The organism is Brevibacillus nigriterrae (assembly GCF_049846925.1).
Classification (GTDB): Bacteria; Bacillota; Bacilli; order Brevibacillales; family Brevibacillaceae; genus Brevibacillus_H.
Genome location: NZ_JBNCMT010000006.1, coordinates 57175 through 172517 on the forward strand (window position 1 = coordinate 57175; position 115343 = coordinate 172517).

Below are 115343 nucleotides of genomic sequence, written 5' to 3' on the forward strand. Positions count from 1 at the left end.
ACCGTCACCCCGTGCACCTTCTGTAATCAGAATCCATGACGGCACTATACCTGTCGGGTGGAACTGAACAGCTTCCATATTGCCAAGAGGAACAATGCCAGTTTCCAAGGCAATAAACATACCATTTCCTTCATTGATGACAGCATTGGTTGAAGCACCATACAGCCTTCCGTATCCGCCGGTTGCGATAACGGTTGATTTGGCAGTGTAAACACGAAGCTTTCCCGTCCGTAAACATCTGGCTACTACGCCAATGCAACGAAACCCGTCATGAATCAAGGAAAGAGCTTCCGTACGATCGTGAACGGTAATCCCCATCTTGATAACAATGCTGTCCATTGTATAAAGAAGTGTGTGACCTGTACCGTCCGAGGTGTAACAGGTTCTCCATTTGGCAGTACCCCCGAAGTTCCTCGCCGTGATCAGACCTTCTTTTTCTGCTTCTTCCGTAATCTCTACACCCTCATACATCCTAGTTCCCGGCACAATCCGGTTCCAGGGCACGCCCCAGTACGACATCTGACGCACAGCAATCGGTGCAGTCTCGGCAAACATCCGTGCAACTTCCTGATCACAACCCCAGTCAGAACCTTTTACCGTATCTGCGAAATGAACGTCCGGATTGTCCCCTTTACCCATCGAGCTGTTTCCTAGAGATGCCTGCATCCCGCCTTGTGCTGCCGAACTGTGTGATCTGCGTGGTGGAACCAGACTGAGTATCGTAACCTGCAAGCCTTGAGAGGCAGCTTCCACAGCGGCACGTTCTCCAGCCAATCCTGCTCCGACAATTAATACGTCCGAAGTGAATACGTCATATTGACTCATAGTGAACCTCCCACCATATAGAATGCCCAGAGACTTGCTGCACCCAGTCCAATTGTGAAAATTGTCACAACAGTTAATACATTTTTAATGCTGTGCCGTTTGACAAAGCCCCATTTTACAAATGTCCTATATATCCCCACACTCGCATGATACTCCGCTAAAATAAGAAGAACGAGATAAAACCAAAGCATCCATGATTGCACACGATCAGCACTTAACTTCGCATCAATTCCTACATAAACAACCGTAAACACATGAATCGCAATCAGAATCAGCATCGCCATTCCAGTCACAGATTGGAACAACCACGACCAGGTGTCATTATGTTTAATAATTTTGGCATGTTTCCAGACAATTTTCTGGTCCTGCCACCTGCTTGGTATCCGTCGAAAAACTGCAGCCACATGTGCTCCAACAGTCAGAATGATAAATACCACAGCCACATTCAACAGTTTGTACTCTTCCATGAACAAAGCAAGTGTGTTAAACGCTTTGACCCCTAATAAAATCGAACCTACGAATAACATGTGCGTCCACAAGAAGCCTACTAACAATAAACCGCTAACCGTTTGGATAGATTCAACCCAAAAGTCAGCTTTACTGCTACGTAACAGGGTCCTCTGTAACTGCATAGCCATTCTCCTCCATCTCAGTGATTCCTATCCAATTTATCTTTCTCTATCCTGAAGGGTATCCATCGTTATATCGAACGAATTGAAAGCATTTACCCTCCCACATTTCGTACATCGAAATACTAAAATCTGCAAATCGTATTGATCATCATAGGTGTACGGCTCATCTGAACTATACTCCGCTTTCATTGCAGCACCACAGCAGTGTGAAATCATCATAATCTTCTACCTTCCCTTCGAAATAATTTTTGCTGTGGAGTATTCATAATAAAATGTGGAGTGAATGGAGGAAAGATGATTGGAATAGGGCTTGGTACTAATGAGTATTCTGAACAATCCACAATCATGCAATCTATACAAGCAGTACTGGACTGCTGCAAGATTCAAAAATAGGTGAATCTGAACAAAAAGAAACCGCTTTCATTCGAACTTAGTTAAAACAGGTGAGTGCTGCTCTGGAAGTGGAAATCGTTCTCTGTGAAAAGCCCTAGGTGTGGAAGAGGTACGAAGAAAATCTGTTGAGGCACCAGGTTGTGGAAGAAATTGAAGGCGTGTAGGTTACACTAGGAGGTGAATTGTTGACAATTTTCTGAATTATGTAGAGAAGCAAAGCTGAAGTGAGTATTTTGCGTAGAAGAAGGAAGTTTTTCTAATGTAGCTATAAATATTTTAAAGTAAACATAAGCCGTGAGTCAATGATCTTGTTTTGAAAATAGGTCCAGCGCAAGACAACTTCAAAAAGTCGCACTTGACACTGGACAACTAGTACTGACAAGGAAAAAGTAATTATGGTTTACCGATAATACTTGTTAACCTGTGGCATATAAGAAAAAGAGTTACTAAAAATGTCACAAGGTCTGCCGTCTGCCACAATTTCTCCTTGATACAGGATCGATATTCGATTGGCAAACAGCTTTGCAAACTCGACATCATGCGTAATTAGCAATACAGCCTGAATCGGCAAATCAGAAAGAATCCGAATGAGCCTCTCTTTTTCTGTTAAATCGAGGCCACGGGTCGGTTCATCAAGCAGCAGGATATCTGGACTTTGAGCCACGATCATGGACAGCGCAAGCAACTGCCTCTCCCCACCACTTAAATCGTATGGATGACGCTGCCGATACTTCGTCAATCCGACAAGTTCCAAAAGTTCGTCTACTCTTTCGGCTTTTGACACCTCTGTAGCTTGAGCGGATGTATGGCGGACGGCAAATTGCATTTCTTCTTCTACTGTATCGTGCAGCAGGTAGTCATTCGGGTTTTGCGAGAGGTAACCGATTTTCTTCCAGGATTCTTGCCAGAAGGCTTCCGGCTTCTCTTCCCCCTCCCACTGCAGCATCCCTTCCGTCAATGGAACCACATGTGCCAGCGCTTTGGCGACTGTGCTCTTGCCCGCTCCATTTTCACCTAGAAGTGCAATCTTGTCACCTGCATAAATATTGAAATTAAGGTCTCTCACAATCGGTTTGTGCGGATCATACTCAATTTTTGCTTTTTTTAAACCAAGCAGCGGAGATGGTGCAACGGTACCGGGAGCGGACGTTCCCTCTTTTAAAAACCGAGTGGTTAGCTTCCCCCACCAGTTTTGATGACTCGATTCGTCAGATGGCTCTTGTTCTTGCTCAGGTTTGATCTGCTTGACCAATTGGACTTGAGTACGACTCCTCGCTTCTTTCACGGTCAGTGGCGGATTCGGCTCATGGTGTTCCAGAAAGTGACGGGTAATCGGCGGCAAGAACTGTGTCCAACCTCTGCCTTCCTTTTGACAAGATTCAATGAATGCATGCTTCGTTCCCTGGAAAACCGCCTTTCCAGCTTCAAACAGGACGATCCGATCTGCCAAATGAAAACAACGCTCCACACGATGCTCACTCAATACGATGGTAAGCCCCCACTCTTCATTCAGCCGGCGAATGGAATGGAGCACTTCTTCAGCATGAACCGGGTCCAATTGGGAAGTCGGTTCGTCAAGCAAAAGTGCTTGCGGAAAGGTAGTTAGCACTCCGGCAAGGGCAATCAACTGCTTCTCGCCACCGCTTAAAGTCGATGTTCTGCGTGACAGCAAATGACGAAGACCGAATAAATGGCTCACCTCAGCCAGTCTGCCTTTCATTTGAGCAGCAGGTATTCCCAGATTCTCCATGCCGAAGACCAGTTCACGTTCAACGGTCTCCAATACCAGTTGCCGCTCCGGGTCCTGATTGACAAAACCTACGGTAGTGACGATATCCCTCTGTGTCAATTGATGGAGGGGCTTCTCATGAATGGTGATCTCTCCTGAAATCTTTCCACCGTAAAAACGGGGAACCAGACCATTGAGAGAACGCAAAAACGTAGATTTCCCACTGCCGCTCTTCCCTAACAACAGTACAAACTCACCTTGCTTGATGGTTGCATTGATCCCTTGAAGTGCAGGTGCACAAGCTTCGGGGTATTGGTATGTAAGGTCATTCACTTGAAACATGTTCACCTGTTGATACTCCTTTCCGCATCCAGATCAGGATCGCTCCCCAGAAACCAAGGAGCATGGTTACAAACATCATATCTCCCACTGGATCAAACCAATGAATCCACTGATAAAATTGAAACAAACCGAACCGCAGGAGTTTGCCAAACACTCCAAAGAGTACGAGAATTCCACACATCAACAAGGTGATTTTTTCCTGCTGTTGCATTTTAGTCGTGCGGTAATAACTGCGAGGCCCACTGCCGAATCCCCTGACGTACAGGCTCTCAGCCGTAATCCAAGAACCTTCCATCGTAGAATAGATGAGGGGTTTGAGCATGGTCATTTTAAAACTGATCCAGCTTCTAATCCCCTTTCCCGTAGGTCGAATTCCTCTGACACTCATGACCTCCTGAATTCGATTCGATTCCTGCATCATAAATGGGAACAAGCGGATAGCCATTACGGAACTGATTACGAATCTTGGTGTGATTCGGGCAAAGAAGAATAGGAATCTCTCCTGATCCACAAAAAAAAGAAATCCGGCAGAAAGCAGCATGATAATGGAAAGCCTGAGCACACCCATGGAGGAATACAGCAGCTCTTCCACGGATAGATCCAGACGCCCAATCGCAGGAAGCACTGGCCCCATCCACAGAAAATGCTCCCCGTTACTTTGAAGCAATGGATTGATCAACATGTAAAACAACATAATCGGCAAAATAAACCAAAATGTGCGAAAGACCTGACCCAGCTTTTTTTCAAATCCTAACCACATCAAGAGGGAAATAAAAATTAGACTCAAAAAAAGCGGGTTCACCCACAGAAACGCTAAAATAAATGTAGACAGCAAAAAGGAGACTACTGCGAAGGGATGAACCGAATACCAACAAGAATCCCTTTGAATCATCTGGCTGCCCCCTCATCAAACCTTGAAACAACAAGCTTTCGGTGATAGCGTGACAGGATGCGAGCGAATGTGCTGGCAAAAGCAACGGCAAACAACAAATTTCCTGAGGCATGCAGCACGTCGAAAGGAATGCCTGCTGCATACAGGGCAACAAAGCTTTTCCAGTTCATAAACGAACCCAATCCTACGAAGATCCAGAGATTCATAATCCAGTCAAAAATGAACCCCCAGATAGCACAGGATGCGACAAACATCGCCTTCTTGCCACGAGACGCAAGCAACGGCTGAAACTTGTCTTTCTCCAGCAACCAGCCAAGCAATCCCCCGCTCGCTCCCGCCAGACCCCAACTTAGCATTTGCCACAATGTCCACGGTCCTTGCCCGAGAAAAATGTTGGACAAAACCGCCGCCAGACACCCTGACAGAAACCCTGCCCGGGCGCCAAAAACGTAGCCACTGATCATGACGAGAAAAGTGGTCGGCTGCACATTGGGAATGAACACAAATGGCACACGAGCCACAGCAGCGATCGTCCCCAGAGTCGCAATGACAGCAATCAGCTTCTCATCTACTTTTGACCGCTCCACCCAAATCATGATCAGCATGTATAAAGATAGCAACAGCAGCAGAATAAATAGCGCCCAATTCATGGAGTCGCTCCTGCAGCAGGCAGGATAGGCAGACGAATGATTTTCTCTCCATCGAGAGCTGCTCCATAGTGCATACGAAGCCCGGATGATTGATCTTTTGCCAAATTGATTAATTGATTGGATGCCAGTTCTAGCGCTTTTTGACTGTTACCCGACACGACGAGAATAGGAAGTAAGTTCGTCGGATTTTTGGTACTTACGAGTACGGAGCTATTATCATCACCGAGAATCTGATTGGCTTTCCCCAGTTGATCATACAACTGGATTCCTTCCTGGGTAAGAGCAGCAAAAATACCCAGACTATCTCGTTCTTTCCAGATTTTATTGACGAAAGGAGAAGTAAGCAGTGCATTTCGTTCACCGACAAGGATCAATGCCTGTTCCTGGTCAAACAACGCCTCGTTCCAATCGACAACCTTTACTTCCTGAGCTTTCGCCTTTGAAAGGCTTTCTGCTAGTTGGCCTGCTACTTTTTCAGAGCCTTTCATCACCATGATTTGCACAGGAATGCTTTCTCCTGTTTCCCGTTTTACGAATGGATGGGGAAACGCTCCGATTTGTCCAGGTGTGCGCATGGCATAATCCCAATCGTGATAATCCCACCACACCACATCATTGTTCTGCAACGGATATTCTGCTGAACCGATCTCAGCCATTAACCCGTTGACTGAGTAGAACCAGTCGAGTTTTTTGCTGTTTGCATCGCTTGGAGAGTATGCCGAAGCTAGCCCTTGAATGGAATCAACAAATCCACCATTGTATGCTGTCTCAACTCCTGAAACATTCTTTTTCAGCACTTCCATCACGGTTTGCCCCTCCGTGAGTGGTACGCGTTTGTCAAATAAAACAGTCGCTCCAAAATCTCTGGTCACCCATAAACGAACACCTGGGGTGCTGTCAGGAATGTCTTTTGTTGCCGTGTCCGATGATGCGCTTGGTGCAGCTTGTTTCGTTGAGTCCGTGGTGGTTGCGGATTTATAGGAAAACAGACCGTAAGCAGCGCTTCCGACAACCAGCATCAGCAGGAGAAGCACTGCCCATTCTTTTCTTTTCATTGATTTCACCTCTTTGTGAACATCCCTACTACTATCGTGCAAGCAGCAAGCGATAAAGCATGACCGACGCCTCCGCTCTTGTCACAGTCGCTTTCGGGTAAAAATTGCGGGAGGATGTACCCCCGAGAAATTTTCTCTTATGCAGATCTTTGACGCTTGTTATCGCCCATGAGCTTACTTGATTGTAGGGAACGTAGGGCGTAGCGCCTGTTGCTGTTTTCGTCCAGCCATACTTATTTGATACCCGTGAAACAATCACAGCCATTTCTTCATGCGTAATTGGTTTGTGTGGATTGAAGTAGCCTTTGCTGCCCTGAATCAGTCCGAGCTGTGACGCTTTCTCCACAATCGGCGCTGTCCAGTCGGTAACCGCAACATCACGGAAGATCCCTTGTGCTTTTGCTTGCGGTTCTTCTCCAATTGCCCGAAGCAAGAGTGCAGCAAATTGGGCACGGGTTACAGCCGTATCGGGCTGCATGTAAGTGGAAGTCACACCTTGCAAGTAACCATTTTGTACGAGATAGCTGATTTCTTTATAGGCCCAGTAGGTTTGCTTCAAATCCTGCAAACTAGCCAGTTTTTTCACGCCTGCCTTTTGCCGAAGCAGATGAATATAACTGTTTTTGCGTTGGAGGTCGGACAATCCCAGCAGTGCTTGGGCCGTTGCAATTTTGTTGCTCAATCCTGCTTTGGTATGGCTGAACGAGCCGTCGCTCTTTTGAAAGGTGAATAAATGATCAACGACGCCTTTTGTACCTTTTTTCCATTGAAGCGGATCTTCCTGATACGCAATCAGCGCAGAAATGACATTGGCATCCGATTCAACATTGGATACTCCGCCTTCCGAATATCCTCCATCTGCGCCTTGGGAGCGCTTTAGAAAGGCGATTGCTTTGGAAACTGGCTGCTCATTTTTGGTCATACCCAGTGAACGGTAGGCGAGCAAGCCCATAGCGGTCATGTCAACTCCACTTTGTTTGCCACCGGTCATGAAGTTGAATCCTCCATCGGGGAGCTGTTTTGAGACGAGCCACGATTTGACCAGTTTCGCTTTGGGAATCTGTTCTCCTGCCGAGTAAAGCGCAATGATACTCCAGATATGGGCGTTAATTAAGGTCTGCCCTTCTCCATTGGTACTGTCAGCAAATTTTCCGTTGGCAAGCTGTGATTTTTTTATCGTTTGGACAAAGTTCATTCCTGCAAAATTGTTTGGATCAAATCCGGCAGCGATAACCGTCAGCACGAACCTCGCATAATCAGTTGTTTTCCGTGGGTCCAACTGTTTTGCTCGCTTCTCCAACTCGGTTCGCAGGCTGCTTGCTCCGCCCCATTTCGCCGTATCAAGTTGTTGACCTGACAAGGCAAGGCCAATCAATGCCCAGTCATCGAGAGCGGCAAGCCCCTTTGCAGAATACTGCGAATGGTTATAAGTAACGGTTTTGGTTACAGCCTGGTTCACATCATTGGCTGAGACCGCAAAAACGGGTGAACTCGTTTGAGTTACTGCCACAATAAACGTAAGTAAAAAAACAATGAATTTCCAATTTTTCACCATAAAACCTCCCTTTCAAGCGTCTGTCTACCTATGTTTATTAGAAAACTCGGCGATTGCCGAGCCCTTGGCGACAGCAGAGTCGTGCGACGCACACGATGTGCTAGTGTCGACGATGCAACAGGGATGTTGTGTTTAGTCGACCACTTATGTCGATAGGGTACAATTTTAGAAAACCCTATCGACTAAAAGGGAAAAAGTAGGCCTTTTTCAGCCTACTTGCCGTGCTACTTATTTTTGGACACATAGTATTGGTAGACGGCATACGCCGCCTCACCTCTGGTAATCGCTGCCTGGGAATCCAATTTGCCATTGTCACGGGGCATCAACCATTTGTTTGCTGTTGCTACCACCATAGCATGTTTTGCCCAATCAGGAACTCCTGTCAGATCAAGCTGTCCCGCTGCATTTTCCTCAATTGCAACGGTATGTTCCTGTTCATACAGGCGAACCAGCAAAGATGCTACCTCCGATCGGGTCATCTCTTCATCCGGTGCAAACTGGTGCTGATTTCGTCCCTTGGTCCATCCAAGTTGTACTGCTTTTTTCACAGTAGGCGCAAACCAGCTTGACTCCGGGACGTCGGAAAATGACGCAGGGGATTCTCCTGTTTTCGCTGTACTTTGTTCGGTTCGCTCAGGTTGCTCCAAGCGGGCTACCATTGTAAAGAACTGGGCGCGAGTCAACGGCTGATCAACGCCGAAGCTAGCTGGTGTCATGCCTTGGGTAATTCCCCATTGATAAAGAGCTGAAATCGGTTTTTGTAACTCTTTCCTCGATTCAGGCAACATCATGACATCCTCGAAGGAATGGGAAGTAGTTGTCATCACCAGATCATTGCCAGGCACGATAAGTCCAGAAAGGGTTTCTTTTTCATTTGCAATCAAGGCGATTGAAGGTGTCCATTTTGCATCTGCTGAATTTCGAGTATACATCGATGGAACAGTCAAATCGTCAATACTGCCTGTCAGTGCGGTGGATAAAGTAATCGTTGCAATATCTGGCTGGGACGCATCTACATGATAGCTCGCTGTTACGGGTACGGCAGGTTCGTCAAGTGAGCTTTGCCATTCTGCAAATTGCTTGGTTTGTTCGGCATCGCTGTACTGACGAATCGTATAAGAGATCGTTTCCTTGGAACGCAGCGGCTCATTCGCAGGTGTAATCTCAGCTCGCCAACCGTCCTTCGCCAAAACCACGGACACGTGAGATTCTCTCAGCCTCTCCCATGAATCAGGGTAAATGAACACCTTTGCTACCCTTGACTCGGAATTTACCGGAAACGGTACGAGAATCACTTGCTTCAAGTCTTTCAACAATGGTTTATACAATGTTGAGTTCTCAAGAAGCTCGTTTAGTTCCTCAAGCAGTTCTGACTGATCATCCATTAATTCCCTTGTTTTCAAAAGGGAAAGCTCCTGAATATCCGGCTCAAGCGGATTTACGATCCTGCTTTCCTTCACCTGCATTTTCCCTGCCTGTTCATATGCTGCTTGCAAAAACACTGCAACATCCGGTACAAATGCAGCTTGTTTTTCCAGCTCATAATTCGATAGATCGATAAGCAGATTGTGAACGATGGTGACGATCTCATCCACACTCTTCGCCTGAACTAGCTGGTTAATTGCTGAACTCACATAAGCTGAAGTTGTTGCCTGATAGGCGTTTGAGATAGAGTCTCCTGATGTTACATTTTGGGATTTGCCCATATCCGTCGTATATAGAATTTCGACATCATCACCGTCTCGAAGCATGTAACGATCGATCGACATTGGCGGACCTTTATCGTTCACTTTGTAAACCCAACCGCTTCCGGGACCTTTATCGAATTCAGCAAGTCCATCAATACTTAGCAGATACACATCTTGCCCGTCTTGCTCAGGATCTCTCACTTCATAATCGAAGTTCTTTTCTTCTGAAGCATAGCGCAAAAGCTGGAAAACAGATGACCCCTGACTGATTCGAAAACTGGTATTCTTTACAATTTCCTCGTCATCGTACCCTATGATTTTAAGTGATACACTGATTTTCTTACTTCCCGTGTCCTGTGGTTTTTTGATCTCAAAATGCTGGGAAACGGGAGTACCCGAGTAGAGAATGGCTTCCGCCGTTCCGTATGCTGTCCACTCGGGCAAATTGATTTCAAGCTGAAATTCTTTGCCCCCGCCGCCCACATCCTGAAAGTACAAAAGCTGTCCTTGTGCGTCCTTGACGAGCAGTGGTACCCAGGTCGGATCGGTCGGACTGGTATTCCCGTTCACCTGCAATTTGTTTTCGACTTGTTTGGCCTGTATGGCGGCAGTAGCTTCCTCCGCCATACCTGATCCTGATGAAGAAATCCAACTTGTGAGCAGGAGAACGGCAGATGTCAGCCAAATAAGCCATTTTTGTCTCATCGAAAGTCAGCTCCTATTTCACTGATGCAACGAAGGTAATGCTCTCCTTGGCTACCTCAGGTTTGTCAGCTAATCCGTACCAGTAGTTGATTTCTACGGTGTAGGTTCCGCTCGCAAGTGTAAATCCGGCAGTCAGGTTCTGTGCTGCTGATGAGTTTGATTCCACCATTGCTACATCGACAACGTCAGCACCCTTCATCACTTTGACCATAACGGCAACTGGCTTCTCTTCTTTGGCAATTCCTTCAACATTGACACGCATGAGCAACTGTTTTCCGTTTATGGAGAATGTGTTGCCTGCTTGTTTCACTTCTTTACCTGAAAGGAAGTTATCCAATCCGTCGTATACTTTCACTTGTTTGGACAAATCGACAACGGGCACATAGACCTTGAGTGCTGCTTTTTCTTTATCCGTCAATACCTGGAAGAGAGAGTTTCCTTCACGAACGGTTGCTAAGGCAATCAGAGCGTTTTCTGTTGTGAATGCATTCGATGAGCCTGGCTGCCATAGCGCCTGGAATCCACCGTCAGCCATTTGGTTAGCAAGCAGGAACTCTACACTTTTATTCCAAGGTTCTGCGAACACATCTTCACCGATTGTCGTTAACCCAATGAGTACCTGAATAGTAGAATCGAGACTTGCGCTGCCGTAGGAAATGAAGGACCCGTCATCTTGTTGTTCTTTTTCCAGCTTTTCAAGAATCGCTTTTTTCGCTTCCTCCACTCCGTCTTGATCTTCCAGTAAGGAAAGAGCATTTAGAGTGAATGCATCTTCGTCAATCAAATTGAAATCGTCATAACGTTCCAACAAGAACTGAGTTGCTTTCTTGCGGTCATATGGGTATTCGTACATTTCCAAGGCAAGTATGGACAAAACGTGGTTGAAAACGGTGTATGTATCATCGCCCATTTTTCCATTTTTCTCTTGAGAATCAGCGATGCGCTCCAACAGATTGATTCCATTAAAGTTCGTTGGATCGTATCCGTTATGGATCAACCCGATTGACAACTTCGCCAATGAACCAGCGTCTTTGATGTCTTTCGCTTTGCCTGCCCAAGTATCAATCGCTGTTTTGCCTGCTTTATCTTGCCATTTGCGTGTAGCCAGCTTCTCTCCCGCTGCACTGAGGCCGATGAGTTCCCAGTCAAACGTGTTGAAATCATATTTTCGGTTACTCTTGTAATAATATTTCACCGTTTTCTTCAAAGAACTGTTTACTCCGTTTTCGAGGTCAGATGTTGCCTGAACGGTTTGCATTTGGAAAACAGAAGTAAGCACCAGACTAAGAATGAGTAGCCAACTGAAACGATGTGTAAAAGAGCGGATAACTGCTTGCATAAGTCTTTTCCCCTTTCTCATTTCCATCTAACTGAATGTTTTGTACATTGCTTCTTCACAAGAAAAACCCCCAAACCAGAGGTCAGGGGGATTGTTATCGTGAGAGCAAAGCTTTCTAAAGCTGCTTGATCTTGCATCACTTGACACGATTTTTACCCCTTTTTTCCACACCGAAAAAGGCAGTACCTCGTTCTGGCAGGTCTCCTGACTTACACTTCATTCACCCTCATCCAGCCTTCCCAGGTTTCCCAGTGGCATCAAATAATAAGAGTGTCAGTGATTACAGTAGCGGGGGCTGTAGTGGAATTGCACCACTTTCCCTTTTCAACGTAAAAAACGTCACCAAAACAACACTGATTCAATTGTCCATTCAAATGCTATCACACCAGTAAGAGGGAGTACAAGAAAAATATGTTGAATTCAAGCATTGACAGAGCATATCACATAGGTGTAAATTACACATAAGAGCAATATTATACTATCTGCCGTTTTCACATGAATGGCAGAATAACCTAGGAGGTATCGGTAATGAGCCAAAACACAGTTGAAAATCAGGAGCAATTGTTGCAAGCAACTTTTCAAGTGTTCCAAGCCGCCAACGAAACCATCTTTAATACAGCATTGACTACTGCAGCATTCGTTAGCTTTTTGCAAGAACAAGCGCAATCACAGGCAAAAGACTTGCTGAACCAGTCAGAGGAAGCACGCAAAGCAAACATCGAAAAATTGGAAGCTTTCGTAAAAGAAACTCGTGAACTCCAAACAACCTTCCAAAAAAATGTGCAAGAACTTGTGAAATCTTCCTATACTACGTTTGCATCCGTGAACCCATTCTTTGCAATTGGCAAAGATAAATAATCGCTTGCACAAAAACGGTCATGACCGTTTTGTTGCCCGCAAGCGGTCACATCCACTTTTATGACAAGGTGCCTCAGCGTAACATCTGGCATTTACTTCGGTAAAAACGTCGAGACGTTTTTCACAGAAAAAAGAACACCGATGGCCCCTTTTGGAACCGTCGGTGTTCTTTTTTTACACCATTTGAACGATGATGGAAACAAAACCAACTGCACATAGGACAAAAAATACAGATGAAATCCAGTCCCTCTTTTCAGCGTAGAGCCAAACCCCTTGCAACAAGACGAACAGACCTAACGAAATCGTCGAAAATTTGCTCAGGATAGCTCCTCGTTGATGATCTGACACGTATTCGATCATGAGACCAAATATCTGAAAGATCAAAGCTAATCCAACCAACCCGATCATGACATAGATTAACTTATTCGTACCCATATCAATCGATCCCTTACTTTTGAATATGTTGAAACAGGCGGTACGAACGAATAGCCGTCTCCAGATGGATGCGTTCTGGTTCTTTTGTGGTTACATATTTCTGAAGAAAACCGGATATCACGAAAAACGGCTTCAAATAGGAACGAATATATCTTTCCCCGATCAATCCGGCGACCATTCCCCCCGCACCAATCAGTACACTCTCCCACAGCGGCAAGAACCAACAAACCGGCAGGAAGAAAACAAAGAAATAAGTAACATAATTGGTCGAACATCCGCTGTTCACAATAGACGCTTGACGGATTTCGTTCCAGTGTTCCAGCTTCTTTTCTCCCTGATAACTAAAAACTTTATGCTCCGCACCGTGGAACTGCTTCAGTTGCTTCGGAAAAACAAAATGATAGCCTACCCCATAAATGATCAGCCACAGAGGGTCTATGTTAAAAAACAAGATGGAAAGCACGAGACAAATATGAAATAACTGATAGTACCACGGGATGGCAAAGATGATTCTCCACCACATTTTGAACAAGGTACGAAAGGTAATGGGCTCTGCCCAGCTATGGATTACCCCACCCCTCACTTCGGCACAAGCCAGGACTTTTCGATTATGAAAAAGAACGCCACGGCCAAAAGAGATTCCTGTAATCATAATTTCATATTCTCCTTCTCCGTTTTCCCCGATATAATGGTAAAGTATTTTATGATTGTCTGTAATAGGGAGGTTTTTCAATTGACTCGTTATGCACCATCCAAACCACTAACCCCGGCGTATGACCCATGGGATCCGTTATATCAGGCAAAGCCTCCTCACTATAAATTGACAAGTGTTGAGTTTACCGTAACGAATATGTGTAATTTACGCTGTGAACACTGTGCCGTTGGTGAAACGCTCAGTGCCAAAGATGATGAACAATTACCAATTGAGCTACTCTTACATCGGCTTGACGAAGCAGAAGATCTGCATACCATCAGTATAACAGGCGGGGAACCGATGTTTAGTGAACGAAACGTGAATGAAACCATTCTCCCCCTCTTGCAATATGCTGCCAAACGGGGACTTCGTTCGCAGATCAACTCCAACATGACCATGCCGTACAGCCGATATGAGACTATTTTGCCTTACATAGATGTTATGCACATCTCGATGAACTGGAAGACAGCCGAAGAGTTCTTATCAATAGTGTACGCAAAAACACCACACGCAGTTTCGCTTGGACAGGCTGAAATCCTTTTCCAAAATATGCTGGAAAATACGCGAAAGCTGGCTGAAGCAGGCGTATTTGTCTCCGCAGAAACAATGATCAACATTCGTACATTGCCACACTTGAAAGAAATTCATGAGCTCGTCCGTGAACTGGGCTGTAAACGACATGAGGTTCATCCGATGTACGCGAGCGATTTCGCAAGGGATATGGAATTATTATCACTGGATCAATTGCGTTCGTCTATCCATCATATGTTGGATGTTCGTGATGAAGACATGTGGATGCTGTTCGGCACACTGCCATTCTATGCATGCAGTGAACGCCAAGATGATCAGGAGCTTCTGAAGCGACTCCGTCAGGCCAAGAATGTATCCTTGCGTAATGATCCTGACGGTCGTACCCGCCTGAATATCAATGTGTTTACAGGGGATGTGATTGTGACCGACTTCGGTGACGTTGCACCACTCGGAAATGTGAAAGTTAACAATATGAACGATCTCTTAACCAAATGGCAAGAATGTGATTTATACAATACACTAAACTGCTATTGTCCTACCGCAGCCTGTGCGGGGCCAAATGTGTTAGTCGTCAATTCGTACTATCCTGAGATCAACTTTAAGACACGAAAAGCACTCGTCTAGCTGGAATTGGGTACACTAGTGAGGGAGGTGGCTTCATGAGCCGACGCAAACCGCTGGTACCCGAAGCAAGGAATGGACTCGATCAGTTGAAAGCTCGTGTGCAGCAGGTGTCAGACCCAAACCAAGCAAAATTCGAAGCAGCTTCTGAGCTTCATATCCCTCTTGAGCCAGGCTATAACGGGAATCTTACTTCTCATGATGCAGGGCGAATCGGTGGCAAGCTGGGGGGAAGCATGGTAAAGGAAATGATCCGCTCAGCGCAAGAACAGCTTGCAGCCAAACAGCAAAAGCAGTGATCATGATGCCTAGGAAGCCAAACGTAACAACCCGAGGATAATTGTGTCCTCGGGTTTTTCATTTTATCTCAAAAGTTTAATCAAACCCTCTTCTTGAACTACGTTGCTGTTGATGATGTTCTTGATCTCTTGGTTGATTGAATGCACTAAACATGGATTTACTCAATTTATTCACCTTATGAAATGAGTCGAACATCTGATCGAGCGTTTCTGCAAGTTCGCGCATCTGACCAACTTTTCCTCTGATCCCATCAAAATGGTAGCGGATTTTTCCGTTCATCCCTAACACGCATTTTCACCTCCCCGTTACCCTTCTTCTACACACCCTATGCCAAAGAGGGCAACATGGATAGATGTCCCTTAGGAAAGCTCATACAATTGGGCTCGGCGATCGTTAAATATCGGTATACGCCCCCTTACTTCATCTACCAGATCAAAATCAATTTCTGCATAAAGAATAGTTTCTTCTTCTGCTCCCTCAGCAATCACTTCACCCCACGGGTCAATGACCATCGAATGCCCGAAGAACTGACTTTTGCCTTCCTCACCTACCCGATTGCAGGCAACCACATACATCTGGTTTTCGATCGCACGTGCAATCAGGAGTTGGCGCCAGTGATTCAATCTCGGTTTCGGCCACTGCGCAGGGACGAACAACACCTTGCAGCCTTTCAAAGCATATGTACGAATCCACTCCGGGAAACGAATGTCATAACAAATGACGGAGCCAACCATTTGATCATCGATGCTATAGATGCCAGCCTGTTCACCGGCGGCAAGATACTTTTCTTCGTTCATCAGGCGAAACAGGTGTGCCTTGGAATACGTTCCTACACGTTCTCCTGACCGATCAAATACAAAAGTCGTGTTGTAGACCGCTCCTTCTTTCTGTTCAGCGACAGAGCCCCCTACGGCAAAGCAATGGTTCTGTTTTGCCAGTTCTGAAAGAAACGCCTGTGCCTGTTCTCCATTTTTATCAGCTATCTCATCCAATCGCTTCAGATCATAGGAAGTATCCCACAACTCGGGCAGGAGGATGATATCCGGCTTCTTCTCTGTCTGTTGAATGGATTCAACCATTCTTTTGATTTTTTGTCGGTTTTGATTCGGGTCTCCACAGGCAACGTCCATTTGCATAATTGCTACGGTCCATTTTTTGGTCATGACTCTCCCCACTTTCCGCTCATGTTTCACAGATTCTTGTATTATCAAGCCTTTGTTCTCTATCGTAGCCCTGTTTCACAATAAATAGCAAGGAAAAACGTTGTCCTTTTCCCCTCTCATCGGGGGGCCGAAACGCAGTCACCCTGACAGTTTGCTCAGGAGTCCAAACTTTAATATATTGAAGCACATAAACTTTTTGATATAACAAGAAAAAAGGGCGGCACCACAGTGCCGATCCCATTTTTCCTACTCATTTGATTACTAGCGAGGTCTCTGTTGTTCTAATCGGGTGACACGTCTTTCCAAACGATCAACCCGTTCATCCAGTCGGTTCACCTGACGCTCCAGACGGTCTAGTCGACGATCAACACTCTCTGGAACAGGTGGTCTAGGAGGTCTTGGGCCAATTCCTGGTATTTGTAATGTTTGGCCAACAAAAAGAATAAACGGAGGCCGCAAACGGTTCACACGAACGATTTCTTGCCAATCGACGCCAAATCGGTTAGCTATCGAAAATAAGGTATCTCCAGGTTGCACGACATAATTCATGTTTATTTATCCCTCCTAATTAGTCTATTCGTTAATTAACCTATGCCCGCCAACCCAGGATGGAAATAAACGAATGCCTAAACTTGCTGATTTTAGACAAAAGCCCTCGGCGTCAGTAAGACACCAAGGGCTTTGGGGAATCGTAAACTGATTTATTTAAATACGGGTTCAGCAAATGTTGCCAGTTTGTCCATTGATGATTTCTCTACGTCAGCATGCAAGCTGTTGCCGTGGGAATCCATAGTCACGATCGCTGCAAAACCATTTACACGCAGATGCCACATAGCTTCCGGAATACCAAATTCCATGAAGTCAACGCCTTCTACTTTTTCAATACAGTCAGCATAGTATTGTGCTGCTCCGCCAATCGCATTGAGATAAACGCCACCGAACTCATTCAGGGCTTTCAACGTTTTTGGACCCATTCCACCTTTACCAATAACGGCACGGATACCAAATTTCTTGATGATGTCCCCTTGGTACGGCTCCTCGCGAATGGACGTCGTTGGGCCTGCAGCTTTCACATGCCATTCACCCGCTTCATCCTTTAACATAACCGGACCACAGTGATAAATGACACCACCATCGAGATCAACCGGACAGTCATTGTCCATCAGGTATTTATGGAGGGCATCACGGCCTGTGTGCATGATGCCATTAATAATAACGACATCGCCCACTTTGAGGCTGCGAATTTGCTCTTCGGTAATGGGAGCTTCGAGCACCACTTCTCGGCGCTGTTCGCCGCCTTCCACTTCCGCTTTGCTTTGATCCATTTGCACCACTTTATCTTTATAGAGGTACTTGATGATCTCACCAGTAGTTGCGTTAATGTGTACTCCTTGGCGACGGAACGCCCAGCAGTTATACGCCACGGAAACGAAGAAGCTTGCTGGCAAACGGTTTTCTACACCGATCTTACAGCCAAGAAGTGTCGTATGACCACCGAAGCCCATTGTCCCGATTCCCAGGTCATTTGCTTTATCCATGATGTATTCTTCCAGTTTCGCCAAGTCAGGATTGGAATTCGTATCATCGACACGGCGGAACAATTGATGTTTCGCGAGCGCATAGCCAGATGTGCGGTCTCCACCGATCCCTACGCCGATGAAGCCTGCGCTACAGCCTTGCCCTTGTGCCTGATACACGGCGTGCAAGATACATTTGCGAATACCATCGAGGTCACGCCCTGCCTTGCCAAGCCCTTCCAATTCAGCAGGCAAAGAGTATTGAATGTTTTTGTTCTCACAGCCGCCGCCTTTAAGAATCAGCTTAACTTCGACTTCATCCTTTTCCCATTGTTCGAAATGGATTACTGGCGTTCCAGCACCGAGGTTATTTCCGGAATTCTCACCAGTGAGTGAATCTACTGAATTCGGACGAAGTTTTCCGAGTTTGGTAGCTTCTGCGACCGCTTCCAAAATTGCTTTCTTCATAACAAGTTGATTGGCACCAACTGGAGTTTTTATTTCAAATGTCGGCATTCCCGTATCCTGACAGATCGGTGAGACATTCTCTTCAGCCATTACGATATTTTGTGCAATTGTAGACAAAGAGAGTGCAGAACGAGTCCCTGCATCTTCTTTTTGCTTTGCAACATTAATCGTTTCACGTACATCTGGTGGTAGATTAGTGGAAGTTTCGATAATCAACTGCAAAATACTATCTTTAAACTTTTCCATCTAGGTCGCCCCTCATTTTATTTTTTGAACATCCTCTATTAATGAACGAAATCTATTATATCACATCGATTGAGATCTGTGGGTCACTCTCCGCTTGCATTTCCAGAAATATCGCATAATCCTTTTTCACAGTTTCCGCATACTCCAAGGCAAATGTGGTGAGATGCTCGTGCCATTGTTTGCGGTCCTGTGCAATGCTTGCCGTTATCATATCTTCACTATGGTATTCAAAAAGCCCCTGCTCAATATCTGCATCCGCTCTTGCATGAATTTTGGCAGTCAGCTTGCCCATCACCTTGAGGGCTGAGAGGAAGTCTTTCTGATCTTTTACATGTTTTTTCGTCAACTTGCTCTTGTATGGAGAACGTTCCCGAATGTAGTACGTTTTCTCATCGATCGTCATAATCCCCAGAAACGGATCTGCCTGATGATGCATCGCTCGCTGGCTGATGACAACTTGCTGTCCTGGATGAGGGAATTGCTGATGGAACTCGTTATGTGATGAGAGTACGGAATCCAGAACGGAATATCTGGCTTCTTTCATCTCCAAAATGATGTCATCTTTTGCATGATCTGCCTGCTCTCCTTCAATTAGCAAGTAATAGCGTTCGAGGCCGATACTGCCTGTTCCAGAATTTCGTTTATGCACGATATCTTTGATGGAGTAATGTCCTTCAACTAACCGCTGTTCGGTAGGAATCGAGTGGATGTATGTATCCCAGTTTGCGAATATTTGGTCATGTGTGCCTGTGTCCACGTCCTCCAGCTCTTCGTTTCTTCTGAACTTCCAACCGTCAGGAGTTTCTTCTACAAAGCGTTCGAACAACGTTTCCCTGGACCGGGATTTTTCGATTTTTTTGAGTAGTTTGCGAATGGGGCCTTTGGTGTTTTGGGTAGTATATTGGCATGTGAGTGGAGTTTCTTTGCGGCTGGCGTATTTGGCGATTTGCTTGCGATAGGATTTCAAATAACGGTGGATGGCAGCTTCTGTCTCTTCCAGAGAAATACCCAGTTCACCTGCGACGAGCACAATACTGACACTCATCCGGGACACATCAAGAATGTACGACCCGAGATAGGCTTCATCGAAATCGTTGCTGTCAAAAACGATTTCCCCCTCGGCGTCATGAAACGTGCCGAAATTCTCAAAATGGAGGTCTCCTTGCACCCATGTCGGCTTCTCTCCACCATATCTTTCATATAACGGATCATTCAACAAATCACTGAAAAAAAGGAACGCCGATCCCCGGAAAAAAGTATAAGGGCTCTCTGCCATCTTGAGATACTTCTTTTGTCTGCCTTGTTGTGAAAGACCAAGAACTTGTCTGTCGTACTCGTCAAGCTTTTGTTTCAACCACTCGCTTCTCGTTTCTCCCATGGTCACACACCCCTTTTTTTTCCTATTTTTGCTCGATCATTTCACCTACTGCATCAAAGGTATTCAGTACTGTTTCGTTTTTTCCTTCATTTTCTATACGAATATATGCTTGCCAAGCTCCAGACATGGGTAAAATTGCTGTACCCTCGTAAACCCCTGGCTTTTTTTCCGTGAGTTTCATGAGATTTTCTCCATGATCCATCTCCTTCATTTCCAATGCTACCTCCACCTTGGCACCAGTCACAGGCTGCCCGGCATGTGAGACATTGACCGTGTAAACAATCTCCTTGCCTGTAGGAACAGGTACAGTAGCAGGTGCAATTGTTGCGGTGAAATACTCGCCTTGCAGACTCTCAGAATTTTGCTTATTGTCTGCACAGCCAGTCAAACTGAGCAAAACCAGACTTGCTACAAGAAAAAAGAGAATGGTGCTTCGCTTGAAAAAATGCTTGCAAAACATGATGTACACACTCCTAATACTTTTATCCTGTTCAAAAAGGTGGACCGGACTTTTTGAACTTCCTCTTATACTCTATCTTGTAGCTTACCAAAATAAAATACGTACTACCAATCATTGAGTTGTAAAAATATATTGACCATTTTGTAACAAATTGGTTTCTGAATTCGTCATACTATTCGAAAGACACAGGCTGTGCTAAGATGGGAGTACGTCTTTCCTCATAGAAAGGAAGTGCGCATTAGTGGAGTTGTTTGAGCTAAACTCTATCTCTTTTTTGAGTGGAATTGCAGCAGTTTTACTTGTGTTGTTTATTCGATTGCACTGGCCATTTCGCTATCAATATATCAGTTCTTTCAACAAGCGCAGCGAAGACAAAATGAAGCATTGGCTGGAAGCCTCCTATCATAAAAACGGAACAAGACCTGTCGCCTACCTAGATAAATCCACCTCTGAAATTCTATCTGGCAATTATGAATTAGCTGAAAAGTACATTGCACACGGTCTTACCATCTGCAAGGAGACGCCTACGATTTTCAACCAGGCCATTGTGCATTATCTTTTCTACAACTTGTCTACCGCCTATTTTTATTGTGGGCGCTATAAAGAAGCACTCGAAATTGCTTTCCATGTTTATGAACGTGATCATCGTTTAAGCAACGCCCTTGGTATCATCGTCTGTGCGCAGGCACGCATGGGGGATGTGCAAGGTGCTATCGAAGCTTACAGCATGGTTTCCAATAAAAAACTGGGTGAAGAGCTGAGGCTGTTTTGTCTCGCTGAGATTGATGCCGCCAAAGGAGATTTTCATCGGGCCGTTGCACATCTAAAAAAGCTGTCTACCAAAAAAAACTACACATCGATCATGCATTTGCATGCGACAGAAATTGAAAAGCGCATTGAAGAATGGACAAAAGCCTCATCCACTCAAGCTGGATGAGGCTTTTGTTTATTCACTCAGGCAACCTTGGATTACGTTCGGATTGCTTGCAAAATAGTTTTGAGAAATTGGGGAATATCTCCTCGGAGGATGGGCCCATGTCCTGTTGCAAGAACCTCAATGGGCCAGCTTAGCAATGCCTCGATTCCTTCGGCAAACTGCTTCACTTTCGCCCACTCCTGTTCCTTCCACTTTACCACGTAACGAAGAAATGATTCACGTCTTTCTTCCTCATACCCTATTACTTGACCAATCGGGTCCCCGAAAAAACTGAGATGGTCACCCGCAAAGGCAACACAGGTCACTGGATCAAAGAAAGCCAACGAACCAGAAGTATGTGACGGGAGCAATTGATACTGCAGACTGGAGACCTCACCCTTGAACCCTGTGATTGTATGTCCAAACAATGTTTGTGAGAAATCATCCAGATCATAGTAGTCGTCAAGATGGATCCAGTTGTTGCGGGAAGGAAAAATCTCTACGTTCCCGATGTGATCGGGGTGGCGATGTGTACAGAAGACTTGATCAATGGTTTCTGTTGTGGCGCCCAAATGGTGTAAAGACTCCTGGAAATAGGCACGATGCTTACGCAAATTGGTATCGATGAGAAGATAGCTATCCTGCTTCTTCAGACAATAATTGTTGATATAACTTTTCCACGACTCTTCATACGTTATGATCGACCAGACGTCATGTGCTATCTGAACTGTTCGATTCATCAAAAGTCTATCCTCTCCTCTCCCTTCACGATTCTCATGTGAAATATTCATTACTTACTATCCCTATTATACATTTTTATGCCAAAACCTTTTCGTTCGGGTTAGAAAGAATTTTTTTTAGTACAAATTAACTAAATAAAAAATATTTTATCGAATAGGTCTTCAAAATTCGACAGGAGAAAAATATTCCATAACGAAAAAGAAAGAGTACCTCAAATTGAACATCGTAACCATTCAGATAAGACAGAAATAATTGGAGGTGTGGCGTTTGAGCCAGTATTTACAGATTTCATCAGCCCAACGTCAGCCGGCTTTGGGACAAATCAAAAACATTGAAGGTGAATTAATCATCACGCAAGTAAAGGACGCTAGTTCATTCGAACTAGGCCAAAAAGTTGTATGTACTTATCGAAGTTTTGAATTTGAATCAAGTGTTCTTCGCATCAAGGAAAACCAACTTTACTTGCACTTCCCTCTTAAGCCGAACAAGTTATTGAATGATCGCCGTCGTACTGCTCGTGTAAACGTGGATATGAAAGCCGTGCTCATGCTGAATACACAGAGCAAGGCCTATGATGTGCATCATTTGCAAATGCTGGACGTAAGCGTTCTTGGATTTTCTTTTGTTACAAAGGATGATTTTCCGATCGGGTCGATCTGCACGATTCTCCCTCAATCCGACCAGTTGCCGATCAAAGCAGAGATTAAAATTAAAAATCTGGAAGTTCTTGATAGCGGTTACCGTTTTGGTACAGAAATCAAACACATTACTCCCAATCATTTTCATGTATTGCGTAAATTTGTTTTGGCACAGCAGCTTTCCGGTTCAAATAATCTTCCTTTCAGTCTGGAAAATGAATGACCGAATACATAAAAGCTTGAGCTTCGATTGGCTCAAGCTTCTTTGTCCTTCATTCAATTGAATTACTGGACAGATTGTTTTTTCTCCTCCATTACTTCATTCACCAAAATAACGCCATGTGAAAAGGTAGTTCCCCCGCCATAAGCACCTGCCACAGCAACCGTCTCAGCAATCTCTTTTTCTGATGCACCCTCACTTAAAGCCCCTTCGAGGTGGTATACAATACAGTGCTCGTTTCCAGAAAACAGAGAGATTCCCATCGCCATCAGGTGTTTCTGTTTTCGATCAAGTGCACCCTCCGAAAAGCAAGCCGTAGTAAATTGGGTATATGCATTCATCACATCAGGCATGACTCTTCCAAAGGATTGAAGCCCTTCACGATATTCTTCTGCAAGTAGATGTTCAGTCATGATTTGCCTCCTTATTTTCACTCTACCTCTTAGAGTCCCACCAACAAGATAGACATATTCAGACATTTTTCATGCAGACCGGGGATACTAAAGGCATCAACCTTTGTTTGGGAGGTGTCATTATGATTCGCCTCGGATATGCCTGTATCAGCATGGCTACTCCAAACAACCCCAACAAAAAAACAACAGTAGCACAATTGTCCAAGCTGGATCATGCTGAACGACTGAAAAAGCTGCGGAAGGTAATGCAAACCAATTTTTTTAACCTGATGGATGTTCTTGAGTACAATGTAAATCATCAGATTTTCTTATATCGCTTGCCTTCTGAATTTGTCCCGCTCGCCACCCACCAGATTGCCGCAGATTGGAATTGGCAGCAAGAGTTTGCCTGGGATTTTACGAAAGCAGGAGAATATATCCGGAAATTCAACATTCGCCTCACTTCACATCCAGGTCATTACAGTATCCTCAATACGCCAAACAAAAACGTACTTCAATCCACGATAAAGGACTTTGATTACCACGCTCGGGTTTTTGATGCGATGGGTCTGGATAACAACTCTGTATTGGTGACACATGTAGGTGGAGTATACGGAGACAAGCAAGAATCTCTTGCCCGCTTTAAGCACAATCTGGGTTTACTCCCACCAAATATAATAAACCGTCTCGTCGTAGAAAATGATGATACCTCATTCACCATGCTTGAGGTGCTTGACTTGTGTGAACGGGTTGGACTGCCTATGGTTTTGGACATACACCATCATCATTGTGTGAATAATGGAGAAGAAATCGCTCATTTCATCCCTCGCATCATTGCGACCTGGGGAGAACGAAACCCGAAAATGCACTTTTCTTCACCGCGTTCCGATGAGGATTTTAAAAGCCATGCGGATAACCTCATCGTTGAAGATTTTCTCACTTTCATGGATCTGGTTAAAAACCATGATCTTGATATAATGTTGGAATGCAAAAATAAGGATGAGGCATTACTAAAGCTTCGCAAAGAACTGCACCAAAAAGGAATCCGTCTGGAACCGGTTGGAACGTAACATTTGCCCAAAAAGAAAACGCCCACTTATTGTACTGTAAGGGGCGCAATGAACTTCTATCTCTATTTTAGAAAGAGCTAGATAAGCTGGAAGAGCTGGAAGATCTGCCACAACTGCAATGGCATCCACTAGATGAACTACTGCTGTCAGCCATCGGATAGCACTTGCCATGGTAGTGATGCACTCTTCTCTTGTGATGTTTGTAGTAGTCATGAAACATACGATACTTCCTGCGATGATGTCTGTACTTATGGCACTTGTCTTTGAAGTATCGCATTCTTTCCAAATGGAAATGATACTTGAACATGTAGATCTGTACTCCGCCCGGGCCTGGTGCCGGTTTTGGTGTTGGCATCGGCATCGGCATTGGGAGCGGCATTTCCTTCTTCGGTCTCATGGGCATTGCTGGCGGAAGCGGCATTTCTTTTCTGGGCATTTGCGGTACGGCAGGTGCTTGCGGCATTGGTTGTGCCGGCCTGATTGGGACCGGTTGTGGAGCAGGCGGTCTTCTATTTTCCTTTTCCATCTTGGCACACGTCCTTTCTGGTTACATGACACAGTACATGGTATGACATTTGACCTCTCTGAGAAACGACAAATGCCTATATTTTGAATATCCTCGGCGCCCATTTTGTGCTCCTGCGGAAAAATATGTGCAAACAACCGTTGACTCGAGTTAAATAACACTTCCCCTCAAGCCTTTTATCGAATACAATGTGTAGTAACGATAATAGCGGGGAGACTTAATATGCGAGGTATTTGTCAGCTTTGTCATATTAACCATATACAGGATTTTCCAAGGGGTTAGGAACTTGTTCCTAACCCCTTTGCTATGCCTCTCTGCTATGCTAAAGGAGGAAAATCAATCATGATTACCAATACTCAGAACAAAATCGCATTAGACGGAATGAATATCACAATCGAGCAGATCGTATCAGTTGCTCGTTATGGTACCCGTATTGAATTATCGCAAGAGGCTGTGTCCAAAGTACAACGTTCTCGCCAAATGGTTGAAGAAATGGTGCAAAATCAAAAGGTTGTGTACGGCATCACGACTGGCTTCGGCAAGTTCTCCGATGTAGTTATCCCGCAAGAAGACGTAAGTGCCCTTCAGGAAAACCTGATCATGAGCCACGCTTGCGGTATGGGCGAGCCTTATTCCTCTGAAGTGGTACGTGCGATGATGGTTCTCAGAATCAACAATCTCGCCAAGGGTTTTTCCGGCATTCGACTGGAAACATTGCAAACCTTGATTGATATGTGCAATCAAGGTGTTCATCCAATCATTCCGCAACAGGGATCACTGGGAGCAAGCGGTGATCTGGCTCCTCTGGCTCATCTGGTTCTAGTCATGCTTGGTAAAGGCGAAGCGGAATTCCAGGGCAATCGTCTAAGCGGAGCAGAAGCAATGAAAGCAGCCGGTATCCAACCGATTCAGTTGCATGCAAAAGAAGGTCTTGCACTGATCAACGGTACACAGGCCATGACGGCGAATCTTTGTTTAGCTTTGTATGATGCTCGTATTCTGATGGAAAATGCGGAAGTAGTAGCAGCGATGACCGTCGAAGCACTTCGTGGCATTCCGAAAGCGTACGATCCGCAATTGCATGCCGTTCGACCACACCAGGGCCAACAAAAGTCTGCTGCTCGCCTGCTCCAACATCTGCAAGATAGTGAACGAACAACTGATCAAGGAGAATTGCGTGTACAAGACCCATATAGCCTCCGTTGTATCCCACAGGTACATGGAGCTACTCGTGACACCCTCGAGTATGTATGGAACAAGGTAAGCATCGAATGCAACAGCGTTACTGACAATCCAATCCTCTTCCCTGAAACTGGTGATGTCATCTCTGGTGGCAACTTCCATGGACAGCCGATGGCTCTGGTTGCCGATTTCCTGGCGATTGCCATGTCTGAGCTTGCCAACATTTCAGAAAGAAGAACGGAACGTCTCGTTAACCCGCAGTTAAGTGGATTACCTGCCTTTCTGACGGCAAATGGCGGTCTGCATTCTGGTTTTATGATAACCCAGTATGCTGCAGCTTCGATTGTTTCCGAGAACAAAGTGTTATGTCATCCCGCTTCTGTAGATTCCATTCCTTCCTCTGCCAACCAGGAAGATCACGTCAGTATGGGAACAACAGCCGCTCGCAAGCTTCGCACCGTCGTCGGCAATGTAAGAAAAGTACTGGCAATCGAATATCTTGCTGCTGCACAGGCGATTGATTTTGGTGAAGGAAAATTGGGCCAAGGCACGGAGAAAGCATATACTCGTCTGCGTGCCGTAGTGCCTCATCTTGCGCATGACCGTGAAATGCATCCGGATATGGTCAAGGCAGAAGAATTGCTTCGCGAGGATGTTGCACTGTAAGACAATATAGAGGCTGACTCCTAAGTAAGTTTCTACTACTTAGTGAGTCAGCCTCACTTATTTTCCAAATGCGATGATACCCTTCTTGTACGACGGAAAATACATTGTCCGGTTTTTTCCGAGTGCCGGCTGTCCAGAAAGAATCCCGACAGTGGTCTGAAACAGCTTCTTTTGCTTTCCATCAGCCGAAAAAGCGATGACAGCCATATAGCCCGATTCGTAAGTTAGCGCATAAATACCCGTCCAGTAAATCAACCCATCCGCACTGATGACGAGGGATTCACCAGTAATGTTTGCCTTTTTCCCTTCTACAATCGGATTTACCCATTTGAGTTTTCCCTTCAGATCAATGGCGTAGAGTTTGTCATAGCTTGCTACGTACAATGTATCTGCCGCTATGGCCGCATTAAAAATCACGTATCTTCCCCAGCTATGTTCCTTTAGCGAAACTTTCCATTTCACTTTCCCTGATGGAAGGATTGCAAAAATTTCTGGAGAATTCTGGCTTCCCAGATAAATGGTGCCATCAGAACCAATCTTCGGTTCTTCATTCTCAACTAAAAAAGCGTCAAATGGGTATTCTTTACTTGTTACCACACACTCCCATTTTTTGCGCCCATTTGGTAACAAAGCAATCAGTTTTCCGCCGCTCACCACATAAATCGTACCGTCTACACCGATTACCGGTGCGTGGAAGAACCGCAGATTTGCTATTTTCCATTTGATCGTTCCATTGGGGTTGATTGCGTACAAATATGATTTTTCAATCAACAATGAGTTTGGCACCTCGGAAACACACAAGTACAGCGTTCCATCAACACCGATGGAAATGCCGGATGAGAGCTTATCTTTTCCAACCCCAACTACCCATTTTTTCGTTCCATTCGGATTAACTGCGTAAAGCTTGTTTTCCGTTGTACGAAAATAGACCACTCCACCTTTACCAATGACAGGGGCTTCTGAAAAATCTCCGTTAATTTTGAATGCCCATTTTTTCGTGCCATCTGGTTTGATTGCATAAAGATGTCCGCCATCTGCACCTGCATAAACGGTCCCATCAGCACCGACTACAGGAGAAGTGTAAAAAAGATTTTGCTGTTCTCCTGCCCCCTCACTGAACATCCATTTTTGCACTTGTTTTTCAAGCCCGAGAAATCGTGATTGACCTGACCAGTTAGATGAGGTAGGCTGCTCTGCAGAAAGATCATACGCTCCTTTTTGATAACCTTTTCCTTGCTCAAATACAGCATTTGTTGCATTACCATCATTTCCATGCCCCAAAAGAAGAATCGCAAGCATGGTTAAAACAGTTGCCGCCTTCCGAAAAGTCATACACTTTTCCCCCGTTACACAGGCAATGATTTTCTAATGATACTACATTTTTTTGGAAATGATTAACATTTCTTTTCAATTATCGGAACATACTGGGTTATTTTCCGTCAAACAGGTTGAGGTGAATGCAAATGACGTTCAAACGATCGCTTGTAACAGTTTTACTAGTTTTCATTGCTCTTATCATCTATTGGTTCCGAATTTCTCCTATCTTGGATGTCGATAGTCATATCGCTGGTGAAATTGAGGGAATCTCTCATGTATTCCTTTTGAATAACCAAACACAAGAATATCAGTTAATCACTACCGATCAGCAGGAAATAAAGGCGTTGGTCAAAGAAATAAAATGGACGTGGAACAGAAGAATGGAAAATCGTCCAGATAATGAGGCTTCCTATGAAATCATCTTTGATGATAACGACAATCCGACAGATGGCCATAACGGGTTTATTACCTATTTTCCACAAGCTGATGTTTTTTTCTTTTATGATCACAAGAAGGACTGGCTGCAAAATATGGAATCTACTTCCCTGATCAAAGAGCTTTATTTGAGAACCGTCTCGCCAACATAAACGGAGGAATAATCACTATGAAAAACAGATTTTCGATCGGTGAGATGGCCAAGCTTCACAACACCCCCATCAAGACGCTACGGTATTACGGTGAGATCGGCCTGTTCGAGCCAATCGAGGTGGATAAGAGCAACGGTTATCGGTATTACTCGACAGAACAATTCGAGCAATTGCATACGATTAATTATTTAAAGGCGCTAGGGTTGTCGCTGAAGGAAATCAAATCACAATTGGAAACAAGGAACTTTGACGACTTTCTTCACCTGCTTCAACGTCAAAAAGAAAGCACGGAAAGCAAAATAAAAGAGTTGGAACGAAATGTTCAGAGATTCGAAAATCGAATGAAAGAGTTGCGGTTGGCAAGGAATATTAGAGAGTTGGAAGTTGTCCGATTCCGTGAAATCGAAGAAAGGAAGATCGTCAGACTGCACGAAACGATCCGAAGTGAGCCAGAATTGGAATTGTCTCTGAGAAAACTCGAACAGCAATCCAATTTGTTCGCCTCTATTTTCATTGGTGGTGTAGGGCTTACCGTTGCAAAAGAAAATCTGGCGCTGCATAAATTTGATGAATACAATTCGATCTTTATTTTATTGGAAGAGTCGAATCAATTTGTAAACCGTCTCCCTCAAGGTATGTATGCTAGCATTTATTATCGAGGAAATCATCAGGACTCCCCTCCCCATTATCGAATGCTGCTTGATGAGATTTATAAAAACGGGTTTACCATTGCAGGTGACTCCATTGAGCGAACCATCGTTGACCATTACATTTCCCATAAAAAAGAAGACTACCTGACCGAGATACAAATTCCTGTATTCTGTTGACTCTCCAGTTACTGGAGGGTTTATCGTTTTAGGAAGAAATTCTCGGAAGGAGTGTTCGCTCGATGTTTACCGTAACCTCGATTTTGTTATTCATCGGTGCTTCTATTTTATTGATTCTTGCTCCGGGTCCTGATCTACTTTTTACGCTAACACAGGGAATGACCAATGGCAGAAGAGCAGGAATTTCAACAGCTCTCGGATTAAGCCTGGGGAATATTGTCCATACACTGGCAGCCATTTTAGGACTGTCTCTGATTATCAAGACCTCTGCCCTGGCGTTTACCATTTTTAAAATACTGGGAGCGGGGTACCTTTTTTATCTTACTTATCAAGTGATCAAACATCGAAAAGATCCGATCGAGGTAAGCACAGAGCCTACTGCGCAAACGAAAGGGCTGTTTCTGCGTGGATTTTTGATGAATGTATTGAATCCCAAAGTGGCAATCTTCTTTCTCACGTTTTTGCCACAGTTTATCAATTATCAGGCAGGAAATGTACCATTGCAATTAACAGTACTTGGTTCTATATTTATCCTTTTAACAGCCATTATTTTCAGTTTGTTCGGATATTTTGCCGGAATGATTCGAGATCGCTTCCTGGCAAAACCTCGTTTCAGTGAATATTTGAATATGGCTGCGGCTATTATCTTTGTCTGTCTTGGGATTAAACTGCTTTCCTCACGGCTCTAGTGGTGTTTTCAAAGAAAGGAGCTTCTACTGATATGATTCGTTCCTTCGTACCAGAGGACATCGAGTATGTCATTCGCTCGCACACTGAAATTTATGGAAATGAATATAACTTTGACGACAGTTTCAAAACATTTATCCAAGACTCAACCAGTCGATTTGTTTCCTCCTTCGATCCAACAAATGAGAATCTATGGATTGCAGAGATTGACGGACGTCCAGTGGGGTCGATTGCGATCATAAAAGTAGGTCAGGGGACAGCGCAGCTTCGCTGGTTTCTGCTCGAACCAGAGGCCCGAGGCAAAAGCTTAGGCCATCGCCTCATGCAAACCGCCATCGACTTTGCAAAGGAAAAAGGTTATCAGCGAATCTTTTTATGGACATCTAATCTGCATCTTGCTGCTCGCTTTCTCTATAATCAATACGGTTTTCAGATTACGGAAACATCAGAGGAAATTCGCTCGGAGATTTCTTTAGTCGAGGAACGCTGGGAGAAGATTTTATGATTATCACCGAAGAGTTTTTAAACATCTACTCACTTAGACATTGCCATCCCACCTATTGTCGTAATGGCTTTGATATCGAGGCTACAGCCTATCAGCGTAATGATACTAAATGTTGGGATGTTTTCTTTGATGACTTCCATAACGATCTTGTGGATATTCCCCCTTTCGACAACGAAGATAACAAGTACCTTAAGCTTATCTTTCATTACCCTTTTGAAATAGGTAACATGAACGATTTACAGCAAGGCTTTCATTTGTGGGTTGAACGTGTTTTACTTACACAAGCAAAAGATCAGAGTGTGTATTTAGATCAATATACATAGATAAAAGATGCCCCCTTGCCCACAGCAGGGGGTTTAATCATGAAAGTCGATTTGGAGACTTCTCACCTTATAGACATACATCGATGGTTTTGCCCATAAAATGAGTTAGTGTTTTTTAGGATTATTTTACAACCGAAACTCTTGCAGCCAGGAAAAGCCGATTTCTCATACGGAACAACAGGCAAATCTCCAGAATTTAGTTGGATTTTACTGTAACGTGATTGATTGGTTACCAAGCATTAAAGGGGGCAAGCAAAGGGCGATGGATCAAAATGAAATGATGTCAAGGAAGAAAGCCGAACCTCCAAGAATTGAGTTGTATATGTATTCTTTGAATCAGGAATTCCCTGTTGGCAAAGATCATGCGTACTTCCTTAATCGACAGTCCAAGATCAAGGAAGATTTGTCGGGAGGCTTACTGTCTATTGAAACGGCTGAATCCGAAGTTTTCGAGGTGGGTGTATCTCGTTGGAGTGTGAAATGGCTTTCGAACAGGTGGATCACAAATTACACAAAGCTGGCTGGGACGGGTATAAGAGAGGATATGGATCCCATGTTCACTGCGGTTGTTCGCAAGGAGGATTTCGGCGCGATCCTGTTTGAACCCCAATCTGACCGAGTATTTAAGCTGAATAAATCTGGCCTTGCACTCTATTACGAACTCAAGATCGCATATCAACAGGGGGACCATAACTTTGAGAACTTCAGGTCCAATTTGTTCTCTGAACAGGAAGTTGAATGTTTTATCGCTTTTCTAAAGGGGGCTGGCCTGTGGATACCTCAAAAATGATACGTGCGCCATTAAACGCTCCTTTCACTGTATGTCTCTGGCTGACCGATACCTGCAACTTGACATGCAAATACTGCTACGCAATGCCATTTAAGGGCAAGAGAATGGATACGGGACGGGTGTTAGAGCTAATTGACGAGTTAGTCGAATTAGGTGTCTTCAACTTGACTCTGGCAGGAGGGGAACCGCTGCTACATCCTGACATCCTTGACATCATTAGTCATAGCTTGGAAAAAGGACTAAGGGTAGCTATTCTAACCAATGGAATCTTGATTAACCAGGAATTCCGTGGAAAGTTGGAGGAACGGGTCTCTGATAAAAATTTCATTCTCCAGGTTTCACTCGACTCCATTGACCCATCGGTTAATGATATTTCAAGAGGCCGGACTGATGATGTGGTTCGCAATATTCGAGCGCTGAAAGGTACAAAGATACAAATTCAATTGGCCTGTGTTGTCCATAAGCTTAATAAGGACACCGCACACCTTCTGATCGAAGAGTTCTACCCGGATATCAAACGCTTTCACTTTTTAAATATTCAGCGCACAGAGCAAGCACTTAAGCACCCAGAGCTGCTTCTCGATGACGACGACGCTCTTCATTTCTGGCTGAATCTGGATGAGTACTCACGTCAGTTTCCATCTGACCTGTTCCTTCCTTCTCTGCGTATACAGATGCGTTCAGGTGGATCTGCTTACGTTGAGCCTGAATTTACATTGAGTGACGATGCTAGTTTCGAGTGCAGCTCATGTTCAGTTGGGTTGACACACATTAATATCACCTCCACTTTTGATGTGTTGGGATGTGACATCGCCAAAGACTATTCCCTAATGGGGAACGTTCGCGATCGTTCCTTTTTCCAAGTGTGGCACTCTCCGGAGGCTCATGCAGTTCGCAATACACCTTTCCCACCCTGTTACAAAATCAAGGGGCCTACTGGTGAGAAAATGGAAGATAGGCTGAAAACAGAGTTCAGGCACACAGTGAGTACACTTGATCCGGGGCAGGAATGAAAGGAATCTCAAACTTATACATTCTTATCTGACAAAAAAGACGCTTCCCTGGGGAGCGTCTTTATCTTTTAAGAACATATGTTCGTTTTGTGAAACATTTGAATTAAACTACACCTTTTTCAACTTTCATATTATTAGTATAAACCAATTGGAAATATAAGTCTATATTTTATTTGCCTATTCCCCTATAGTTTTTTATACCCGGCCGGGGAAACTTTTTGTGACAGAAAGAGGAGGCTATTGATGCAAATTCGGTTATGGAATAACAATTTAAAAGTACGGTTAATCGGCGAAGGACTCTTCAACTTGCTGTTCTGGATGTACTTTCCGTTTATTACCGTCTATTTTGGTTTGGCCTTAGGAAATCACATCGCCGGAATCTTGATGACCATTCCACCAATATTCAGCCTTGTCGGGAGTCTGCTCGGAGGTGCTTTAGCAGACCGATTCGGTCGACGCCCCGTGATGCTGTTCGGTGCTTTGCTACAGACGATGATGTTTGTGCTGTTTGCCTTGTCCTTGTCTCACTGGATCGATTATATCGCCTTTATTGGCCTCTGCCTGGGATTCGCCATTTACAAGCCTGCTAGCTCCGCTATGGTTGCAGATCTGGTTCCCCCGCAAAATCGCCGTGAAATCTTTGCAACGTTTATGACTGCCAATAACATTGGAGCGGTGCTTGGACCTGCACTGGGAGCCATTTTCTTCTTCCATTACCGACAAGAGCTATTGTGGACTTGTGCTTTGGTCCTGCTGCTGTATTATCTCGCAATTTATTTCATTGTACATGAAACCATACCAGATTCAGCGAAAAAATCAGGAGAATCCACTTCTATTACCAACGTATTCAAGGAACAGTGGCAGGGATATGGGGTCATTTTGAAGGATAAAGTGTTTCTGATTTACCTTGTGGCAGGCATCTTTTCCTTGATACCGATCATGCAACTGGATCTTTATATGCCTGTATACGTCATCAATGATGTGCCTGCCCAGACGTTGTTCACATGGAATGAAAATTCCCTTACACTTTCCAGTACAGACATTTATGGGTGGCTGGTAGGATTTAACGGGCTGCTGTTTGTCCTGTTTATCCTTCCAGTAACGAAATGGTTCCAGAAGTGGAAAGAGCGTGATGTGTTCATTCTGTCATCGCTTTTGTCGGGAGTAGGCACATTTGCTCTAGGGCTCGACACCAATATATGGTTTCTGTTTTTCGTTACGATCTTTTTTACCTTTGGAGAGATTGTTCGCACTCCAGTGACACAAAGCTTCATCAGCAACTATGCCCCGGAGCATGCAAGAGGACAGTACATGGCAGCCGACAGCATGCAGAACACCGTTGGAAAATTTATATCGCCACTAACCGTATTCCTCTCCGGTTGGATCACTCCTATGGGAATTTTCAGCATCATCCTAGTATCCGCATTGATCAGTATCGTGTTATACATTCAGTTATTCAGAATGTATGTAGTTCGGCATGAAGTAGCAGACTGATAGAACAAAGCAAGGCTACCAGGAGCACTTCATTCCCCAGGTAGCCTTGCAGTACTATTCTCTACTTCCATATTGGATAGACGACGTTGAAAACTCTCCTGCCAATTGGCTTCTATTCTTTCGGCGGCATCTTCAAAGTTTTTTTCTTTTAACGAATGAATGATTTTTTTATGTTCTTCAACCGATTGTTCAGCCCCCGAAATACCGTTGAAGTAGGTAATTTCATAACGGCGCAGCTTTTTTTTCAAACCATCCAGCACATGAATAAGCTCTTCATTTTCCGATAAATTGATAATCACCTGGTGAAAGCGAGCATCATGGTGTTGGGCGCCAAGCGCATCTCCCTGCTTTAAAGCCTGATCCAGTTCTTCATTAATAGCTTCCAATTCCTGTATATGCTCTTCCTTAATATTTGCTTTGGCAAATGAAACAGCAAGCTTCTCCAGCGTCCAGATAATCGGATATAGACGATACGCCTGGTTAATATCAACGGGAGCTACTTGTGTCCAGCTATTCGCCTTACTTTGAATCATTCCTTCTTCTTCCAGTCTCAACAGGGCTTCACGAATAGGCGTACGGCTTGCCCCTAATATTTCCGCTAAATCCTGATCTTTTAATCTATCACCTGGCTTTAACACGCCGCTAATAATCCACTCTTGAATTTGAAGGTATACTTGCTCACGAATGGATGAACGTTTAACTTTTTTGGCATGCTCCATTAACAAATGATACGCCCCCTCCTTCTACTACCTGCATGTAATATATCACGTACAATTTGTTGGTTTCAATATGAGACGATTCTCTCAAACCCTATTAAGTTGACATAGAATAATTACATTGGGTAATATGTAATATATCACATATTACGTTTTGTGTTTTTCTTCTTTCATCGCTATTCAAATGATGGATCACAAAGGAGGATGAAATCAAAGCTATTTTAAAGCGTTGATTGAATTTGTAACAGGAGGAACGAAAATGATAGACAACACTTCATTCAAGTACATCGCAAATAAACAAGTGCGAAAAATCGAAACCGAGCACATTTCCGTACCTTTTATGGACCAAGAAGTGATTGGGAAGGTCAGAAACTTTCACAAGAGTTTTATTGAATACCAGGTGACTCCTCTGCACAGTCTGAAAGCATTATCACGCAAGCTGAATGTTCAGAATATATGGATAAAGGACGAGTCTTACAGATTTGGCCTCAATGCTTTTAAAGTATTGGGCGGATCCTATGCGGTTGGAAAGTACTTAGCAAAAAAACTGGGCATAGATATTTCGGAACTTTCATTTGAGATTTTGAAGTCGAGAGAAATGAAAGAGAGACTGGGTAGTATTACCTTTGTTACTGCTACAGACGGGAACCATGGCAGAGGGATTGCCTGGGCCGCAAACCAGTTGGGACAAAAATCAGTTGTGTTTATGCCCAAAGGCTCCTCCGAAATCCGTTTGAATAATATTAAAAATGAAGGTGCAAAAGCTTCGATCACCGAGCTGAACTATGACGATACTGTAAGGTTGGCCAAGCAATATGCCGACGAGAATAACGGGGTATTCATACAGGACAGTTCATGGGTTGGCTATGAAGAAATCCCCACCTGGATAATGCAAGGATACTGTACGCTCATTGACGAGACGTTTGAACAGATAAATTTAGAAGGAGATGAATGGCCGACGCATGTGTTTTTGCAAGCTGGTGTAGGCTCCTTTGCGGCAAGTGTTCTTGGATATTTCGTAACGAGATTTGGCAAAAACAGGCCGATCACAATCATAGTGGAACCGAATGAAGCAGCATGTATTTATAAATCCGTTGCAATAAATGACGGAAAACCTCATGCGGTAACTGGTTTTATGCCAACCATTATGGCCGGTCTAGCCTGCGGAGAACCTAGTACAGTGGCTTGGGGCCTTTTACGAGATTATGCAGATATGTATATCTCCTGTCCGGACTATGTATCGGCAAAAGCCATGAGGATGCTCGGCAACCCATTACCTGGAGATCCCCGTGTCATTTCCGGAGAATCAGGCGCTGTCGGTTTAGGTGTTCTCAGTCTTATTCGGGAAGAACAAGCGTTGCACCCAATAGCTTCGCAACTCCAAATTAACAAGGATTCAAGAATTCTACTAATTAGTACAGAAGGCGACACAGATCCCGAGGGATACAGAAATATCGTATGGGACGGCATGTATCCATCTTTTTAGTCGGATTGAATGCCAATCATTACATTCATTAAAAAGGGGAAAAGTTAAATGGCTAACCATTCTTCCATCATTTCGATCGATGCTGCACGATTGTTGGGCCGAATTGAGCAGCTAGGGCAAATTGGCCGTGACGGAGAGGACAGACTCGTCAGACTGGCAGCTTCCGATGCGGACAAGCAAGGCCGTAATGCTCTTGTTTCCTGGATGAAGGAGGCGAATTTGGAGGTTGCGGTAGACAAAATCGGCAACATTTTTGGTATTTGGCGAGCTTCAAGTGAAGATGATCAAGCACCTATTATGGTCGGATCGCACATTGATACTGTGATCAATGCGGGAGTGTACGACGGGTGTTATGGTGTGCTCTCAGGCATCGAGGTGATTCAGACTTTGCAGACTGCTGGCTTTGTTCCTTCTCGCCCTATCGTTATCGCTGCGTTTACGAATGAAGAAGGTGTGCGATATACGCCCGACATGATGGGGTCACTTGTATATGCTGGCGGTCTGTCTGTAGAGGATGCACTCTCTTCTGTCGGTACCGACGGCTCCGTACTTGGAGAGGAATTGGAACGGATCGGCTATGCAGGTTCTGAGGATCCTGGGTTTTTGAAACCACATGCGTATGTAGAGCTTCACATTGAACAAGGCCCCGTATTGGAAAGAGAGGGAATACAGATCGGCGCGGTGGAGAACCTCCAAGGTATTTCGTGGCAGCGGATTACAATTGAAGGTGTAGCAAATCATGCCGGTACCACACCGATATCAATGCGCTCAGATGCGGGATACGCAGCGGCACGTGTAATTTCATTCCTGCGTGACCGGGCGACGAGTTCACAAACGCCTACTGTAGCAACGGTTGGTTGTATCAGCTTTGAGCCAAATGCAGTTAATATTATCCCTTCTTGCGCAGTATTCACCGTTGATCTGCGTAATCCCAACGAACAAAGCTTACAAGCTGAAGAAGCGGCGTTACGTTCCTATCTCACAGATCTTGCTGCTGCCGAAGGGGTGAAGATCACTACAGAACGCATGGCTCGCTTTGAACCTGTCACGTTTGATGCAACGATCGTCAAAATGGTGGAAGCAGCATCCGAGCAACGCGGATTGTCCGGCAAGCGAATGACGTCCGGTGCCGGACATGATGCACAAATGATCGCTCGCATATGCCCGGCAGCCATGATTTTCGTACCGAGTATCGGGGGCATAAGCCATAACCCTCGCGAATGTACATCAGGACCGGATCTGGTGGCTGGTGCAAATGTGTTGCTTGATGTTATCAGTAATCTTGCAAGTAACTAGCTCCCGATAGCTATTGCGACGACTAGCAAAAAAACAGCGGTCAGTCTAAGACTTTATTTTTAGGTCTTAGGTAGCCGCTGTTTCATTTGCCTTATCGCATCATTAACCATTTGCGATAGAGGTTTGCCCCACCATTCCTGATCAATCAGGCAACTCGCAACTTTTTTGGGGAAGCAGTTCTTTGCGCTATTTAGTCACCCCATTTTTCATATTTAGGTAGGGTCGAAGCAGGTAGCTCGCCAATTGTAACGGATTAATTGTCTTGGTTTGGAACAGTTTCTCTCCCCAATATCCACTTAACATATGGATGATTTGATCCAATGTATCATTGGAGAGCTGCTCCATCGCTCTGCGCAGTACGAGAGAATTTTCATAACTCTTTCGTAGCGGCCTTGTCAGTTCAATGTAATTGCCGAGACCACACAAATCATAGGCTGCAAAGATTCCTGTCAACAATGCAGCATATTGTCCAAATCCCATGAATGGCATCATCGAGCCGAAACAATTTCCTACGTAAAACGTGTTGCCGATTCTGGCAGTATGGCAGATACCTATCGGGTAACCCGTGATTTGGAATTGATCGGTTACTCGTAGGGATTGATTCAATTCAGAACATACCTTGCTATAAAAGGCATCCCACAAAACCTGTTTATCTCGATTCTGGTTCGCCTGAATATCAGGGATCGCAATAACGATGTTTGCCTCCTTTTGAGAGTAGGGAATCAGATAGGCGTATCCAAAAGGCGTGATGTCATAATCAATCCAGGTTCTTACTTCGTAACGATCAAATTCTCCCTCCACTGTGGCTCCCTTGATTGAGACCGTGAAATCTTCTCGGTAATTTTTGGTTCTTTTTGCGTATTCACCGTCCCCTGTTGCCATTACTACATGAGTGAAATCTCCCAACAATTCCTCATACGTCTTGTTTGATTGAAAAGTAATTTGTGATTTTATCTGGCGTGCCAATTGCTTTTCAAACGAATCTTGCTCTTTCCCCCGAATATTGGTAAAGCCTAGGTGTCCTTCAACGATTGCCTTCTCGTGTTTTGAATAGATCGTCATTTTTTGGATATTCCCCGTAGGCTGGAGATAGATACCGTATTGCTCTGACATCGAAGCAATACAATCATGGACAGGCCGAGTAAAAATAGAAAGCAACACCTCTCCATTCACAAAACGATCCCCAACCTCGCTGCGACTTTCAAATATAAACGGTTCGATCCCGTTTCTCTCCAAGGTAAGAGCACATGCTAACCCAGATAGCCCCGCACCCATGATGGCAACCTTCATGAAAATATTCCTCCAAAAGATTCTTACCCAGATTTTCCCCGTCTATTTCATTAAATATTCCTTTATTCCTTAACTGCTCCCGAGGTTAATCCAGAAACAATTCGCTTCTGGAAGATGAGTACCATGATCACTAGCGGGATGGTTACGAGGATGGTCGCAGCCGCAATTTCTCCCCAAGGCATGGTGTATTTGCCCTGGAACATGGCAATCCCAACCGGAACGGTCTTCATGCTTTCCTTGGTGTTGATGGTAAGAGCAAACAAGAATTCATTCCACGCAGCAATAAATACGAGAATAGCGGTTGTAAAAACACCAGGCAGTGCTAATGGAAAGAACACTCTTATAAGTGTTTGCAAAACCGATGCCCCGTCCATTTTGGCTGCCTCCGCCAAGTCGTATGGTATCTTGCGGAAGAATACGGTCATGTTCCAAATAGCAAGAGGAAGAGCAAAAGTCGTATACGGAATAATTAGTCCTAAGTAGCTATTAACCAGCCCTGTCTCTTGCAGGAATAGAAAGATTGGAGAGATGGTTGCGATTTGTGGAAACATCGATACGGCGAGGATCAGTCCCAAAATAATGGACTTGCCTCGAAAGTTGAGCCAAGCAATCGCATAAGCTGCAAAAGACGCAATGACAATGGAGTACACAGTTGTCAACGTAGCAACAACCGTACTGTTCCATAAATACGTAAGAAACGGACGTTGGGTAAAGACTCGTTCATAGTTCTCCAGCGAAGGATTGTCTATCGTCATGCGAAATGCACTTTCGCCAAACAGCTCGGAAGGCGGCTTAAGTGATGTGATAAACTGCCAAATGAAAGGAAACATGACTGCTAAAACAAAGACGACAATGAACAAGTAAAACAGTTTTCCTGCTTCTTTCTGCATGAATAGTTCCCTCACTTTCCACTGCCGTCGCTGATTAAGTTCGTGCCGAGAATCTTGATATAGCCCACACTGATCAAGGCGACGCAGATGAAGACAAGAACCGAAAGCGCTGACCCGGCACCAAAGTTCATTTGAGCAAACATGGTCTTGTATGCATAAATGGAGATTGTCTCTGTTGAATTCGCAGGGCCGCCACCAGTTAATACATAAATCAGGTCAAATACGCGAAAAGCGTCCAATGTACGGAACAGCAAGGAGACGAGGATGGTCGGCTTCAACAGGGGCAAGGTGATATGAAAAAATTGTTGTCTCTTGGAAGCACCATCTACTTCAGCAGCTTCATACAGGGACTGAGGGATAGTCTGTAACCCGGCAAACAGGAGCAGAGCCATAAATGGTGTCGTTTTCCACACATCTGCGAAAATAACGGCAAACATGGCACCCGCTTTGGTTGTCAAAAGCAATCCCATCTCTGAAATAAAGCCTGCCTTTTCAAAGAAATAGGCGACGATTCCGTTCTGACCATCGTAGAGAAACTTCCACATCATGGCTGATATGACGGTCGGAATCGCCCACGGAATCAGGACTGATGCCCTGATCAGGCCCCTTCCCTTGAACTGTTTGTTTATCAACAAAGCAATCCAAAGCCCTAATACCAATTCAATAAAAACAGAAATAACTGTAAACAATACCGTATTCCATAACGATTCCCACATGCGCTTGTCTTTCAAAAATTCCTGATAGTGCGTAAACCCGATGTAGTTCGGCACAATAATCGACGCCTTCACTCCACGTGCCAGACCGATGGCATCCTCCGGTTTTTTCAACTTTTTATCCGTTCCGAGTTGTGATAGTGTGAGCTCTGCATCGCCAAGCGTTTTGGTTAAGGGAGTAATCAAATCAGTCTCGGCTTCAATGTATTTCAACTGTTGCGGTATGGGTTTGAATTCAAACAACAATTGGTCAATCTCTTTATATCGTGAATCAAACAATTGATCCTGCTTGAGTACGGCTAACTGGCTTTCAATCGTTTGCTTCATTGTTTTCAAAAGTTCTGCCGTTTGTGGATCAGCCTGTTTCCGTTCTTTTTCCAACACTCTGAGCAGTAACGGATTCGTTCCAACAAACCGTTCCATATCAATTCCATAGTTGCTGTGAATTTGTGTTTTTGTCGGGTCATTTAACCGAATATCGTACAGGCTTATCCAAAACGATCGGATTACCGGCCATATGGCAATGACTAATACGATCAGAATTGCAGGCAAGATTAACAAGTACCCCATTTGTTTCTCCGTGAGGCTCTTCCTTGTTCTTATCTTCATGTCAACATCACCAACTCCCGCCAAATCTCTCCCAATTTGTTTGTCTCATCGATCGGGCCAATCAGGACGTTCTGTTGCTATCAGGGAGAGGCGATACACCCCTCCCCGACAGCAGCAGCATTTTATTCAAAACAACGTTACTGGCCGATCACTTCGTTCATTTTTTGTTCCATGTTTTTCACGGCTTGTTCTGCTGTTTGCTGACCAGCCACTGCTTTGGATACCTCGATTTGGATGATGTCCGAGATTTTTGGATAAACAGGTGAAGTTGGGCGTGGCACTGCCGCACTGATCCCATTGACGAAATCTTTGTTGGCAAACAGCGGGCTTGCTTTTTGCACGTCGGCATCGTCATAGAGCGGCAGGAAGGTTGGCGCTGAACCGCCGTCTACGGCTGTGAATTTTTGACCTTCTGCACCCGTCATGAACTTGAGGAACTCCCAGGCTTCTTTTGGATGTTTGGAGAACTTGTTGATGCCTGTGCTCCATCCGCCAAGTGCTGCAGCAGAACCTGCATCTCCAGCCGGAAGCGGGGCTACCCCAACTTTATCCATAATTTTGGACTGTGTTTTGTCTTGAGCAAGTGCATATTGGTACGGCCAGTTGCGGATAAATGCAGCTTGCCCTTCGATGAATGCGGTATGTGACTCCAGTTCGGTGTACGTCGTAATATTGGTCGGTACGAAATCAGATTTGATCACTTCAATCATTTTGTTCAGACCCTTGATTGTATTCGGGTTGTTCACGACTACTTTTCCTTGTTCATCAAGGATCTTGCCTCCGTAAGATGCATTGAATTCGACGAAGTTACACACAAGTCCCTCGTACTGTTTTGCCTGCATCAAATACCCGAATTGCGTGCCGCCTTTCCCTTTTTGCTCCTTCGCCTGCTTCACCAAGTCATCCCATGTTTTCGGTACTTCTTTGACGAGGTCTTTGCGATAAAATAAGAGACCGGTATCAATGAATTTGGGCATCGTCCACTGTTGTCCGTTGAAGCTTCCCGCATCTACGGCACCCTGGATATAGGAATCCATTTTGATACTGTCTTGCTCGATGAAACGGTCAAGCGGAAGAAGGTAGCCTGCTTGCGCAAATTCCGCAGGCCAGATTACGTCCAGATCAAATACGTCTATCTCGGATGATTGGGCACTAAACATCGTAACCAGTTGATCGTGGTTTTGGCCTGTATCGGAAGGCATTTCTCTAAGTTCAACATCAATATTCGGGTACTTTGCTTCGAAGGCTTCGATTATTTTGGTGGATGCAGGTGTAACATCCTTCCCGCGGGCATAGACAATTTTGACTTTCTCTACAGCCGGTTGCTCTGCTGGTTTAGCAGTTTCCGTAGTTGGGGTCTCGGGTGCAGGATTGCTGTCTTTTGTAGAGGTTTGTGTAGAATTACTACAAGCAGCTAATGAAACAACCATTGATACACCAAGTGCAACGGTACTTAATTTTTTGACCAACTTCATGTGTAACTCCCCCTTGTTTTTTATCCCAACGGACATCCGTCTCCCTCATGTCTGATGGGCACAGCCCTTTCGATCAAACTACGCGAGCATCATGAAAATAAAACGGGTTCCCTCCTTTGCGCTGACAAGTAAATGGCATCGATCAATTGATTCATATACACACCCTGCTCTGGTTGGCACAGATTATCCTTACCTTCCAATACATCAATAAAATGGCTGATGAGCAGGCTTCTTTCGTTCTGATGGGACGATTTGATGTGTTTGTCTGCCAACATACCCTCTTGTTCCTCAAATACCACTAATTGCCTCTCTTCAAAGGAAATCCTGGCACCCGCTTCATCACCCAAAAGTTGAATATAGGCTTGTTCCTGTTCAATGTGAGAAGCCCAGCTTACCTCCAGAGACAGAGTGGAACCGTTTTCAAATTGAACAAGCGCTGTGACCATATCCTCCACATCGTAAAAACCCTGCGGATTCTGTGTGCCGTATTCAGAAATGCCCTTGCGCTTAGGCCCGAACTTGGCATAGGTCTGTGCCATGACGTAGTGTGGCTTGGGAAAATCGAGCAGCCACAGTGTTGCATCCAACATGTGTACGCCCAGGTCGATCAATGGGCCACCGCCTGACTTCTCCTTCTGTGTAAACCAACTGCCCCAGCCGGGAATCCCATTTCGCCTCACCCATGCTGCTTTGGCATGATAGATGTTGCCTAACTTCGCTTGTTCGATCAAGCGCTTGCAATGGATGACTTCTGAACGGAATCGATTGTTCATCCCTGTCATCAGGATTCTGCCCGCCGCCCTCGAAGCATCCAGCATCATCTGAGCCTCTTGCGCATGGAGTGCCAGGGGTTTTTCACACAAAACGTGCTTTCCATTGGCAAAAGCCTTTAAGGTCACAGGTGCGTGAAGATAATTGGGCAGGCAGATGATCACAGCATCAATATCTGTTTGTTCAAGCAATTCAGAATAATTTCCGTACACTGAGGGAATCGCAAATTCTTTTGCCCGATCTTCTGCCAGTTCGAGAGAGACATCAGCGATTGCTGATACAGTGATTCTCGGATCTTTGCGAGCGGCTTTCAAATGCTCTCGGGAGATACCCCCTGCACCGATGATTCCCAATTTCCAAACCTGATTCATGGACAAACACTCCTAATACTCTGTACGTTACTCGATGGTTACGACTCGTTTTTCCTCTACAGATTGCAGCGCTGCCAGAACGACTCGAAGTGATTTTCTGCCTTCTGTACCCGGAACTAGTGGTGGTTCACCTGTACGAATGGCCTCAATAAACGCATCGATGACTCCGCTGCTGGATTGCCCGCCTTCTTCATTAGTCGCGATACCACCCACTTGATAGCGTTCTGTGCCATGGTCTTTCAGCTCCACAATGATCTGATCTCTCGGATCGGTGCCAATCTTGACGATCCCTTTTTCACAATAAAGGATCGTACTGTTGTCTTCACCCGGCTGATGTGTCCAACTGGCTGCCATCGTGCCCACAACTCCACAGCGAGTCCGGAAAATGCAAACAGCGTTATCGTCTACGTCTGTATTTTGTTTTGCCAATGTACCCAAAAACGCTCCTACTTCCACAATCTCGTCTTCCAGCAGCCATTGAATCAAGTCGATTTTATGAACGCCCAGATCTCCAATGGCACCGACGAATGCCTTTTCCTTCTGAAAGAACCAGCCACCCGGCCCTTCTGCACTCCACTGCTCAGGACCAGCGTGACCAAATGCGGTTCGAAAACTTAATACTTTGCCCAGATACCCTCTACTCAGGATTTCTTTGGCTTTGACATGTGGCGGCATCAATCGCTGGTTATGACCGATCATGAGGACGACGCCGTTTTGTTCGGCGGCAAGAATCATCTGATCCGACTCTTCCAAGGAGACGGCCATCGGCTTCTCACAGAGGACGTGTACCCCAGCTTTCAATGCAGCAATGGAAATCGGAGCATGGTAAACATTCGGAGTACACACACTGACTGCATCGATGGTTTCATTCTCAAGTAGCTCCTGATAATCGGTGTAGGCTTTGCCGCCAAATTGATCTGCCATCGCTTGCGCCCGCTCCTTGGACGGATCACAAAAGGCGACCAACGCGACATACGGATTGTTGGCGTATTCAGCAATATGCCGATGCTTTGCAATGCTTCCACAACCAATGACAGCAACTTTCAATTTGCTCATCTTCCTGATTCACCTCCTTTTTATGCCCACCAGATATGCTGTACCGGCTGTTGAATCATGATTTGTTGCAGGAATTTCACGGCTTTTTCGAAGCCTTCCTCGATGGACATCAGGCCATCCTCGTGTTCAATGCTAAGGACATGATCGTAGCCATAAAGTCTGAGAGCACTGATCATGTCGGTCCAGGTTTTCTGATCATGACCATAGCCAACAGTGCGGAAATACCATGCTCTCTCCTGCAAATTTTCATACGACTGCATATCAGTTAAGCCATACATATTGACTTTATCCTGATCGATGTACGTATCTTTGGCATGGAAGTGATAGATCGCATTTTCTTTCCCGAGAATCTTAATGGCAGCTACCGGATCAATGCCTTGCCACCACATATGACTTGGGTCGAAGTTCGCACCGATTACCTCTCCCACTGCCTCACGCAAACGAAGCAATGTTGCTGGGGTGTGTACCAAAAATCCACCGTGCAGTTCCAGGGCGATCTTCACCTGGCGATCATCTGCAAATTGCCCCCACTCTTTCCAGTAAGGGATCAGCTTCTCTTCCCACTGCCAGCGAAGAACGTCACGGAATTCGCTCGGCCACGGTGCAACAGGCCAGTTGGGATACTTGGCCCCCTCATGATCACCAGCGGTACCTGAGAAACAATTGACCACGGGCACTTTCAATCTCTGTGCCAATTCCACTGTTTTGACGAATGTCTCATGCGATTGTTTGGCAAAGGCTGCATCAGGAGTCAATGGATTTCCGTGACAGCTTAATCCACTGATAATCAGGCCACGGTCTTCGATTGCTTTTTTGTAGGCCTTGAGCTTGCCCGAATCTTCCAACAATTCATCTGGGTTGCAGTGCGCATTGCCTGGATAGTTGCCTGTTCCGATTTCAACTGCTTGCAGTCCCGCCGCTTGCACAGTATCCAGCATTTCCTCGAAGGATTTCTGACCGAATAATACCGTAAACACACCTAATCTCACTCGACTCTCCTCCTGTGTAATCGATTACATAAAATGATAAATTTTTTATGATGATGCTCCGCAAGATTGTCTGATCACTAACTCATCGTCCAATACGATTTGTTTTCGCTCGATTGGTTCATTGTTCATGATCTTGAGCAGGATCTCCATTGCTTTGCAGCCAATCGCAAATTTAGGCTGGTTAACCGTCGTGAGCGCTGGCTCAACGATTGTTGTGATGCGAATATTATCAAAGCCTACTACTGCGATGTCTTGCGGAACCTGAAAGCCTTTCTCCTTGATACTTTGAATCGCCCCAATCGCCATCTCGTCATTCGCTGCAAAAATGGCGGTAGGCGGCTGTGACAGAGCTAGCAATCTCGATGCCATCTGATAGCCTGACTCAATCCTGAAATCCCCTTCTTGAATGAGTGATTCATCTACAGGGATGTCGTGCGCTAGGAGTGCTTGACGATACCCTTTCAGTCGATCTCTGCTCAATATGACATTCAAAGGCCCGCTGATGAACCCGATTCGCTGATGTCCGAGTGCTACCAGATGATTTACAACTTTGCGTGCGCTGCTGATGTTGTCAATAGTTACTGTGGGTATATCTGCCCCGTCAACGTATTCACACGCTAAAACAACTGGCAGTTCTTGCGAGATACTGATAATTTCTTCTTTGGGAATGCGAGCCGTTAAGAGAATGACCCCGTCTGCCAGCTTCTCCTTGACCATTTCGATGTAATCGATTTCAGATTGAATATCATTATGTGTATTCCCAAGCAGAACGTAATACCCATTTTGTTGGGCGACTGTTTCAATTCCTCGGATAATATCGGAGAAAAATATATTGGAGATGTCGGGGACTACGGCAACAATTGTCTTGGACTCCAGTTTCCGCAGATTTCTCGCCAGTTTATTCGGCCTGTAATTCAATTCTTCAACTGCCAGGAGTACTTTTTTCCTCGTTTCATCCAGGATGTTGTCTTTACCGGTCAACACTCTGGAAACCGTCGCTACGGAAACTCCTGCTTTTTTTGCAACATCCGTCATTTTTGCCATAGGTGACTCCTTTTTTTCCAACCATGTAATCGATTAAATGGAAAATCTAAGCAAATCGTATCACCCACTGTGAAATAATGTCAACAAAAAATGTAATCGTTTTCCGAAAATTTTTATATTTCTTTATTCTTCATTTTCTTAATGCAAATGTATGCCTGATTTTTGGAATCCATTCATTTTTCACCAAGGGAAGGGAACATTAGGTGAGGGTGATTTGACCATAAGGAGGGGTACGATGAAAAAATTGAAGATTGGTTTAAGGTTCGTTATCATGAGACAGTTTGGTTTCGCATTCCTTTTCTTTGCAGCTTTGATTCTGAATCCTCATCAAGTCAGTGCGGCAGAAACAATGCCACCCATGCCATGCAGTCTGGTCCTTGAACCAGTAAATCCAGTTTACTCTAATGCAAAGGGAGTTGCTCTGGTTTACAAGGTGAAATTGACGCCAAGCTTTCCCCGTACCAGTCTAAGCATACACGCCCTGCACTTACCGGAACCTTCCACCTTTGGACAATATGATGGCTATGAAGGGTTTGCCTTTATTCCCGGTGAGATCAGCTGGCGGTTCAAGCTGTATCCGACATCTAAACAAGACAGCCCAACGTGGGCAGGACGAATCGATGATATCACTGCCAAAATGGACAATGTCACCATCGAAGTACGTCCTTCCAACTCCAAAACAGAAAAGTTGGGTTCTCCCACGTTGAGAAGTCATATGAAAAATTGTCGGTGATCTATCTTTTCGTAACAGGTATCCATATCTCACTTCTAAATGTCGGTGATGTTATCTCTTTACTCTCATTCCACAAGATTTCTGGACCTTCTGTCAGTTCATAATGAGAGGATGGAAACCATTCGGAAAAGATGCGCCCCCAGACATTTTGCAGCGTTTCGGGAAAAGGCCCGACGACTTCAAAAACAGCCCAGGTGGAGGCAGCAACTTCAAGCTTCGTCAGGTCGTCTGGGCACTCATTCGTTGTTGCTGCACCGATATAATGGTCCAGCTCGCCTCCATCCTGTCTGCCTTCTGAAAAGTTGGTGGATGCACTGATCAGACCCGTCGGATGAATATTCGATATAGCTTTCAATCGTTGAATTTTCTCCTGATCTAAACTTGCCCACATCGCAGCAATTTCCTGGTTCACTCCGTTGTAAATCAAGGGAACTCTTTTCTTGAGGCCAACAATGCGAAAAGCTGCTTTTTCTTCTATGCGATAGTTCATTTCACTACCTCCTCGTATCGATAGATGAAAGGTCATGCGAGGATAGGCTTTTAATGATTGACCATGACTTCTGGCTTCTGACGGCGTTACGCCATGCAAACTTTGAAACGCCCTCGTAAAGGAGTCTGGTGAGTTGTATCCATATTGAATAGCAACATCGATGACTCTCTTATTGCTGTTCGCAAGCTCAGAAGCCGCCAGCGTCAGGCGTCTGCGACGAATATATTCCGATAGCGAAACACCAGCAAGGAATGAAAACATTCGTTTGAAATGATATTCCGAGCAGCAAGCCCTTCTAGCAACTTCTTTATAGTCAATTTCTTCGGTCAGATTCTCTTCCAGATAGCTCATGGCATTATTCAAATGAGTCAGCCAATCCATGTACATCACCTTCCTCTACCAATACAATAGCAGGTGTAAAAAGCTTCTATCCGACTTCTCGTGCACAATCATGCAGGGATAAAGATGAAAAAAGACGAGGTTGAACTGCTTTCGGTTCCCTCGCCTTCTAATTTCCATATGATTAAATGCTTTTGGTCGTATCGATTTGCTTGATAAATTCCTTCAAGTTCTCTTTTCGTTCGATCCTCATTTGTTTTCTTTCCTTGGCCGATTCAAAAAGTCTCTTTTCTTCTTCGGTCTCAGGTACGATTGGAGTTACTGGTGTCGGTTTTCCGTTCTCATCTAATGCTACAAATGTCAAAAAGGAAGTGGCGGTCAGTTGTCTCTCGCCTGTCATGAGGTCTTCGGATATGACTTTTACGAAAACCTCCATGGAGCTTTTTCCTGTAGAAACAACGAAGGCATCAAGGCACACTGATTGTCCCATCTTCGCAGGAGAAAGGAAGTCAATTGAGTCAATGGATGCTGTGACAACGGATTTTCTTGAGTGCCTCATAGCTGCGATGGCAGCCACTTCGTCGATGTAAGCCATCATGGCACCCCCGAAGATCGTCCCGTGGTTGTTTGTATCCGATGGAAGAACTAATGATGCTTGAATGGTTCTTGATTCACGTGATGATTTTGATTCCATTTGTATGCTCCTTTTCCACTGTCTATCTCTTTCATTTACCAATATCAATATACTTATACTAACATATTGTGAACATTCTTCAGCGTTTATGTCAGAAGTTCGATAATTCCAACTTCTATCAGCAAAACAACCCGCAGAAAAAACCAGTTTACCTAAAAACGATAAACTGGCTCATCACTATTTGATATGCTGCTCGATCAATTCAATCAATTCATGTCCAAAAGTTCTCTCCAGTAAATCCTTGCCCCACACATAAGCAGACTCATAGCGCTCCACAGGAAACAGTTCGGGTGAAAGCTCGTCATTCGCTTGTCTTCGCTCCAGACTTGCACAATAGAATTGATCCAGATAATCGTTTCCCCAGCGATTGAAAGATGCCGTTTCTTCGGTCAGGGCCGTGATCAGGATGCGTGTGGGAAGCTGAATAAGCTCAATCGGGTACAGCATACAGCTAAACGGTTTGATCGGGAAAACATCGTGCCCGTGTGCTGCGGCATGTGCGTGTATAGAACAGCAGGAGACCCCATTCAATTCAGTGACGAAAATACAGCTTTTTCGGTACGTGCGAATAGTATCATACCTGCCTAACTGCCATATTCCCTTTTCCCGCATGCTTTCCTCTGCTTCCGGAGACATAAATCCTGGTTTCATCGCAAAAGCGTATTCTTCCATTGGCTTTACTTGCGTGTAGTGCACTGCATAAGGCTGACCCTCTTCGCAACAGGTGACCTGATGCACCTTTTTGCAGTTGAAGCAGTCCAGCATAAATGGGCGCTGTAATGCCTTTATATCGATGATGAAGCGTTCGGTGTAAAGTAGCTCTTTCTTGTGCTGCTTCAGATATTTTTCCAGTCGGTAAATCTCCCGTTCTGCCATCGGGTCAGAAGTACCGTAGTAAGCATATTTCATACTGGTATTCATTTGATTAGGATGATCTCCGCTTCTGTTCCGAAAATACGAAGTTGATTTCCCTCGAGAACGCCAAGATCTTCTTCGGATGCAGGGACTTCCATCAGCAATTCGATCTCTCCGTCATCTCCTGTAAACAACAGAAATAAATCTTTCTCTTCGAACTCATTATCGGTGATCCGCACTTCTTTCAGCGTGCCGTTGAAATCAATTACTTCTTCTTCATCCGCTTCTTCACTATCCCACTGGGTATAGGTAACAGAGAGTGCCTGGTTGATGAATTGTTGCAATGTGTTTTCGATTTCCTTGTGTGTATGAAGTTCCATTGTTGATCCTCCTATAGGTTTGAAGCGATTATTTGACTGCCAGAATGCACACAAATTTATCCTGATCGGTTATCCACGTGCGATCGATCGTCTTGAACCCGGCCTGACGGTACAACTGTTCGATCTCGGGCTCACCATAACGATGGTGGTAGAGGCCGTCTACGAGCAGTTCACCTTCTCCTTGCAAGTAAGAGGCAAAAAACACACCGCCTGGCTTTAAAATGCGAATCACTTCGGCAAGTGTCAGTTTCAGGTCGTCAGGTGTTACATAAAACAGAGATCCATTCGCCCACACCCCATCAAAGGTAGCATCTTCAAACGGCAGCGCACGGAAATCCCCTTGCAAAAAGGATACCCCTTCCACCTGTCGTTTAGCCTCATTCAGCATTACTTCACTGATGTCAAGCCCCTGTACATCAAGGGAATACCGCTGTAAGCGAAGGGAGTCACGACCAACTCCGCAGCCTAAGTCAAGCACTCGTCCTCCACCAAGCATCATCTGGAATGCAGGCAAGCAGATTGAAGCGTTTTTCATGAGTTCGGATACATCTGTTGCAGCACTTCCCAATCGGTCAAATGTTTCTTTATTGCGAACAACGTAATCTTCCATTTGCCTTTGCCTCCTTTTTCTGACAAAACGGTTATGATCGTGTGTGGTCTCTATGTATACAAGCAACTGATATCGTCGTATTTGTGCGACCCGAGCAAATCTACTTCTACTATAACAACGGATCAAATGCTTTGACAAACAATTCCGATCAAAATGCTATATTTTTCTCTGGAAAAAAGAAAGACTGCTGAGCAAGCAGCCCAACAGCCGGATGAAAACGTTATCAATAGCTAGCAATTCCTAGCCTGCAAGCTTATTTATCGTCTGAGCGAGTGCAAAATCTCGTCCACTCAAGCCTTTTTGATTGGTTGAAAGAGTAATGGTGACGGCAGAACCGCTGATTCGAATGTCCATATGGTCCTTGTCTTTTTCTGCATACTCCGCAATTTGATTGATAAAACGAACGGCGGAGTGAAAATCTGGATAAGAAAAAATGCGGAGCAAGGCCATTTGATCCTCCACGAGCTTCCAGCCTGGCACTTTGTTCAGATTCCACTTGATTTGTTCCATGGTTAGTTTGGTCATCCAGGATTCCCCCCTCGGTCGTATGAACAATCTTTTCACCATCATATTCACCGACCGAGAGAGTTAGTCACACCAAATGCACGTTACTATGAAATTTATTCTTCTTTAACGGCAAAGAATATCATACGGGGTGATTCTTGCCCCTTATATGGTTGGAACAAGTAATCTCCGTACACCTGAATGTGTCGGAAGCCTGCCTTGGTTAACATGGTTTGCATTTCATTCAATTCGTACAAACGAACCTGTTCCATATACTCACGAGGTTGGTTGTTTTCTGCGTCTGTCACAGTAATTCGCTTTTTCACACATCCGTTTTCGATCCAACGCTTTTCTTGAATGTACAGCCCATCCATTTCCCGTTCGGACTCGGGCACAAGGTTGGCTTTCACATAAGCAGGATTGAGGTAATCAATCAGCACTTCCCCGCCTGTCTTTAACGCCTTCGCCATATTGGAGATAACTTGCTCATTCTCTTCATTGGTGCTGAAATAACCGAAACTCGTAAACAAATTCACCACAATATCAAATTCATTCTCAAACGGAATGGTACGCATGTCATGTTGATAGAACACTGCGTTGTCGTATGTGTTTTGTTCGATAGCAAGTTCAAGGAGAACTGGGGACAAATCAACTCCCACTACCTCATATCCACGTCTGGCAAATGCCCGTGAATGTCGTCCGCTGCCGCAGCACAAATCGAGGACGCGTCCAGACGGCTTGATCGGCAGGCGGTTTAGCAGATTCGCAATCTCCTGGTCGGCTGAGTTTTCATCTCTATGTTGATAAACCAACAGATAATCTTCACGAAAACTTTGTTCAAACCATGCATCAGTCATGTGTATCCGTCTCTCCCTTGTGTAGAATCGCAGGCTCATTATACCACAAGTGGGGAGAGTTTCCTTAGCCCTTTACCCGTTTTTGCACACCCGCCATAAAGGACAACAGGACTCGGCAGCCAGACTTGACCGAAATCTGGGAAACATCACGGAAAGGGTCTAGCTCAACCAAATCAAGCGCACCGACTTTCGGTTCTAGTCCTAAATGATAGACGGCTTCGAACAACTCCCAGGACATCATCCCTCCAGGTGCTGCTCCTGGTGACCCTGGACAATGGGAAAGATCCAGCACGTCGATGTCTACTGTTACATAAATGACATCCACTCGATTGGACAGCTCAGTGACTACACGCTTCATCAGTTGTTCCAGGCCAATTTGCCGAACCTGACGCATAGTGTAGTACGTGATATTGGTTTCTTTGATATAGTCCCGATAGACCGCAGAGTTGGAGAATCCGTGGATACCAATTTGGATGATATCTTCTCCCCGAATCGCACCGTCTTCCAGAAGGCCACGGAACGGAGTACCATTGCTAGGGCCGCCATCTTCCAAATTGCGCACATCGAAATGGGTGTCAAACTGGATCAAGCCAACTCTTTTGTCCGCATTCGCTCTCGCAAAAGCTTTGAGAGACGGTCGAGTAATGGAATGATCTCCACCGACTACGATTGGCAGCATTGTAGGGTGTTGTTGATACAACAGTGTGAGTCCTTCTTCGATATTGCTTTGACAACGGTGGATGTCGGTCGTATGCATTTTGATGTCGCCAATATCCGCTACATGAAGGTCTGTCAGTTCAACGTCAAAATCCGCATACCAAGTACTGAATCCACGCCATGCCAGTCGAATCGCATTGGGAGTCTCACTTGCCGCAGACGCACTGATAGAGGAACGGGACAAGGGCGCCCCGATTAATCCGACATCCGGAGTTACCCCTGTCTCGTAGCTGCGAATCCATTGACTTACCTTTTTGTCTAGGCGATCGGCACCACCCACACGATTAATCAGCCCTGGTGCGAGGATATAAGGATTATTTTCCATGAACGAAATGACCTCCCTGCACCACAATGTGGCCTGCTTTTATTACGGTATCGACATGATTAACGCCATAATTATATTGGAGGTATTGATAAGTCGGCACATTCATGAACACAATGTCTGCCTGCTTGCCTGCCTCCAGGCTGCCGATACGCTTCGCTTGTCCGATCGCATGGGCAGCGTTAATAGTCGTTGCCACAATTACTTCTGCCGGCGTCATTTTCATATGGAAGCATGCCAGGTTCATAATAAGCTGCAAATTTTCTGTCGGAGATGATCCCGGATTGCGGTCTGTAGACAAAGCAACCGGAACACCTGAATCAACCATCTTGCGTCCACGGGCAAATTCAGCCATCAGGAAGAATGCCGTACCTGGCAAAAGTGTAGCAACCACTCCTGCTTCCGCCATCGCCTTGATCCCTTCATCAGATGCTTTGAGCAAGTGATCGGCAGAGATTGCCCCCACTTTGGCAGCCAGTTCAGCACCGCCCATTGGCTCAATTTCATCTGCGTGGATTTTAGCTCGAAGTCCTAACGCTTTCCCTGCTTCGAGAATTCGCTCGGACTGCTCGACCGTAAAAACACCGTGCTCGCAGAATACATCGCAGAATTCGGCCAGCTTTTCTTCTGCCACTCTTGGCAGCATTTCATTGATAATCAAATCGACGTACGCTTCCGGATTCTCCTTGAATTCTTGTGGAATGGCATGCGCCCCCATGAAAGTGGAGATCAGCTCTACCGGATGCTCGTTGGAGAGTCGTTTGGCGACACGAAGCTGCTTCAACTCATCTTCTACGGTTAAACCGTACCCGCTCTTCGCTTCTACGGTCGTTACTCCATGCAAGAGAAATGCATCCAGACGTGGACGAGCTTCATTCATCAACTGTTGCTCACTTGCCGCTCGTGTTAGTCGAGTCGTGGATAGAATTCCTCCACCCTTTGCCAGGATTTCAAGGTAGGTTGCCCCGTTCATCCGCAGCTCCAGTTCATATTCACGAGATCCGGCAAAGACGAGATGGGTATGCGGATCGATCAATCCAGGCATGACCAGCTTGCCTTCTGCATCAATTCGCTCTACCTGCTCTTTGCGGATGCCCAGTTCTTTCAGTACCGTATAGCCGTGTTCCTCAGTGCCTGTTGCCACGATCATTCCGTTATAGATCGCAACTGCATTTCCTTTCCCGTCAAGAACACCAAGATCACTCATCCCTTCTTTGGTACGAGGTTTCTCGTTGTTCCCTTCCAGTGTCAGGATTTGACTTGCATTGACAATGATTTCTGCCTTGTTCATCTTGATTATTCCCCCATCATCGGGATCTTCACGCCTTTTTCCTTGGCTGTTTCGATAGCTAATTCATAACCGGCATCTGCATGGCGAACGACACCCATACCAGGATCAGATGTAAGGACACGTTCCAGACGCTCGGCTGCTTCTGGTGTTCCATCAGCAACGATAACCATCCCTGCATGGAGAGAATATCCCATACCAACGCCACCGCCATGATGTACAGAAACCCAGCTTGCGCCGTTGACTGCATTGATCATCGCATTGAGAATTGGCCAGTCGGAAATCGCATCACTGCCGTCTTTCATTGCTTCTGTCTCACGGTTCGGGGAAGCAACGGAGCCGCAATCGAGGTGGTCACGACCGATGACGATTGGCGCTTTCAATTCACCTTTTGCCACCATTTCATTGATAATGCGTCCGAATTTCGCACGCTCTCCATAACCTAACCAGCAAATGCGGGAAGGCAAGCCCTGGAATTGTACTTTTTCCTGTGCCATTTTAATCCAGCGTACAAGATGCTCGTTATCGGCAAACTCACGCATGATTACTTCATCTGTTTTATAAATATCTTCTGGATCGCCAGAGAGTGCTACCCATCGGAAAGGCCCTTTTCCTTCGCAGAAGAGTGGACGGATAAACGCTGGTACAAAGCCTGGGAAGTCGAATGCATTGGACACTCCCTCTTCGAAAGCCACTTGACGGATGTTGTTGCCGTAGTCGAATGCGATTGCGCCTTGCTTTTGCATATCCAGGATCGCTTGGACATGTGTTGCCATGCTTTGTTTCGCCAAGCGGATATATTCTTCTGGATTCTCTTCACGCAGCTTTTTGCCTTGTTCCATGGTGTAGCCTACCGGAAGATAACCATTCAACGGGTCGTGAGCAGAGGTTTGGTCAGTTACCAAATCAGGAATCTCACCACGACGAACCATTTCAGGCAAGATCTCAGCCGCATTGCCTAAAAGACCGATGGAAAGCGGTTTGCCCGCAGCTTTGGCTTCTTTTGCCAGGCGAAGCGCTTCATCTAATGTATCCGCTTGCACGTCACAATAACGAGTTTCGATACGGCGTGCAATACGAGTAGCGTCACACTCAACAGCGATAACTACCCCTTGATTCATCGTAACAGCCAGTGGTTGTGCTCCACCCATTCCGCCAAGACCCGCAGTCACTGTGATCGTTCCTTTAAGTGAGCCGTTGAAATGTTGGCGTCCCGCTTCAGCGAACGTCTCATATGTACCTTGGAGAATTCCTTGTGTGCCAATGTAAATCCAGGAACCTGCTGTCATTTGTCCGTACATGATCAAGCCACGCTTCTCCAGATCACGGAAGACATTCCAGTTTGCCCATGCAGGCACGAGATTGGAGTTGGCAAGCAGCACTCTTGGTGCATTTGCATGAGATTTGAATACAGCTACCGGTTTACCGGACTGGACAAGTAATGTTTCATCATCATTTAGTTCTTTCAAGCTTTTTACGATGGCGTCAAAGCTCTCCCAGTTACGTGCTGCCTTACCGATACCACCATAAACAACCAAATCTTCCGGGCGCTCCGCTACATCCGGGTCCAGGTTATTCATCATCATGCGAAGGGCTGCTTCTTGTACCCACCCTTTGCATTCTTTCTCAGTGCCACGGTTTGCCCGAATAATACGTGCCTGTTGTTGACTCATGGTAACTTCCCCCTAGATATAGTATTTTTCCTCTTAAGAGTTAGTAGACCACAGCAAGCGAATGGCGTGCAAGTTGATGTGGTAGTACGTTAGCCTTTTAGTTATTTATCCTGATAAAGTTTGGTATTCAGGAATAGAAAGAATCTTGCAAGTTGTTTACATATTTTCATATCACATCTAAAAATTACTTTGATGTTTTTGCTGCTTGTTTTATTGATTGCTTTTTCGTCTGGTGGCGTCAGATTATATTTTTGCGTAATTTCTTTCATTACTTTTTGATAGCTGGCATAGGGATCTACCTCAACGATTTGATCGGTATTTATTTTCAACAGATGAGATAGATGATCATATTCAATTCCATACTTCAATAATTGAGTAATCAATGTTGAAGGAACCATGATTGTCTCGTTCATGATGATTGGCGGTTGATCCATCAGAAATCGCTGTCCATCGAGTTTGCCAGTGTCCGAGTATGAATTCATTTCTATTCGCAATGAGTCAGACTGATAACCATAAAGCGTTTTCGTCAGCTTATCCCATTCTATATTGATCCCTAATTTTTCAAACACAGCGATTACTGGAACATAAACTGTTTCACCAATTAATACTGCTTCCTGTCCTTGCATTTTCACCACTTGCCCATCTATTACTACGGTGACAATTTTCTGTTCCTCTGCAGCTGAACCTTTTTGTATTCCAAATATGCTTTGTAAGAAAAGCACAACAAAGAGCACGATTAGGAAAAGATATCTCGTTTCTTTCAGAATAACTCGTCCGAACATAAAGCCTCCCTTAAACCTACCTGATTCCTGAGTCCACTTGAAAATTTTACCACAGTATATAGCTGAACTGTTCTCTTAGCGCAATTTATTCTCAAAACAAAATAGAGCCCCCACCCATTTAGGCAGGAACCCTATTGCAATTCATATTTACTGGTTAATTCCCTGACTCAGGCTGATTATCAAGGTATTTTAATGCATTGTAGATGAGGATGGCCGCATCTTCTCTCGTAATGTGATCTTGTGGGTGAAAATTCCCTTTTTCATCTAATGAAGCAATACCATAGTGGAGTGCCCGTTGAATCGCCCCCTGATAGGAAGGCGTCAGCTCTTTCTCATCGCCGATCGCGACAGGAAGCAGCTTGATCATTGGTAACTTGTTGTGCTTTTCCATGGCCGAGATCAACTGGTACGTGAATTCTTCTTTTGTCCAAAATTCTGCTGGATCAAGATCAGCGGGTAGTTCCAATCCGTTAATCGCCGCAATAATGAATGCATCCGCATACCAAGCCTCATTATTCGCTTTTTTGAAATAATCACTAGCAAGAGGTTCCTTTATAAATCTCACATGATCAATATTCAGTTTCAAGGCGTTCACAATGAGTTGTACACCTTCAGCCGCAGTTAATTGAGTTTCCGGTGCAAAACACTGATCGCTCACACCTTTTACAATTCTCTTCTCCTGTAACACCTGTATTTGAGAACTTGCAGCAGAATGATTCAAATCAGCAAAAACATGCGTAGCCGCAAAGCTTTGTCCTGCTGAGGTCATCGTCAATATTGCCAATATAGTGAGTGGAATACCTTTTATGAACTTCATACCGTTCACCTCTAGTTATTTTTGTTCGTGCTACTTCTTTGACGAGACGCTTTGCAAAACGTTGCAGCAGACAAAAAAACTACCGCCTTTTGAAGGGAATGACTTCAAGTATTCATCGACATTTGCAGGCATACATAAACGATGGTAGAATACAAATATATCATCCTGAATATAGTAAAAAAGACCTCAGGTGTTGGCGCACCTGCGGTCTTGCACAATAGACGTTCCCCCTTGAGGGGGCGGCTCGTTTATTACGTGGAAGTAGGTCATTGAGTTTGTGGGCTCAAGGGTGACCTACTTCTTTTTATGGAAGGACAGAACCATTACAATGAGCGTTGCAAATAGTTTAGATCAAAACACAAAAGCTACTCCCTATTTCGAGGAAGTAGCTTCTTTTTCACTTCATTTTAGTGCCATTATCTAAGCTGTCCACGAATCTCACGCAGCGTATTGATCTTTTCAGCGAGGCGAGACAAGACCACTTCTACCGAAGCAGCATCCTGCATCAAGTCATATTCATTGATATTGATGCGCAAAACCGGGCAGGCGGTGAAATTCATAATCCACTGCTCATAGCGGTTGTATAAATCTTCCCAATAGGCAATCGGTGTCTGTTGCTCCATCGGGCGGCCACGTTCACGAACACGACCGATGATATCATCGAAGCTTCCTTCGAGATAGATCAATACATCAGGATGCGGGAAGTATGGTGTCATCACCATTGCTTCGAACAACTGGGTGTAGGTCTGATAGTCTTCTTCGTTCATATGCCCTTGTTCGTAAAGCATCTTGGCAAAAATCCCCGTGTCCTCATATATGGATCGGTCTTGCACAAAGCCTCCGCCGTACTCAAACATGCGTTTTTGTTCTTTGAAGCGCTCTGCCAGGAAGAAAATTTGCAAGTGAAAACTCCAACGAGAGAAATCATCGTAAAAACGGCTTAAGTACGGATTGTTATCCACTTTCTCTACAGAAATACGAAATCCGAGCAAATCGGCCAATGCCCTTGTAAATGTAGATTTACCGACCCCAACCGTTCCGCCAATCGTAATGACCGCATTGCGTGGAATCCCATATTTCTCCCGAAGATCGCTGTACTTGTATTCAGACATGATTCATTCTCCTTATTTCGTTATGTTGCAGGCACAATACTCCGAAATTTTCCGGACCTTTTATACATCCTTTATAATGCTTGACCTGCTGGTTGTATGTACGGGTCAATTTTACTTAGTACATAAGCCAAGTCTTCGGGACGATGAACATAATCCAGATTGTCGCAATCAAATTTGAGGACAGGCACCTCAGGATGACGCAATTGGAACTGTTTCATAAATTCATCGTAATCAGCAATCAGATTTTCCATATATTGCGGGTCCATGTTTCGTTCAATATCACGCCCCCGCATGGCAATCCGGTTCATAACTGTCTCTAGAGAAGCGGTAAGGTAAATAACCAAATTCGCTTGTGGCTGATCTTGTGTGAGAATATCGTATATCTTGAGATACTTGGGAAGGTTTTGTTCACTAATGGTACGTTTGGCAAAAATCGTATTTTTGAAAATATTGTAGTCACTGACGACCGAACGGCCTTTCGCCAGATAGTTGTCGGTAATGTCTTGTAATTGTTTGTAGCGATTGCACAGGAAGAACATCTCTGTCTGGAAACTCCACTCTGAGATATTTTCATAGAATTTTCCCAGAAACGGGTTTTCATAGACAATTTCTTGCAGTAGTTCCAATTCGAACTTCTTGCTAATTGCTTGAGATAGTGACGTTTTGCCAATGCCAATTGGGCCTTCAACGGTAATAAAAACTGGAGTCATAGCTGTTTTGTAATCCTCCCCCACGAAATGAAAACGAATTTTATTTTACCATGCTTGTCAATGTTTGTCGAAAGGGAAAAAACAAAATTTGTATTTCCCTGTTATTCCGATATGTTATGATGGTTTTATATTAGCTTTCAATGACAAAGGAGAATCTTAGAACGTGCGAACAGTATCTCATATTGGTGAATTAATTGGACAAACTCCAGTCGTTAAGCTGCGACGCCTGGTAACAGATAAAATGGCAGACGTATATGTAAAGTTGGAAAAGTACAATCCGAGCGGCAGTGTAAAGGATCGTGCAGCCTATAATATGCTGATCACAGCGGAACAAATGGGGCTGCTCACACCAGATTCCGTGATTATTGAGCCGACCAGTGGCAATACCGGAATTGGACTTGCTATGGCCTGTGCTGTCAAAGGATACAAGTCCATTATCGTCATGCCTGACACGATGACAAAAGAACGAATTCAACTGCTTCGTGCCTACGGCGCAGAAGTAGATCTCACCCCAGGTGACCTGAAAATGCCAGGGGCAATTAAACGGGCAGAAGAGCTGCACAAGCAGATTCCAAACAGCTTCATCCCTATGCAATTCGAAAATCCGGCCAATCCTGAGATTCATCGTCATACCACAGCGATGGAGATTCTGGAACAGATGAACGGCCACTTGGATGGGTTCGTCTCCACCGCAGGGACTGGTGGCACGATCACAGGAACGGGAGAAGCCCTTCGAGAGCGTTTGCCACATTTGCACATTGCCGTTGTGGAGCCTGCTGGTTCTCCAGTTCTGTCTGGTGGCCAACCCGGTCCGCATAAAATTGTGGGCACCAGTCCTGGGTTCATACCACAGACCTTGAACCAATCCGTATACGATGAAATTATTTTGATCACAGACGAACAGGCGATTGATACGACCAGAGCTATGGCGAGTCAGGAAGCAATTCTCGTTGGGCCGTCTTCAGGAGCAGCCGTCTATGCTGCTTTGCAAGTAGCTGAACGTCTGGGGCCAGGCAAAAAAGTACTCGCCATCTGTGCTGACAGCGGCGAGCGGTACTTGTCCAGTGATTTGTTTATGTGACGTGGGTTTCATGTTTGCCGATGAAATGCTCTAGCTGATGGACATCGTTCTCCAGTACGGTAAGCTGTTCCCGCAACATATGCTCAGTGGCAAAATCACCGACATGAGAGACATGCCGAATAATATCACGGTACCGGATGATAATCGATTTGTACGCATGGTAATCGTTACTCAGCATCGTGCTCAATTGAAATACTCCCTCTTCTTCTACGGGAAATACGGCCATCTCCTGCTGTTTTCTAGGCGTTGAAATCGGGTATGCGCCTAACAGGGTAATTCGCTCTGCCAACTGATCCACGTACTCTTGCAAGTGAATCGCTAACTCATCAAGCATCATATGCAGATCACGGAAGAATGGCCCTTCCACGATCCAATGATGCTTTTTGATTTGGTGAAACAAGGTAAAACAACTTGCCACCAATATATTCAAACCATCGCTTGTAGGCTTTGCCACGCCATATTCCAGTCCCACTGGATTCGGTTTTACTTCTCCCAGCTTCTGAAGCAGCATGCCCTGGCTTTTCCCAAACATCAGGCGTCACTCCCTTCGATTCTTTAGGGTGTGCCTAGGTGAAGTACTCAATACGTGCATGGGGAAACAAACGGTGAATCTCCCGCTCTAAATGAGTACGAAGCTCATCCGCTTCTGTTTTTGGATAGACATACTTCCCTTTTCCGTATTTCCCCCACTTGTATTTTCGCTCTTCCTCGTTCATGTCCAGTTTGGTTTTTGGATATCGTTTGAGAATCAGGTTTTTCGCTACCTTGGTAAAGCGATGTTGGATCAATTCAAAAGTAAGGTCTTTTTTGGCTGTTTCATGTAAGTGCTGACTGAGCCGTTCCAGTAAATCTGTATAGCCTGCTTGCCATCCGTCAAATCGGTAAAGTGGCGCTAGGATAAAGCCTAGTGGATAGCCGGCATCCGCTACTTTTCCAGCTGCTTCGATTCGCTCGGCATAAGAGGATGTGCCTGGCTCGAAGTTTTTAATGACATAATCGGCATTCATGCTAAAGCGAAAACGGGTATGCTTGTTATGGTTGATATGCAAGAGCGAATCCACATGGTGGAACTTGGTCACAAAACGCAGACGTCCCAACGGCTGATCCGCCATGAACTCAATCGCTCTTCGGAGATTTCCGGTAATATGCTCGATACTGATCGGATCAGATGTACAGGCTGCTTCGAAGCGTGTGATTTCCGGCTTGCGCTCATTGATGTATTTCTCTGCTTGTCCCAAAATGTCGTCTGTGTTTACATATACACGAATGTATGGTTTTGTACCAATATTCGTATTAAGATAGCAGTAGTGGCAATGAGCTGCACATCCCGTTGCTAAAGGGAGTGCGTATTCCGCCGATGGTTTGGATGGTTCAAACGTCAGTGTTTTACGTACGCCGACGACAAGTGTACGCTTGGCATTGCGATACTGCTCGACTTCCGATTCTCCCGGGATACCCCGAACCTGATTATGACTGGTTGTCATTTTAATGGGAATGTTCTCTGACTGATAACGTTGATATAACTCTTGTCCAAGCGGATAATCCAATGCCCCCGGCTCGAAAAACACAAGATCCGGTACAAAAAGCAATGACCGCTCCCTCGTGGGTGTCTCTGATTTTGTCTCGGGACGTTCCAAAAGAGTAATTGCCATCATTCATCCCCCTCCATATCAGTATCTCCTGATCATGGTTTTCGGTTTATGGGGATCAATGGTGATTCGTTGCTGTTCAAGACAAGCCTTGTTTGTACTGAACCATTAACTCGACAGCACGTTTTTGGAGTGGCCGGGGAACCTGAATCCAGTAGTAATAAAGGGAGCCTCTTCTCTCTCCCTGCAGGCGCACAGATATCCCTCTGATCTCCAGATACTGCCGACATTCCTGTGCTGCTCTTGGCAACCCATACGATTCATGAATGGTAACCCAACGTGTGAACATCCCATCCCTGCTTTCTGTAGTAAAATCCATATTCCATCATAAGCAGTCGAATCGTGTCCGGTGCTCCTTTTGCCTTTTTGAAATGAATTTATACAAAGGATGATTGTCCCATGACCTATCGCTTTTTCCAGGTAGTAAGTGTCCTCCTGCCTACTGTACTAATTGGTGGCTTTGAATACATTCGCCACGATTATTTGCTCCCTTATATGAGCATGGAAACAGGTAATTTTTACATAACGATCCTGACTTTTGTCTTGTCATTCCTGTTTGCGATCTGGATGTTCCGGACTATCCGCAGCATGAATGACAAGCTCGTCGAAGCGCAAGCCAAACGAGCCGTTTATGAGGAAAGGGATCGATTGGCACGTGAGCTGCATGATGGCATCGCCCAGTCACTGTTTTTCCTTAACGTCAAACTGAAGCAAGGAAAAGTCGATGATGCACTCGCAGCCGTTTCCTCTATCGATCATGATGTACGCCAGGCAATCTTTAATTTGCGTGCCTTGCCTGAGGAAGGCAGTTCCCTCTCCGTCCGTCTGGAAAAATGGGTTACGCAGTGGAGTGTGCATACTGGAATCGAGGTAACGCAGACCTATGATCTGGCAGATGATATTCTGTCACCCGCTGAACAAGTGCAGTTGTTCGGGTTGATTCAGGAGGCATTTGCCAACATCCGCAAGCATGCCAATGCGAAACACGCAAGCATCCGGGTCAGTTCAACCCTCAGTGGAAGATGGGAGCTTATCATCACCGACGATGGATGCGGGATAACTGATCAGCCTTCTGGCAGACCGAAATACGGGCTAACCATGATGAAAGAAAGAGCAGCCCACTTAAAAGCGACGATTTCAATTACTGGCCGTGAGGAAGGCGGAACCAGGATACAGGTCTCCAGATAGAACGAAAATAACGATAGAATCGATTAAGGAAGGTAAAAAACATGATGCAATACAGAGTACTTATTGCTGATGATCACCCTCTGGCACGAAAGGCCATACGCAGCCTGCTGGAAGGAGACGAGGCTTTCGAGATTATTGGGGAGGCTTCCAACGGGGAAGAAGCATTTCAGATGACAGGTGAGCTGCAACCGGATCTGGTGTTAATGGATATCAATATGCCACGCTGGGACGGATTAAGGGCAACACAAGAAATCAAGCGAATCTTTCCGCATATTCGGATCGTGATTCTCAGTGTGTCAGATGACGTTGCCGATCTGTTCACAGCGATTCAGTACGGTGCGCAAGGGTATTTACTCAAAAATCTGGAGCCGGATGATTGGCTCAGCTATCTGCACGCTCTCCTGGATGGAGACACGGAATTTTCCCGTGAACTGGCTGGACGCATGCTGCACAGCTTCCGCAAAGATGATGAGCTGGACGAACCGAAGCCTTCTGTACTCACTCCTCGTGAAAAAGAAATCCTGCAGTGTGTTGCTGCAGGAGACACGAACAAGCAAATTGGCGAGCGGCTGGTCATTACTGAAAATACGGTGAAAAATCACATAAAAAATGTACTGGAAAAACTGCATGTAGAAAACCGTGTGCAGCTTGCTGCCTACGCCGTTCGCCATGGTTTGATCAGGGAATAATTTTTATAAAAAATGAACTTCTTTTCCGTTCTCATCGTATCATCTATGAAAATGAATCACAAACCGTTCTCGGGAGGTACATCAGATGAGTAGACATATTGAATTTCTTGGAGATAAATTGATTGTCCATTTTGACGGATTAACCAGTGTTGCTGCATTAAAACGTGAACTGGAAATTCCGTATCGAGCGATCTCCCATGTGGCAACAGGAGCATTTAACATCCCAACATTAAGCTTTCGTGTTGGCACATCAGGGATTGGCAAGAATATCAAGCATGGCCGTTTTTACATTGATGACAAAAAATACTTTGTCTCTTATCAAAACCACAATCAAGTCGTCATTCTTACACTCAAAGGATACAAATTTGATAAGGTTGCTTTGGAAATGACTAATCCGGAAGAGACCAAAGAGCTGATAAAAAAACATTGCCCTCATCTTGTTAACGCATAATCGAAGCAATCTTTTGTGAGTGAATAATAAAAAAAGTGGCTGCCACTAAAGGTAGCCACTTTTTTATTGACTGAAAGAAAATTACTCTACATGTTTTTCATGATCTAACAGCCAGTTCTTCCTTGAAATGCCACCACCGTAACCACCCAATTCTCCATTTGAATTAATGACACGGTGACAAGGAATCACGATGGCCAGTTGATTTGCCCCGTTAGCTTGTGCCACTGCACGGAAGGCAGTTGGTTTACCGAGCAAATGGGCAATTTCGAGATAGGAGCGAGTTTCGCCCGGCGGGATTTTCAACAATTGCTCCCAAACACGTTTTTGAAAGGCCGATCCTAATAAATTAATTGGTGTTTCGAACGTGGACAGAGTGCCTTCAAAATATAGGGTTAACTCCCTTTCAATCGATCGAATCGGTCCTGTAGATCCAGGAATAATTGCTGATTTTGTACGCTTTCTAAGTCGTTCTACTTCCCGCTCTAGACCCCGACGATCGACAAATTCTAAAAGATAAAGTGCCTGCTCATCAGCGATGGCTATCATTGGGCCAAGCTGTGTGTCAATCCAGGATGCTTTTAAGATTTTACTATCGTCGAGTAGAGTTGGAGCTGCTCCCATTATTCGAGAAAAGGCGTCTCTGAAACCACTGCTGGATTCATAGCCAGTTGAAAGTTGTGTATCAATAATCGTCTGTCCTGCTCTGATGTTCTTTAAGGCAAGACCCATGCGCCGTGCTCGTGCGTATTCAACAAAGGTCATACCGAAGCGCTTTTTAAATTGACGGCGTGCCGTTGACTCATCAACCGACAGATTTTTAAAATCTTGTTGTTTCCACCGTTTTTCAGGATGACTTTCAACGGCTTCAACAAGCAGCCGAACAATATCAGAAACATGATTTGGATGGGATAATGGTTGGCAGCGTTGACATGGCCGGTAGGAAGCCAGAAGTGCCTGCTGCGCTGTCTTGTAGAATTCGCAGTTTTCAAACTTAGGCTTTCGTGCCGGACAAGTTGGGCGGCAAAATACACCTGTTGTCTTTACTCCTACGTAAAATACACCTTCATAGTCAGTTCTTTTTTCTAGCAAAGCTCTATAATATTCTTCATGTCGTTCGGCAGGTATCATCTTTTTCACTTCCTAACCTTGAATGATGTTCCTATTATAGAGTTTCTTCCAACAAGATGTAGCCGATATTCAGGCATTGATTTTTTTCTTCATTTCATTTTAACCATAAAAATCCCCTTCAAGGGAAACAGGTAAGAGTTACTTACTGTCCGCTCAAAGGGGATCATCTAACTAGTCTTCCATCGTGGACAAGTCGCCTGTTGGCAAACCAAGCTCCCATGCTTTCAGCACACGGCGCATGATTTTACCTGAACGAGTCTTCGGCAATTTGTCACGGAATTCAATTTCACGTGGCGCAGCATGTGCGGCCAGACCTTCTTTGACAAAACGTTTGATTTCCTCCATCAACTGTTCACTTGGCTCATAGCCTGCACGCAGCGCAATAAAGGCTTTAATAATTTCACCACGCATCGGGTCCGGTTTACCGATAACCCCTGCTTCTGCAACGGCTGGATGCTCAACGAGTTTACTTTCCACTTCAAATGGACCCACCCGCTCACCAGAGGTGTTGATGACATCATCGATACGTCCCTGGAACCAGAAGTAGCCTTCCTCATCCATGTAAGCAGAGTCACCAGACACATACCAGCCCGGAATGCGGAAATACTCTTCATATTTCGCCGGATTGTTCCAGATTTGACGCATCATGGATGGCCAGCCTGTTTTGATTGCCAAGTTCCCCATGCGGTTTGCTGGCAAGATATTTCCCTGATCATCAATGATGGCTGCCGTGATTCCCGGGAATGGTTTACCCATGGAGCCCGGTTTGATATCCATGCACTTGTAATTGGAGATTAACTGACCACCCGTTTCTGTCATCCACCAGTTATCATGGATGCGTTGGTCAAATACTTTCAAGCCCCAGTACACGACTTCCGGGTTCAAAGGCTCCCCTACGCTCAACACATGGCGCAAGGAAGACAGATCGAAGCGTTTTACCACTTCGTCACCCGCACCCATCAGCATGCGGAAGGCAGTCGGTGCACTGTACCAGATGGATACTTTGTATTTCTCAATGGTTTTGTACCAATCTTCCGGCGTGAATCTGCCACCACGAATGACACTGGTCGCTCCGTTCAACCAGGGAGCAAAAATACCGTAAGATGTCCCTGTTACCCAACCTGGGTCAGCGGTACACCAGTATACATCATCCTCTTTAAGGTCAAGCACCCATTTACCCGTTTGATAGTGTTGAATCATCGCATTATGTACATGGAGAACGCCTTTTGGTTTGCCAGTTGATCCAGACGTATAATGCAGAATCATCCCATCTTCACGATCGACCCATTCGATCTCCAGCTCAGTGGAAGCCTCATTCATCAGTGCCTGATAGCTGTATTGACCTTCTGGAAGTTCACCTTCTGCACCTACCAGGATCACGTGCTTCAATGCTGGCAAATCCTTCAGTGCAACCCGTGGAAGCAATGCAGGTGTCGTCACAATTGCGACTGCTCCGCTGTCTTCCAGACGATCCTTGACGGCAGCTTCCATGAACGCTTCAAACAGCGGGCCTACAATGGCACCAATTTTCAACGTGCCGAGAACGCTGGTATATAGTTCAGGAGTACGTGGCATAAATACAAAAACACGATCACCTTTTTGCACACCGAGGTTGCGAAGCACATTGCCAAATTGATTGGAGAGCTGGCTGAGTTGTGAGAAGGAATACGACTCTTCACGTGTCGCATCACTATAAATGAGAGCCGTTTTGTCTTTACGTTCAGTCTGGAGATGACGGTCTACCACCTCGTAAGCCATGTTGACCCGTCCGGTTTCATACCAGCTAAATTGTTTTTCGACATCTTTCCAATCGAAGGATTCATACGTTTCTTCATAGTTTGTTAAGTTGTATTGTCCATCAACTGATGCGATCTTCTCTACTTTCATATTCTCTCCTCCTTGTAAGCGAATTCATAATTTCTCCATATTTATTCAACACCTATGTGGTAATTCCTTTCAGAAATGATTGAATTTTTGCATTTTATTTCGACGTGATTCCTCAATCTTCCATAGTAGACAAGTCTCCAGTCGGCAAACCAAGCTCCCATGCCTTCAAAACACGCCGCATAATCTTACCACTTCTTGTCTTTGGCAACGATGGTTTGAACTCTAATTCTCGTGGAGCAGCATGTGCAGCGAGATTGTCTTTGACGTACTTTTTGATTTCGGAAGCCAGCTCTTCACTAGGCTGGTATCCTTGTCGAAGAGTGATGAACGCTTTAATAACTTCTCCTCGCAACGGATCAGGAATACCAATGACGCCCGCTTCACCTACAGCCGGATGTTCGACCAGCTTGCTTTCTACTTCGAACGGGCCGACTCTCTCTCCCGAGGTGTTGATGACATCGTCAATTCTTCCCTGGAACCAGAAGTACCCGTCTTCATCTCGGTAAGCTGAATCGCCGGAGATGTACCATCCATTTTTAAAATAAGAGTTATATTTATCTGGGTCACCCCAAATCGTTCTCATCATGGCAGGCCAAGGAGGCTTAATGGCCAAATCACCCATAATCCCCGCTGGAACTTCTTTTCCCTTTGCATCGACTACTGCTAGATGAATGTCAGGCAGTGGTTTGCCCATGGAGCCCGGTCGAATATCCAGCCCAGGACGATTGGCGCAAATGGTAGAGCCGGTTTCGGTCATCCACCAGTTATCGTGGATGCCTTTGCCCAATACCTGCTCACCCCAGCGAATGACTTCCGGGTTGAGTGGTTCCCCGGCCGATAGCACATGGCGCAGGGAAGAGAGATCAAATTGACCTGGCAATTCATCACCCGCCGCCATTAACATGCGAAACGCTGTTGGGGCACTGAACCAAACATTGACCCTAAACTTTTCCAACGTCTGATACCAGTCTTCTGGACGGAATCTGCCACCTCGGATGACGATTGCAATCCCATGCAGCCAGGGAGCAAACATCCCTGCAGACGTGCCTGTAATCCATCCAGGGTCAGCCGTACACCAGTAAACATCCCCAGGCTTAAAATCATAGACAAGCGCTCCTGACACATACTGATGAATGAGCGCAGCATGAACGTGCAGAACTCCTTTGGGCTTCCCAGTTGAGCCTGATGTATAGTGAAGCAACATGCCGGACTCTGGATCTACTGATTCAATAAACGGTTCATCAGACTGATCCATCACTTGGGCGAATGAAATAAATTTCGTATCCTCTTCTACAGTCTCTTCACCCACAAGGATAATCTGCCGTAGGTTCGGCAATTCCTGATGTGGAATACGCGGCAAGAGCGCAGCAGTTGTCACAATGGCAGTGGCTTGACTGTCTAGCAGCCGGTCACGAACGGCAGCTTCCATAAATGCTTCAAACAATGGTCCAGCAATCGCACCGATCCGAATGATCCCTATCAATGCAATGTACAACTCTGGACTGCGTGGCATAAACAAAAACACTCTTTCTCCCTTCTCAATGCCAAGTTGTTGAAGCCCTCTGGCAAATTGGGAGGAGAGCCTTGATATTTGTTCGTATGTATAGGTTTCATCTCTAGTCCCATCAAAATAATAAAGCGCTGTGTTTCTGCCACGACCCTCCCTTACATGGCGGTCTACAGCCTCCCCAACAATATTTCCTGCCCCATTTTCCGTCCATGGATACTTCTCACGAGCTTGTGCAAAATTCAAAACGATCACCTCATCATCTTTTTAATTTCAGTAAACGAAAACTCTGTCCATTCAGAAAATTACAAAAATACTTTCGTTTTCTTTCGCATTTTTCCTTCCATAAACTACTTACAAATTTCGGACAGTTAGCAATGTATAATGAAGATCGATTCTCTATGGATAGAAGAGGTGAATATACAACATGTTATGGCTATTATTTTTGTTACTTATACTTGTCGTACTCGGACGCGCCTATCGCAATACTTTCCACCCGACTCTGAATCGTATTGAAATCCCATTGCAACAGGCTGAACGTCTGGGCACATATGAGATCCCTCCTGTCCGCATCTTGCATTTATCGGATCTGCATATGGAGAATATCTCGATTACTCCAGAGCGAATTGTCGATGAGCTGGCAGGTGAAACCATAGATATTCTCGCTATTACAGGAGACTTCCTCGACCGAGAGCGCAATATTCCTCGTGCAATTGCTTATGTTGAGAAGCTTCAAAAATGCAATCCGACCATCGGGACATATGTCGTCTTCGGCAATCACGATTACGTCCTTGCACCAAACAAGTTGGCTCAACTGAAACTCGGATTAGAGCGAATTGGCTGTGTCTGTCTATTCAATGAAACAGCCACCGTATCGCTTGGTTTAACCAAACTGCATATCATCGGAATTGATGACTACCATACACGGAGAAGCAATGTGGAAAAGGCTTTTAAAGACGTTCCAGATGAAGGCGTTCGATTGATTTTGACACATGACCCTACCGTCGTTTTGAACATGAAAGACTACGATTTTGATTATTTGCTTGCAGGACACTTCCACGGTGGACAAATTCATTGGCCAAAGCCGTATCATTTGATGAGAATGGGCAAGCTGGCTCGCATGAATATTGTCAAGGGCTTGCATTATCATGAAAATCGTCCGTTTTATATCAGTGAAGGTTTAGGACAAACAGGTGTTAACATCCGCCTGCGATCACGACCTGAGATTACACTGCACACAATGGGTAATACACATGAACAGGAAACACAAGCAACCCGTCTGCAGCAACTTATGATGCAAGAGTCTGCTCCCTCTTTGGCACACGAGTGAGGTATAATGAGAACAATTCAGTTTGTTCGGAGGGAAAGCCACTTGCTAAGAGAATGGGAGAAACAAGTTGAAATGATCAAGCAAGTTACAAAGCTCAATCTTGGGCTTTTTTCTTGTATTCAGACAGAATGGGAAAATTTTCGTCTTGTCTATGAGCAAACAGGAAATGAAGTGATTCAGTATTTTTTGGAAGGCGATACAGTCTGGTATATTGGTATCGTTACCAACGAATGGTCTAAATCTGCCCGAGCCATGCTGCCGCTTCTGTTCCCTATGCATCTGAGGGAAAATACCAATCAAGAACAAGCCCTTCATTGGTTAAAAGCGGTGTGGAACGGAGAAAAGGCAGACCCGCCTGCTTCTCTGCATGCCGCTATGAACTGGACGGAACCACGGATTTGTTTTTGCATCACCCGTTTAGGAATCTTAGACAGTAATATCTACCCTTTTTGGCGGGAACTGTTCGGCAGCTTCTTTTCTACACACGGCAATTTTTTATTGCTCTCCCTTTCACCTAAAGTTCACCTTTTGTTGCTGCCTTCTTCCCTTCTCTTGTCCGTTACCAAAAAAGAGGATAATCCACAAGAAATAGAAAAAGAATGGGCGTACAGCATCCATGACTTGTTAGCAACAGAAGCATCTGAAAAGACTCGAGTTTTCGTAACCCATCCTCTCCATCAACCGACCGAACTGGCAGGTTCGCTCCACGCCTTTCAGACTCTGACCAATGTGTTCACTCTTTTTTTCCCGAATCAGTATGTAGCTGCTACCTCTGATTACCGTCTGGAGCAGTGGGCCATTTCTTTGAATGAACAGGAAAAACTACAGATACAGTCTGCCCTTTCCGCTCACTCCATCCATGCACTTGGTCCTGAACATATCGAATTGCTGCGGGAATTTTTCCAAATGAACCTGAATTCCAGCGAAACGGCTCGCAAGCTCTATCTCCACCGTAATACATTGTTGTATCGCCTGGATAAAATTACAGAGGTAACAGGACTCGATCCCCGCCATTTTCATGATGCGGTCATTTTGCGGTTGCTCTTGATCGTTTCAGCAATTTGACCAAACCGATTTGTGCAACTCATCCATACCATCTATTTCCAATTCTCTGTACGATTGGAATTGACAGAATATCGTGAATATGGGGGATGGTATAATGGCAAAGGTACGATTGAACCATGTCTACAAAAAGTACGGGCCGAATCAAATTGCAGTCAAGGATTTTCACCTGGAGATTGAAGATCGCGAATTCCTTGTTCTCGTTGGACCTTCTGGCTGCGGCAAATCAACCACCTTGCGCATGGTTGCCGGTTTGGAAGACATTTCGGAAGGTGATCTTTATATCGGTGACACACGAGTGAATGATGTCCCTCCCAAAGACCGTGACATTGCTATGGTCTTCCAAAGCTATGCACTCTATCCACATATGAACGTCTATGAAAATATGGCTTTCGGTCTGAAACTGCGCAAATTTTCCAAGGCTGATATTGATATGCGCATTCGGGAAGCAGCACGTATTCTCGACATCGAGCACCTGCTTGACCGCAAGCCAAAAGCACTCTCTGGTGGCCAACGCCAGCGTGTTGCCCTTGGGCGAGCCATCGTTCGTGAGCCACAGGTATTCCTGATGGATGAACCACTGTCCAATCTCGATGCCAAATTGCGTGTGCAAATGCGGACAGAAATTGCCAAGCTGCATCAACGTCTGGATACAACGATAATCTATGTTACGCACGATCAGACGGAAGCCATGACGATGGGTGATCGGATTGTCGTCATGAAAGACGGTATGATTCAGCAAGTGTCTACCCCAACCGAGATCTATAATCATCCTATCAATCAATTTGTCGCCAGTTTCATTGGCTCTCCCGGAATGAACTTCGTCAAGGGAACAATTACAGAACATGCGGGTAAAATCCACTTCGAATCGAATGCAATCGATGTGATTTTGCCTGATGACAAGGCACATGTCCTGCGTCAACGAGGATACATAGGTAGACCCGTCACCTTTGGAATCAGGCCCGAGGATATTTACAGCGATACACAGTTCATTGAAGCAAATCCATTTCAAAGCACGATTACAGCAGAAATCGATGTAGTTGAAAATATGGGCTCTGAACTGTTTGTTTATTTTAATAACATTGCCAAGACACAGATGATCGCCCGAGTCGATGCACGTGAAGGTCTGAAGACCCGAATGAACGTTACCTTGGGAATGGATTTAGCAAAATGCCATGTGTTCGATACCGAAACCGAAATTGCGGTGTTTTAGGAAATGAATTGCCTCCGTTTTCCGACGGGGGCTTTTCTGTGAAAAACTCCCAACATAATTACCTGGTCACGGCAACAACCTATACCTATTCAGAATGTAGGGAGTGAGTTGTTTGTTGAGACGTCTGCCCACTATCCTGCTTACATTGGCCATAGTTGGATTAGTAATTGTCCCTGTCACTTTTCAGCAAAGACAGCGAGCCCTGGAAATACAGCAAGCAGAAGAAACGAAACGGATGCAGGAGATGCAGGAGCCACACCCCACGGTCACATCATTGCATTCAAGTATTCCTCGGATTAACTATGTTGAACAGGTGCGTGATATCAGGCGTAATGTGGAAAGCCGCCCTCACGTAAAGACGATTCATCATAACAAAAAAGATGCGAGCCACTACATCGAGCACGAAGTTGTCGTACGCTTCTCTCCCCGCCCCTCACAGGCTGCGATTGACAAGATGCTGAAAAAAACCAATTCTCGTATCAAGAGATCCTATCAGGATTCGATGATCATTCAATCGAAGACGATGACAACCAAACAGTTAATGAAGTATTTTGCAGAACATCCGGATTCCATGTACGCAGAGCCGAATTTCATCCTGCTGCCTAACCGTGTCCCCAATGACTCCTTGTACAAACGCTATCAGTGGAACCTCCCACTCATTCGGGCAGAACAGAGCTGGGAGATCAGTGCCGGAAGTCCCAAGGTCACTATTGCTGTAGTCGACACAGGCATTGACTTGAATCACCCTGAATTCAAAGGAAAATTGGTGGATGGTTACAATGTGATTGAAGATACCAATAACCCCAATGACGACAACGGGCACGGAACCCATGTGGGTGGAATTATCGCTGCACGTACGAATAACGCAGATGGAATTGCCGGACTTACCTGGAACTCCAAACTTATGCCTATAAAAGCGATTGGGGCAGATGGATCAGGAACTGCATTTGACATTGCACAAGGAATTCGTTGGGCAACGGACCATGGAGCGAGAGTGATCAATCTCAGTGTCGGTAACTATAATCCTTCGTCGGCACTTGAAGAGGCATGCCGCTATGCCTATCGTAAAAATGTAGTGCTTGTTGCGGCAACTGGCAACGACGCAACTGATCAACCCGGTTATCCTGCGGCATACAAGGAAGTGATCGGTGTATCGGCAGTAGACCATCTCAAGCGCTTTGCCGACTTCTCCAACTACGGGAACTATGTGGATGTGGTGGCTCCGGGTGTAGATATTCCAAGCACCTATATCTACAGCGATTACGCAGCGTTGTCTGGCACCTCCATGGCCTGCCCTCACGTAGCAGCAGTTGCATCATTGATATTGTCAGTAAACCCACGTCTGAAAAATACAGAGGTAATCAATATCCTTCACAAGTCTACCGTCGATCTGGGAAAACCAGGAAAAGATTACTATTACGGATATGGCATGATTGATGTCAATTCCGCTTTACGACATGCAAAGCTTCGCATTGAGAAACAGCCTGCAGAACCAAAAATACCAGCAGCCCCACCAAAGCAGGAGTATGAAGGAATCGGTGGATTGCTGCATAAATTTTTCATGGGAATCGGACTAGGCAAATAATCCAGAGGGGGGATTTGCGATGAAAGTAGCCATTGTGTTTGCACAAACAGGAAAAACGAGTTTCAATCACGAGATTCTAAACCGTGCCCAAACAACGTGTGACCGCTTAGGGTTAACCTATACCGTCCGGGATTTGTATCAGATGAATTTCCAGCCCGTTTTTTCAGAAGAAGACATGCGAAATGTGGAACAAAACAAAGCATCAGGCGATATTGATGAAGAACAGCAGGTCATCACTGATGCTGACACGCTCCTGATGATTTATCCTGTCTGGTGGTGGTCACAACCAGCGATCCTGAAAGGCTGGATTGACCGGGTATTCACAGATAACTTCGCTTTTCGCTACGAGAAAAATGGGCCTGTTGGTCTCTTGAAAGGCAAAAAGGCAATCGTCTTTACCACCACTCGTGAATCGGAAAAGGAATTAAAGGCCAGTGGATTTGATCAGGTCATGCAAAAACAGATTGTTGACGGGGTGCTTACGTTGGCCGGTTTTGAACCGGTCATGTACCAGAACTTCGCTGCCGTCCCCTATGTAACTGCTAATGATCGAAGAAAAATGCTAAATGAAGTGGAACAAACGATCATGAGTATGCTGGGAAATCCTGTTACCGTATAGAAATGAAAAACCACCAGACACTAGCCTCGACATTCATGGCGGGCTAGTGTCTGGTGAAGCAGTTTTAAGCGAGACCTTGTGAGGCTGTTAGTCTTTGAACAGGAGAGACTTGCCTGAAATTCCTGGATGCGTCATTTCGTAAGGATCCAGAATCAAATCGAGCTCTTCTTCTGTCAGCACACCTTTTTCCAAACATAAATCACGAACTGATTTTCCAGTAAGGATTGCTTCACGGGCAATTCGTGCAGCTACTTCATAGCCGAGGTGTGGATTCACTGCGGTAATAACCCCTGCACTCTTCTCCACATACTCTTTCATTCGCTCTTCGTTCGCTGTAATTCCTTCGAGGCAATATTCACGGAATGCACGGAACACATTATTCATCATGCTGATCGATTGCAACAGGTTGAATACAAGTACAGGCTCCATTACGTTTAATTCCAGTTGTCCTGCCTCAGAGGCCAGGCAAATCGTATGGTCATTCCCGATTACCTGGAAAGCCACCTGATTCACCACTTCAGCCATCACCGGATTTACTTTGCCTGGCATGATCGACGAGCCCGGTTGTCTGGCTGGCAAATTGATTTCGCCGAGACCAACTCGAGGACCAGAAGCCATCAAGCGCAGATCATTGGCGATTTTGGACATGTTGATCATACACACTTTTAACGCTGCGGACACTTCGGTGTAAGCATCTGTATTTTGTGTTGCGTCAACCAGATTTTCTGCCCCTTCCATCGGGAACCCAGTGATGTCAGCCAGATGTTTCACCACATTCTCAATATAAATTGGGTCTGCATTTAATCCGGTACCTACGGCAGTCGCACCCATGTTCACTTCATAGAGATGTTGACGGCATTGCTTGATCCGTTTGATATCGCGTTCGAATACTCTTCGATAGGCTTCAAATTCCTGACCCAATCGAATGGGAACCGCATCCTGCAAGTGAGTCCTCCCCATTTTTATTATATGGTCGAATTCCTTGGCTTTTTGCGCAAACGTTGTATGAAGTTCATCCATAGTTTTCAATAGTTTCTCAAGCATCATCAGTGTTGCAATATGAATCGCAGTTGGGAAGGCATCATTGGTTGATTGCGACATATTGACATGACTGTTTGGACTTAGCTGGAAATAATCACCCTTGGCATAACCCAGACGTTCCAATGCACGATTGGCGAGTACTTCGTTGGTATTCATATTGATCGATGTCCCTGCCCCACCTTGGATCGGGTCAACGATAAACTGATCATGAAATTGCCCATTGATAATTTCATCCGCTGCTTCGACAATCTGTTCGCCAATACGACGAACCAGTTGACCTGTCTCCATGTTCGTCAGGGCGGCTGCCTTTTTAACCATGGCCATTGCCACAATCAGTGATTCGTGTATACGAAAACCGGTTATCGGGAAATTCTCGATAGCACGCAAGGTTTGAATTCCATAATACACATCTGCTGGAACCTCTTTTTCCCCAAGAAAATCTTTTTCTATTCGATAGGATGGTGAATTCATGTTCGTTTCCCCTCTCTATAAGAACAATTGTACCAAGCCAAATCCAATAGCTACAGAAGCCACGGTTGCAACCATACCCGGTATCATGAAGCTGTGGTTCAGGATATACTTCCCAATCCTCGTGGTACCCGTTCTGTCAAAGTTAATGGCAGCAACAATCGTTGGATAGTTTGGAACAAAGAAGTAACCATTTACTGCAGGGAACATCGCAATCAGAGCAGCCGGTCCCAAGCCTAGTGCCAATCCTAATGGCATCAGTGCTCGTACTGTTGCAGCCTGACTGTACAGAAGGATAGAAAGAACGAATAAAGCAAGAGCGAATAACCAAGGAGCACTAGTCACCATATCCTTGATAGAGCCACTTAGGAATTCCATGTTTCCTTGGAAGAACGTATCACCCATCCAGGCAATCCCGAAGATACCAATGACTGCCTGTGCTCCCGCCAGGAACACGTTCCCTTTAACCACGTCATCTACTTTTACTTTACAGAGCATGATGATTAGTGCTGCTATGGTTAGCATGACAATTTCAATGGTAGCAGGCATTCCCAATCGTTCCAGCTTGTCATCAATTGTCCAAGCAGGTCTTAATTCAGGGAAAGTACCGAATAACACAATGAGCAGAGCAGAAGCAACGAATAAGATAACAGACAGTTTGGCACCAGGTTTTATTGGCTCATGGCTAGTTGTTATCGTTTGTTCAATTGAGCTTTCTGTTAGACGTTTTTGATACTCTGGATCATCTTTTAAATCCTTGCCCATTTTACTTGCTGCAAAGGCGGCAATAAGACAACCGAGGAAAGTTGACGGAATACATACGATCAAAATATCGATCAATTGAATATCATAACCGCCTAATAACCCAACCATGGCAACAGTAGCTGCTGATATCGGACTTGCTGTAATTGCTTGTTGGGAAGCGATAACCGCAATTGACATCGGACGCTCTGGACGAACACCAGACTCTCTGGCAACCTCAGCAATAACTGGTAAAACAGAATAAGCTACGTGACCGGTACCCGCAAAAAGGGTAAATATGTATGTAACCAATGGACCCATGAATGTGATGCGAGAAGGATTTTTACGCAACATTCTTTCTGCTAATCTAACAAGATAGTCCAATCCCCCAGCAGCTTGCAAGGCTCCTGCTGCTGTAATTACGGCAACGATCATTAACATGACATCAATGGGGGCGGTCGTCGGGCGAAGGTGAAAAACAAAGGTTAAGATAGCAAGACCCACACCGCCCATTACCCCTAAACCAATACCTCCTATTCGGGCACCCAAATAGATACAAACCAGCACGACTAACAGTTCCAACCAGAACATACGCTTTACATCCCTTTCTATTAAAGCTTACGTGTTCTTGTGAATATTTTCACATACTCTTTCAAAAATTGATAATGCTTTATTGTTATAATTATATTTCGCAAAAATATAAGTAGGTTTTCATAAATCGTACACAATGTCGATCTGTAGCACCTTTCGATTGTTATATAATACGGAGAGAATGTCCGTATGAGATAGACATTTTAGGTAAAAAGTGATGACAATGTCCATATTCACTTTATAGGAGTAAATACTTATGGAACTTAGACAGCTTGAATACTTTCGAATGGTTGGTACTCTCAAAAGTTTTACCCATGCCGCAGAAAAGCTGCATATCACTCAACCATGTATTACAAACTCGATTCATAAATTAGAGGTTGAACTGGGAGTACAGCTTCTCGATCGTACAACCAAGCAAGTGTCCCTTACTGAAAAAGGTGAACTTTTTCTCAACCGAGTCAACCATATTCTGAATGAAGTCAACGAAGCTACCATGGAAGTTCAGAATTATGACAGTCAGCATGTCTCACTGGGTCTTCCCCCTATGATCGGTGCTTACTTGTTTCCTGATATTTTTCTCAAACTCCAAAAAGTTCATCCACAGACCAAAATTCAAGTCAGGGAGAAAGGCTCCATTGCGATCCAAGCCATCCTTGAACAGGGTGATCTCGATATTGCATTTATGATTCTTCCACAGAAATCGCATTTGCTTGAACAAATTCCGCTACTATCGAAGGAAGCCGTGGTCTGCCTCCACAAACATCATCCTTTGGCAAGGCGAAAATCGCTATCGTTTGAAGTGCTTGCCGAAGAGAAATTTGTTTTGTTATCAAAGGAGTACGTCCATCACCGAATTTTTATCGAAGAATGTACTAAACGAAATCTTTCTCCAGAAGTCATCTTCCAGACAGAAAAAATTGAAACACTGAAGGCCATGATTGAGAATGGTGCCGGAATTTCCATCCTTATGGACACGATCGTGAACGATTCACCGGACATTGTTAAGATACCTTTGAAAAACCCCATCCAGTTATCGATAGGACTTGCCTGGAGAAAAGATAAATCGTTATCCAACAGTTGCCTGGAAATGATTCAATTCTTCAAAGATTACTTCAGCGAATTACAAAGCGTATCAAATAAAAGAGGCTGTGGACCATCTTAGGGTCTACAGCCTTTAAAAATGAATAATGCAATTTACTTATGCTTGTGCTGATTGCATGCGTTTTTTTGTAATGTAGTCTGTTTCGTAGTACTGGAGGTCATCACGCATTGTCTCAAAAATCTTGGAAAGAGACAATGTGAGGTTTCGCAATTCAGGTGTCACCAGCTTGCGGAAGATAATCGCATCCTGCCCTGTGTAGGAATAGCGTCCATCTTCATCGTAAACTTCACCTTTTGGATAGTAGAAGTTGTTGACGCAGGTATGGTAAACCAAATACAACACTTCTTCCGCAAATTCTTCATTAAAACGAGCTCTGCGGAGGCATACACCCAATTTCTCAAATGCGTTCTCTGAATAGACCAGAAGATGACGCAAATCAGACAAGTAATTGCGATAGTATAGTTCGTACTCCTCAGGATCACCACTTTGGGCAACTAGTCCCGCTAATGTTACTTGATTGAGGAACTTCTCCAGTTCCATGCTTACTTTTTTCAAGCGGGTGTACGTATCATCACATAACTGCTTTAAGTGCGTTCCAGGCATGAGTACCTCCTCGGACTAACCATATGATAAGTTCTTTTTTCATATTGTAAAAAAACCCGACTGGAGATACAAGAGATTTCTTTTTCAGTTTTCGAATTCTTTAATCAGTTTCGATGATTGGCTCAGAAATCGTAATAGGTGAAGCTGATTCTGCACGATTACGTGATCGATAAACGACATACAGTACGTAAGATGCCGTCAGTGAAATCATTCCCATAAAGCCAAGCACCGTTACATCGTGAAGGATAAACTCGAGCCCATGCCCTTTGGATAAAATCTCGCGAACCCCGTGAAGCAAATAGGTAAGCGGTAAGGCTTCGCCAATCATTTTGATAAGTGGTGGCATGGAATAAAGCGGCCATGTATATCCCGAGAGCATGAATGACGGGAGTGCGATCAGCATGGCAATCTGTGTCGCTTGCAGTTGGTCTGTGGCAAAAAACGAGATAGCAAATCCTACCAGCAAGATGACGACATTAAACACAAACCCGAGTAAGATCAGCAAGCCTGGGTTTCCATAGTACGGAATGCCAAAGCCTTTGAGCAGAATCGCAAAAGTAAGCACCAGATTAAACATCGCAAGGATCAGGTAAGGCGTCATTTTCCCGATTAGCAGTTTACCAAAGGAATACCTGCGCATGGTCTCTCCCCACGTCCCGGCTTCTTTCTCCACTGCGACTGAGATGGCAACTGCCAGAAACAGCATCTGTTGTAGAACCGTTCCACCCAATCCAAACACCATGAACGACATATAGCTAAATGTTGGATTGTATAACACACGGTAGCGGTAGTCAATACCAGTGAAGAGCTCTTTCCCTTCCTCTCCCCATTGGCCTTTTGCTTCCAGCTTCTTCAAGGTTACCCCTGCTGAAACGGACTTGACCACTGTGTTGGCTGCACGTACAACCGTGTTGGAAATCATCATGTTACTGCCATCGATGACAACCATTACTTCCGCTTCACTGCCTTTTTTCAGATTGGCAGCTAGATCAGACGGAATGATGACGGCTGCTACCGCTTCTTCATGCTCGATCAAATCCATCGCTTCGGCTTCGCTGCCTACTACAGAAGTTACGGAAAAGGACTGATCCTGATCAAAGGCACGGAGTAATTCCTGGCTCAATTCAGACTGATCTGCATTTACAATCACAGTTGGTAGTTCTTGAACCTTTTTTTCACTGTAAAGGAATCCGAACAGAATAAAGTAAATCAACGGTACAGCGAACATTATCAGCTTGATCGTCTTGTTTTGGAAGATCGTTTGCCATTCTTTAAGAAAAAGCTGGGTAACGGTTGCACGCTCATCATTCACCGGTTCCATCTCCTTTGATGCTCCACTCTACGCTAAGCCCCGGACGAATATCTTCTCCCTCTACTTCAACCTTTACCTGGAAGGAACGAATATCCCGATCACCGAGTTCCTGTGTCGCCTTTTTCACCGCAAAATCGGCTGCAGGTGCAATAGTAACAATCGTTCCATCGATTTCTTTGTTTAAAGCAGGCACAAATAATTTATGACGCTGTCCAACTTGCAATTTACCGAGCTTGTTTTCATCCACATAAAACTTCACAAATTGCTCATCCTGCATTTGAATGGTTACAACCGTAAATCCTTGTGAAACCAGTTCCCCTTTTTGCACATTGACCGACTTCACGATCCCTGAAACCGGAGAAGTCAGTTTGGCATTGTTCAGATAAGCATTAACCTCATCGAGAGACCCTTTTGCTTGCTGTGCCCCTGCCTCAGCGGATTTCACATCCATCTGCTTGACACCCAACTGTCCTTTGGCTGCAACTGCCTGTTTGTAGGCAGCTTGTGCCTGTTCCCATTGTGCTTTGGTCGCATCGAGCTGTTCTTTGCGAGCGCCGCTTTTTGCCATTTTCAACTGTTCATCGGAGGCAGACAGTTCCGCAACGGCTTTCTCATACTGTGCTTCGGCTTCCTCTACTTTCACTTTCGGAACGGCACCTTCCTGGAACAATTGATTCATTCGTTGCAGGTTGGTACTCGCAATATCTTTCGCTATTTTGGTCGCCTGAAGCTTTGCTTCGAGTTGGATGATCTCTTCTGGGCGAGCGCCATTTTTGTTTGCTTCATATTGTGCTTTCGCCGCATTTGCCGCAGCCTCTGCCTGAGCAACTTGCGCTAAATTGGTATCATCGGTGACGACGACTCCTCGTTTTGCCTGTTCCCATTTTGCCAAAGCAAGCTGGTAAGCCGCCTCTGCCTGTTCACGCTTTGCTACGAGTTCTTCACTAGAAAGGCTCGCAACAAGCTGGTTCGCAGTGACCGTATCGCCTTCCTTTACCAAAATATTTTCAATGGAGCCGCCCATTTTAAATGCCAGATCAACCTCGGTTCCTTCCACTACGCTAACCATGGCTTTTCCCGTGTCACCAGCAAACCCTTTGCCACCCGGCAACAGCAAGTACGTTCCGATCAAGCTCGTGCAAACCACAAATCCAATTACTCCTGCCCATGATTTCGCATGTATTTTCCCCATCTTCTGTCTTCCCCCGTTTACTCTTTTGTTGTTCGATTGTTTGGTTGCAAGGCGCTTTTGCATAACGTTAACAAGGTGTGTCTCGATTGCGCTGACTGCAATTCCTCGCCTCGGTACAGCTTTCTCAGAGCTGTGAAGCCAATCATCCCGAATACCGCAGAAACCAGTGTGGTCACATCAAGGGACGGATCGACACACCCCTCGTTTTTCAGTTCAGTGACGAATTGTTCCATGGCAGCAAAGTACTTCGCGAGAAACTGGCGGATTAACTCACTGCGATTCAACTCACCAGCAGAAAAGCTAACCATCAGCAATGCAAATTCCCTGTTCTCCACGAAAAATTGAAGATGCTCATCCAATACGCAAATCATACGTTCTTCAATACTTTTGTCCGTATTTTTCATCGCACGCGTTACGGAATCGATCAGCATCTCCACGCCTTTTTGGTTGACGTACAAAAACAACTCTTCTTTGGTCTTGAAGTGGTAATAGAGTGTTCCCTTCGCAACCTGAGCATAATCAGCAATTGTCTCCATTGTCGTATCGTTGTACCCGTGGAGAGCAAATGCCTGCAATGCTCCATTGGTAATCTGTTCTTTTTTGGAGAGAACCATGTATCCCACATCCAATAGAAGGTATTTTTTTAGACTGACCAGTCAGTCTAATGATAAGTTTACTTATTTTGCCTCATTTCGTCAATAGGTGAAAAGAAAAAACTCCACTCGCCACAATAGGACGAGTGAAGCTGCAACGATTGCTGTTTGCCAACCTTTATCAGTTTGCCAACCATTATCAGTTAGCCCACTCTCTTTCTTTCCTTCGATAAGAGATACAGAAAATAAGGTGCTCCCAATATCGAGGTAGCTATTCCTGCAGGTATCTCCAGTGGAGGGATTACCCCTCTTGATAAAGTATCAGCAAGTAAAACCAAAAACGCTCCAAGCAAAGCTGACACAGGCAAGACTTTTCGATACGATGCTCCAACCAATTGTCTGGCAAGATGAGGACATAAGAGACCCACAAATCCAATCGAGCCGATAACCGCGACACAACCCGCTGCCAAAGCAACTGAGACAGCTAATAAAATCATTCTCAATCGTATTACGTTTGCTCCCAATCCTCTCGCCACATCATCGCCTAGACTTAAAATATCTACTTTCTTGGCGAGAAGAAACGTAATAGGCAGGAAAATCAACAACCAGGGCAGGACAGCAATTACCTCTTTCCATCCCCTTCCCCATAAGCTGCCTGTTAACCAGATCAGAGCAGAATTCACATCGATTGGATTTTTTACCATGAGATATTGGATTCCTGCCTGACAAATGACGCCCAAAGCAATTCCCACGAGTGCAAGTGTGGACGGGGAAACATCCCTTCGATACACAAAGAAAAACAGAACAGCAGCAACAACCATTGCACCTGCAAATGCTGCGAGAGGCAAAACCACAGCAGGAGCTTTCGGGAAGATAAACAGGACAATGGCAGCGGCTAATCCGGCACCTTTCGTGATACCGATGACATCAGGTGATGCCAGAGGGTTACGGATAATCCCTTGCAGAACCGCTCCTGATACTGCTAATCCGGCACCTGTGAGAATGGCTAATACAATCCGAGGAAGCCGATACTCTTTGATGATAAAAATCTGGTTCGAAGTGCCTGTTCCGGTTAGTGCATCGATAACCTTAGCCGGTGAGATCGTAACTGCTCCTGTTCCAATACTCACGATGGAGGTCAGACCAAGCAGAACCAGTAATAACAGCAGGCAATATCTGAAATTGATCATTTCTTTTTCCTCTCTTTCATCGCCAAATAAAGAAAGAAAGGAGCTCCTAGTAATGCAGTGACAATTCCAACGGGTGACTCATAGGGAAATGCGATAAAACGGGATGCAATATCTGCATAAACAAGCAACAAGGCACCGAAAATTGCGCAAAAAGGAAGGACGAGTCGATAATCTTCACCCACAAAGAAACGGACCAGATGCGGAACCATCAGTCCGACAAATCCGATCGGTCCTGCCACCGCCACGGCTGAGCCTGCAAGAAAGAGAACGATCAGTCCGCTGCCTACCCTCACCCAGCCCGTTTTCTGCCCCAAACCTTTGGCAACACTGTCTCCCAAACGGAGAACATTGATCGAACGAGAAATGCCGAAAGCAAATAAAAGCCCGCCGATTGTCCAAGGCAATATGACCTGAATATCTCCCCAGTCACTACCGTCGATCGACCCCGCTAGCCAAAAGAGGATTTGATCCGTTGAGTGAGACTGAAAGATAATCATTGCTTCCGTAATTGACGAAAGCAACAGATGGACAGACATCCCAGCCAATGCAAGCTTTACAGGTGTTAAGCCGCCCATTGCCCCCAAGGAGTAAACAATCGCTCCACCTAAACCTGCTCCAATAAACGCGACCATAACAAGCTCAGTTGGGCCTAACGCTGGAAACAATACAATGCCCCCAACAACAGTGAGTGCTGCCCCTGCATTGACACCGAACAATTGGGGCGATGCGAGAGGGTTCTGTGTGATTGCTTGCATAATAGCCCCTGCAACCGCTAAATTAGCCCCGATGATGGCAGCTAGTACCGTCCGGGGCAAACGAATTGTAGATACAATCAAACTCTCTTTCGTCGATTGAGACGAAAATAATGACTCCCATACATTCCACCAATGAATCTGAGCAGAACCAACAGAGATACTCAGCAGAAATCCCAGCAAGAGCAAAATGAACCCAGCGAGCAGTATCATGCCGTTTTGAATGTAGCTTTTATTTGGTGCGAACATCTTATTTTTTGCCATACAGCAAGTTTATGGCTTCTTCTGAACTCATTTCAGACCCAATAAGACCACGGGAAAGTGCCCATGTGTTTCGAGAAACTTCGAAAACCTGATTTGCCTGAACAGCTTTCAGTTTCTGCCACAGTGGATTTGACTTCCATTCATCCACGATTGTTTTTTCGCCAGCCTTCATCAGGAATAGCACATCTGGATTTAATTCAACCAATTGCTCAAGAGAAACCTTTGGATAGGACTCGTCACTCGTAATTGAATTTTTTAATCCCAGACTCTCCATCAGGGACCCAGAGTAAGAGCTGGAAGAATGACCGAAGAAGCCTTTGCTGTTGACAACTGCTGGCAATACCTTTCTTGTCTCTCCACTAGGGAGCTTTGCCATCAATTGCTTCATTTTCTCATTATGTTCATTGAGGCGCTTGTTGCCTTCTTCTTTCATTCCCACCGCATCCGCAATGATCGGATAGTTCGTCAGCATGTGTTGATAATCAGCCTGGTGGTCATCTAGCACAATCGTTGGAGCAATTTGCTTCAGCTTGTCATAGACGGCTTTATGATGATTCAAATCCGCGATGATCAAGTCTGGGTTTAGCGAACTGATTACCTCCATGTTTGGCTCATAGCGGGAACCAACGGATGTATATTGACCAAGCTTCTCTTTCACGGGTGCAATGATCAGGTTGGGATCATTATCGTCAGCTACTCCGACTGGCTGAACCCCAAGCGAAACAAGAGCATCTGCATACGAAAACTCCATAACGACAATGCGTTGCGGCTTTCCTTTAATTTCTGTTTCTCCTAGTTCATGCTTAATCATTCTTGGAGCTACCTCTGCCTGACTATTCGTAGAGTTAGCTGCCTGTGTGCTAGGTGTAGTCGCAGTTTGGTTTGCAGTGCCGCAACCGGTAAGCAGTCCAGCAAGGAGCAGTACCATCGACAAGCAAAAAGCAAAAGGCGTGTTACGTTTTTTCATATGTTCCTCCTCTTGGAAAAATGGGCATCATACAAAAACAAGAATATCTAATAATAAGAATCATTCTCATAAATGTATAAAAAAAATAATTCTGATGCCTGTTTTTCATTCTCTATGTAGTTTTATGATAATGAAAATTATTATCAATCAGTATTCTACAGATACCCTTCTGTTGCTTCCATGTATTTTCATGTCCAATTCAATGAACTATTTTGTTTTACTCCGCCTGTTGAGGTACTCCGATGGTGATATCCCCATCTTTCTTTTGAACATCTTGCTAAAATAAAATTCGTCATTGTAGCCGACACTCTGTGCTATATCACGCAAGCGTTCATGTGGCAGCGCAAGAAGCTCTTTCGCCCGCTCCATCCGCAGCATGAGGAGATACTCCGACAAACTTACACCTTTCAGGAATCTAAACATACGGGAATAATAGCTTGGACTTACTCCAGCTCTCTTTGCCAGTAATTCTAAAGTGACATTCATCATGAAGTGTTGATCGATGTAAGAGAAAGTCTGCTCGATGCAACTTACTGTGTTTTGATTTTTTTGGACTGATCCCAAATCTTGTACAACACAATAAAACAATCGCTCTAGTAGTAACCGCTGCCGAAATACTACCATTTCATCGACAAACGCAAAACTTTTCTCCAGCTCTTCGGCTAGATGAAGTACCTGTGCGTGATTTTTCATTTGATGAACACCCTGTATCGGAAAGTCTGCACCAGCCTCACGATAGACAATGGTTCCTTCTGTTGCCGATGCTTCACTCCAGTACGTAAACTCAATGCAATGGATTTCTAACTCGTGATTCGCGAATAGCTCCATATCTTCATTTGGAACTGATACCCAAACTGCCCCTGCACTTAACGGAAAAGTCCCTCTTCGAAAAACAACCCGTCCCGAACCCCTTTTGACATAATTAAACATATGCTTGGCAACATTGGATATGGATGTTGGATGATCAGCGGTTATGATTTCTACTCTAGCAAAAGTAGGAGAAACCATCATTTGATTCAGTTGCTTGAACACAAGATTCACATTCATACAGTGTTCTTTCCTTTCATGGTGTTTATCTTTCAGTCATCCTTCAATCCCTTTCAAAGCTATATTTTATCAATCTTTCCAAAATGAAAAAAGTCCTCAATCTTGAGGACTTGCAGATTACTCTATTTTACTAGATGGGCAAATAAATCATCCAGCACCAAATTTGCAGCCTGATAGCCGAGACCGCTCAACCATGTTTCACTCGACACTTCAAATACTTTGTTGTCTTTCACTGCCTGGAAGCCTTTCCAGGTCGGGTTTGCCGTGATTTTCGTATTCAACAGGTTTTCCTTATCACGAGTAAACCAGATAATCACGTCTCCTTCCATGTCAGCTACTTTTTCTTCGTTGAGCTTCACAGTGAACTCATCCTTATTCTGTGCTGCCGGACGAGGCAAACCTGCATCCTGAACAATGCTGCCGCTGAAATTTTGTTTCAGATAAACCGTAATATTATCTTTTCTTGGGCGTAAGAGTGATACATGAGTTTTAGTCAATTGATCACCCATTTTTGCTTTAAATTCTTCCAACCTTTTATTGTAATCAGTTAATAGTTGTTCCGCTTCCTTTGACTTCCCAACTGCTTCAGCCTGAAGCTTGAGATTATCCTTCCAGGTGGCCCCCAGTGTTTCTACGAAGACAGTAGGAGCAATTTGACTAAGTTTATCGTAAATCGCTTCGTGTGTATCCTTTGATCCCAGGATGATATCCGGTTGGAGAGCCGCAATAGACTCCAGATTGGGTTGATCGATGGTTCCAATGTTTTGGATGCCATCCACATTTTTTATGTAAGCAGGAAACGGCTGGTCGGCGACAGCAGTTGCAGCTCCAATCGGTTTCACCCCGAGTGCCATCAGGTTATCAAGTGCTCCGTTATCAAGGGTGATCACTTTCTCCGGTTTTTTGGGCAACTTTGTTTTCCCCATGGAATGGGTGATCTCCAACGATGTTTCGGTTGGCTTTTCCCCACTTGATGCAGGTGGTGTTTGATTGGTTGTCGTTGTCGCTTCCCCTGTGCAGGCTGTCAAAAAGATGATAGATATGAAAATCATGATTCTAACGAAAGTTGCGTGATGTTTCAAGATTGCCATATGTAATTCCTCCTTTTATAATGATAATGATAATTATTATCAAAGTTACTATAAAACCCCATTATTACCTTTGTCAACCAAAAACCTTTTTAGGGAGGAGCATGAATGTTTTTTTCAGATAAAACTGCTTCCATTACTCGACTCTTATTTTTTTTGTGCTTATTGTTCCTCTGCTGTTTGGCAAGCCTCATCTTTGGAACCAAACAAGTAAGCTATCAAACTGTTTTTTCCTCCTTCACGGCTTACACCGGCTCAGAAGATCACGTAATTATCCAGACTGTTCGGTTGCCACGCACGATGATCGCACTGGCTGTTGGTGCAGCTCTAGGCGTAAGCGGAGCCATCATGCAATCGATTACCAGAAACCCGCTTGCTTCACCAGAACTGCTTGGACTAAATTCTGGTGCGGCTCTTGGTGTCGTGTGCAGTTTGCTATTTTTTCAAAACTCAAGCATCAGCTATATCTGGTTTGCGTTTGCAGGAGCAACTATCATTGTCACCCTTGTTTTTGCACTTGGTTCAATCGGTCGTGCGGGCCTGTCACCTATAAAGCTTACTTTAGCGGGGGCAACGATTACGGCCCTGTCGGTTTCCTTTACTCAGGGATTTCTGATTCTGGATGAGCGTTCACTGGATGAGATGCGCTTTTGGCTCGCTGGTTCTATTTCTGGCAGAAGCATGGAGCAACTGTACGAGGTTTTGCCCTTTATTCTGTCGGGCTTACTCTTGTCTTTCCTGTTGGCGAGACATATTGCCACTCTTAGCCTGGGAGAAGAGGTTGCAGCCGGATTAGGGCAAAAAACGGGGTGGATCAAAGGCTTGTCCCTGTTGACGGTCGTTCTTTTGGCTGGAAGCTCAGTGACGATTGCAGGGCCTATTGGATTCATCGGGTTAGCTGTCCCTCATCTGATCAAGCCATTTACTGGATTCCATTACAAAACGCTACTCATATACTCAGGAATTGTTGGGGCTATCCTTTTAGTTGCAGCCGATATCACATCTCGGTTCATTCTCTATCCACAGGATGTTTCCGTTGGAATTATGACCGCTATCCTTGGAGGGCCATTCCTGATTTATCTGGTAAGAAAGAAGGAATGGAAGTGAACAAAAGGTATTTACTTGTCATTTTAAGTCTGGTTGTTCTCAATTTACTAATTTTTGTCATTTCGCTCAGTGTTGGAGAATACCGAATTCCATTTTGGGAAGTGATCCAAACTCTTTTAGGAAGTGGGGATAAGAAAGCGGAGTTTATCGTCCAGACCTTGCGGCTCCCGCGAATCCTGGTCGCCTTTTTTGTCGGTGCCGGGCTAGCACTAGCGGGAATGATCCTGCAAGCTTTGACACGCAATCCACTCGCTTCACCCGGTGTCATCGGATTAAATGCAGGGGCAGGATTGGGGGCTATCATTACGATCGTCTTGTTTCCTTCCATCTCTTTTTCGCTTGTTCCCTTGTCCGCTTTTTTCGGTGCTTTCGTAGCGGGAATCTTTGCTTATCTGCTGGCATGGAAGAATGGTAGTTCTCCCCTACGCCTGATCCTTACCGGGATTGGAATTGCCGCAATTGCCCAAGCACTCATTCAAATTGTTCAAATGCATGGGAAAATACAATTGGTTACAAAAGCAACAATTTGGTTGGTAGGCAGTGTTTACGGAAGAGGGTGGGAACATGTTTGGTCTTTGGTTCTGTGGATACTTCCACTCATTGTTCTTACTTTTTTTCTCATCAGTCATTTGAATGTACTTCATTTAGGAGATGACATTGCACGAGGACTGGGCAGCCGAATGGAATGGAACCGGGGACGTTTGATTCTAATCAGCATTGCACTTACGGGTGTATCTGTTGCAAATGCTGGTGTTCTTTCCTTTGTTGGTTTGATGGCTCCCCATATTGCTCGCAAAATCGTTGGGGCGTCTCACGGAATTTTATCGATCACTTCGGTACTTGTTGGCGGTTTGATTGTCATGACTGCCGATCTCCTTGGCAGAGTCATGTTTGCCCCAATCGAAATTCCCTGTGGTATTATCACATCCATTGTAGGGGCACCTTATTTGCTTTACTTGCTTTTCCGAAAGTAAGAAAAATGTTGTCCTTTGCAGGTCTCCCTGACAGTTTGCATAGAAGACCAACTGTCCGACTTTCCTAATCGTCAGGAAGTGGTCAAACACGCTGCTGCCTCTTTAGTAACGCTGGTTGCCCACTTTTTTCCCTGACGAATGAGGAAAAGTCTAAGCTGCACTGTCAAAGTCGCTTTGCAAAGGACAAGCATTTTTCTGGCGTGGCTCACGCAAAAGGAGAAGTTTAACTACTTTAACGATTTAAAGCAGTTAAACTTTCTGATACTATAAGAAAACCATTCTCCTTTGCAGGTCTTCCCAAAAAAACTCCACTCGCCGCTAAGGGACGGGTGGAGTTCCTATTTTAGTCAATGCTGCTATACCGTAAACTTCTTGATCTCATCCTGCAACTCATGTGCCAAATGATTGAGAGCTACAGCAGAGTTGGTTATTTGTTGCATTCGCTCCACCTGTGTAGTAGATGAGTGGGAGACATCGTTTGTTTTGCACGATACCTCTCTCGTAATCGTCAGCATTTCGTCCATTGTCGCACTAATTTCTTCGGAGCTCGCAGACATCTGCTGTGTAGCTGCAGACACCTCCTGAATCTGATCCGCTACCATTTGGACAGCACCCAGGATTCGTTGGAATGTACTACCTGCTTCCTGGACGACATTTGTTCCATGCTCGACTTCTTTTGTGCCCGTTTCCATTACCTGAACGGCTCGACCGGTATACTGCTGAATTTCCTGGATCAGGTTGGCGATTTGATCGGCTGATTGCTTGGACTGCTCCGCCAGTTTTCGCACTTCATCAGCGACAACCGCAAAGCCCTTTCCTTGTTCTCCTGCACGTGCCGCTTCAATTGCTGCATTCAGGGCAAGCAGGTTGGTCTGATTGGCAATCGACGTAATCACTTCAATGATGTTGCCAATTTCCTGTGATTTCTCACCTAGTTGTTTGACAACGACAGAAGATTCGCCTACCGCTTCGCTGATCTGATCCATTTGCTGAATGGCCTTCTGAATGGTGCTTTCGCCTCTTTTCGCATCCTCTGTTACCATGGACGACGAGCGAGCTGCCGACATGGCTGATTCGGTTACCCGCTGGATTCCTTGCGCCATTTCTTCCATTGCTTTTGCTGTCTCTGTAAAGCTGATCATTTGGGTAGACGATCCGCTTGCTACTTCCTGTATCGCATGTGTGATCTGGTCAGTAGATTGTAAAATCTCTTCTGATGTATTCGTCAAATGATCGGAAGCCTGTCTCAATTGAGCAGATTTATTTTGGATGGAACCTACTAATTGGGCAGTATGAGAGATCATCTCGTCCATATTTTTCTTGAGTGAGTTAAGTTCTTTCGATGATGTCTGGATCCCGTCCAACGTCTCCTTGAGATTACCGCCTGACACATTGACGATTTTCTTCTCCATCTCCACAATCGGTTTGGTAATGCGAATCGAGATATAATAAACAAGCGCTACGACAATAATCAGTACCAAAATAACCATGCCGAGGTTTTTCAATTGCAGTTCCTTCAATTGCGCCATGGCAATGCTTTTATCTACTGTGGCGATGACCATCCATGACTGGGAGCCTTCACCAGGCAATTTGACCGGATAATAGGCGCTAAGCACTTCTCGTCCATCCAGATCCGTATATTCAATAGTCCCGTTTTTACCTGCAAGTGCTTCTTGTACAACGGAATTAACCTCTGTTGGCAACTGAATATCCAGCTCTTCTGTCAATTCATTTCCATCTTTGTCTTTGAGAGCCTGTCCGTTGTTGTCCTTTTTTAATATCGTTTTCTTGCCGGTCTTGTAGTTGTACATCTCAGATACTTGCAGTTTATCGGGATGTGCGATCACGACCCCTTCACTGTCAATAACCGTTGCTTGCAAGGCGGGGTTAGCAAATTTCTGCTCAATCATTTCCTGGATGGAGGCAAGATTAAGGTCGGTTGCCATGATGCCAGCGATCTGTGAATCCTTTTCCACTGCATGAAAAATGGAAGTTACCGTGACACCAGTCGAAATCGAGTAGTAGGATTTGCTGACGAATGGTTGTTTTTCTTCCATAAACTTTTTGAACCACCAGCGATTGGAACGATCTCCTGGCTTTCCTCTTGTTTTTGCCGTTTGCATTCCATCTGTTCCCTGGACATACAGTAAATCGATGAACGGATAATCCTTCGCAGTATCAAGCAATAGCTTTTGCTGTCGAACCGGGTCCACACTTGTGATATCTGAACTCTTGGATAGCACCTCATTTAATGTGTAGCTTTTGTCTACAAATGCAGATACCTGATCAGCTATATTGTGGGCAGTTGAAAGCGCTTGCGATTCTGTACTGTCTTCGATATGGTTTGAGAAAAAATAATAGCTTAACGAATTGGAAAATAGTAATGGGACTAACACCAGTAACATGCTGCTGAGAATTAGCTGCGCCTTTAACGACTTCATTGGAATCTCCTTTTTCGTATTTTATTACCACCAATTTGACACAATTCGACCATAAAGTCATTTTTCCTTCAAAAGGTTTATTAATAAAATATTTTTGAATTAAAAAAAGCTTTTGTTTCAAAAGAAACAATAGCTTTTTAAAAGTGACCCCATGTTAGTTCGGCACTCCATCAATTCCTTTATCCATAATCAATGCATACGTATCACGAGTTGACGGCAGCGGTTGAACACCAAGCTGCTCCTGCAGTTTGGCGACGCACTTCTCATACCAGCGAATGGACTGTGCTCTGTTGTTTTTGCGGTAATAGCAATACATCAGCAGGCGATAGGCTTCTTCCCAGCAATCATCTGTACGAAGGATGGTCTCACACCACCGTATGGCGATATCAAACTGCTTCAAACATGCATACAATTGCGCAAGCTTTTCTGCCCCTCGCAAAAACAGCACATGCAGCCGTTCCCTTTCCTCCATACACCAATCCTCATACCGACAATCTGGCAAATATTCGCCCTGATAGAAGGCAAGCCCTTTTTCAAGGTATTCAATCGCTTTTTTCTCATCACGTTCATCCAGACCAATTGTGACAAACCGCTCGAAGTCCTCTGCATCGATTCGGTAACCAGAAGCCAGATTAAATCCGTACGATGAACCGTGGCGTTGAACAAAGAAGGCACTTGCTCGTGCTTCTCTCTGCGGTTCCAGCGCTTTGTTCAAGGCGTTCAGCGCTACCTTGAAATCTCGTGAAGCCGCCTCTTCATCGCTTTCTTCCCACAAATAGTGAAAGATCTCTTCACGTGCCAGCAAGTGTTGGCGCTTGGTCAAAAACAACTGGAACAACTGCTTCGCCTTTCCTCTTTGCCACGCTTTCTCGCTAAGCTCAGCATCTCCCAACCAAATGCGAAATTGCCCAAGGGTTTGGATGCGGAGGGTATACCCAGGGTGAAACGTTACGTTTTGCAGCCCCAGGTCCGTCAATAGCTGTGAAATATAATCCAATCTGATTTGACGTTTCTGTGCCTCAATTAACAGCGGCATAAACGTTTGGACATCCCTTGGAGTAAACATCGTCGGGCGTTCAACCAAAAAACTGTATTCCCCCGATTGAATGGTGCCAAGTGCCTCGCGGATGGCAGGTACAAAGCTCGCCCAGTCTTCTTGCTTCATGGCAAGATAACTCAACCAGAAGTAGGAAATGGAGACGATGTAGTGATCGCCACAGGTACGAAACAGCTCCACACACTCGGTGAAAACCGGTCGTGCCTGCTCATATTTGCCCATATGTGCATAGGCGATTCCCATTCCCAGTCGAATCAGCCCGTGTAACCAGTCATCCTTGATCGCTTCTGTTTCCTGCATCCCTCTGTGACCATAGGCCAGAGCCAGGTCCAGTGATTTCTCTCGTCCGTGCAAGATCGTCAAACCGAGCAGCGCTTCTGCCTTGCCCCGTGTCGATTGCAATTCTTCCATCATGCGAAGACCTTTCAAATAAAGATGGCGAACCTCTTCTGTCGTAAAGTCTTGATGATTCATCGCCAGATGCGCTTTGCGGATGTACCCGTTCGCTTCGACAAATGGGGAATTGGCTTCTTTGCCGATTTCGATCGACTTCTGCGCATAATCAAGCCCTTTTTCGGTCTCTCCGTTCATCCCATACACAAATGCGAGCAAAAGCGAAGTTTCTTTGTAGGAACGGGTTAGCTGGGAAAATCCCTTGCGCTTTTCCTCATTCCACTTCTTCTCTAGCAGGTGAATCGCAGATTGTAACCGTCCTGTGCGAAAATAGAGACGGGACTCAATTTCAACCTCTGCCTGGTACTCCAGTTCCAGACTGCGAAGATACCACTTCTCCGCTTCTGTCGAGTTGCCGCGATTGGTATAGATTTCGGCCAGCATACGGTACAGGCGTGGTGCCAACTCTTCACAGGTCACGTCAAGAAGCTGAATCGCCTGTTTGAGCAGCTCTTCTGCCTTGATTCCCTGTACACTATCCAGATGTACCCGTGCCTTGCCTTCCAAACCGAGGCAACGGGAATACACATCTTGATTTTGTTCGGCAAGCTGCATGAACTGATCGTAGTACGTAAGAGCAAGAGGATAAATACAGCGATAGCGAGCCACTTCCGCCTGATAAAACCACAGCTTGTAATATTTGTTTTTCACATGATCAGGAAGAGATTTCAAGTTCCCGTACAACTGTTCCAAATTTTCAGACCGAATCATTTGTTCAGCGTAATGTACCAGCACCTCGCCTATCTGTTCCCAATCTTCTATCTGATACAGGGTGGCAAGTGTTTTCTCCACATCTTCCTGCTTTCGGTAGTACGAAGCAAGTGATTGTAAAATGGTGTGTTTCACCGTCGGGTCGTGATTCAGGCGATTCAATAGCAACTCACGAAAAATGGGATGATAACGATAGTAGCCATCCTCCATGGAGGAAATGAACAGATTACGCCCGGAAATTTCATCAAGCAGCGAATCCGCACTTTGACCAATAATGTGGACACAGATTCGCTTGGTAAAACTGTCGAGCACACTTGTATACTCCAGGAACCGTTGAATATGGTATTCCTGATCGCCTAACACTTCCACATCAAGAAAGTGGAGTAATTCTTCATGAATCTTCTGTGGCTCACAGTCTGGCTTTTCTCCATACAGCCTGATTGCTAACGCCCATCCTTCTGTGACCTGATGAATCTTTTTGGTCTCTTCTGGCGACAAAGAGAGCCTGAATTCATCGAGCAACAAGGCTTCTGTCTCTTCTTCTGTGAACGTAAGGTCTTTTTGGTTGATCTCAAAATATTCTCCACGAATCTTCATCAATCGAAGCCACGGCCAAAGAGGCTGCTGTCTGGTGGCAATGACAATTTTTACATGATGCGGAAGATTGCGAACCACCAATTGCATCCATTGATCGATAAAGAATGAACGTAAAACGGAATGATAATCGTCAAGAACGAGAATGACATCCTGTGGAATTGCCATCAGCTCATTCACAAATTGATAGACTAACAGCTCAACATCGTCAGGATTTAATACCTGTTCCATGCTCTCCAGGGTACGAAGCAAATCTTTCCCGAATTCCCGATGTTCACGTCTGATGCACTCAACAATATGACTGATGAACCGAAGCAAATCTCCATCCTTGTCTTCAATGTTATACCAGCAAACAGGGATTTTTTTATCTGCGAAAAACAGTGATAACATCGTGCTTTTGCCATACCCTGGCCCTGAATGGATTAACGTGAACGAGTTCAACAAGATATACCGCATTTTTTTAGCCAGTCCCGGCCGACGAAGAATATGTTCCTTGATACGCGGGGGTGTGAACTTGGTTAACATGATCCGCGTTCTGCTCATCCTGCTTCCTTCCTCTCCACTGATAACCTTCGCATAACCTTGCGATAAGAACAAACCTATCCAAGAAAACCTCTCTATTCGATTCGTTAATATGGTATTCATTCATTTCGTTGACCGCCGTCAAAATCCTGCCAAACCAATATGAAAAAACCACCATCAAACAATGCGTTTAATGGTGGTGTACATTTTTTTGTATGGCGGAGAGAGAGGGATTCGAACCCCCGTGACGTTGCCGCCTAACGGTTTTCAAGACCGCCCCGTTATGACCACTTCGGTATCTCTCCACATTATTCGAGTGCTACAGCTAATTTAGCAATAAACTAATACTACAACAAAATCGCTCCATCGACAAGCTATAATTTTTCCCTTTTCGTGTGATAATCATCACCATCAAATTGGAAAAAAGCAGGTAGTATTTTTAGTAAGACAAATGAATGAGTATACATGATGAAGAGAGGAACTGATGATCAGCTTGAACACTGAGCCATACATACAAAATGAAATAAACCTCCACGATGTCTCTGCTTACTCGAAAGAAATGGGAATTAACATCCCTACCTTCATCTCTCATCATTTATGGCATGAATACATCAATCCGAATAATCATACTGACCCCATCCATCTGACGCGAAGACTATGGGATGTTCTGGAAATGCTGCTCACCCACATCAAAAGAAACTTGAACCCGGGGGCAAATTATCCAATCGAATTCACTTATGTCTGTTGTTTCCATTCTGACGAAGCCCAACTTATCGCCATTCCATTGAAAGCGGTCTTGTCAAAAGACGCTAACCGCAAGCACTCGCTAATCGTCAGACTCGTGTCTGAATAGCTGCCTTCCATTGAATTGATGTTGATTCTGGTTGTACACTGATCGTTATAATGATTGGAATGATTTCGTTTTTGCCGCAAATCGGGCATTCCAGATCATTATGAATGATGTTGCAGCAGTGCTTGCAAGAGTATTTCATTTTATTCACCCTCCCACTTAGCCTCTCTGAAGAGATATGTCCTTTCAGTATAGTGGCCCGACTTCAAGAATTATGTCAGGTATTGTGGGGAAATGAGCAAAAAATATCGACAAAACGGCCGAGACGTATTTTCACATAAAAAAAGCTGATAGTCACACTATCAGCTCTGGTTGGTATGTATGGCGGAGAGAGAGGGATTCGAACCCCCGTGACGTTGCCGCCTAACGGTTTTCAAGACCGCCCCGTTATGACCACTTCGGTATCTCTCCATTTTTTTAAGTCCCAAGAACATTTTGTTTACTTGGCACATAAAGAAATATAGCACATAGCTAAAAAATATGCAACACTAAAAATCAACAAATTTCACAATGAACATTTTTTAGCTACATGCTGCTATCCAGTAATCTGTTAGGAGCTTTTTTTTCTAATCCGCCTTTTGAATCTGACAGGAGTCTCCTTCCATGTAACAAAAGATTTTCTCACTACTCTTCTCTTCGTTAGTGGAGTTTTGAGTTTACATATCCATCTTCGAACAGCTTCATCTTTTACAGGATGAATAAAAAAGATGTTACGGTTGGCTTTCACCTTTTTTATCTCACGCATACTGATGGGAGGGCGAAAGCGTAAATATCTTTTGTGTTTGCGCGGGTACGCACGACATCTCCCCCCTGCGTGTACGGCTAATGTCAAATATAACATTTCACCCAGAGCAAACACGTTTGTTGTTGCAAACAGCTCCTCCAGCTTCTGATGGTCAATCCTCGCAAGCATCCGTCTCACGATTTGATGCCGATACACTTGCATCGGGTTAAACGTACCACAAAAGTAGTTTGCATTAAAAAAAGGCTGCCATTGCCCCCACTCTCTCCACATCGATTGGGCTGGACGCCACCAGGTTTTATGTGGAATCCTTTCAAATTGCACTCTTTGTACCATTGCATCAAAGCCTCTCATCATCCGTTGCAACAATGCCGGAAATCCATGATTGACAAACAGTACATCGTATTCAGTGTAAACCAAATACTCATAAGGTGCATTTATTTCCTCGAGCCACCTCATCACATCATAAAAAAACCTGCCTGTCTTCCCCCACTGCAACGGCCTTGAATACGGACAATACATCACATTCTCTCTATTGCAAAGTTCTTTTCCAAAATTCGCATCAGTCCCGCCGTTATACAAAACAATCCGTGCATTTCTGCCTGCATATTTTCGAATGTTTCTTATCTGATCAAGTAGTGCCGGCTCATCTTTATGAGCTAGTATCGCAAAACAAATCATCAAATCCACTCCTTGCGCTCTTCTCTACTTTCCCGAGATTTCCTTAAATAGAGTCAATGCACGAGCAACAGCCTGATCCATATTATAGTATTTGTAGTCAGCAAGACGCCCCGCAAACAGGACCTTCTCCTTTATCTGGTCTGCTTCTTTTCGATACAATTGATAGAGATCCCGATTATCCTGGCGAGGGATGGGATAATACGGATCGTTGCACTTGTGATCATATCGTTTTGGATAGACATACGACAGAGTCGTTTTAGAGGAAATCTGGCCCGTGAGGTGTTTCTGCTCAAGCACACGTGTGTAGTCATATTCATTCGGATAATTAATGGTCCCCACTTCCTGATAGTACTCTTGCGGCAATGTCGTAAATTCAAAACGAAGACTGCGATACGGGAGAGGACCGTGGAGATATTGGAAATATTCATCGATCGGCCCCGTATAGATCATTCGCTTGAACTGGATTTCATCGGCAATTTCCCGGTAGTCTGTGTTTAACAGCAGCTTGATATTGGGATGGGCAAGCATTTTTTGGAAAAGTGCCGTATAGCCGTACTTTGGTATCCCCTGATACGTATCCTGAAAATAACGGTTATCTCGACTGATATAGATAGGGACACGGGCCGTAACAGAATGATCCAGTTGATCAGGTGCCAGTTCCCAATGCTTTAAAGTGTAACGATAAAAGACATTTTGATAGATATATTCTGCAAGGAAACCGAGCTCCCCACTTGCACTTTCACGCAGTTTTAAGATCGGTATCTTTACACCGTAACCAAAATGATTAATCAGCTGCTCTTCCAGTTTCTCCGCAAACTTCACAGGAAACAGAATATATAATGAATTGAGATTAAAAGGAACAGGGATTTTTTTACCATCGACTACAGTCAATACCTCATGAAAGTAGGGTCTCCACTCTGTAAATTGGGAAAGGTAGTTCCACACCATGGGGGAGTTGGTATGAAAGGTATGAGAGCCGTATTGATGAATAAGAATTCCATCTTCATTGTAGGTATCGTAGGAGTTTCCCCCGATGTGATTTCTTTTTTCGACAATCAATACCTTCTGATTGAGTTGGGTTGCCAGTCGTTCTGCCAAAGTGGCACCGGTAAACCCGGACCCTACGATTAACCAATCTACCTTCATGCAGGAATACCCTCCTTGTGATCTCATGAAGTATGATTCCTTGTCCTGTCACCTACGCCCTCATATCGATATCTTGCTTGCTGATCAACTGGTCGTAGCCTTTACATTGATGCTGATTATTTCCTACAATAGCCAGTATCGTTTCTTTTCGTAAATCCTTGTCGTTGCTTATTGTTAGTCCCAGATATTTTAATTCAAACTGAAACGAGAGCAGCAGATTTCTGAACTCGCCCAGTTTCCATTCACGTGTGTGGCAATGATTAAAAGGAGGGCCCATATGGTTGTAACGATAGGTAAGTTCTCGTTCGGGAGTGGACAAAAGACAGATTGGCGCAAGCTCCATGACTTTTTTTAACTTCCATAACAGATATCCAGGACTGATCAGATGCTCAATCACATCAGCGCAAATAACCACAGCATCTTTCACGATTTCATCCGGCAGGTTCAGCTCTCCAGGATGGTCTAAATTGTGTTCGGTCCACGAGCCAAATGGGTACTTTGCACGGCAGTTTACTAAATTCTCGCCATAATCAATTCCGATAATCTGAAAATCCGGGTACATGCTCGCCAGTTTGAAGCCAGCACCGCTTCCGATATCAATCATATATTTGCACCCGAGTTTTTCACCAATGAACCTCGCCAGTGCATACACGTTGGGTTGCCAGGTTACCCCTTTAAACCGGATCAGGCTGTATTCCGGTCTTGGACGAGAGGTGTACTTTGGATCGATATAATAATAGTTATTGATTGCATTTTGGATAAAGGATTTATCCACCCCATTCTCCGCTCCTTTCCAACTTGTAGAATTAACCTGTTCGTTTTTTGGCTCTTCTCCTGACAGTACGTTTAGAGGACCTTATCATACCGGGAAATCGTTGTGACCTTTGAGATTTTTCTGATTTTCGTAACCTTCGTGTCAGAAGCAACTTTCGAATACCGCGTTTTTTTCTGACAGGTCGGATTTTTCCGACAGGCCGAATTTCTTTTCGTTGTTGCGTTTTTCTTAGACCACGCAATCTTCTTTGTCTTAACAATTTCATTTTTACTCTACGTCTTGCCTTTCTCCGGCTCAAGTTCAAAAGCCTTTGTTTTGGAATTAATTCCGTCTTCAGCCATCCTCCCCGAAACTTAGAAAACTGGGGTACATACTCACCTCCCCAATTATGTAGGGTAGCGAGTATTGCTTCTCGCTTCACTTCGTTGCATGCTTGAACATGGCGAGTAAGCTGGCTATTCTTGTTAACCATTCGATTAATGTTGTACAGTCTCTCATCAAGCCATAAGAAATCGTAATTTCCGAGCAGTTTATACATGATCCTGCGATCTTCCACGAATCTTCCGCCATATTTATCATGTGTATCCCATCCTCCCACTGCACGAAGACAGTCGGTACGATAGAATCTCGGGCACAAGGTGGGGCCATAGCTGATGAACTCATATTTGTGTTGGTTCAAAAAAGGTCTGAGTCTCTCAACGAACTTCTTACGTGGTGACCACACCGTATAATTACCATACGCCATCGCAGTAGTCTCAGGCTGATTCTCCATGGCAGTCACAAGCCGCTCCAGCGTATGGTTCTCCAGCCAATCGTCACTGTCGAGCTGAATCATATATTTGGTTGTTACCATTTGGAGCGCTGTATTTAATGCATGTGCCTGACCTGAGTTGACAGGCATGCGATAATAGCTGATTCGCTGATCTTCACAAGTGATATCAGAGACAACTTCTTCTGTGCCATCGACTGAACCGTCGTCAATGATGAGGAGCTTCCACTCTTTCATTGTTTGGTTCTGAACGCTTGTGATGGCTTTCGTGATCATGTCGCATCGGTTATACGTCGGTATGACGACGGTGACTTTGATTTCATCCAACAGTTGATCCAATCCACTCCTCCTCCCTTGTTTTCCTTATTTTCTTCCAGACATTTCACGAATCGTTTCGTTTAATCCAGTTGCGAGGTCGTACTGAGGCGACCAGCCAAGACTAAGTTGAGCTTTTTGGGAGCTTACACGACTAAAACGAATATCTCCATTCCGCTGGGCTGCATAAACAGGTGGATTTGTACAGTGCAGAATGGATGAAATCAGCTTGAACAATTGATTCACACTGGTTTTTTCATTACTGCTAATATTCATCACTTCATTTGTTCCATGAAACAAGGCGAGCAGGTTTGCCATGGCTATATCCTTTGCATAGACAAAGTCTCGCGTCTGTTCTCCATCCCCGTAAATGACAGGCGATTTTCCTTCCAACAGTTTGTGGATGAAAGCCGGAATGACGCATCCTTCGCCGATAATCGATTGACGAGGTCCGTATACATTGGAGTAGCGCAGGATTGTAAAAGGAAGGCTGTATTGCTGCTGGAACAGCCTGATGTACATTTCTGAGGTTATTTTGGATATGCCGTATGAAGAGATCGGATGTATCGGTTCTGACTCCGTTATGCTGTAATCTCCAACTTCTCCGTAGACAGAACAAGTTGAGGCGTAAACAATCTTTCGGACATGGTACTCCTTGCAAAGGTTTAGCAGGTTGATTGTGCCGACGATATTTATGTTTGCGTCATCCATTGGGTGCTTTATCGATTTTGCTACATCTACTTGAGCTGCCAGATGAATGACAAAATCCGGTTTCTCATTCTGAAAAATCGTTGCCACACCCGCATCCACGATATTGGCCTGGTAAAACGTGACTTGTGGAGGAATATTTGAAAGCTGTCCTGTACTTAAATCATCCACAATGATGACGTCCATTCCTTCTTTCACTAACAGTTCGACAACATGTGATCCAATAAACCCTGCTCCACCTGTCACCAGTATTTTCATCACAACCACACTCCAGTAGGTAATCAGCAGTTGTTTGCCCTATCATATGAGCGGAAGTGTGGTCTCGTCTGTGCTACTATTGATAGTCACTAGCGGAAATAAAAAACAGGAAAAAATAGGAGTGGCTTTTTTATCAGCGTGGTAGGCACTTGTACGAATCCATAGGAGCGGATGGTGAATAGTATAGATTTACACATGGAGTAGGTTATTTCACTCATAGAGAAAGGGTTATCGACATGAAGGATCGTAAAATAGACAAGGGCATGCGAGGAAATAGGCTCGGAAACAAAAATACTGGACTTGTCTCCAGTAGGCCGTATCATTTCATTTTTTCCAGATTGAACAATTCTAGATCAGCCATGATTCCCTTCGATCTATGGAACAGAATCATCCATGCATTACCGTTAGGATATCGGATTCCTCATCCTGAGTTTGAGAAGCTACTGATGGTCGAACCATTGCCGAAAAGACAACCAAGAGGTATGCCTGTTGTCAAAAGGAGGAGAAGGAAATGAAAATCCTGCTTACTTCCATTCTTACCTTCCCCGGTGCAGGTGGGATATGGACGTATGTTTTAGAACTGGCAAAAGGCCTTCGCAGTCTGGGGCATACCGTTGACATTCTGGCCGTTCATCCGGGTACAAAGCGATTTTATTTGTTTTATGAAAATCGAATGGTAGAAGATAAAAGCATAACCGAGCTTGTATCGAGAACATTAGCTCTACACAGGCAAACAATGTCTCAGCTTGGGGGTAAAATTAACCTGTTTGAGTGGCGCAGATACCGGCTGGAATTGGTTGCCGCTTCGCTCCGACTCAAACAATATGATCTGATTCATGCACAAGAGGTCTTCTCTGCCATCGCCTTATCTCGAGTCAAACCAAAAGATATCCCTCTTGTGACAACAATTCATGGAGCGATTCGTGATGAATTCATCATCAAAGGGATCTTGAATCCCTCTACTCCCAAGCGAGATGCATACGTGACCAAGCTGGAGAAAACGGGAATCATGTCTTCTACTTCGGTCATTGTTCCAACGAAGTACATGAAAAATCGATTTATTACCGATTTTCAGGTACCAGAAAACCATATTTCTATCATTCCGCTGGGATTTAATCTGAATCAATTCCGTGTTCAGATGGAACAGCCGACGGACATTCAAAAAGCAGGCAACCAAAAGGTGATTATTTGCTCAGCTCGCTTGGAAAGAGAAAAAGGACACATCTATCTCCTGGAAGCACTGCAAAAGCTGAGGAAGGTGAGAACAGATTGGAAGTGTCTACTTGCAGGGAGCGGCTCCTTGCATAAAATGTTAAAGGATCAATGTGTTCGTCTCGGTTTAAACAAACATGTAGTGTTTCTTGGATACCGAAGAGATATTCCGGCACTCTTACGAGAATCGGATATCTTCGTCCTTGCCAGTATTCAAGAAAATCATCCCTATGCCATCATGGAGGCCCAAGCTGCTGGCAAGGCGGTGATCGGCTCATCTGCTGGAGGAATCCCGGAATTAATCGAACATCAGAAAACCGGGCTCGTTTTCCCAAAAAAAGACAGCCACTCCTTGTTTCTGCAATTATCAACAGTGCTCGAAAATCAGCACCTCCGAGATTCTCTCTCATCTCAAGCTCGTGAATTTGCTGATGGACAATGGGCCGTAGAAACTATGTTGAATCGTGTTGTGGCTAATTATACTCGCCTTGCCCTTACCGCAAAGGGACGAAAATCGTTTGTATAGGCGACAAATCTCCCTGTACCCCGAAGGTATCGTTTCGTTGGCCTCCATGTATGATGGTTTGGATTGGCTCGCCGGATATACACATAGTGGGATCGATTGGTAGCGTAAATTCTGAATCCTTTTCGCCTGCACGCATCCAGAAATGTAAAATCCTCTCCGATCGATCTATCACTGAATTTTACCTTGCGGAACACTCTTCTCTTGAACATGATCGTACCGCCAGCTACATATTTTTGATAGGAGTTTTCTCGATTGGGATATCTGACATACAATGATTTATCATCCTCAAAATAGGTGAAATACGATCTTCTGCCCACAATATCGGCCTTGGTTCTACGAAACGCCATCATGGAAGATCTTATATAGTAAGGAGAATAATAGTCATCGTCATCAAACTTTGCGATTGTATGATATTTGCATTGATGCACACCAAAGTTAAGACATCTCCCCAGACTATAATGCTCTTGTAGCTGAAAAACCGAAACATTTGGATAAGAGCTTGCTTTGCTTTTCCATGTCTCAATATCAAGTGAATCATTATTTAATATGATAATGAGCTCTTTTTTTCTCCACAGTTGGCTTTGATAATTCGCGAAAATATTATCAATAAACTGTGATTTGTTCGTACAAGTAATGATTGAAACTCCTTCTATCCTCACGAGGTATCCACCTTTCATTCGCTGTTTACCCGTATCTATTCCAACATATGAAGGTTCTTTTATACAGGAAACGGCATGTGCCTTGTCTCATGAGCACAGAATATACGAACTGATTTGGGCCGAGCTCCTAGGAGAAAGCCGTGAGCGAACAAGCAGAGAGGTGAATACCCTATTGCATATCTGGTTCTACTAAAAGGAGTGAGGATTTTGGCTGATATTGGAATTGTCATGCCAGTTTACAAACAAAATGACAACTTATTCAGGCAGGCAATTCGCTCAATTCTTAGACAAACCTACCGAAATTTTAAGCTGGTTATTGTCATTGATGGAGTAACACCCAATGTGCTAAGAATTGCTAGAAATTTTAAAAGAAGAGATAAAAGAATTGTCATTATTGCCCAACGTCAGAACAGAGGGACATCACGAGCATTGAACATCGGGTTTCGATATCTCATGAGATTGAACAGAATTAAATACTTAACTTGGGTCTCAAGCGATAATGTGTATTATCCCAATTGCTTCAAATTGCTTAGACGAAAATTAAGAAATTCCCCTCCTAAAGTTGGCTTCGTCCATTCTAGCTTTCGGTTCGTAGATGTGAACAGAACCCCTGTCGATGTAGAAAAAATGAAGGGGTACGTCCAATGGCAAAGTCAACAAACAAAAGAAGATTTACTGGAAATGTATTATATCGGTTACGCATTTTTGTATAAAAAACGGTTTGCACGAATAGTAGGAGGCTATCGCTATACACCAGTAGAAGATTATGACTACTTCCTGCGGCTGTTTGAGGTTTGTGATATGAGATTTGTTCCGAAAATTCTAATGGACTTCCGAATTCGTACTCCTCACAGCAATTCCCTCGAATTAAGGAATTCACCTGAGAAATACCGCCATAAAAGGTATATTTTGAATTTGATAACGTTGGAAGCCCGTCATAGAAGAGGTATTCCACCTGAGACAACTGTACTTTTTCCAGTGAGTGACGCTTCTCCCCATACAATCGCAAAGCTCGAACATTTGTTAGAACAAGTCTACACAAATTACAAATTGCTGATTATTGATACTTCACCGAATTTAGATGCTTCCGCAGTCATTAATCAAATACCCGACCCACGTATCGAATTCATTTTCCTCCCGAACGGAACCACTCCACAGGCAATTCAGACAGGATTAGCACAGGTTTCAACTCCTTTTGTCATGTTTTACAGCAAGAATGCTAATTTTGTTGAAATCGATGAGATGGACCATCTTATAAAAGCAGCGCGAAACACTCCACACCTCCCCTCCGTTACAAGCATTCCCCCCCATGCAGAGCCTGCCTATCAACTGATTTACCATCGTTAGCAAAGGAAAAGAGCGGTGACCCTTTCACAGGTCACCGCTCTTCCTCTTTTACAGATACCCTAGCAGTCTCATGTTCCTTCTGCAATGTCTTCTGATGATTGCTCTTTGTGCCATAGTAATGGTTTTTTTTCTTCGAGAACCGCGAATTTTTTGTGCAAGAACGGAATGTATTTCTTGATGGGTTAATTGAGCCAATTGGGCAAGTCTTTCTATCGTAACTGGATCTTTCCTCACCATTTTTTCATATTGAATCAGGCTGGCGTTAGGATTGCTGTTCACTAGCTGTAAATAATAGTTCACGTTTCGATTCCACTGCCTTGCAAATTGCAAGGCAGAACGATACTCTCCCCAGCTCTTCGGATAACTTTTCCATGCTTCGATTGGATTGCGGACGATGAGGACAAGCTTTGCCTGTGGATAGCATTCCTGCAGAATAGATAATTCTTGTGCGCCATATCGCACCTCTTTGAATCCTACCATATCGTGTCCTTCTCGATGTTGACTGTACAGACAATCTAGATACATTTTAACCGATTGAATGGTTGCCGCCCGAATAAAATAGGGCCCAGGTGCCATGATAGCAAGCCATTGATTCGGATTTTCCCCTTGATTGAAATAGGATTCTCTGCTTTTTTGGCCCATTCTAGACATTCTCATCACTTTCTGTTGTATGTGAACAAAGTCCCGTAAGACGCCTAAATGTTCGCCCCAAACAAGTGTCTCTTTCCTGGCATTAAAGATCCGCTGTAGAAGCGTCGATCCTGAACGGTGGGTAGCTGCGGAAAGAATGACATCCAAGTGACTCTCCCTCCCTCTATCGATATTCATTTATCATGCCATGACAATCCAAAATCCCCAATCGATTGTTGATCATTGTGAAAATCCGATCCACCGGTCATCAACAGACCGAACCTTTCAGCTATTTCTTTGTATAGTTGGACACTGCTTCCCTTTTGCTTGCTATGCCATACCTCGATCCCGTCAAATGGGTACGCATCCACTATCTCATTGACCAAATCATTATCCTGAATAAGAATGGGGTGTGCTAATACGGCACACCCACCATATCGATGGATGAGAGAGATTGCCTCCTGTGTAGATTGATGCACCTTCTCCACATCACACGGCCTTCCATTACCAAGAAATTGGTCAAAAACGGTTTGTGTATCTGCAACATATCCTTTCTGAACAACTGCTTTAGCAATGTGTGGTCGGGCAATAATACTTCCTCTACTAAACTGCATGACGTCCTCCATGGTCAGCGGCATTCCCAATTCTGTAAATTTGTCGATGATGAGTTGAGCCCTTCGTAAGCGTCCATCACAGTACTGAATCAGAAGAGATTTCAACTCAGAATGGTTCGTCATTCCGTATCCCAGTATATCGATACTTTTTCCCTGATACTTGGTACTGAGCTCAATTCCTGGGATAATGACTACTCCCAGTTTACCCCCTTCTTCTATCGCTTCTGCTATCCCATCCAGGGTATCGTGATCCGTTATGGCTATGCACATAAGCCCGTTTTGTTTTGCCCTCTGAACGACTTCTTTCGGAGAATAGCTGCCATCAGAAGCAGTCGTATGGATATGCAAATCGAACCAGCCATTGTTTACGATTTTTCTGAGTTCATCTCGCATAGTTATCAATCTCTCAGCAAAACAGGAGTTTCTGTTTGTGGATACATGATTCTTGCCGTACCAATGACATTTTCTAATTGATATTTCTCCAACTGGATATTTTTATCGTGAAGGTAGATAAACCTTGTCTGCAAATAAGTGGTTGCGAGCTGAATCAACTCTTGTTCTCCAACAACTGGCGAAGAAATAACGTGAAGTCTTGAATCAGGAATTTGTTGAAGGGCTTGCAAAGTCTGTGAGTCTGAGGAAGAATTGACAACAAGCAGGAAAAAGTTGCTGTAGTCCTGCTCTAGCATAGCCTCCAGTTTGCCAATTGGATTTGCTGTATTGTCTGTAACAGGTAATATGACCATTGTTTCTGGAGGGATTCCTCTTCTCATTCTGGCTAAGTGCTTAACCAAATGAAATTGATATCGATTATGACGATACAGCCCCAGATTATTTCTGATTTTTATCGAATTGCTTTTGGGACCAAACATCCGATAAGATACCAAAGCCCTGGGAATATATTTAATATTGCAAAGTTCAGTCAGCCGAAGCCAATAGTCGTAATCTTCCACAGGCGTGTGCTGGTAATCTCCAGTTGCTATGGCATACTCCTTTTTATACAAAAAGGACCCCAAAATGAAATTGTAGTCAAGCAAAATTTCTTTGGGTCGGTTCTGCCACCTTCTGGATGTGTGAATGAAAGTACCATTGCTTCTAATCAGCCTCATATTACTATAAACCAGACCGAGTGTAGCTGGCCCCCTAACCAGATGTCTTCTTAGGATTCGGATGAAATTCCGGTAGTAGATATTATCACTGGCAACCCAAGTTAGATATTTGATTTGCGGATTTTTCTTCAGAATGTCAAAACCAACGTTAAGTGCGTTTGCCGTTCCCCGGTTTTGCCTGTAGGCTACAACCTGAATTCGCTTGTTTCTCCTTGCTTCTCGTCTGACAACACGGAGAACACCGGGAGTGATTCCATCGATTACGATGATCATCTTGTAGTTTTTATACGTCTGCCTGCTGATGGAGCGGATGGCAGCACGCAGAATGTCTTTCCTCTGATGATAGACAGGCATGACAATCCCAACGTCTGGCACAGTTTACACCCCCTGCATCCTTTCGATCATGGTTTTATTTGACCCAAAAAGACTTGAAGTTGATTTCTGGCTTCAGGCTCCAGGGAATTCAATTTTTGCTGAAACAAATGTTTGGCAAACTCGTACACCTCGATATCTGACCTGTTATTATTTTGGATGATCTGAATGACTTGGGGTGAAACCTCTCTTACAGAAGGCCGTCGTTTTGAAACATGATAGGATACATACCGTCTGAGATTCCTCCAGCCCAATTCCCGCTTCATTAAAAATAAGGATTCATTGAAGTGTTCCGTTAAGCCAACCACCGAAAAATACCTAGCAAGATTTTGTTTTGCTAATTCAGCATTGTTGCTTCCGGCTAACAGTATCGTTTGACTGTTCGAATTTTCATGAATATCCTGTGCACTTGCAAACTGTGCCAGACTCATATTTCGCACCCGTGTGTGCAGATAGTGACCAGGTGACCTTCGGATGTAGAAATACAAAGAGATGACACGATCTACTGGATCTCGAAGCATCGTAATGTAACAAAATGGTCTGGACAGCTTTTCATGCAGATTCATTGCGAAATTGTAGTGACCATAGATGCAACGTTTTCCCTGGTTGCATTGCCGTCTCAAATAGAGTGCTGTTTTTCCTTTATACCAGCGATGTTTCGGGGTTCCATCAAATCGGACCACTCGTGCGGGATATTGGCTCTTGAGAATTTCCCCCAGTGTTTTCCCAGCAGTCTTGGGAATATGGAGAAACAAGACGACTTTTCTTTTCTTTCTCATTTTGTGCATCATAATCACCTTCTTTTTCGTAGTCGCTTCCTTTTCTGTGGTTGGCTGCGAAAGAAAAGATTTGATTTTTGAAAGGGGTTTTTCACAAATTTGTAGCGTTTGTGACGATTTCGGCGAAAGTTGAGCCGACTTCGAACGAGAATTTTTCTGCCGTTCGCAAAATGGCCGTAGCTCCAGGGAGGGTTGGGTAAATCAGCCAAGTGCATCTCTACCTCAGCGAAATACCCTTTGATCAAGTGGGTCAAGTAGTTTTGGATTCTTGGGGGAGTATGAATCACATGAGACGTATAATGAACAAGATAAGATGAGAAATTCGGAAACCGTAGCACACTTGAAAAATGAAAGACCTTAAGCGGTTCACCATTAGCCAGCCAACTTCCGTCTTCCGTATGGGTGATTGTCCGCTCGCCAACATTCCATGGCCCCACATTATATCCTGGATGAAAAAAAACATGAGCCCCAAATAAACGCGGTACTTGATCCAGCCATTTCTGGTCTGCATTCAACCCTCTTTGTACATTGAGGTAACAGAATTGATCCAGCTTCCTCGCCCACCACTGAAGGAACTTCCTGGCTTTTGGCCCCCTTCGAAACGCAAGAAAGCCCGCATTAAAGTAACCATGTCTGACAACCGCTTTTTTTGCTACGAAATTGTGTGGTGTTAGTACAATCGGGTAGTGATCGAGAGTGGTGGACAATTCAGTAAACGGGCCATATGCCTTCATGTCTGAATCGATATAAACGAATTTGTCGGCATAAGGAAATCGCTGTAATGCATACAACAGAAGTCTAGCTTTACAAGAGCAAGGTCCTTCAATTTCCGTATGCCTGAACATATGGCGATAAAAATTGCGAATTCCTAACTGTTTCGCTAAAACGATATCATCAAAGAGCCATCGATATGGCTCAACCATTGACATTTCCTCTTCTACAAGGCACAACACGATCCTCGCTTCTGGTTGGGTGTTTCTGATGGATTTCGCCATAATAATGGCCAACCCGAGATGCTTATACGTCGAAACCGTACAAAAAATCATAGTTATCTCCCTCTATGGTTACGATTTTTGCAATCCCTTCCTCAAAAGAAATCTTCGGCTTCCAACCTGGTAACGGGACTCCTTTGGTCCAAGGGATCATCGCCTCTCTTTTTCGATATGGTTGACCTCCCCAGGTTATTGGAAGAGTGCAATTGGTTACTTTCTCAAAGATGGATACAACATCACGTAAACGGATGTGCCGTTGCGAGGAAACAGCGAACTTCTCCGTCTTGCCGGATTCTTCCTCTGTCATTCGATGCATGGCAAGCAGATAGGCATCGACAATATCATCGATGTACACAAGATCAATGACTTGTTCTCCGGGGGTCATCTGTAGTGCCTTCTTTTCCCGCATGGTCTTTAGGAGTAACGGAATGATTTTTTGTCTTGGATCGTGTGGACCGTAGCTGTCAAATAGCGTGAGTGTCAGCAGTTTCAGCGGCGTCGTTTCGGAGTAGTAAACGAGTATGTCCTCAAAAGCCTGTTTAGTGGCAGCATAGATGGACTGAGGATTATAAGGTGCATCTTCAAAATGTTGTGAATAGGTTCCCGTGTTAATCAGGTGATACACCTCGTTGGCTACCATTGCTTCTACTAATTGTGTACCAAATAAGATATTGCTTTTAATCATGGGCAGAATATCTTTCGGCTCATATGCTACGGTTGCAAAAGACGCCAAATGCAAAACGATGGAAGGATTTGCTGAATGAACGATCTGTATCAACCGTTCGGTAGACCCATCATAGATGTGCATATGGATGGCATGATTAACTGATTTGAGCAAGTGTACCTTCGAATCTGGGCGGACGATGACATGAACATTCCACCCGTTCTCCACCAATCGGGATGTTATGTTGGCTCCAATGTAGCCAGTTGCTCCAGTAATCAATACATTTCGGGATTCCAACTTTTCCGTCACGTCGTTGTCCTCCCGTTCGAATACTCCTGAATTTGGCTCATGCAAATGGCCTTCACATCGGCACCTTCCGCATATCCCCTTGTCCATTCAAGTATCTTATCCATGGTTGTTTCCAAATCCCATTGCGGTGACCAACCTAATTTTCGCTTTGCCTTGGAGCAGTCCAATTGTAGATTTGTGGCTTCATGCAAGCCCTTTTCAGCCTGATGCTGAAACTTAAGCCCATGTCCCCATTTTGAATAGAGACGCTGAACGACCCATTCAACAGACCGGATATCCTCCTGATTCGGGCCGAAATTCCATGGCTCCGAAAAACTGGCCCCGTCTTCCGCCAATTTTTGTGCCAATAACAGATATCCGTATAGAGGTTCCAATACATGCTGCCATGGGCGTATGGCTTGCAGGTTGCGGATGGTAATCGGCGTATTCGTCAGAATGGACCTGATACAATCAGGAACGAGGCGATCAGATGCCCAGTCGCCACCCCCGATAACATTGCCGGCTCTTGCCGTAGCGATGCCCACACTGCGGTTTCCTTGATTTTTCGACTCAAAAAATGATCTCCGATAAGAGAGAGTAACCAACTCGGAACAAGCTTTGCTATTGGAGTAGGGGTCATATCCGCCAAGCTCGTCGCTCTCGCGATAACCCCAAAGCCATTCCTTGTTTTCATAGCATTTATCTGATGTCACGTTAACAACGGCTCGAATTTGCTTTCCATTTTCATTTGCGTGCTTCACGGCATCCAGGAGATAGACCGTTCCCATCACATTGATTTCATAGGTCTCCACAGCAAACGGGTACGAGTCCCTGACGATCGGTTGGGCAGCCATATGAAAAACAATTTCTGGGCTGGAAGCAAGGATGGAGTCACGCAGTTTCTCTCTGTCCCTGATATCACCAATGATGGAAGTAACCATGGAATCGATGTTGCACAGTTTGTATAGCGAGGGTTCTGTTGGTGGACGCAACGCATAACCTGTAACCTCTGCTCCGAGTGACGATAGCCATAAACAAAGCCACGATCCCTTGAATCCCGTATGTCCGGTAACAAAAACCCTCTTATTCTTCCAAAAATGCTGGTTCATCAAGAGAAATCACCTTTCCTCCATGGCGCCTTGCCTGACTTACAAAGCTCATCGAGATAAATTTTGTCTCTCAGTGTATCCATCGGATGCCAAAAACCCGAATGAGGATAGGCCATCAACTGTCCGTCTTTGGCGAGGTTTTCGAGTGGATCTCTTTCCAGGATCGTGTGATCACCCTCGATATAATGGAGTACGTCCGGCTGCATCACGAAGAATCCTGCATTGATCCAACCCCCGTCCCCTTGCGACTTTTCTACAAATCCTTTGACTTCCTGGTTTGCATCAATGGTTAGCGAGCCAAATCTTCCAGGAGGCTGTACTGCTGTGACCGTCGCCAGTTTTCCATGACTTTGGTGGAAAGCTACCACTTCGGCAATATTGACATTCCCTACCCCATCACCGTAGGTCAGCATAAATGGCTGGTTTCCGATGTAGTCTTTAACTCGCTTAAGACGTCCGCCTGTCAGGGTGTCCTTCCCGGTTTCCACTAGCGTAACTCTCCACGGCTCAGCAAAGTGATTATGCGTTACCATTGTCCCTTCCTTGCTGAAATCAAAGCTTACGTCTGAGTTGTAAAGAGAGTAATTGGCAAAGTATTCCTTGATTTTTTCTCCTTTGTATCCCAGGCAGATAATAAAGTCATTAAACCCGAAAGAAGAGTAAATCTTCATGATGTGCCAAAGAATTGGCTTGCCACCAATATCAATCATCGGTTTTGGCTTCACGCCCGTTTCTTCACTGATTCGTGTTCCATAACCGCCTGCGAGAATCACCACTTTCATGTCAAAAGGTATCGTCTCCCTCTCCATTTGATCCACTCCTCATATCACTGGGTAGCGTGAGATGATATATTACTCATATCTTGAGTATTTATATGAACATCAATCTGGGAGGTATATGAGTGCATTGTCCATTTTCATAAAAATCAGCCAATGTAACATATTAGAAAAAAAGAACCTCGCCAACAAATGTGACAAGGTTCTTCTATTCAAACGTTTAATGGATACGTATCAGGACTCTCTTTTTGAAATATTTCATTTGCCCAAAATAACACGATTAATTCGTCATCTGATACATTTTCAATGGAATGGGTATATCCTGGAGGAATGTCGAGTACGACAATTTTTTCATCTGTCAGATCATAGGAAAACGAGTCATCCTCCCAAATATTGCGAAACAATACTTTTGCTTTTCCTTTAATAACACAAAACTTTTCAACCTTGGTGTTATGATAATGATTTCCCCTGACCACTCCTTTATTTGACCTTGAAACAAAGATTTGCCCGAACGCTTCAGACTTTAGCAATTCAAACAGGGAGCCTCGATGATCCCGGTGCACGGTCAGGTCGTAAGTGAAATCAGCTCGATCCAGATAGGACAAGTACGTAGTGTACAGATACTTGGTAAGTGGCTGTGACAAATCAGGAAGAATGGCCTGTTTTCGAACATAAGAAAACTCTCGAATGTTCCTCGCTAGATCCCCAACCGTTATTTCATGCGTTTGATCGATCGTGTAATAGATAGAATTCGGTACTTTCGCAGGATGTAACCACTCGATGAACGTATGGATCACATCATCAATATAGACCAGCTCCAGCTTTTTATCCGGGTCAGTAATGGAAATATCCAAGCCTTGTGCCAGATTGAAACAAAACGTGGCAACAACTGAGTTATAATGCGGCTTGCACCACTTCCCAAACACATTTGGCAATCGATAAATCACGACCTCACTGCCCGTTTCCTGGCTAAAGGCTGCAAGAACCTCTTCCGCCGCCTTTTTACTTTTACCATATGGATTATCCAAGCTAGCTTGAATGGATGATGCATAGATCAACCGGGGTTTCCGTTTGTATTGTCTCAGAATCGATACAAGCTGCTCCGTTACTTCTATATTTCCTTCCCGAAAGTCTTCCACATGATTGGTGCGATTCACTCCAGCCAGATGATAGATGACATCTGCTACTGCTAACGCATTCTCCCATTCCTTCTTTCCTGCATTTCTCCCGATCGCCATAATGTTAACTTTCTCTCGCCTGCCCAGGTACTCCAGCAGATTTTTTCCGATGAATCCATTTGCACCTGTAACCAAGATATTCTGCACTGTACATTCCCCTCTTTCCCAACCCATCTGATCCTCATTGCAGTATACGTCTTGAGGTTGAGAATGCCCTCGGTTGAGAGAAATTGAGGCAGCTCTATCTAGTTACCATCATCATATTTACATAAAATGGTGAAACGTCTGCTTACATTCACACATGGAACGAATACTGTACAGTAATACTTTTCTTCATGAGAGAAGGAGGGGGGGTATATGGCTGATATAGGGATTGTTATGCCTGTTTACAAACAACATCCTGTTTTTCTGCAGAAGGCAATTCGGTCTATCCTCAATCAGAAATATCGCTATTTCAAGCTAGTCATCGTGATAGATGGGACTACCCCCAATGTCGTAAAAACCGTTCGCAGAGTAGCACAGCGGGATCCACGCGTGGAGGTTATTGCCTATCGAAAGAATCAGGGGACGGCATATGCGCTTAATAGAGGTTTTGGCAGATTTCAAAACAACCCGGGCATACAGTATGTAACTTGGGTATCCAGTGACAATGTCTACTATCCTTCTTTTCTCTTAACACTTCGTCA

General features: G+C 44.7%; 113 protein-coding genes, 2 tRNA genes and 1 riboswitch (2 of these 116 only partly in view). Of the genes, 34 read left to right on the forward strand and 81 right to left on the reverse strand.

All coding sequences use genetic code 11. The features are described from left to right. From ACPW7N_RS06170 to ACPW7N_RS06210, 9 genes are all read right to left on the reverse strand, one after another. A protein-coding gene (locus ACPW7N_RS06170) for a fumarate reductase flavoprotein subunit (protein ID WP_425650157.1) crosses the window boundary here: on the reverse strand, positions 1-825 show its beginning. 1002 nt of this gene lie to the left of the window's left edge; the window shows 825 of its 1827 coding nt (coding positions 1-825); the start codon lies at positions 823-825; its stop codon lies beyond the left edge, outside the window. Beyond that, positions 822-1457 carry a succinate dehydrogenase/fumarate reductase transmembrane subunit gene (locus ACPW7N_RS06175; protein WP_425650158.1) on the reverse strand — a complete coding sequence of 212 codons (636 nt, stop codon included), beginning with the start codon at positions 1455-1457 and terminating at the stop codon, positions 822-824. The genes ACPW7N_RS06170 and ACPW7N_RS06175 overlap by 4 nt, the downstream gene beginning before the upstream one ends. A gap of 793 nt (positions 1458-2250) precedes the next feature. Continuing rightward, the gene (locus ACPW7N_RS06180) at positions 2251-3921 is read right to left on the reverse strand and encodes an ABC transporter ATP-binding protein (RefSeq protein ID WP_425650280.1); all 1671 of its coding nucleotides are present in this window, start codon (positions 3919-3921) and stop codon (positions 2251-2253) included. Next, a complete protein-coding gene (locus tag ACPW7N_RS06185; protein WP_425650159.1) occupies positions 3905-4813 on the reverse strand; it encodes an energy-coupling factor transporter transmembrane component T in 909 nt (302 codons plus the stop codon). The genes ACPW7N_RS06180 and ACPW7N_RS06185 overlap by 17 nt, the downstream gene beginning before the upstream one ends. Further along, on the reverse strand, positions 4810-5463 hold the full coding sequence (locus ACPW7N_RS06190) for an ECF transporter S component (protein WP_425650160.1): 654 nt from the start codon (positions 5461-5463) through the stop codon (positions 4810-4812). The genes ACPW7N_RS06185 and ACPW7N_RS06190 overlap by 4 nt, the downstream gene beginning before the upstream one ends. Continuing rightward, positions 5460-6518 (reverse strand): DUF4430 domain-containing protein, encoded by a 1059-nt coding sequence (locus tag ACPW7N_RS06195; protein WP_425650161.1) that lies wholly within the window; start codon positions 6516-6518, stop codon positions 5460-5462. Before ACPW7N_RS06195 ends, ACPW7N_RS06190 begins: the two co-directional genes overlap by 4 nt. Positions 6519-6549: 31 nt before the next feature. Next, positions 6550-8070, reverse strand: a complete 1521-nt coding sequence (locus ACPW7N_RS06200) for an S-layer homology domain-containing protein (protein ID WP_425650162.1) — start codon at positions 8068-8070, stop codon at positions 6550-6552. Between the two features lie 227 nt (positions 8071-8297). Further along, positions 8298-10466, reverse strand: a complete 2169-nt coding sequence (locus ACPW7N_RS06205) for an S-layer homology domain-containing protein (RefSeq protein WP_425650163.1) — start codon at positions 10464-10466, stop codon at positions 8298-8300. A gap of 13 nt (positions 10467-10479) precedes the next feature. Then, entirely contained in the window at positions 10480-11805 is a 1326-nt protein-coding gene (locus tag ACPW7N_RS06210; RefSeq protein ID WP_425650164.1) for a prenyltransferase/squalene oxidase repeat-containing protein, read from the reverse strand. Between the two features lie 177 nt (positions 11806-11982). Continuing rightward, positions 11983-12167, reverse strand: a riboswitch (cobalamin riboswitch). Between the two features lie 166 nt (positions 12168-12333). Between ACPW7N_RS06210 and ACPW7N_RS06215 the strand changes: the two genes are divergently transcribed. Then, entirely contained in the window at positions 12334-12663 is a 330-nt protein-coding gene (locus ACPW7N_RS06215; protein ID WP_425650165.1) for a hypothetical protein, read from the forward strand. A 174-nt stretch (positions 12664-12837) separates the two neighbouring features. Here ACPW7N_RS06215 and ACPW7N_RS06220 read toward each other — a convergent pair whose 3' ends face one another. Continuing rightward, positions 12838-13098 (reverse strand): hypothetical protein, encoded by a 261-nt coding sequence (locus ACPW7N_RS06220; protein ID WP_425650166.1) that lies wholly within the window; start codon positions 13096-13098, stop codon positions 12838-12840. Positions 13099-13111: 13 nt separating this feature from the next. After that, on the reverse strand, positions 13112-13750 hold the full coding sequence (locus ACPW7N_RS06225; RefSeq protein ID WP_425650167.1) for a DUF1385 domain-containing protein: 639 nt from the start codon (positions 13748-13750) through the stop codon (positions 13112-13114). Between the two features lie 81 nt (positions 13751-13831). On the opposite strand from ACPW7N_RS06225, the gene yfkAB reads away from it, so the two are divergent. Then, entirely contained in the window at positions 13832-14947 is a 1116-nt protein-coding gene (gene yfkAB / locus ACPW7N_RS06230; RefSeq protein ID WP_425650168.1) for a radical SAM/CxCxxxxC motif protein YfkAB, read from the forward strand. A 35-nt stretch (positions 14948-14982) separates the two neighbouring features. Continuing rightward, positions 14983-15243, forward strand: a complete 261-nt coding sequence (locus ACPW7N_RS06235; RefSeq protein WP_425650169.1) for an alpha/beta-type small acid-soluble spore protein — start codon at positions 14983-14985, stop codon at positions 15241-15243. Positions 15244-15319: 76 nt separating this feature from the next. Here the strand turns inward: ACPW7N_RS06235 and ACPW7N_RS06240 are convergent, their stop codons facing one another. The 6 genes from ACPW7N_RS06240 to ACPW7N_RS06265 form a co-directional block, all read right to left on the reverse strand. Then, on the reverse strand, positions 15320-15523 hold the full coding sequence (locus tag ACPW7N_RS06240) for a hypothetical protein (RefSeq protein ID WP_425650281.1): 204 nt from the start codon (positions 15521-15523) through the stop codon (positions 15320-15322). An 80-nt stretch (positions 15524-15603) separates the two neighbouring features. Beyond that, positions 15604-16407, reverse strand: a complete 804-nt coding sequence (locus tag ACPW7N_RS06245) for a carbon-nitrogen family hydrolase (RefSeq protein ID WP_425650170.1) — start codon at positions 16405-16407, stop codon at positions 15604-15606. A 261-nt stretch (positions 16408-16668) separates the two neighbouring features. Beyond that, the gene (locus tag ACPW7N_RS06250; protein ID WP_425650171.1) at positions 16669-16956 is read right to left on the reverse strand and encodes a LysM peptidoglycan-binding domain-containing protein; all 288 of its coding nucleotides are present in this window, start codon (positions 16954-16956) and stop codon (positions 16669-16671) included. A gap of 152 nt (positions 16957-17108) precedes the next feature. Continuing rightward, positions 17109-18638, reverse strand: coding sequence for a fumarate hydratase (locus ACPW7N_RS06255; RefSeq protein WP_425650172.1), 1530 nt, complete (start codon positions 18636-18638; stop codon positions 17109-17111). A 55-nt stretch (positions 18639-18693) separates the two neighbouring features. Next, positions 18694-20016, reverse strand: a complete 1323-nt coding sequence (locus tag ACPW7N_RS06260; RefSeq protein WP_425650173.1) for a DUF2252 domain-containing protein — start codon at positions 20014-20016, stop codon at positions 18694-18696. A 22-nt stretch (positions 20017-20038) separates the two neighbouring features. Further along, positions 20039-20476, reverse strand: coding sequence for a FixH family protein (locus ACPW7N_RS06265; protein ID WP_425650174.1), 438 nt, complete (start codon positions 20474-20476; stop codon positions 20039-20041). Between the two features lie 241 nt (positions 20477-20717). On the opposite strand from ACPW7N_RS06265, the gene ACPW7N_RS06270 reads away from it, so the two are divergent. Then, on the forward strand, positions 20718-21413 hold the full coding sequence (locus ACPW7N_RS06270) for a tetratricopeptide repeat protein (protein WP_425650175.1): 696 nt from the start codon (positions 20718-20720) through the stop codon (positions 21411-21413). Positions 21414-21445: 32 nt separating this feature from the next. On the opposite strand, the gene ACPW7N_RS06275 is transcribed toward ACPW7N_RS06270, so the two are convergent. Then, entirely contained in the window at positions 21446-22132 is a 687-nt protein-coding gene (locus ACPW7N_RS06275) for an MBL fold metallo-hydrolase (protein WP_425650176.1), read from the reverse strand. A gap of 268 nt (positions 22133-22400) precedes the next feature. Here ACPW7N_RS06275 and ACPW7N_RS06280 point away from each other — a divergent pair, with 268 nt between their 5' ends. Further along, the gene (locus ACPW7N_RS06280; protein ID WP_425650177.1) at positions 22401-22994 is read left to right on the forward strand and encodes a PilZ domain-containing protein; all 594 of its coding nucleotides are present in this window, start codon (positions 22401-22403) and stop codon (positions 22992-22994) included. A gap of 62 nt (positions 22995-23056) precedes the next feature. On the opposite strand, the gene ACPW7N_RS06285 is transcribed toward ACPW7N_RS06280, so the two are convergent. Further along, the gene (locus ACPW7N_RS06285) at positions 23057-23404 is read right to left on the reverse strand and encodes a carboxymuconolactone decarboxylase family protein (protein WP_425650178.1); all 348 of its coding nucleotides are present in this window, start codon (positions 23402-23404) and stop codon (positions 23057-23059) included. A 122-nt stretch (positions 23405-23526) separates the two neighbouring features. Here ACPW7N_RS06285 and uvsE point away from each other — a divergent pair, with 122 nt between their 5' ends. After that, complete coding sequence (gene uvsE, locus ACPW7N_RS06290) at positions 23527-24453, forward strand: UV DNA damage repair endonuclease UvsE (RefSeq protein ID WP_425650179.1); 927 nt, start codon at positions 23527-23529, stop codon at positions 24451-24453. Between the two features lie 67 nt (positions 24454-24520). Here the strand turns inward: uvsE and ACPW7N_RS06295 are convergent, their stop codons facing one another. Next, entirely contained in the window at positions 24521-24979 is a 459-nt protein-coding gene (locus tag ACPW7N_RS06295; protein ID WP_425650181.1) for a hypothetical protein, read from the reverse strand. Positions 24980-25321: 342 nt separating this feature from the next. On the opposite strand from ACPW7N_RS06295, the gene hutH reads away from it, so the two are divergent. Further along, positions 25322-26827 carry a histidine ammonia-lyase gene (hutH, locus tag ACPW7N_RS06300; RefSeq protein WP_425650182.1) on the forward strand — a complete coding sequence of 502 codons (1506 nt, stop codon included), beginning with the start codon at positions 25322-25324 and terminating at the stop codon, positions 26825-26827. Between the two features lie 57 nt (positions 26828-26884). Here hutH and ACPW7N_RS06305 read toward each other — a convergent pair whose 3' ends face one another. Then, on the reverse strand, positions 26885-28159 hold the full coding sequence (locus ACPW7N_RS06305) for an outer membrane protein assembly factor BamB family protein (RefSeq protein WP_425650183.1): 1275 nt from the start codon (positions 28157-28159) through the stop codon (positions 26885-26887). 131 nt (positions 28160-28290) lie between these two features. Between ACPW7N_RS06305 and ACPW7N_RS06310 the strand changes: the two genes are divergently transcribed. The 8 genes from ACPW7N_RS06310 to ACPW7N_RS06345 all read left to right on the forward strand — a co-directional run bounded on the left by ACPW7N_RS06310 (position 28291) and on the right by ACPW7N_RS06345 (position 34370). Next, entirely contained in the window at positions 28291-28731 is a 441-nt protein-coding gene (locus tag ACPW7N_RS06310; RefSeq protein ID WP_425650184.1) for a hypothetical protein, read from the forward strand. 17 nt (positions 28732-28748) lie between these two features. Further along, the gene (locus ACPW7N_RS06315; protein ID WP_425650185.1) at positions 28749-29558 is read left to right on the forward strand and encodes a MerR family transcriptional regulator; all 810 of its coding nucleotides are present in this window, start codon (positions 28749-28751) and stop codon (positions 29556-29558) included. A gap of 62 nt (positions 29559-29620) precedes the next feature. Continuing rightward, entirely contained in the window at positions 29621-30247 is a 627-nt protein-coding gene (locus tag ACPW7N_RS06320) for a LysE family translocator (RefSeq protein WP_425650186.1), read from the forward strand. A 32-nt stretch (positions 30248-30279) separates the two neighbouring features. Next, positions 30280-30750, forward strand: coding sequence for a GNAT family N-acetyltransferase (locus ACPW7N_RS06325; protein WP_425650187.1), 471 nt, complete (start codon positions 30280-30282; stop codon positions 30748-30750). Continuing rightward, entirely contained in the window at positions 30747-31073 is a 327-nt protein-coding gene (locus ACPW7N_RS06330) for a DUF3986 family protein (protein ID WP_425650188.1), read from the forward strand. Before ACPW7N_RS06325 ends, ACPW7N_RS06330 begins: the two co-directional genes overlap by 4 nt. A gap of 262 nt (positions 31074-31335) precedes the next feature. Then, positions 31336-31863 (forward strand): hypothetical protein, encoded by a 528-nt coding sequence (locus ACPW7N_RS06335; protein ID WP_425650189.1) that lies wholly within the window; start codon positions 31336-31338, stop codon positions 31861-31863. Then, complete coding sequence (locus ACPW7N_RS06340) at positions 31845-32876, forward strand: radical SAM protein (protein ID WP_425650190.1); 1032 nt, start codon at positions 31845-31847, stop codon at positions 32874-32876. The genes ACPW7N_RS06335 and ACPW7N_RS06340 overlap by 19 nt, the downstream gene beginning before the upstream one ends. A gap of 243 nt (positions 32877-33119) precedes the next feature. Continuing rightward, on the forward strand, positions 33120-34370 hold the full coding sequence (locus tag ACPW7N_RS06345) for an MDR family MFS transporter (protein WP_425650191.1): 1251 nt from the start codon (positions 33120-33122) through the stop codon (positions 34368-34370). Positions 34371-34399: 29 nt separating this feature from the next. Here ACPW7N_RS06345 and ACPW7N_RS06350 read toward each other — a convergent pair whose 3' ends face one another. Further along, positions 34400-35089, reverse strand: a complete 690-nt coding sequence (locus ACPW7N_RS06350; protein WP_425650282.1) for a GntR family transcriptional regulator — start codon at positions 35087-35089, stop codon at positions 34400-34402. Between the two features lie 256 nt (positions 35090-35345). On the opposite strand from ACPW7N_RS06350, the gene dpaL reads away from it, so the two are divergent. Together dpaL and ACPW7N_RS06360 are read left to right on the forward strand one after the other, a co-directional pair. After that, positions 35346-36572: a diaminopropionate ammonia-lyase gene (dpaL, locus tag ACPW7N_RS06355; RefSeq protein WP_425650192.1), complete on the forward strand. Its 1227-nt coding sequence runs from the start codon at positions 35346-35348 to the stop codon at positions 36570-36572. 48 nt (positions 36573-36620) lie between these two features. Then, positions 36621-37868: a Zn-dependent hydrolase gene (locus ACPW7N_RS06360; RefSeq protein ID WP_425650193.1), complete on the forward strand. Its 1248-nt coding sequence runs from the start codon at positions 36621-36623 to the stop codon at positions 37866-37868. A gap of 186 nt (positions 37869-38054) precedes the next feature. Here ACPW7N_RS06360 and ACPW7N_RS06365 read toward each other — a convergent pair whose 3' ends face one another. From ACPW7N_RS06365 to ACPW7N_RS06400, 8 genes are all read right to left on the reverse strand, one after another. Next, positions 38055-39158, reverse strand: a complete 1104-nt coding sequence (locus ACPW7N_RS06365) for an NAD(P)/FAD-dependent oxidoreductase (RefSeq protein WP_425650194.1) — start codon at positions 39156-39158, stop codon at positions 38055-38057. Positions 39159-39220: 62 nt separating this feature from the next. Further along, positions 39221-40048 carry a carbohydrate ABC transporter permease gene (locus tag ACPW7N_RS06370; RefSeq protein WP_425650195.1) on the reverse strand — a complete coding sequence of 276 codons (828 nt, stop codon included), beginning with the start codon at positions 40046-40048 and terminating at the stop codon, positions 39221-39223. Between the two features lie 11 nt (positions 40049-40059). Then, complete coding sequence (locus tag ACPW7N_RS06375) at positions 40060-41370, reverse strand: carbohydrate ABC transporter permease (protein WP_425650196.1); 1311 nt, start codon at positions 41368-41370, stop codon at positions 40060-40062. Between the two features lie 137 nt (positions 41371-41507). Further along, on the reverse strand, positions 41508-42845 hold the full coding sequence (locus ACPW7N_RS06380) for an ABC transporter substrate-binding protein (RefSeq protein ID WP_425650197.1): 1338 nt from the start codon (positions 42843-42845) through the stop codon (positions 41508-41510). An 89-nt stretch (positions 42846-42934) separates the two neighbouring features. Further along, positions 42935-43987 carry a Gfo/Idh/MocA family protein gene (locus ACPW7N_RS06385; protein WP_425650198.1) on the reverse strand — a complete coding sequence of 351 codons (1053 nt, stop codon included), beginning with the start codon at positions 43985-43987 and terminating at the stop codon, positions 42935-42937. Positions 43988-44014: 27 nt separating this feature from the next. Further along, a complete protein-coding gene (locus ACPW7N_RS06390; RefSeq protein ID WP_425650199.1) occupies positions 44015-45043 on the reverse strand; it encodes a Gfo/Idh/MocA family protein in 1029 nt (342 codons plus the stop codon). 20 nt (positions 45044-45063) lie between these two features. Then, on the reverse strand, positions 45064-46032 hold the full coding sequence (locus ACPW7N_RS06395; RefSeq protein WP_425650200.1) for a sugar phosphate isomerase/epimerase family protein: 969 nt from the start codon (positions 46030-46032) through the stop codon (positions 45064-45066). A gap of 45 nt (positions 46033-46077) precedes the next feature. Next, a complete protein-coding gene (locus tag ACPW7N_RS06400) occupies positions 46078-47076 on the reverse strand; it encodes a LacI family DNA-binding transcriptional regulator (protein ID WP_425650201.1) in 999 nt (332 codons plus the stop codon). A 271-nt stretch (positions 47077-47347) separates the two neighbouring features. Here ACPW7N_RS06400 and ACPW7N_RS06405 point away from each other — a divergent pair, with 271 nt between their 5' ends. Next, the gene (locus tag ACPW7N_RS06405) at positions 47348-47809 is read left to right on the forward strand and encodes a YoqH family protein (protein ID WP_425650283.1); all 462 of its coding nucleotides are present in this window, start codon (positions 47348-47350) and stop codon (positions 47807-47809) included. A gap of 1 nt (position 47810) precedes the next feature. Here the strand turns inward: ACPW7N_RS06405 and ACPW7N_RS06410 are convergent, their stop codons facing one another. From ACPW7N_RS06410 to ACPW7N_RS06475, 14 genes are all read right to left on the reverse strand, one after another. Beyond that, complete coding sequence (locus tag ACPW7N_RS06410; protein WP_425650202.1) at positions 47811-48680, reverse strand: AraC family transcriptional regulator; 870 nt, start codon at positions 48678-48680, stop codon at positions 47811-47813. A gap of 142 nt (positions 48681-48822) precedes the next feature. Continuing rightward, positions 48823-49332: an acyl-CoA thioesterase gene (locus ACPW7N_RS06415; protein WP_425650203.1), complete on the reverse strand. Its 510-nt coding sequence runs from the start codon at positions 49330-49332 to the stop codon at positions 48823-48825. A 177-nt stretch (positions 49333-49509) separates the two neighbouring features. Continuing rightward, positions 49510-50253, reverse strand: a complete 744-nt coding sequence (locus ACPW7N_RS06420; RefSeq protein WP_425650204.1) for a DUF3109 family protein — start codon at positions 50251-50253, stop codon at positions 49510-49512. Beyond that, complete coding sequence (locus ACPW7N_RS06425; RefSeq protein ID WP_425650205.1) at positions 50250-50567, reverse strand: hypothetical protein; 318 nt, start codon at positions 50565-50567, stop codon at positions 50250-50252. Before ACPW7N_RS06425 ends, ACPW7N_RS06420 begins: the two co-directional genes overlap by 4 nt. A gap of 28 nt (positions 50568-50595) precedes the next feature. Further along, positions 50596-51177, reverse strand: coding sequence for a class I SAM-dependent methyltransferase (locus tag ACPW7N_RS06430; protein ID WP_425650206.1), 582 nt, complete (start codon positions 51175-51177; stop codon positions 50596-50598). Between the two features lie 240 nt (positions 51178-51417). Further along, positions 51418-51702, reverse strand: a complete 285-nt coding sequence (locus ACPW7N_RS06435; protein WP_425650207.1) for a 4a-hydroxytetrahydrobiopterin dehydratase — start codon at positions 51700-51702, stop codon at positions 51418-51420. Positions 51703-51797: 95 nt separating this feature from the next. After that, the gene (locus ACPW7N_RS06440) at positions 51798-52538 is read right to left on the reverse strand and encodes a class I SAM-dependent methyltransferase (RefSeq protein WP_425650208.1); all 741 of its coding nucleotides are present in this window, start codon (positions 52536-52538) and stop codon (positions 51798-51800) included. Positions 52539-52602: 64 nt separating this feature from the next. Then, positions 52603-53580 (reverse strand): agmatinase family protein, encoded by a 978-nt coding sequence (locus tag ACPW7N_RS06445; RefSeq protein WP_425650209.1) that lies wholly within the window; start codon positions 53578-53580, stop codon positions 52603-52605. Further along, complete coding sequence (gene hutI / locus ACPW7N_RS06450; protein WP_425650210.1) at positions 53570-54868, reverse strand: imidazolonepropionase; 1299 nt, start codon at positions 54866-54868, stop codon at positions 53570-53572. The genes ACPW7N_RS06445 and hutI overlap by 11 nt, the downstream gene beginning before the upstream one ends. A 5-nt stretch (positions 54869-54873) precedes the next feature. Next, positions 54874-56538 carry a urocanate hydratase gene (gene hutU, locus ACPW7N_RS06455; protein ID WP_425650211.1) on the reverse strand — a complete coding sequence of 555 codons (1665 nt, stop codon included), beginning with the start codon at positions 56536-56538 and terminating at the stop codon, positions 54874-54876. Between the two features lie 101 nt (positions 56539-56639). Beyond that, entirely contained in the window at positions 56640-57320 is a 681-nt protein-coding gene (locus ACPW7N_RS06460) for a copper amine oxidase N-terminal domain-containing protein (RefSeq protein ID WP_425650212.1), read from the reverse strand. 154 nt (positions 57321-57474) lie between these two features. Then, positions 57475-58137 carry an S-layer homology domain-containing protein gene (locus ACPW7N_RS06465; RefSeq protein ID WP_425650213.1) on the reverse strand — a complete coding sequence of 221 codons (663 nt, stop codon included), beginning with the start codon at positions 58135-58137 and terminating at the stop codon, positions 57475-57477. Positions 58138-58553: 416 nt separating this feature from the next. Next, complete coding sequence (locus ACPW7N_RS06470) at positions 58554-59249, reverse strand: deoxynucleoside kinase (RefSeq protein WP_425650214.1); 696 nt, start codon at positions 59247-59249, stop codon at positions 58554-58556. 71 nt (positions 59250-59320) lie between these two features. Then, the gene (locus ACPW7N_RS06475) at positions 59321-59959 is read right to left on the reverse strand and encodes a deoxynucleoside kinase (RefSeq protein ID WP_425650215.1); all 639 of its coding nucleotides are present in this window, start codon (positions 59957-59959) and stop codon (positions 59321-59323) included. A gap of 163 nt (positions 59960-60122) precedes the next feature. On the opposite strand from ACPW7N_RS06475, the gene cysK reads away from it, so the two are divergent. Continuing rightward, positions 60123-61040, forward strand: coding sequence for a cysteine synthase A (gene cysK, locus ACPW7N_RS06480; protein WP_425650216.1), 918 nt, complete (start codon positions 60123-60125; stop codon positions 61038-61040). Here the strand turns inward: cysK and dpsA are convergent. The 3 genes from dpsA to ACPW7N_RS06495 form a co-directional block, all read right to left on the reverse strand. Further along, on the reverse strand, positions 61033-61572 hold the full coding sequence (dpsA, locus tag ACPW7N_RS06485; protein ID WP_425650217.1) for a DNA starvation/stationary phase protection protein DpsA: 540 nt from the start codon (positions 61570-61572) through the stop codon (positions 61033-61035). The two genes, cysK and dpsA, sit on opposite strands and share 8 nt — an antisense overlap. A 34-nt stretch (positions 61573-61606) precedes the next feature. Then, complete coding sequence (gene splB, locus ACPW7N_RS06490; RefSeq protein ID WP_425650284.1) at positions 61607-62692, reverse strand: spore photoproduct lyase; 1086 nt, start codon at positions 62690-62692, stop codon at positions 61607-61609. Between the two features lie 76 nt (positions 62693-62768). Beyond that, positions 62769-62978, reverse strand: coding sequence for a hypothetical protein (locus ACPW7N_RS06495; RefSeq protein WP_425650218.1), 210 nt, complete (start codon positions 62976-62978; stop codon positions 62769-62771). A gap of 110 nt (positions 62979-63088) precedes the next feature. On the opposite strand from ACPW7N_RS06495, the gene ACPW7N_RS06500 reads away from it, so the two are divergent. The 3 genes from ACPW7N_RS06500 (at position 63089) to ACPW7N_RS06510 (ending at position 65017) form a co-directional block, all read left to right on the forward strand. After that, positions 63089-63877, forward strand: a complete 789-nt coding sequence (locus ACPW7N_RS06500; RefSeq protein ID WP_425650219.1) for a sensor histidine kinase — start codon at positions 63089-63091, stop codon at positions 63875-63877. A 41-nt stretch (positions 63878-63918) separates the two neighbouring features. Next, a complete protein-coding gene (locus ACPW7N_RS06505) occupies positions 63919-64566 on the forward strand; it encodes a response regulator (RefSeq protein WP_425650220.1) in 648 nt (215 codons plus the stop codon). An 85-nt stretch (positions 64567-64651) separates the two neighbouring features. Then, positions 64652-65017: a hypothetical protein gene (locus ACPW7N_RS06510; RefSeq protein ID WP_425650221.1), complete on the forward strand. Its 366-nt coding sequence runs from the start codon at positions 64652-64654 to the stop codon at positions 65015-65017. Positions 65018-65098: 81 nt separating this feature from the next. Here the strand turns inward: ACPW7N_RS06510 and ACPW7N_RS06515 are convergent, their stop codons facing one another. The 3 genes from ACPW7N_RS06515 to acsA (ACPW7N_RS06525) form a co-directional block, all read right to left on the reverse strand. After that, positions 65099-66145 (reverse strand): bifunctional transcriptional activator/DNA repair enzyme AdaA, encoded by a 1047-nt coding sequence (locus ACPW7N_RS06515; RefSeq protein WP_425650222.1) that lies wholly within the window; start codon positions 66143-66145, stop codon positions 65099-65101. Positions 66146-66316: 171 nt separating this feature from the next. Beyond that, positions 66317-68032 (reverse strand): acetate--CoA ligase, encoded by a 1716-nt coding sequence (gene acsA, locus ACPW7N_RS06520; protein WP_425650223.1) that lies wholly within the window; start codon positions 68030-68032, stop codon positions 66317-66319. 112 nt (positions 68033-68144) lie between these two features. Then, positions 68145-69785 (reverse strand): acetate--CoA ligase, encoded by a 1641-nt coding sequence (gene acsA, locus ACPW7N_RS06525; protein ID WP_425650224.1) that lies wholly within the window; start codon positions 69783-69785, stop codon positions 68145-68147. Positions 69786-69957: 172 nt separating this feature from the next. On the opposite strand from acsA (ACPW7N_RS06525), the gene ACPW7N_RS06530 reads away from it, so the two are divergent. The 5 genes from ACPW7N_RS06530 to ACPW7N_RS06550 all read left to right on the forward strand — a co-directional run bounded on the left by ACPW7N_RS06530 (position 69958) and on the right by ACPW7N_RS06550 (position 75348). After that, positions 69958-70869 (forward strand): metallophosphoesterase, encoded by a 912-nt coding sequence (locus ACPW7N_RS06530; protein ID WP_425650285.1) that lies wholly within the window; start codon positions 69958-69960, stop codon positions 70867-70869. A 42-nt stretch (positions 70870-70911) separates the two neighbouring features. Then, positions 70912-71934, forward strand: coding sequence for a PucR family transcriptional regulator (locus ACPW7N_RS06535; protein ID WP_425650225.1), 1023 nt, complete (start codon positions 70912-70914; stop codon positions 71932-71934). A 94-nt stretch (positions 71935-72028) separates the two neighbouring features. Further along, a complete protein-coding gene (locus ACPW7N_RS06540) occupies positions 72029-73144 on the forward strand; it encodes an ABC transporter ATP-binding protein (protein WP_425650226.1) in 1116 nt (371 codons plus the stop codon). 115 nt (positions 73145-73259) lie between these two features. Continuing rightward, positions 73260-74729, forward strand: a complete 1470-nt coding sequence (locus tag ACPW7N_RS06545; RefSeq protein ID WP_425650286.1) for a S8 family peptidase — start codon at positions 73260-73262, stop codon at positions 74727-74729. A 19-nt stretch (positions 74730-74748) separates the two neighbouring features. Further along, a complete protein-coding gene (locus tag ACPW7N_RS06550) occupies positions 74749-75348 on the forward strand; it encodes an NAD(P)H-dependent oxidoreductase (protein ID WP_425650227.1) in 600 nt (199 codons plus the stop codon). Positions 75349-75435: 87 nt separating this feature from the next. On the opposite strand, the gene aspA is transcribed toward ACPW7N_RS06550, so the two are convergent. Together aspA and ACPW7N_RS06560 are read right to left on the reverse strand one after the other, a co-directional pair. Further along, positions 75436-76860: an aspartate ammonia-lyase gene (aspA, locus tag ACPW7N_RS06555; protein WP_425650228.1), complete on the reverse strand. Its 1425-nt coding sequence runs from the start codon at positions 76858-76860 to the stop codon at positions 75436-75438. 15 nt (positions 76861-76875) lie between these two features. Further along, a complete protein-coding gene (locus ACPW7N_RS06560; RefSeq protein WP_425650229.1) occupies positions 76876-78189 on the reverse strand; it encodes an anaerobic C4-dicarboxylate transporter family protein in 1314 nt (437 codons plus the stop codon). Between the two features lie 256 nt (positions 78190-78445). On the opposite strand from ACPW7N_RS06560, the gene ACPW7N_RS06565 reads away from it, so the two are divergent. Next, a complete protein-coding gene (locus ACPW7N_RS06565; RefSeq protein ID WP_425650230.1) occupies positions 78446-79351 on the forward strand; it encodes a LysR family transcriptional regulator in 906 nt (301 codons plus the stop codon). 36 nt (positions 79352-79387) lie between these two features. Here the strand turns inward: ACPW7N_RS06565 and ACPW7N_RS06570 are convergent, their stop codons facing one another. From ACPW7N_RS06570 to ACPW7N_RS06610, 9 genes are all read right to left on the reverse strand, one after another. Further along, positions 79388-79894, reverse strand: coding sequence for a DUF3907 family protein (locus ACPW7N_RS06570; RefSeq protein WP_425650231.1), 507 nt, complete (start codon positions 79892-79894; stop codon positions 79388-79390). A gap of 100 nt (positions 79895-79994) precedes the next feature. Then, positions 79995-81206: an ABC transporter permease gene (locus ACPW7N_RS06575; protein WP_425650232.1), complete on the reverse strand. Its 1212-nt coding sequence runs from the start codon at positions 81204-81206 to the stop codon at positions 79995-79997. Continuing rightward, complete coding sequence (locus ACPW7N_RS06580; protein WP_425650233.1) at positions 81199-82398, reverse strand: HlyD family secretion protein; 1200 nt, start codon at positions 82396-82398, stop codon at positions 81199-81201. Before ACPW7N_RS06580 ends, ACPW7N_RS06575 begins: the two co-directional genes overlap by 8 nt. Before the next feature lie 17 nt (positions 82399-82415). After that, positions 82416-83012 (reverse strand): TetR/AcrR family transcriptional regulator, encoded by a 597-nt coding sequence (locus tag ACPW7N_RS06585; protein WP_425650234.1) that lies wholly within the window; start codon positions 83010-83012, stop codon positions 82416-82418. 182 nt (positions 83013-83194) lie between these two features. Next, the gene (locus ACPW7N_RS06590; protein ID WP_425650235.1) at positions 83195-84181 is read right to left on the reverse strand and encodes a FecCD family ABC transporter permease; all 987 of its coding nucleotides are present in this window, start codon (positions 84179-84181) and stop codon (positions 83195-83197) included. Next, entirely contained in the window at positions 84178-85197 is a 1020-nt protein-coding gene (locus tag ACPW7N_RS06595) for a FecCD family ABC transporter permease (protein ID WP_425650236.1), read from the reverse strand. The genes ACPW7N_RS06590 and ACPW7N_RS06595 overlap by 4 nt, the downstream gene beginning before the upstream one ends. After that, positions 85184-86164 (reverse strand): ABC transporter substrate-binding protein, encoded by a 981-nt coding sequence (locus ACPW7N_RS06600; protein WP_425650237.1) that lies wholly within the window; start codon positions 86162-86164, stop codon positions 85184-85186. The genes ACPW7N_RS06595 and ACPW7N_RS06600 overlap by 14 nt, the downstream gene beginning before the upstream one ends. 207 nt (positions 86165-86371) lie before the next feature. Then, positions 86372-87211 (reverse strand): helix-turn-helix transcriptional regulator, encoded by an 840-nt coding sequence (locus ACPW7N_RS06605; RefSeq protein WP_425650238.1) that lies wholly within the window; start codon positions 87209-87211, stop codon positions 86372-86374. A gap of 122 nt (positions 87212-87333) precedes the next feature. Continuing rightward, a complete protein-coding gene (locus ACPW7N_RS06610; protein ID WP_425650239.1) occupies positions 87334-88302 on the reverse strand; it encodes an ABC transporter substrate-binding protein in 969 nt (322 codons plus the stop codon). Positions 88303-88407: 105 nt separating this feature from the next. Between ACPW7N_RS06610 and ACPW7N_RS06615 the strand changes: the two genes are divergently transcribed. After that, positions 88408-89406, forward strand: coding sequence for a FecCD family ABC transporter permease (locus ACPW7N_RS06615; protein WP_425650240.1), 999 nt, complete (start codon positions 88408-88410; stop codon positions 89404-89406). Next, a complete protein-coding gene (locus ACPW7N_RS06620; RefSeq protein WP_425650241.1) occupies positions 89397-90380 on the forward strand; it encodes a FecCD family ABC transporter permease in 984 nt (327 codons plus the stop codon). The genes ACPW7N_RS06615 and ACPW7N_RS06620 overlap by 10 nt, the downstream gene beginning before the upstream one ends. Positions 90381-90736: 356 nt before the next feature. Here the strand turns inward: ACPW7N_RS06620 and ACPW7N_RS06625 are convergent, their stop codons facing one another. From ACPW7N_RS06625 to ACPW7N_RS06635, 3 genes are all read right to left on the reverse strand, one after another. After that, positions 90737-92821 carry a methyl-accepting chemotaxis protein gene (locus ACPW7N_RS06625; protein WP_425650242.1) on the reverse strand — a complete coding sequence of 695 codons (2085 nt, stop codon included), beginning with the start codon at positions 92819-92821 and terminating at the stop codon, positions 90737-90739. 154 nt (positions 92822-92975) lie between these two features. Continuing rightward, entirely contained in the window at positions 92976-96179 is a 3204-nt protein-coding gene (locus ACPW7N_RS06630; RefSeq protein ID WP_425650243.1) for an AfsR/SARP family transcriptional regulator, read from the reverse strand. Between the two features lie 195 nt (positions 96180-96374). After that, positions 96375-96463: transfer RNA gene (locus ACPW7N_RS06635), tRNA-Ser, on the reverse strand. 179 nt (positions 96464-96642) lie between these two features. Here ACPW7N_RS06635 and ACPW7N_RS06640 point away from each other — a divergent pair. Beyond that, positions 96643-97011, forward strand: coding sequence for a hypothetical protein (locus ACPW7N_RS06640; protein WP_425650244.1), 369 nt, complete (start codon positions 96643-96645; stop codon positions 97009-97011). Here the strand turns inward: ACPW7N_RS06640 and ACPW7N_RS06645 are convergent. The 7 genes from ACPW7N_RS06645 to ACPW7N_RS06675 form a co-directional block, all read right to left on the reverse strand. Further along, positions 96992-97150: a hypothetical protein gene (locus ACPW7N_RS06645; protein WP_425650245.1), complete on the reverse strand. Its 159-nt coding sequence runs from the start codon at positions 97148-97150 to the stop codon at positions 96992-96994. The genes ACPW7N_RS06640 and ACPW7N_RS06645 overlap by 20 nt on opposite strands. A 180-nt stretch (positions 97151-97330) precedes the next feature. Beyond that, positions 97331-97419 (reverse strand) — tRNA-Ser (locus ACPW7N_RS06650). A gap of 139 nt (positions 97420-97558) precedes the next feature. Next, positions 97559-98431, reverse strand: coding sequence for a hypothetical protein (locus tag ACPW7N_RS06655; RefSeq protein ID WP_425650246.1), 873 nt, complete (start codon positions 98429-98431; stop codon positions 97559-97561). Between the two features lie 24 nt (positions 98432-98455). Further along, positions 98456-99577: a UDP-galactopyranose mutase gene (glf, locus tag ACPW7N_RS06660; RefSeq protein WP_425650247.1), complete on the reverse strand. Its 1122-nt coding sequence runs from the start codon at positions 99575-99577 to the stop codon at positions 98456-98458. A 52-nt stretch (positions 99578-99629) separates the two neighbouring features. Further along, the gene (locus ACPW7N_RS06665) at positions 99630-100352 is read right to left on the reverse strand and encodes a class I SAM-dependent methyltransferase (RefSeq protein ID WP_425650248.1); all 723 of its coding nucleotides are present in this window, start codon (positions 100350-100352) and stop codon (positions 99630-99632) included. Between the two features lie 31 nt (positions 100353-100383). Beyond that, a complete protein-coding gene (locus ACPW7N_RS06670) occupies positions 100384-101460 on the reverse strand; it encodes a glycosyltransferase family 2 protein (RefSeq protein ID WP_425650249.1) in 1077 nt (358 codons plus the stop codon). Between the two features lie 24 nt (positions 101461-101484). Further along, on the reverse strand, positions 101485-102402 hold the full coding sequence (locus ACPW7N_RS06675) for an NAD-dependent epimerase/dehydratase family protein (RefSeq protein WP_425650250.1): 918 nt from the start codon (positions 102400-102402) through the stop codon (positions 101485-101487). Between the two features lie 511 nt (positions 102403-102913). On the opposite strand from ACPW7N_RS06675, the gene ACPW7N_RS06680 reads away from it, so the two are divergent. Further along, positions 102914-104140 (forward strand): glycosyltransferase family 4 protein, encoded by a 1227-nt coding sequence (locus ACPW7N_RS06680; RefSeq protein WP_425650251.1) that lies wholly within the window; start codon positions 102914-102916, stop codon positions 104138-104140. Here the strand turns inward: ACPW7N_RS06680 and ACPW7N_RS06685 are convergent. Further along, the gene (locus ACPW7N_RS06685; RefSeq protein ID WP_425650252.1) at positions 104092-104799 is read right to left on the reverse strand and encodes a glycosyltransferase; all 708 of its coding nucleotides are present in this window, start codon (positions 104797-104799) and stop codon (positions 104092-104094) included. The genes ACPW7N_RS06680 and ACPW7N_RS06685 overlap by 49 nt on opposite strands. A gap of 207 nt (positions 104800-105006) precedes the next feature. Between ACPW7N_RS06685 and ACPW7N_RS06690 the strand changes: the two genes are divergently transcribed. Then, positions 105007-106146 (forward strand): glycosyltransferase family 2 protein, encoded by a 1140-nt coding sequence (locus tag ACPW7N_RS06690; RefSeq protein WP_425650253.1) that lies wholly within the window; start codon positions 105007-105009, stop codon positions 106144-106146. A 48-nt stretch (positions 106147-106194) separates the two neighbouring features. On the opposite strand, the gene ACPW7N_RS06695 is transcribed toward ACPW7N_RS06690, so the two are convergent. The 9 genes from ACPW7N_RS06695 to ACPW7N_RS06735 form a co-directional block, all read right to left on the reverse strand. Further along, a complete protein-coding gene (locus tag ACPW7N_RS06695) occupies positions 106195-106944 on the reverse strand; it encodes a sulfotransferase (protein WP_425650254.1) in 750 nt (249 codons plus the stop codon). A gap of 26 nt (positions 106945-106970) precedes the next feature. Then, on the reverse strand, positions 106971-107783 hold the full coding sequence (locus tag ACPW7N_RS06700; protein ID WP_425650255.1) for a PHP domain-containing protein: 813 nt from the start codon (positions 107781-107783) through the stop codon (positions 106971-106973). Between the two features lie 5 nt (positions 107784-107788). Then, complete coding sequence (locus ACPW7N_RS06705; protein WP_425650256.1) at positions 107789-108874, reverse strand: glycosyltransferase family 2 protein; 1086 nt, start codon at positions 108872-108874, stop codon at positions 107789-107791. 26 nt (positions 108875-108900) lie between these two features. Continuing rightward, a complete protein-coding gene (locus ACPW7N_RS06710) occupies positions 108901-109650 on the reverse strand; it encodes a sulfotransferase family 2 domain-containing protein (protein WP_425650257.1) in 750 nt (249 codons plus the stop codon). Positions 109651-109664: 14 nt separating this feature from the next. Beyond that, the gene (locus tag ACPW7N_RS06715) at positions 109665-110696 is read right to left on the reverse strand and encodes a glycosyltransferase family protein (protein ID WP_425650258.1); all 1032 of its coding nucleotides are present in this window, start codon (positions 110694-110696) and stop codon (positions 109665-109667) included. Continuing rightward, the gene (locus ACPW7N_RS06720; RefSeq protein ID WP_425650259.1) at positions 110668-111615 is read right to left on the reverse strand and encodes an NAD-dependent epimerase/dehydratase family protein; all 948 of its coding nucleotides are present in this window, start codon (positions 111613-111615) and stop codon (positions 110668-110670) included. The genes ACPW7N_RS06715 and ACPW7N_RS06720 overlap by 29 nt, the downstream gene beginning before the upstream one ends. Further along, complete coding sequence (gene rfbG / locus ACPW7N_RS06725; protein ID WP_425650260.1) at positions 111612-112703, reverse strand: CDP-glucose 4,6-dehydratase; 1092 nt, start codon at positions 112701-112703, stop codon at positions 111612-111614. Before rfbG ends, ACPW7N_RS06720 begins: the two co-directional genes overlap by 4 nt. Then, complete coding sequence (gene rfbF / locus ACPW7N_RS06730) at positions 112703-113485, reverse strand: glucose-1-phosphate cytidylyltransferase (protein WP_425650287.1); 783 nt, start codon at positions 113483-113485, stop codon at positions 112703-112705. The genes rfbG and rfbF overlap by 1 nt, the downstream gene beginning before the upstream one ends. Before the next feature lie 206 nt (positions 113486-113691). Then, positions 113692-114804, reverse strand: a complete 1113-nt coding sequence (locus ACPW7N_RS06735; protein ID WP_425650261.1) for a polysaccharide biosynthesis C-terminal domain-containing protein — start codon at positions 114802-114804, stop codon at positions 113692-113694. Between the two features lie 210 nt (positions 114805-115014). On the opposite strand from ACPW7N_RS06735, the gene ACPW7N_RS06740 reads away from it, so the two are divergent. Next, positions 115015-115343: the start of a glycosyltransferase family 2 protein gene (locus ACPW7N_RS06740; RefSeq protein WP_425650262.1), read on the forward strand. The gene runs 937 nt beyond the window's last position; only the first 329 of its 1266 coding nucleotides appear in the window; the start codon lies at positions 115015-115017; its stop codon lies beyond the right edge, outside the window.

Bases quoted from the DNA above. Each gene is read 5' to 3' on its own strand.
- ACPW7N_RS06175 (WP_425650158.1), bottom strand. From the start codon at position 1,457: ATGCAGTTACAGAGGACCCTGTTACGTAGCAGTAAAGCTGACTTTTGG.
- ACPW7N_RS06180 (WP_425650280.1), bottom strand. From the start codon at position 3,921: ATGTTTCAAGTGAATGACCTTACATACCAATACCCCGAAGCTTGTGCA.
- ACPW7N_RS06185 (WP_425650159.1), bottom strand. From the start codon at position 4,813: ATGATTCAAAGGGATTCTTGTTGGTATTCGGTTCATCCCTTCGCAGTA.
- ACPW7N_RS06190 (WP_425650160.1), bottom strand. From the start codon at position 5,463: ATGAATTGGGCGCTATTTATTCTGCTGCTGTTGCTATCTTTATACATG.
- ACPW7N_RS06195 (WP_425650161.1), bottom strand. From the start codon at position 6,518: ATGAAAAGAAAAGAATGGGCAGTGCTTCTCCTGCTGATGCTGGTTGTC.
- ACPW7N_RS06205 (WP_425650163.1), bottom strand. From the start codon at position 10,466: ATGAGACAAAAATGGCTTATTTGGCTGACATCTGCCGTTCTCCTGCTC.
- ACPW7N_RS06210 (WP_425650164.1), bottom strand. From the start codon at position 11,805: ATGCAAGCAGTTATCCGCTCTTTTACACATCGTTTCAGTTGGCTACTC.
- ACPW7N_RS06215 (WP_425650165.1), top strand. From the start codon at position 12,334: ATGAGCCAAAACACAGTTGAAAATCAGGAGCAATTGTTGCAAGCAACT.
- ACPW7N_RS06220 (WP_425650166.1), bottom strand. From the start codon at position 13,098: ATGGGTACGAATAAGTTAATCTATGTCATGATCGGGTTGGTTGGATTA.
- ACPW7N_RS06225 (WP_425650167.1), bottom strand. From the start codon at position 13,750: ATGATTACAGGAATCTCTTTTGGCCGTGGCGTTCTTTTTCATAATCGA.
- ACPW7N_RS06235 (WP_425650169.1), top strand. From the start codon at position 14,983: ATGAGCCGACGCAAACCGCTGGTACCCGAAGCAAGGAATGGACTCGAT.
- ACPW7N_RS06240 (WP_425650281.1), bottom strand. From the start codon at position 15,523: ATGAACGGAAAAATCCGCTACCATTTTGATGGGATCAGAGGAAAAGTT.
- ACPW7N_RS06245 (WP_425650170.1), bottom strand. From the start codon at position 16,407: ATGACCAAAAAATGGACCGTAGCAATTATGCAAATGGACGTTGCCTGT.
- ACPW7N_RS06250 (WP_425650171.1), bottom strand. From the start codon at position 16,956: ATGAATTATGTCGTGCAACCTGGAGATACCTTATTTTCGATAGCTAAC.
- ACPW7N_RS06255 (WP_425650172.1), bottom strand. From the start codon at position 18,638: ATGGAAAAGTTTAAAGATAGTATTTTGCAGTTGATTATCGAAACTTCC.
- ACPW7N_RS06260 (WP_425650173.1), bottom strand. From the start codon at position 20,016: ATGGGAGAAACGAGAAGCGAGTGGTTGAAACAAAAGCTTGACGAGTAC.
- ACPW7N_RS06265 (WP_425650174.1), bottom strand. From the start codon at position 20,476: ATGTTTTGCAAGCATTTTTTCAAGCGAAGCACCATTCTCTTTTTTCTT.
- ACPW7N_RS06275 (WP_425650176.1), bottom strand. From the start codon at position 22,132: ATGAATCGAACAGTTCAGATAGCACATGACGTCTGGTCGATCATAACG.
- ACPW7N_RS06285 (WP_425650178.1), bottom strand. From the start codon at position 23,404: ATGACTGAACATCTACTTGCAGAAGAATATCGTGAAGGGCTTCAATCC.
- uvsE (WP_425650179.1), top strand. From the start codon at position 23,527: ATGATTCGCCTCGGATATGCCTGTATCAGCATGGCTACTCCAAACAAC.
- ACPW7N_RS06295 (WP_425650181.1), bottom strand. From the start codon at position 24,979: ATGGAAAAGGAAAATAGAAGACCGCCTGCTCCACAACCGGTCCCAATC.
- hutH (WP_425650182.1), top strand. From the start codon at position 25,322: ATGATTACCAATACTCAGAACAAAATCGCATTAGACGGAATGAATATC.
- ACPW7N_RS06305 (WP_425650183.1), bottom strand. From the start codon at position 28,159: ATGACTTTTCGGAAGGCGGCAACTGTTTTAACCATGCTTGCGATTCTT.
- ACPW7N_RS06310 (WP_425650184.1), top strand. From the start codon at position 28,291: ATGACGTTCAAACGATCGCTTGTAACAGTTTTACTAGTTTTCATTGCT.
- ACPW7N_RS06315 (WP_425650185.1), top strand. From the start codon at position 28,749: ATGAAAAACAGATTTTCGATCGGTGAGATGGCCAAGCTTCACAACACC.
- ACPW7N_RS06320 (WP_425650186.1), top strand. From the start codon at position 29,621: ATGTTTACCGTAACCTCGATTTTGTTATTCATCGGTGCTTCTATTTTA.
- ACPW7N_RS06325 (WP_425650187.1), top strand. From the start codon at position 30,280: ATGATTCGTTCCTTCGTACCAGAGGACATCGAGTATGTCATTCGCTCG.
- ACPW7N_RS06330 (WP_425650188.1), top strand. From the start codon at position 30,747: ATGATTATCACCGAAGAGTTTTTAAACATCTACTCACTTAGACATTGC.
- ACPW7N_RS06335 (WP_425650189.1), top strand. From the start codon at position 31,336: ATGGATCAAAATGAAATGATGTCAAGGAAGAAAGCCGAACCTCCAAGA.
- ACPW7N_RS06345 (WP_425650191.1), top strand. From the start codon at position 33,120: ATGCAAATTCGGTTATGGAATAACAATTTAAAAGTACGGTTAATCGGC.
- ACPW7N_RS06350 (WP_425650282.1), bottom strand. From the start codon at position 35,089: ATGGAGCATGCCAAAAAAGTTAAACGTTCATCCATTCGTGAGCAAGTA.
- dpaL (WP_425650192.1), top strand. From the start codon at position 35,346: ATGATAGACAACACTTCATTCAAGTACATCGCAAATAAACAAGTGCGA.
- ACPW7N_RS06360 (WP_425650193.1), top strand. From the start codon at position 36,621: ATGGCTAACCATTCTTCCATCATTTCGATCGATGCTGCACGATTGTTG.
- ACPW7N_RS06365 (WP_425650194.1), bottom strand. From the start codon at position 39,158: ATGAAGGTTGCCATCATGGGTGCGGGGCTATCTGGGTTAGCATGTGCT.
- ACPW7N_RS06370 (WP_425650195.1), bottom strand. From the start codon at position 40,048: ATGCAGAAAGAAGCAGGAAAACTGTTTTACTTGTTCATTGTCGTCTTT.
- ACPW7N_RS06375 (WP_425650196.1), bottom strand. From the start codon at position 41,370: ATGAAGATAAGAACAAGGAAGAGCCTCACGGAGAAACAAATGGGGTAC.
- ACPW7N_RS06380 (WP_425650197.1), bottom strand. From the start codon at position 42,845: ATGAAGTTGGTCAAAAAATTAAGTACCGTTGCACTTGGTGTATCAATG.
- ACPW7N_RS06385 (WP_425650198.1), bottom strand. From the start codon at position 43,987: ATGAATCAGGTTTGGAAATTGGGAATCATCGGTGCAGGGGGTATCTCC.
- ACPW7N_RS06390 (WP_425650199.1), bottom strand. From the start codon at position 45,043: ATGAGCAAATTGAAAGTTGCTGTCATTGGTTGTGGAAGCATTGCAAAG.
- ACPW7N_RS06400 (WP_425650201.1), bottom strand. From the start codon at position 47,076: ATGGCAAAAATGACGGATGTTGCAAAAAAAGCAGGAGTTTCCGTAGCG.
- ACPW7N_RS06405 (WP_425650283.1), top strand. From the start codon at position 47,348: ATGAGACAGTTTGGTTTCGCATTCCTTTTCTTTGCAGCTTTGATTCTG.
- ACPW7N_RS06410 (WP_425650202.1), bottom strand. From the start codon at position 48,680: ATGGATTGGCTGACTCATTTGAATAATGCCATGAGCTATCTGGAAGAG.
- ACPW7N_RS06415 (WP_425650203.1), bottom strand. From the start codon at position 49,332: ATGGAATCAAAATCATCACGTGAATCAAGAACCATTCAAGCATCATTA.
- ACPW7N_RS06420 (WP_425650204.1), bottom strand. From the start codon at position 50,253: ATGAATACCAGTATGAAATATGCTTACTACGGTACTTCTGACCCGATG.
- ACPW7N_RS06425 (WP_425650205.1), bottom strand. From the start codon at position 50,567: ATGGAACTTCATACACACAAGGAAATCGAAAACACATTGCAACAATTC.
- ACPW7N_RS06430 (WP_425650206.1), bottom strand. From the start codon at position 51,177: ATGGAAGATTACGTTGTTCGCAATAAAGAAACATTTGACCGATTGGGA.
- ACPW7N_RS06435 (WP_425650207.1), bottom strand. From the start codon at position 51,702: ATGACCAAACTAACCATGGAACAAATCAAGTGGAATCTGAACAAAGTG.
- ACPW7N_RS06440 (WP_425650208.1), bottom strand. From the start codon at position 52,538: ATGACTGATGCATGGTTTGAACAAAGTTTTCGTGAAGATTATCTGTTG.
- ACPW7N_RS06445 (WP_425650209.1), bottom strand. From the start codon at position 53,580: ATGGAAAATAATCCTTATATCCTCGCACCAGGGCTGATTAATCGTGTG.
- hutI (WP_425650210.1), bottom strand. From the start codon at position 54,868: ATGAACAAGGCAGAAATCATTGTCAATGCAAGTCAAATCCTGACACTG.
- hutU (WP_425650211.1), bottom strand. From the start codon at position 56,538: ATGAGTCAACAACAGGCACGTATTATTCGGGCAAACCGTGGCACTGAG.
- ACPW7N_RS06460 (WP_425650212.1), bottom strand. From the start codon at position 57,320: ATGTTCGGACGAGTTATTCTGAAAGAAACGAGATATCTTTTCCTAATC.
- ACPW7N_RS06465 (WP_425650213.1), bottom strand. From the start codon at position 58,137: ATGAAGTTCATAAAAGGTATTCCACTCACTATATTGGCAATATTGACG.
- ACPW7N_RS06470 (WP_425650214.1), bottom strand. From the start codon at position 59,249: ATGTCTGAATACAAGTACAGCGATCTTCGGGAGAAATATGGGATTCCA.
- ACPW7N_RS06475 (WP_425650215.1), bottom strand. From the start codon at position 59,959: ATGACTCCAGTTTTTATTACCGTTGAAGGCCCAATTGGCATTGGCAAA.
- dpsA (WP_425650217.1), bottom strand. From the start codon at position 61,572: ATGTTTGGGAAAAGCCAGGGCATGCTGCTTCAGAAGCTGGGAGAAGTA.
- splB (WP_425650284.1), bottom strand. From the start codon at position 62,692: ATGGCAATTACTCTTTTGGAACGTCCCGAGACAAAATCAGAGACACCC.
- ACPW7N_RS06495 (WP_425650218.1), bottom strand. From the start codon at position 62,978: ATGTTCACACGTTGGGTTACCATTCATGAATCGTATGGGTTGCCAAGA.
- ACPW7N_RS06500 (WP_425650219.1), top strand. From the start codon at position 63,089: ATGACCTATCGCTTTTTCCAGGTAGTAAGTGTCCTCCTGCCTACTGTA.
- ACPW7N_RS06505 (WP_425650220.1), top strand. From the start codon at position 63,919: ATGATGCAATACAGAGTACTTATTGCTGATGATCACCCTCTGGCACGA.
- ACPW7N_RS06510 (WP_425650221.1), top strand. From the start codon at position 64,652: ATGAGTAGACATATTGAATTTCTTGGAGATAAATTGATTGTCCATTTT.
- ACPW7N_RS06515 (WP_425650222.1), bottom strand. From the start codon at position 66,145: ATGATACCTGCCGAACGACATGAAGAATATTATAGAGCTTTGCTAGAA.
- acsA (WP_425650223.1), bottom strand. From the start codon at position 68,032: ATGAAAGTAGAGAAGATCGCATCAGTTGATGGACAATACAACTTAACA.
- ACPW7N_RS06540 (WP_425650226.1), top strand. From the start codon at position 72,029: ATGGCAAAGGTACGATTGAACCATGTCTACAAAAAGTACGGGCCGAAT.
- ACPW7N_RS06550 (WP_425650227.1), top strand. From the start codon at position 74,749: ATGAAAGTAGCCATTGTGTTTGCACAAACAGGAAAAACGAGTTTCAAT.
- aspA (WP_425650228.1), bottom strand. From the start codon at position 76,860: ATGAATTCACCATCCTATCGAATAGAAAAAGATTTTCTTGGGGAAAAA.
- ACPW7N_RS06560 (WP_425650229.1), bottom strand. From the start codon at position 78,189: ATGTTCTGGTTGGAACTGTTAGTCGTGCTGGTTTGTATCTATTTGGGT.
- ACPW7N_RS06565 (WP_425650230.1), top strand. From the start codon at position 78,446: ATGGAACTTAGACAGCTTGAATACTTTCGAATGGTTGGTACTCTCAAA.
- ACPW7N_RS06570 (WP_425650231.1), bottom strand. From the start codon at position 79,894: ATGCCTGGAACGCACTTAAAGCAGTTATGTGATGATACGTACACCCGC.
- ACPW7N_RS06580 (WP_425650233.1), bottom strand. From the start codon at position 82,398: ATGGGGAAAATACATGCGAAATCATGGGCAGGAGTAATTGGATTTGTG.
- ACPW7N_RS06585 (WP_425650234.1), bottom strand. From the start codon at position 83,012: ATGGTTCTCTCCAAAAAAGAACAGATTACCAATGGAGCATTGCAGGCA.
- ACPW7N_RS06590 (WP_425650235.1), bottom strand. From the start codon at position 84,181: ATGATCAATTTCAGATATTGCCTGCTGTTATTACTGGTTCTGCTTGGT.
- ACPW7N_RS06595 (WP_425650236.1), bottom strand. From the start codon at position 85,197: ATGGCAAAAAATAAGATGTTCGCACCAAATAAAAGCTACATTCAAAAC.
- ACPW7N_RS06600 (WP_425650237.1), bottom strand. From the start codon at position 86,164: ATGAAAAAACGTAACACGCCTTTTGCTTTTTGCTTGTCGATGGTACTG.
- ACPW7N_RS06605 (WP_425650238.1), bottom strand. From the start codon at position 87,211: ATGAATGTGAATCTTGTGTTCAAGCAACTGAATCAAATGATGGTTTCT.
- ACPW7N_RS06610 (WP_425650239.1), bottom strand. From the start codon at position 88,302: ATGGCAATCTTGAAACATCACGCAACTTTCGTTAGAATCATGATTTTC.
- ACPW7N_RS06615 (WP_425650240.1), top strand. From the start codon at position 88,408: ATGTTTTTTTCAGATAAAACTGCTTCCATTACTCGACTCTTATTTTTT.
- ACPW7N_RS06620 (WP_425650241.1), top strand. From the start codon at position 89,397: ATGGAAGTGAACAAAAGGTATTTACTTGTCATTTTAAGTCTGGTTGTT.
- ACPW7N_RS06625 (WP_425650242.1), bottom strand. From the start codon at position 92,821: ATGAAGTCGTTAAAGGCGCAGCTAATTCTCAGCAGCATGTTACTGGTG.
- ACPW7N_RS06630 (WP_425650243.1), bottom strand. From the start codon at position 96,179: ATGAGCAGAACGCGGATCATGTTAACCAAGTTCACACCCCCGCGTATC.
- ACPW7N_RS06640 (WP_425650244.1), top strand. From the start codon at position 96,643: ATGATCAGCTTGAACACTGAGCCATACATACAAAATGAAATAAACCTC.
- ACPW7N_RS06645 (WP_425650245.1), bottom strand. From the start codon at position 97,150: ATGAAATACTCTTGCAAGCACTGCTGCAACATCATTCATAATGATCTG.
- ACPW7N_RS06655 (WP_425650246.1), bottom strand. From the start codon at position 98,431: ATGATTTGTTTTGCGATACTAGCTCATAAAGATGAGCCGGCACTACTT.
- glf (WP_425650247.1), bottom strand. From the start codon at position 99,577: ATGAAGGTAGATTGGTTAATCGTAGGGTCCGGGTTTACCGGTGCCACT.
- ACPW7N_RS06675 (WP_425650250.1), bottom strand. From the start codon at position 102,402: ATGAAAATACTGGTGACAGGTGGAGCAGGGTTTATTGGATCACATGTT.
- ACPW7N_RS06680 (WP_425650251.1), top strand. From the start codon at position 102,914: ATGAAAATCCTGCTTACTTCCATTCTTACCTTCCCCGGTGCAGGTGGG.
- ACPW7N_RS06700 (WP_425650255.1), bottom strand. From the start codon at position 107,783: ATGCGAGATGAACTCAGAAAAATCGTAAACAATGGCTGGTTCGATTTG.
- ACPW7N_RS06710 (WP_425650257.1), bottom strand. From the start codon at position 109,650: ATGAGAAAGAAAAGAAAAGTCGTCTTGTTTCTCCATATTCCCAAGACT.
- ACPW7N_RS06715 (WP_425650258.1), bottom strand. From the start codon at position 110,696: ATGATTTTTTGTACGGTTTCGACGTATAAGCATCTCGGGTTGGCCATT.
- rfbG (WP_425650260.1), bottom strand. From the start codon at position 112,703: ATGAACCAGCATTTTTGGAAGAATAAGAGGGTTTTTGTTACCGGACAT.
- rfbF (WP_425650287.1), bottom strand. From the start codon at position 113,485: ATGAAAGTGGTGATTCTCGCAGGCGGTTATGGAACACGAATCAGTGAA.